The 115,343-nt window shown below is 59.8% G+C and carries 97 protein-coding genes and 5 pseudogenes (1 of these 102 running past the window's edge); 44 read left to right on the top strand and 58 right to left on the bottom strand.

Annotated elements, in window-relative coordinates; translation table 11 throughout:
• The 3 genes from ACIPOO_RS11410 to ACIPOO_RS11400 form a co-directional block, all read left to right on the top strand.
• Positions 1 to 128 carry the 3' portion of a nuclear transport factor 2 family protein gene (locus ACIPOO_RS11410; protein WP_400606826.1) on the top strand. It extends 346 nt beyond the left edge of the window, so 128 of the gene's 474 nt are visible here — the last part of the coding sequence; its start codon lies off the left edge, out of view; it ends in the stop codon at positions 126 to 128.
• An 86-nt stretch (positions 129 to 214) separates the two neighbouring features.
• The gene (locus ACIPOO_RS11405) at positions 215 to 1,675 is read left to right on the top strand and encodes an MFS transporter (RefSeq protein WP_400606823.1); all 1,461 of its coding nucleotides are present in this window, start codon (positions 215 to 217) and stop codon (positions 1,673 to 1,675) included.
• A gap of 97 nt (positions 1,676 to 1,772) precedes the next feature.
• Positions 1,773 to 3,842, top strand: coding sequence for an ATP-binding protein (locus tag ACIPOO_RS11400; protein WP_400606821.1), 2,070 nt, complete (start codon positions 1,773 to 1,775; stop codon positions 3,840 to 3,842).
• Between the two features lie 10 nt (positions 3,843 to 3,852).
• On the opposite strand, the gene ACIPOO_RS11395 is transcribed toward ACIPOO_RS11400, so the two are convergent.
• Positions 3,853 to 4,797, bottom strand: a complete 945-nt coding sequence (locus ACIPOO_RS11395) for a GlxA family transcriptional regulator (RefSeq protein ID WP_400607720.1) — start codon at positions 4,795 to 4,797, stop codon at positions 3,853 to 3,855.
• Between the two features lie 184 nt (positions 4,798 to 4,981).
• Between ACIPOO_RS11395 and ACIPOO_RS11390 the strand changes: the two genes are divergently transcribed.
• Positions 4,982 to 5,914 (top strand): alpha/beta fold hydrolase, encoded by a 933-nt coding sequence (locus ACIPOO_RS11390; protein WP_400606818.1) that lies wholly within the window; start codon positions 4,982 to 4,984, stop codon positions 5,912 to 5,914.
• Here ACIPOO_RS11390 and ACIPOO_RS11385 read toward each other — a convergent pair.
• From ACIPOO_RS11385 to ACIPOO_RS11305, 17 genes are all read right to left on the bottom strand, one after another.
• Complete coding sequence (locus ACIPOO_RS11385) at positions 5,908 to 6,783, bottom strand: alpha/beta hydrolase (RefSeq protein ID WP_400606816.1); 876 nt, start codon at positions 6,781 to 6,783, stop codon at positions 5,908 to 5,910. The genes ACIPOO_RS11390 and ACIPOO_RS11385 overlap by 7 nt on opposite strands.
• A gap of 359 nt (positions 6,784 to 7,142) precedes the next feature.
• Positions 7,143 to 7,571, bottom strand: a complete 429-nt coding sequence (locus ACIPOO_RS11380) for a DUF2628 domain-containing protein (RefSeq protein WP_400606814.1) — start codon at positions 7,569 to 7,571, stop codon at positions 7,143 to 7,145.
• 109 nt (positions 7,572 to 7,680) lie between these two features.
• Entirely contained in the window at positions 7,681 to 8,781 is a 1,101-nt protein-coding gene (tssA, locus tag ACIPOO_RS11375) for a type VI secretion system protein TssA (RefSeq protein WP_400606812.1), read from the bottom strand.
• Between the two features lie 100 nt (positions 8,782 to 8,881).
• Positions 8,882 to 9,400 (bottom strand): Hcp family type VI secretion system effector, encoded by a 519-nt coding sequence (locus tag ACIPOO_RS11370; protein ID WP_400606810.1) that lies wholly within the window; start codon positions 9,398 to 9,400, stop codon positions 8,882 to 8,884.
• Between the two features lie 166 nt (positions 9,401 to 9,566).
• A complete protein-coding gene (gene tssM / locus ACIPOO_RS11365) occupies positions 9,567 to 12,059 on the bottom strand; it encodes a type VI secretion system membrane subunit TssM (protein WP_400606808.1) in 2,493 nt (830 codons plus the stop codon).
• Entirely contained in the window at positions 12,056 to 12,982 is a 927-nt protein-coding gene (gene tagF, locus ACIPOO_RS11360) for a type VI secretion system-associated protein TagF (protein ID WP_400606805.1), read from the bottom strand. The genes tssM and tagF overlap by 4 nt, the downstream gene beginning before the upstream one ends.
• A gap of 31 nt (positions 12,983 to 13,013) precedes the next feature.
• Positions 13,014 to 16,937: a type VI secretion protein IcmF/TssM N-terminal domain-containing protein gene (locus ACIPOO_RS11355; RefSeq protein ID WP_400606803.1), complete on the bottom strand. Its 3,924-nt coding sequence runs from the start codon at positions 16,935 to 16,937 to the stop codon at positions 13,014 to 13,016.
• A gap of 30 nt (positions 16,938 to 16,967) precedes the next feature.
• A complete protein-coding gene (gene icmH / locus ACIPOO_RS11350; protein ID WP_400606801.1) occupies positions 16,968 to 17,681 on the bottom strand; it encodes a type IVB secretion system protein IcmH/DotU in 714 nt (237 codons plus the stop codon).
• Positions 17,678 to 19,021 (bottom strand): type VI secretion system baseplate subunit TssK, encoded by a 1,344-nt coding sequence (gene tssK, locus ACIPOO_RS11345; protein WP_400606799.1) that lies wholly within the window; start codon positions 19,019 to 19,021, stop codon positions 17,678 to 17,680. The genes icmH and tssK overlap by 4 nt, the downstream gene beginning before the upstream one ends.
• Positions 19,014 to 19,766 carry a type VI secretion system lipoprotein TssJ gene (gene tssJ, locus ACIPOO_RS11340; protein WP_400606797.1) on the bottom strand — a complete coding sequence of 251 codons (753 nt, stop codon included), beginning with the start codon at positions 19,764 to 19,766 and terminating at the stop codon, positions 19,014 to 19,016. The genes tssK and tssJ overlap by 8 nt, the downstream gene beginning before the upstream one ends.
• A 24-nt stretch (positions 19,767 to 19,790) precedes the next feature.
• Positions 19,791 to 22,388, bottom strand: a complete 2,598-nt coding sequence (tssH, locus tag ACIPOO_RS11335) for a type VI secretion system ATPase TssH (protein WP_400606795.1) — start codon at positions 22,386 to 22,388, stop codon at positions 19,791 to 19,793.
• Entirely contained in the window at positions 22,385 to 23,455 is a 1,071-nt protein-coding gene (tssG, locus tag ACIPOO_RS11330; RefSeq protein WP_400606793.1) for a type VI secretion system baseplate subunit TssG, read from the bottom strand. The genes tssH and tssG overlap by 4 nt, the downstream gene beginning before the upstream one ends.
• On the bottom strand, positions 23,419 to 25,251 hold the full coding sequence (gene tssF, locus ACIPOO_RS11325) for a type VI secretion system baseplate subunit TssF (RefSeq protein WP_400606791.1): 1,833 nt from the start codon (positions 25,249 to 25,251) through the stop codon (positions 23,419 to 23,421). Before tssF ends, tssG begins: the two co-directional genes overlap by 37 nt.
• Positions 25,251 to 25,733, bottom strand: coding sequence for a type VI secretion system baseplate subunit TssE (gene tssE / locus ACIPOO_RS11320; RefSeq protein WP_400606789.1), 483 nt, complete (start codon positions 25,731 to 25,733; stop codon positions 25,251 to 25,253). The genes tssF and tssE overlap by 1 nt, the downstream gene beginning before the upstream one ends.
• A gap of 25 nt (positions 25,734 to 25,758) precedes the next feature.
• Positions 25,759 to 27,261: a type VI secretion system contractile sheath large subunit gene (gene tssC, locus ACIPOO_RS11315; RefSeq protein ID WP_093458282.1), complete on the bottom strand. Its 1,503-nt coding sequence runs from the start codon at positions 27,259 to 27,261 to the stop codon at positions 25,759 to 25,761.
• Positions 27,262 to 27,275: 14 nt separating this feature from the next.
• Entirely contained in the window at positions 27,276 to 27,809 is a 534-nt protein-coding gene (gene tssB, locus ACIPOO_RS11310) for a type VI secretion system contractile sheath small subunit (RefSeq protein WP_093458283.1), read from the bottom strand.
• A gap of 68 nt (positions 27,810 to 27,877) precedes the next feature.
• Positions 27,878 to 28,627: a hypothetical protein gene (locus ACIPOO_RS11305; RefSeq protein ID WP_400607717.1), complete on the bottom strand. Its 750-nt coding sequence runs from the start codon at positions 28,625 to 28,627 to the stop codon at positions 27,878 to 27,880.
• A gap of 890 nt (positions 28,628 to 29,517) precedes the next feature.
• Between ACIPOO_RS11305 and ACIPOO_RS11300 the strand changes: the two genes are divergently transcribed.
• The gene (locus ACIPOO_RS11300; protein ID WP_400606786.1) at positions 29,518 to 29,862 is read left to right on the top strand and encodes a hypothetical protein; all 345 of its coding nucleotides are present in this window, start codon (positions 29,518 to 29,520) and stop codon (positions 29,860 to 29,862) included.
• 333 nt (positions 29,863 to 30,195) lie between these two features.
• On the opposite strand, the gene ACIPOO_RS11295 is transcribed toward ACIPOO_RS11300, so the two are convergent.
• The 5 genes and pseudogenes from ACIPOO_RS11295 to ACIPOO_RS11275 all read right to left on the bottom strand — a co-directional run bounded on the left by ACIPOO_RS11295 (position 30,196) and on the right by ACIPOO_RS11275 (position 33,997).
• The gene (locus ACIPOO_RS11295) at positions 30,196 to 30,519 is read right to left on the bottom strand and encodes an immunity protein Tsi6 family protein (RefSeq protein ID WP_400606783.1); all 324 of its coding nucleotides are present in this window, start codon (positions 30,517 to 30,519) and stop codon (positions 30,196 to 30,198) included.
• A gap of 78 nt (positions 30,520 to 30,597) precedes the next feature.
• On the bottom strand, positions 30,598 to 30,945 hold the full coding sequence (locus ACIPOO_RS11290; protein ID WP_400606781.1) for a hypothetical protein: 348 nt from the start codon (positions 30,943 to 30,945) through the stop codon (positions 30,598 to 30,600).
• A 469-nt stretch (positions 30,946 to 31,414) separates the two neighbouring features.
• Positions 31,415 to 32,186: pseudogene (locus ACIPOO_RS11285) on the bottom strand (DUF6861 domain-containing protein); the annotation flags it as partial.
• Positions 32,187 to 32,314: 128 nt separating this feature from the next.
• The gene (locus ACIPOO_RS11280) at positions 32,315 to 32,578 is read right to left on the bottom strand and encodes a hypothetical protein (protein ID WP_400606779.1); all 264 of its coding nucleotides are present in this window, start codon (positions 32,576 to 32,578) and stop codon (positions 32,315 to 32,317) included.
• A 9-nt stretch (positions 32,579 to 32,587) separates the two neighbouring features.
• Positions 32,588 to 33,997, bottom strand: coding sequence for a DUF6861 domain-containing protein (locus ACIPOO_RS11275; protein WP_400606777.1), 1,410 nt, complete (start codon positions 33,995 to 33,997; stop codon positions 32,588 to 32,590).
• Positions 33,998 to 34,727: 730 nt separating this feature from the next.
• Between ACIPOO_RS11275 and tssI (ACIPOO_RS11270) the strand changes: the two genes are divergently transcribed.
• The 14 genes and pseudogenes from tssI (ACIPOO_RS11270) to ACIPOO_RS11205 form a co-directional block, all read left to right on the top strand.
• Entirely contained in the window at positions 34,728 to 36,563 is a 1,836-nt protein-coding gene (gene tssI, locus ACIPOO_RS11270; protein ID WP_400606775.1) for a type VI secretion system tip protein TssI/VgrG, read from the top strand.
• 23 nt (positions 36,564 to 36,586) lie between these two features.
• A complete protein-coding gene (locus ACIPOO_RS11265) occupies positions 36,587 to 37,186 on the top strand; it encodes a DcrB-related protein (protein ID WP_400606772.1) in 600 nt (199 codons plus the stop codon).
• Complete coding sequence (locus ACIPOO_RS11260) at positions 37,183 to 38,442, top strand: PAAR domain-containing protein (RefSeq protein WP_400606769.1); 1,260 nt, start codon at positions 37,183 to 37,185, stop codon at positions 38,440 to 38,442. The genes ACIPOO_RS11265 and ACIPOO_RS11260 overlap by 4 nt, the downstream gene beginning before the upstream one ends.
• Positions 38,442 to 38,795: a hypothetical protein gene (locus ACIPOO_RS11255; RefSeq protein ID WP_400606767.1), complete on the top strand. Its 354-nt coding sequence runs from the start codon at positions 38,442 to 38,444 to the stop codon at positions 38,793 to 38,795. The genes ACIPOO_RS11260 and ACIPOO_RS11255 overlap by 1 nt, the downstream gene beginning before the upstream one ends.
• A 98-nt stretch (positions 38,796 to 38,893) precedes the next feature.
• Positions 38,894 to 41,278, top strand: a pseudogene (locus tag ACIPOO_RS11250) (RHS repeat-associated core domain-containing protein); the annotation flags it as partial.
• Positions 41,279 to 41,395: 117 nt separating this feature from the next.
• Positions 41,396 to 41,698: an HNH/ENDO VII family nuclease gene (locus ACIPOO_RS11245; RefSeq protein ID WP_400607715.1), complete on the top strand. Its 303-nt coding sequence runs from the start codon at positions 41,396 to 41,398 to the stop codon at positions 41,696 to 41,698.
• Positions 41,699 to 41,702: 4 nt separating this feature from the next.
• Complete coding sequence (locus ACIPOO_RS11240; RefSeq protein WP_400606764.1) at positions 41,703 to 42,137, top strand: hypothetical protein; 435 nt, start codon at positions 41,703 to 41,705, stop codon at positions 42,135 to 42,137.
• Positions 42,138 to 42,179: 42 nt separating this feature from the next.
• Positions 42,180 to 43,758 (top strand): annotated as a pseudogene (locus ACIPOO_RS11235) (RHS repeat domain-containing protein); the annotation flags it as partial.
• Positions 43,759 to 43,774: 16 nt separating this feature from the next.
• Entirely contained in the window at positions 43,775 to 44,320 is a 546-nt protein-coding gene (locus ACIPOO_RS11230) for a DUF4303 domain-containing protein (RefSeq protein ID WP_400606762.1), read from the top strand.
• 88 nt (positions 44,321 to 44,408) lie between these two features.
• A pseudogene (tssI, locus tag ACIPOO_RS11225) lies at positions 44,409 to 45,380 on the top strand (type VI secretion system tip protein TssI/VgrG); the annotation flags it as partial.
• A 21-nt stretch (positions 45,381 to 45,401) separates the two neighbouring features.
• On the top strand, positions 45,402 to 45,992 hold the full coding sequence (locus ACIPOO_RS11220) for a DcrB-related protein (protein WP_400606759.1): 591 nt from the start codon (positions 45,402 to 45,404) through the stop codon (positions 45,990 to 45,992).
• The gene (locus ACIPOO_RS11215) at positions 45,989 to 47,197 is read left to right on the top strand and encodes a PAAR domain-containing protein (RefSeq protein WP_400606757.1); all 1,209 of its coding nucleotides are present in this window, start codon (positions 45,989 to 45,991) and stop codon (positions 47,195 to 47,197) included. Before ACIPOO_RS11220 ends, ACIPOO_RS11215 begins: the two co-directional genes overlap by 4 nt.
• A 15-nt stretch (positions 47,198 to 47,212) precedes the next feature.
• A complete protein-coding gene (locus tag ACIPOO_RS11210; protein WP_400606755.1) occupies positions 47,213 to 47,920 on the top strand; it encodes a hypothetical protein in 708 nt (235 codons plus the stop codon).
• A 114-nt stretch (positions 47,921 to 48,034) separates the two neighbouring features.
• Positions 48,035 to 48,805, top strand: a pseudogene (locus tag ACIPOO_RS11205) (type IV secretion protein Rhs); the annotation flags it as partial.
• A gap of 798 nt (positions 48,806 to 49,603) precedes the next feature.
• Here ACIPOO_RS11205 and ACIPOO_RS11200 read toward each other — a convergent pair.
• Positions 49,604 to 50,545 carry a LysR family transcriptional regulator gene (locus tag ACIPOO_RS11200; RefSeq protein WP_400606753.1) on the bottom strand — a complete coding sequence of 314 codons (942 nt, stop codon included), beginning with the start codon at positions 50,543 to 50,545 and terminating at the stop codon, positions 49,604 to 49,606.
• Between the two features lie 115 nt (positions 50,546 to 50,660).
• Between ACIPOO_RS11200 and ACIPOO_RS11195 the strand changes: the two genes are divergently transcribed.
• Together ACIPOO_RS11195 and ACIPOO_RS11190 are read left to right on the top strand one after the other, a co-directional pair.
• A complete protein-coding gene (locus tag ACIPOO_RS11195; protein ID WP_400606751.1) occupies positions 50,661 to 51,578 on the top strand; it encodes a DMT family transporter in 918 nt (305 codons plus the stop codon).
• Between the two features lie 133 nt (positions 51,579 to 51,711).
• Entirely contained in the window at positions 51,712 to 52,275 is a 564-nt protein-coding gene (locus ACIPOO_RS11190) for a carboxymuconolactone decarboxylase family protein (RefSeq protein WP_400606749.1), read from the top strand.
• A gap of 68 nt (positions 52,276 to 52,343) precedes the next feature.
• Here ACIPOO_RS11190 and ACIPOO_RS11185 read toward each other — a convergent pair whose 3' ends face one another.
• Positions 52,344 to 52,763, bottom strand: coding sequence for a DUF6632 domain-containing protein (locus ACIPOO_RS11185; RefSeq protein ID WP_400606747.1), 420 nt, complete (start codon positions 52,761 to 52,763; stop codon positions 52,344 to 52,346).
• Positions 52,764 to 53,229: 466 nt separating this feature from the next.
• On the opposite strand from ACIPOO_RS11185, the gene ACIPOO_RS11180 reads away from it, so the two are divergent.
• Positions 53,230 to 53,517, top strand: a complete 288-nt coding sequence (locus ACIPOO_RS11180) for a hypothetical protein (protein WP_274131013.1) — start codon at positions 53,230 to 53,232, stop codon at positions 53,515 to 53,517.
• Between the two features lie 568 nt (positions 53,518 to 54,085).
• Positions 54,086 to 55,528: a zinc-ribbon domain-containing protein gene (locus ACIPOO_RS11175; RefSeq protein WP_400606744.1), complete on the top strand. Its 1,443-nt coding sequence runs from the start codon at positions 54,086 to 54,088 to the stop codon at positions 55,526 to 55,528.
• A 34-nt stretch (positions 55,529 to 55,562) separates the two neighbouring features.
• On the opposite strand, the gene ACIPOO_RS11170 is transcribed toward ACIPOO_RS11175, so the two are convergent.
• A complete protein-coding gene (locus ACIPOO_RS11170) occupies positions 55,563 to 56,402 on the bottom strand; it encodes a cupin domain-containing protein (protein ID WP_400606741.1) in 840 nt (279 codons plus the stop codon).
• Positions 56,403 to 56,526: 124 nt separating this feature from the next.
• Here ACIPOO_RS11170 and ACIPOO_RS11165 point away from each other — a divergent pair, with 124 nt between their 5' ends.
• Complete coding sequence (locus ACIPOO_RS11165; RefSeq protein WP_400606739.1) at positions 56,527 to 57,042, top strand: YkgB family protein; 516 nt, start codon at positions 56,527 to 56,529, stop codon at positions 57,040 to 57,042.
• An 85-nt stretch (positions 57,043 to 57,127) separates the two neighbouring features.
• The gene (locus tag ACIPOO_RS11160; protein WP_400606736.1) at positions 57,128 to 57,259 is read left to right on the top strand and encodes a DUF2256 domain-containing protein; all 132 of its coding nucleotides are present in this window, start codon (positions 57,128 to 57,130) and stop codon (positions 57,257 to 57,259) included.
• Here ACIPOO_RS11160 and ACIPOO_RS11155 read toward each other — a convergent pair.
• From ACIPOO_RS11155 to ACIPOO_RS11145, 3 genes are all read right to left on the bottom strand, one after another.
• The gene (locus tag ACIPOO_RS11155; RefSeq protein WP_400606733.1) at positions 57,256 to 59,181 is read right to left on the bottom strand and encodes a CocE/NonD family hydrolase; all 1,926 of its coding nucleotides are present in this window, start codon (positions 59,179 to 59,181) and stop codon (positions 57,256 to 57,258) included. The two genes, ACIPOO_RS11160 and ACIPOO_RS11155, sit on opposite strands and share 4 nt — an antisense overlap.
• Before the next feature lie 35 nt (positions 59,182 to 59,216).
• Entirely contained in the window at positions 59,217 to 60,668 is a 1,452-nt protein-coding gene (locus tag ACIPOO_RS11150; protein WP_400606731.1) for a YfcC family protein, read from the bottom strand.
• Positions 60,669 to 60,938: 270 nt separating this feature from the next.
• Entirely contained in the window at positions 60,939 to 61,844 is a 906-nt protein-coding gene (locus ACIPOO_RS11145; RefSeq protein WP_400606729.1) for a LysR family transcriptional regulator, read from the bottom strand.
• Between the two features lie 209 nt (positions 61,845 to 62,053).
• On the opposite strand from ACIPOO_RS11145, the gene ACIPOO_RS11140 reads away from it, so the two are divergent.
• The gene (locus ACIPOO_RS11140; RefSeq protein WP_400606727.1) at positions 62,054 to 63,280 is read left to right on the top strand and encodes an OprD family porin; all 1,227 of its coding nucleotides are present in this window, start codon (positions 62,054 to 62,056) and stop codon (positions 63,278 to 63,280) included.
• Positions 63,281 to 63,287: 7 nt separating this feature from the next.
• On the opposite strand, the gene ACIPOO_RS11135 is transcribed toward ACIPOO_RS11140, so the two are convergent.
• The 3 genes from ACIPOO_RS11135 to ACIPOO_RS11125 form a co-directional block, all read right to left on the bottom strand.
• Positions 63,288 to 63,758, bottom strand: coding sequence for a helix-turn-helix domain-containing protein (locus ACIPOO_RS11135; protein WP_400606725.1), 471 nt, complete (start codon positions 63,756 to 63,758; stop codon positions 63,288 to 63,290).
• Between the two features lie 109 nt (positions 63,759 to 63,867).
• Positions 63,868 to 64,704: an AraC family transcriptional regulator gene (locus ACIPOO_RS11130; RefSeq protein WP_400606723.1), complete on the bottom strand. Its 837-nt coding sequence runs from the start codon at positions 64,702 to 64,704 to the stop codon at positions 63,868 to 63,870.
• 85 nt (positions 64,705 to 64,789) lie between these two features.
• A complete protein-coding gene (locus ACIPOO_RS11125) occupies positions 64,790 to 65,728 on the bottom strand; it encodes a LysR family transcriptional regulator (protein WP_400606720.1) in 939 nt (312 codons plus the stop codon).
• 103 nt (positions 65,729 to 65,831) lie between these two features.
• Between ACIPOO_RS11125 and ACIPOO_RS11120 the strand changes: the two genes are divergently transcribed.
• On the top strand, positions 65,832 to 66,584 hold the full coding sequence (locus tag ACIPOO_RS11120) for an SDR family NAD(P)-dependent oxidoreductase (protein ID WP_400606718.1): 753 nt from the start codon (positions 65,832 to 65,834) through the stop codon (positions 66,582 to 66,584).
• Positions 66,585 to 66,641: 57 nt separating this feature from the next.
• Here ACIPOO_RS11120 and ACIPOO_RS11115 read toward each other — a convergent pair whose 3' ends face one another.
• From ACIPOO_RS11115 to ACIPOO_RS11070, 10 genes are all read right to left on the bottom strand, one after another.
• Complete coding sequence (locus ACIPOO_RS11115; protein WP_400606716.1) at positions 66,642 to 67,910, bottom strand: OprD family porin; 1,269 nt, start codon at positions 67,908 to 67,910, stop codon at positions 66,642 to 66,644.
• A gap of 66 nt (positions 67,911 to 67,976) precedes the next feature.
• Positions 67,977 to 69,317 (bottom strand): MFS transporter, encoded by a 1,341-nt coding sequence (locus ACIPOO_RS11110; RefSeq protein ID WP_400606714.1) that lies wholly within the window; start codon positions 69,315 to 69,317, stop codon positions 67,977 to 67,979.
• Positions 69,318 to 69,377: 60 nt separating this feature from the next.
• On the bottom strand, positions 69,378 to 70,139 hold the full coding sequence (locus ACIPOO_RS11105) for a 1,6-dihydroxycyclohexa-2,4-diene-1-carboxylate dehydrogenase (RefSeq protein ID WP_400606712.1): 762 nt from the start codon (positions 70,137 to 70,139) through the stop codon (positions 69,378 to 69,380).
• Between the two features lie 10 nt (positions 70,140 to 70,149).
• The gene (benC, locus tag ACIPOO_RS11100; RefSeq protein WP_400606710.1) at positions 70,150 to 71,172 is read right to left on the bottom strand and encodes a benzoate 1,2-dioxygenase electron transfer component BenC; all 1,023 of its coding nucleotides are present in this window, start codon (positions 71,170 to 71,172) and stop codon (positions 70,150 to 70,152) included.
• A 10-nt stretch (positions 71,173 to 71,182) separates the two neighbouring features.
• Positions 71,183 to 71,671 (bottom strand): benzoate 1,2-dioxygenase small subunit, encoded by a 489-nt coding sequence (benB, locus tag ACIPOO_RS11095; protein WP_400606708.1) that lies wholly within the window; start codon positions 71,669 to 71,671, stop codon positions 71,183 to 71,185.
• Positions 71,668 to 73,044 carry a Rieske 2Fe-2S domain-containing protein gene (locus tag ACIPOO_RS11090; RefSeq protein WP_400606706.1) on the bottom strand — a complete coding sequence of 459 codons (1,377 nt, stop codon included), beginning with the start codon at positions 73,042 to 73,044 and terminating at the stop codon, positions 71,668 to 71,670. The genes benB and ACIPOO_RS11090 overlap by 4 nt, the downstream gene beginning before the upstream one ends.
• Positions 73,045 to 73,129: 85 nt before the next feature.
• Complete coding sequence (locus tag ACIPOO_RS11085) at positions 73,130 to 74,098, bottom strand: AraC family transcriptional regulator (RefSeq protein WP_400606704.1); 969 nt, start codon at positions 74,096 to 74,098, stop codon at positions 73,130 to 73,132.
• A gap of 98 nt (positions 74,099 to 74,196) precedes the next feature.
• Positions 74,197 to 75,102: a catechol 1,2-dioxygenase gene (gene catA / locus ACIPOO_RS11080; RefSeq protein ID WP_400606702.1), complete on the bottom strand. Its 906-nt coding sequence runs from the start codon at positions 75,100 to 75,102 to the stop codon at positions 74,197 to 74,199.
• A 59-nt stretch (positions 75,103 to 75,161) separates the two neighbouring features.
• The gene (gene catC, locus ACIPOO_RS11075; protein WP_400606700.1) at positions 75,162 to 75,452 is read right to left on the bottom strand and encodes a muconolactone Delta-isomerase; all 291 of its coding nucleotides are present in this window, start codon (positions 75,450 to 75,452) and stop codon (positions 75,162 to 75,164) included.
• A 41-nt stretch (positions 75,453 to 75,493) separates the two neighbouring features.
• Entirely contained in the window at positions 75,494 to 76,615 is a 1,122-nt protein-coding gene (locus ACIPOO_RS11070; protein WP_400606698.1) for a muconate cycloisomerase family protein, read from the bottom strand.
• 102 nt (positions 76,616 to 76,717) lie between these two features.
• Between ACIPOO_RS11070 and ACIPOO_RS11065 the strand changes: the two genes are divergently transcribed.
• The gene (locus ACIPOO_RS11065; protein ID WP_400606696.1) at positions 76,718 to 77,584 is read left to right on the top strand and encodes a LysR family transcriptional regulator; all 867 of its coding nucleotides are present in this window, start codon (positions 76,718 to 76,720) and stop codon (positions 77,582 to 77,584) included.
• A gap of 19 nt (positions 77,585 to 77,603) precedes the next feature.
• Here the strand turns inward: ACIPOO_RS11065 and ACIPOO_RS11060 are convergent, their stop codons facing one another.
• From ACIPOO_RS11060 to ACIPOO_RS11035, 6 genes are all read right to left on the bottom strand, one after another.
• Positions 77,604 to 78,389 carry a sulfoquinovose 1-dehydrogenase gene (locus ACIPOO_RS11060; RefSeq protein ID WP_274131033.1) on the bottom strand — a complete coding sequence of 262 codons (786 nt, stop codon included), beginning with the start codon at positions 78,387 to 78,389 and terminating at the stop codon, positions 77,604 to 77,606.
• Between the two features lie 30 nt (positions 78,390 to 78,419).
• Entirely contained in the window at positions 78,420 to 79,295 is an 876-nt protein-coding gene (locus ACIPOO_RS11055; protein ID WP_400606694.1) for a 6-deoxy-6-sulfogluconolactonase, read from the bottom strand.
• On the bottom strand, positions 79,292 to 80,179 hold the full coding sequence (locus tag ACIPOO_RS11050; RefSeq protein WP_400606692.1) for an aldose 1-epimerase: 888 nt from the start codon (positions 80,177 to 80,179) through the stop codon (positions 79,292 to 79,294). The genes ACIPOO_RS11055 and ACIPOO_RS11050 overlap by 4 nt, the downstream gene beginning before the upstream one ends.
• A 15-nt stretch (positions 80,180 to 80,194) precedes the next feature.
• A complete protein-coding gene (locus ACIPOO_RS11045) occupies positions 80,195 to 81,304 on the bottom strand; it encodes a porin (protein WP_274131037.1) in 1,110 nt (369 codons plus the stop codon).
• Between the two features lie 109 nt (positions 81,305 to 81,413).
• Positions 81,414 to 83,459: an alpha-glucosidase gene (locus ACIPOO_RS11040; protein ID WP_400606690.1), complete on the bottom strand. Its 2,046-nt coding sequence runs from the start codon at positions 83,457 to 83,459 to the stop codon at positions 81,414 to 81,416.
• A complete protein-coding gene (locus ACIPOO_RS11035) occupies positions 83,459 to 85,216 on the bottom strand; it encodes a solute:sodium symporter family transporter (RefSeq protein ID WP_400606688.1) in 1,758 nt (585 codons plus the stop codon). Before ACIPOO_RS11035 ends, ACIPOO_RS11040 begins: the two co-directional genes overlap by 1 nt.
• Positions 85,217 to 85,443: 227 nt before the next feature.
• Between ACIPOO_RS11035 and ACIPOO_RS11030 the strand changes: the two genes are divergently transcribed.
• A complete protein-coding gene (locus ACIPOO_RS11030) occupies positions 85,444 to 86,499 on the top strand; it encodes a LacI family DNA-binding transcriptional regulator (RefSeq protein WP_400606686.1) in 1,056 nt (351 codons plus the stop codon).
• A gap of 247 nt (positions 86,500 to 86,746) precedes the next feature.
• Here ACIPOO_RS11030 and ACIPOO_RS11025 read toward each other — a convergent pair whose 3' ends face one another.
• From ACIPOO_RS11025 to ACIPOO_RS11010, 4 genes are read right to left on the bottom strand one after another with little or no spacing between them, the layout of a single operon-like run.
• On the bottom strand, positions 86,747 to 88,207 hold the full coding sequence (locus tag ACIPOO_RS11025; RefSeq protein WP_400606683.1) for a 3-sulfolactaldehyde dehydrogenase: 1,461 nt from the start codon (positions 88,205 to 88,207) through the stop codon (positions 86,747 to 86,749).
• A gap of 40 nt (positions 88,208 to 88,247) precedes the next feature.
• Entirely contained in the window at positions 88,248 to 89,987 is a 1,740-nt protein-coding gene (locus ACIPOO_RS11020) for a 6-deoxy-6-sulfo-D-gluconate dehydratase (protein WP_400606681.1), read from the bottom strand.
• 58 nt (positions 89,988 to 90,045) lie between these two features.
• Positions 90,046 to 90,798 carry a sulfite exporter TauE/SafE family protein gene (locus tag ACIPOO_RS11015; RefSeq protein WP_400606678.1) on the bottom strand — a complete coding sequence of 251 codons (753 nt, stop codon included), beginning with the start codon at positions 90,796 to 90,798 and terminating at the stop codon, positions 90,046 to 90,048.
• Positions 90,799 to 90,820: 22 nt separating this feature from the next.
• Positions 90,821 to 91,624, bottom strand: coding sequence for a 2-dehydro-3,6-dideoxy-6-sulfogluconate aldolase (locus tag ACIPOO_RS11010; protein WP_400606676.1), 804 nt, complete (start codon positions 91,622 to 91,624; stop codon positions 90,821 to 90,823).
• Positions 91,625 to 91,872: 248 nt separating this feature from the next.
• Between ACIPOO_RS11010 and ACIPOO_RS11005 the strand changes: the two genes are divergently transcribed.
• The gene (locus ACIPOO_RS11005; protein WP_400606674.1) at positions 91,873 to 92,853 is read left to right on the top strand and encodes a helix-turn-helix domain-containing protein; all 981 of its coding nucleotides are present in this window, start codon (positions 91,873 to 91,875) and stop codon (positions 92,851 to 92,853) included.
• Between the two features lie 16 nt (positions 92,854 to 92,869).
• Here ACIPOO_RS11005 and ACIPOO_RS11000 read toward each other — a convergent pair whose 3' ends face one another.
• Positions 92,870 to 94,786: a tyrosine-protein phosphatase gene (locus tag ACIPOO_RS11000; RefSeq protein WP_400606671.1), complete on the bottom strand. Its 1,917-nt coding sequence runs from the start codon at positions 94,784 to 94,786 to the stop codon at positions 92,870 to 92,872.
• A gap of 256 nt (positions 94,787 to 95,042) precedes the next feature.
• Between ACIPOO_RS11000 and ACIPOO_RS10995 the strand changes: the two genes are divergently transcribed.
• The 10 genes from ACIPOO_RS10995 to tauA all read left to right on the top strand — a co-directional run bounded on the left by ACIPOO_RS10995 (position 95,043) and on the right by tauA (position 106,588).
• The gene (locus ACIPOO_RS10995) at positions 95,043 to 95,561 is read left to right on the top strand and encodes a DUF4142 domain-containing protein (protein WP_400606669.1); all 519 of its coding nucleotides are present in this window, start codon (positions 95,043 to 95,045) and stop codon (positions 95,559 to 95,561) included.
• Between the two features lie 421 nt (positions 95,562 to 95,982).
• Positions 95,983 to 97,119, top strand: coding sequence for an acyl-CoA dehydrogenase family protein (locus ACIPOO_RS10990; RefSeq protein ID WP_400606667.1), 1,137 nt, complete (start codon positions 95,983 to 95,985; stop codon positions 97,117 to 97,119).
• Positions 97,116 to 98,054: a D-isomer specific 2-hydroxyacid dehydrogenase family protein gene (locus ACIPOO_RS10985; protein WP_400606664.1), complete on the top strand. Its 939-nt coding sequence runs from the start codon at positions 97,116 to 97,118 to the stop codon at positions 98,052 to 98,054. Before ACIPOO_RS10990 ends, ACIPOO_RS10985 begins: the two co-directional genes overlap by 4 nt.
• A 19-nt stretch (positions 98,055 to 98,073) precedes the next feature.
• Entirely contained in the window at positions 98,074 to 98,868 is a 795-nt protein-coding gene (locus ACIPOO_RS10980) for a class II aldolase/adducin family protein (RefSeq protein ID WP_274131056.1), read from the top strand.
• Between the two features lie 6 nt (positions 98,869 to 98,874).
• Positions 98,875 to 100,503, top strand: coding sequence for an ABC transporter substrate-binding protein (locus ACIPOO_RS10975; protein ID WP_400606661.1), 1,629 nt, complete (start codon positions 98,875 to 98,877; stop codon positions 100,501 to 100,503).
• Positions 100,500 to 101,450: an ABC transporter permease gene (locus tag ACIPOO_RS10970; protein WP_400606659.1), complete on the top strand. Its 951-nt coding sequence runs from the start codon at positions 100,500 to 100,502 to the stop codon at positions 101,448 to 101,450. Before ACIPOO_RS10975 ends, ACIPOO_RS10970 begins: the two co-directional genes overlap by 4 nt.
• Before the next feature lie 3 nt (positions 101,451 to 101,453).
• Positions 101,454 to 102,341, top strand: a complete 888-nt coding sequence (locus tag ACIPOO_RS10965; RefSeq protein ID WP_400606657.1) for an ABC transporter permease — start codon at positions 101,454 to 101,456, stop codon at positions 102,339 to 102,341.
• The gene (locus ACIPOO_RS10960) at positions 102,338 to 103,987 is read left to right on the top strand and encodes a dipeptide ABC transporter ATP-binding protein (RefSeq protein WP_400606655.1); all 1,650 of its coding nucleotides are present in this window, start codon (positions 102,338 to 102,340) and stop codon (positions 103,985 to 103,987) included. Before ACIPOO_RS10965 ends, ACIPOO_RS10960 begins: the two co-directional genes overlap by 4 nt.
• 244 nt (positions 103,988 to 104,231) lie before the next feature.
• On the top strand, positions 104,232 to 105,419 hold the full coding sequence (locus ACIPOO_RS10955) for an MFS transporter (protein ID WP_400606652.1): 1,188 nt from the start codon (positions 104,232 to 104,234) through the stop codon (positions 105,417 to 105,419).
• 182 nt (positions 105,420 to 105,601) lie between these two features.
• Positions 105,602 to 106,588, top strand: coding sequence for a taurine ABC transporter substrate-binding protein (tauA, locus tag ACIPOO_RS10950; RefSeq protein WP_400606650.1), 987 nt, complete (start codon positions 105,602 to 105,604; stop codon positions 106,586 to 106,588).
• Positions 106,589 to 106,949: 361 nt separating this feature from the next.
• On the opposite strand, the gene ACIPOO_RS10945 is transcribed toward tauA, so the two are convergent.
• From ACIPOO_RS10945 to ACIPOO_RS10935, 3 genes are all read right to left on the bottom strand, one after another.
• Positions 106,950 to 107,660, bottom strand: a complete 711-nt coding sequence (locus ACIPOO_RS10945) for an SDR family oxidoreductase (RefSeq protein WP_400606648.1) — start codon at positions 107,658 to 107,660, stop codon at positions 106,950 to 106,952.
• A gap of 161 nt (positions 107,661 to 107,821) precedes the next feature.
• Positions 107,822 to 108,238 (bottom strand): SRPBCC family protein, encoded by a 417-nt coding sequence (locus ACIPOO_RS10940; RefSeq protein WP_400606646.1) that lies wholly within the window; start codon positions 108,236 to 108,238, stop codon positions 107,822 to 107,824.
• A gap of 78 nt (positions 108,239 to 108,316) precedes the next feature.
• Positions 108,317 to 109,321 (bottom strand): aldo/keto reductase, encoded by a 1,005-nt coding sequence (locus tag ACIPOO_RS10935; RefSeq protein ID WP_400606643.1) that lies wholly within the window; start codon positions 109,319 to 109,321, stop codon positions 108,317 to 108,319.
• A 114-nt stretch (positions 109,322 to 109,435) separates the two neighbouring features.
• Here ACIPOO_RS10935 and ACIPOO_RS10930 point away from each other — a divergent pair, with 114 nt between their 5' ends.
• Positions 109,436 to 110,365, top strand: coding sequence for a LysR substrate-binding domain-containing protein (locus ACIPOO_RS10930; RefSeq protein WP_400606641.1), 930 nt, complete (start codon positions 109,436 to 109,438; stop codon positions 110,363 to 110,365).
• Between the two features lie 2 nt (positions 110,366 to 110,367).
• Here ACIPOO_RS10930 and ACIPOO_RS10925 read toward each other — a convergent pair whose 3' ends face one another.
• Positions 110,368 to 110,667: a helix-turn-helix transcriptional regulator gene (locus ACIPOO_RS10925; protein ID WP_274131070.1), complete on the bottom strand. Its 300-nt coding sequence runs from the start codon at positions 110,665 to 110,667 to the stop codon at positions 110,368 to 110,370.
• Between the two features lie 86 nt (positions 110,668 to 110,753).
• On the opposite strand from ACIPOO_RS10925, the gene ACIPOO_RS10920 reads away from it, so the two are divergent.
• Positions 110,754 to 111,845: an NADH:flavin oxidoreductase/NADH oxidase gene (locus ACIPOO_RS10920; RefSeq protein ID WP_400606639.1), complete on the top strand. Its 1,092-nt coding sequence runs from the start codon at positions 110,754 to 110,756 to the stop codon at positions 111,843 to 111,845.
• A gap of 100 nt (positions 111,846 to 111,945) precedes the next feature.
• Here the strand turns inward: ACIPOO_RS10920 and ACIPOO_RS10915 are convergent, their stop codons facing one another.
• Complete coding sequence (locus ACIPOO_RS10915; RefSeq protein ID WP_400606637.1) at positions 111,946 to 112,170, bottom strand: hypothetical protein; 225 nt, start codon at positions 112,168 to 112,170, stop codon at positions 111,946 to 111,948.
• 220 nt (positions 112,171 to 112,390) lie between these two features.
• On the opposite strand from ACIPOO_RS10915, the gene ACIPOO_RS10910 reads away from it, so the two are divergent.
• Together ACIPOO_RS10910 and ACIPOO_RS10905 are read left to right on the top strand one after the other, a co-directional pair.
• Positions 112,391 to 112,771, top strand: coding sequence for a RidA family protein (locus ACIPOO_RS10910; protein WP_274131073.1), 381 nt, complete (start codon positions 112,391 to 112,393; stop codon positions 112,769 to 112,771).
• Positions 112,772 to 113,069: 298 nt separating this feature from the next.
• The gene (locus ACIPOO_RS10905) at positions 113,070 to 115,064 is read left to right on the top strand and encodes a U32 family peptidase (RefSeq protein WP_274131074.1); all 1,995 of its coding nucleotides are present in this window, start codon (positions 113,070 to 113,072) and stop codon (positions 115,062 to 115,064) included.
• Positions 115,065 to 115,343: the final 279 nt, after the last annotated feature.

Below are 115,343 nucleotides of genomic sequence, written 5' to 3'. Positions count from 1 at the left end.
ATCACGACCGATTCGAACGGCGCGGCGGGCAGTGGCGATTCACCGCGCGGCGGTTCGAATTGCACTTCCTGACACCGCTGGTGAACTGGAAGCCTGTCGCCGGCTCCGAAGCGTTCGAGCGCACCTAGACGTTGCGCATCCAAAGGCACATCCCGCGATGCGCCGCCTCGATTCACCCCCCTTGTTTCGCCACCGTTGCCTATGGAGGCTTTCCATGTCCCGGGAAGATGTTTCCCTGCCTGACCCGCGCCGTTGGGCCATGTTCGTGATCCTGCTGGTGGGCGCGTTCCTGCCGCCGCTGGACTTTTTCATCATCAATGTCGCGCTGCCATCGATCAGGCAGGACCTGGGCGCTTCAGCGTCCACCGAGCAACTGGTGATTTCAGCCTATGCCGGGCTCTACGCCGTCACCCTGATCACCGGCGGGCGACTGGGTGACATCTATGGCCGTGGCCGGATGTTCTTCATCGGCCTGATCGGCTTTGCCGCCGCGTCGCTGCTCTGCGGTTGCGCAGGGTCGCCCTGGGCCTTGGTGATCGGGCGCGCCTTGCAGGGCATCACGGCGGCAGTGATGGCGCCCCAGGCGCTGGCGTCGGTGCAGGCCATCTTCCCCGAAGCTGAAAAGCCGCTGGCGCTGAGCCTGTATGGCGCGGTGTTCGGCCTGGCTTCGGTGGTCGGGCAGGCACTGGGAGGCGTCTTGATTTCGCTGAACCTGTTCGGCCTGGGTTGGCGGGTCATCGTTCTGGTGAACCTGCCGGTTGCGGCGCTGGTGCTGCTGTTTGGCATCCGGGTGCTCAAAGAAACCCGCGCGCGCAACGCCACCCGGCTCGATCCGGGCGGCATGGCGCTGTCGATGCTGACCCTGGCGGCGCTGATCGTCCCGCTGATCGAGGGGAGGGAGGCTGGGTGGCCGCTGTGGGCCAGGGCCTTGTTGATCGCGATGCCGGTATTGGCGTGGCTGTTCTGGCGGTATGAAACCCGGCTGGGCCGTGCCGGTGGATCGCCCCTGGTGGATCCGGCCGTGTTGCAGGCGCCGGGTCTGGGCCGAGCGCTGGTGGTTGCACTGCTGTATTACGCCATCGCGCCGTTTTTCCTGCTGTTCTCGGTGTTCCTGCAAGGCGCGCTGCACACCTCGGCACTGAGCGCCGGGCTGGTGTTCCTGCCCTTCGGCGCAGGCTTTCTGCTCGGGCCGCTGCTCACGCCACTGTTTCGCCGCGCATTCGGGGTGTACGTGAACCCCTTCGGCATGGGGCTGCAGTCGGCCGGTTTGCTTGGCTTGCTGTGGCTTATCACGACGACGCCCATCGGTATGCACCCGGCCTCGATCCTCCTGGCGCCGCTGCTGTTCACCATCGGTTTCGGCCAGGGGCTCGCGCTGCCTACCCTCATGCGCATGGTGACAGGACGGGTAGCGCCGGCCTATTCGGGGATGATCGCCGGCGTGGTCAGCTCCACGCTGCAAATCAGCACGGCGCTGAGCGTGGCCGTGATCGGCGGGATCTTCTACAGCGCACTGGGTACCCGCACGGACCCCACAGCCATCACCGAGGCTTTCAAGATCGCCCTGGCGTGCATCGCCCTCTGCCTTGCCGCCGGCATGCTGCTGAGCATCACCCTGGTGCGCCAACCTGCCGCGCAGGCCGGGATGGCGGCGACAATCAGGCCGCCGCAGTGATGCCCGCAACAAGGCATTTCATCTGCCATGCCTTCGCCTGACCGGCTCCAGCGCGTATCCTGCACGTTTTGCAGATGACGCGGGAACGAGGTTGGGAATGGAACAAGGCAACTCTGAGCCGCTTGTTCAACCGGCGGGTACGTCCGCTCTGGTTGAGGCTTGCGAATTCCCGGCAGATGCGTCCGAGCGTCTTCAACTGGCCCTCGATGCGGGGGCCATCATCGGCACCTGGGTGTGGGATATTCTCAGCGACCGCGTGACGGCGGACGAACGCTTTGCCCGCTCGTTCGGGTTGCCGGTGGAGCGCTGCAAATCCGGGATTCCCATCGCCGAAGCGTTTTCCTCGATTCACCCCGAGGACGTTGATCGCCTGGCCTCTGAAATCGAGGCCACCATGGCCAGAGGCGGCGCGTTTCGTTGTGAATATCGCGTTCGCCAGGACGACGGATTCTACCGCTGGGTCGAGGCCAACGGTCGCGCCGAACTCAATCCTCAAGGGCAAGCAATCCGCTTTCCCGGCGTGCTGATGAACATCGAGTCGCGCAAAGCCGCCGAAGCCGAGCGCGACAGAATGTCGGCCATGCTGCGCACCTTCACCGCAGCGGTTCCGGGGGTTATCTACGCCAAGGACCTGGAAGGCCGGCTACTGGTGGCCAACCACGGCACCACCGAGCTGATCGGCAAGCCGCCCGAGTTTTACCTGGGCAAGACGGACCTGGAAATCCTCGAAGACAAGGCCCAGGCCCGGCAGGTGATGGCGACCGATCAGCGCATCATGCGCAGCGGTGTGGCCGAACAGATCGAGGAACGGGTCGACATGCCCGACGGGTCGGCAACGACCTGGCTCTCTGCCAAGGCCCCGCTGCTGAACGACGCGGGCGAGGTCATAGGCCTGGTGGGTTCTTCGATCGACGTGAGCGACAGGAAACACGCCGAAAATGCGCTGCTGGAGCTCAACCGGACGCTGGAGGTGCGCGTCGCTCAAGCGGTCGCGGAGCGCGAGGCGGCAGAGGCTGCGTTGCGCCAGTCGCAGAAGATGGAAGCGATCGGCCAACTCACCGGCGGCATCGCCCACGACTTCAACAACCTGCTGGCCGGGATCACCGGCAGCCTGGACCTGATCAAGCTGCGACTCAATCAGGGCCGCACGGTTGATGTCGAACGCTACGTGTCGGTGGCCTACGGAGCGGCCCAGCGCGCAGCGGCACTGACTCACCGCTTGCTGGCGTTTTCCCGCCGGCAGACCCTGCTTCCCGAACACACCGACGTGCATGTGCTGATCGCCGAGATGGAAGAGTTGATCCGCCGCACCGTGGGGCCTGGCATCGACCTGAGCGTCGAACTGAATGCAGCGCTGAGTACCTGCCTGGTCGATCAGGCCCAGGTCGAAAACTCCCTGCTGAACCTCTGCATCAATGCCAGAGACGCACTCCCGGAAGGCGGGAAGATTTCCATCCAGACCTCCAATCAGGTCCAGGAGGAGGGCGGTGGCCTGGACCCGGACCTGGCGCCGGGCACCTACCTGACCATCACCGTAGCCGACAACGGGACGGGCATGAGTGCGGAAACCCTGTCCAAGGCGTTTGAACCCTTCTTCACCACTAAGCCCGTCGGGGCGGGAACAGGGCTGGGGCTTTCCATGGTCTATGGCTTTGCCAAGCAGTCGGGCGGGCAGGTCAGGATCGAGTCCGAGGAAGGCAAGGGCACCCGGGTCTGCTTGCAGATGCCGTATCATCCGGCCGAGCTGAAAACCCTTGATCAGATGCAGCCGGCGGCTCAGATGGGCCCGGTGGCATCGGGCGAGACCGTGCTGGTGGTCGATGACGAGCCTACAGTTCGCCTGTTTGTCAGCGAGGCCTTGAGCAGCCTGGGCTACGTCGTGATCGAGGCGGCCGACAGCCAGGCCGGCCTCAAGCTGTTGCGCTCCGACACGCCAATCGATTTGCTGGTAACCGACGTCGGCCTGCCTGGCGGTGCGGACGGCCGTCAGATGGCAAAAGAAGGCCGCGGCTGCCGATCAGGCCTTCCCGTGCTGTTCATGACGGGATACGCCGAGCCAGCGATGCCAGTCCACATGCCCGCATCGCCACCGACCGCCGTGCTCATCAAGCCGTTCGCACTGGATGCGTTGACGGCCAGGGTGGCGGAGTTGCTGAGTAGGGGCTGACGCCTCCGGCCTACCGCCGATACGTCTTTCGGTAACTCGTCGGGCTCACTCCCACGACTGCCGAGAAGTGCTGCCGCAGAGAAAGGCTTGTCCCAAATCCGCAAACGGTGGCAATTTTCTCGACGCTGTCGTGGGTGGTTTCAAGCTGCTGCTGGGCGGCTTTGATTCGCTCATTGGTCAGCCACTTGCCGAACGTCGAACCGGTGATCTGCTTGAAGTGGCGCGTGAAGCTACGCCGGCTCATCGCTAGCCTCTGCGCCACCTGGTCGATTGACAACGCCTCTCCAAGGTTCGCCCGCAGCCAGTCCAGAAGCAGGCTCAGGCGCTGATCGCTGGCACCCTGAGGGACGGGTTGATCGATGAACTGCGCCTGGCCGCCTTCGCGGTGTGGCGACACGACCAGGCGACGGGCGAGGGTGTTGGCAATCTCACGCCCATAGGCCCGCCTGACGATATGGATGCAGCAGTCGAGCCCTGCGGCCACGCCTGCCGAGGTCAGGACCTGATCCTGTTCGACGTAGAGCACCTTGGCATCCACGTCGATCTGTGGGAAGTCTTGCGCCAGCTGTGCCGCCCACGCCCAATGAGTGGTGGCCTGTTTGCCGTCCAACAGACCTGCATGCGCGAGGACGAACGCGCCCAGACAAAGCCCGACCACCAGCGCGCCTCGGGCGTGCGCTGCATTGAGCGCGTCGAGAATCGCGTCCGGTGGGCGGGCGTCGACGTCTCTCCAGCTCGGAACCACGACGATGTCAGCACGGGTGACCTGGTCCAGCCCATGATCGCACTGGATGGCGAAGCCGGCGTTGGTCATCAAACCCCCATCCTCGCCTGCGCAGACGGCCAGTTTGAACCAGGGCGAATCACCCACTCGCCGGTCTTTGCCGAACACCAGGCAAGGGACGGAAAGGTGAAAGGGGCTGATCCCGTTGAAGGCAATGACGCAGACGTTCAGTGTTTTTGTCACGGGAGGTGGCCTGATCGATGTTGGCCCAATAATAATGAAAAAGGGTAATTGGGCCAATGGTGTCGACCCGTCAATGCGTTCACGCTGACGGCAAGTGCATTTCGCCGGGAAATGCAAACAGTCGAGATCGATCCAAGTGAACCTCCGAACCCTCAGCCTGCTAGGTGCCCTCGTGACAACGTTTACCCTTACCCAGTCAGCGCAAGCGGCAGAACCCGTGGCCTCCATCCCGTACACCAGTAAGTCCGCGTCCTATCACTGGGCCAGCGTAGACGGCGTAAGGGTTTTTTACCGCGAGGCCGGCCCTGCCGATGCCCCCGTGCTGGTGCTCCTTCACGGCTACCCGTCCTCCTCACGGATGTGGGACTCGCTGATACCGCTGCTTGCTGACAAGTATCACGTGATTGCACCCGATTACCCCGGATTTGGCAGAAGCGACGCGCCTTCCCCGGCGGCCTACGCTTATACGTTTGACCACCTGGCCGAAACCATGGCAACGCTGCTGACGCAGTTGCATATCGACAAGTACACGCTGTTCATGCAGGACTACGGCGGTCCGGTGGGCTTTCGGATGATTCTCAACGCCCCGCAGAAACTCCATGGCATCATCATTCAGAACGCTAATGCCTATGACGAAGGGCTGGGCGCCAAGTGGGTAAACATTGCCAAATACTGGAAGGCACCTTCGGAGCACCCCGAGCAAGTCGATGGGTTCACCGGATACGAGGGCACGAAACAACGTCACCTGGGCACAAGCCCTCATCCCGAGCGCTACAACCCCGATGCATGGGAAGACGAGTTTGCGGCTTTGTCCCGGCCCGGCCAGCGCGAGATACAGTCAGCCTTACTGCTGGATTACCGCAACAACGTCGCCTCGTACCCGAAATGGCAGCGGTGGTTGAAAGACAATCAGCCGCCCATGCTGGTCATGTGGGGCAAATTCGACCCCTCGTTCATTGTGCCCGGGGCCCTGCGCTACAAGGACGATGTGCCAGGCGCAGAAGTACACATTCTAGAGGCGGGACATTTTGCCCTCGATGAGCAGACCGAGCAGATGGCTGGCTTGACTCGCGCGTTCATGGCGCGCATTGGCGTGAGTCAGTAGACCAATGCCTGATCCCGGCTGTGAATGAACGTCACCACCTCATCCAGCACCGGTGCCAGTCCGCGCATCGGGCGGGAGAATGCAGCGATCAACGTGCCGTGGCCCGGCTTGGAGAAATACAGCTCGCGCACGGGTACACCGTGGCCGCGCAGCAATCGGGCCATGCCGCCGGTGTTGCGCTCGGGGTTGACCAGTGTGTCATCCTTCGCGGCTATCAACAGCGCAGGGGGCGAGAGGGCGCTGACGTGATTGATCGGTTGAGAATCGGGGGGTGAATTCGGAAAGTAGAAGACCGGTTTCACTTCCGGGTTCTCAATGGGGAGAAAGTCATAGGGCCCGGCCAGACCGATCCAGCCGCTGAGCATCGAAGGCTTCATGCCCACGGCTGCCAGCCATTTGGGGTCGAGCGCCAGCATCGCGGCGTTGTAACCGCCGGCGCTATGGCCCATTACGTAAAGCCGGCCCGGATCACCGCCGTACTGGCGAATATGTTCGCGAGTCCAGCCCACCGCGCTCGCGCTGTCTTCGAGAAAGCCTTGGTAGTGGACCTGAGGATACAGCCGGTAGTCGGCTAGCACCGCCACGATACCCCGTGCCGCCAGCGCCTCGCCTACAAAGCTGTAGTCACTGCGCGAACCACTGTTCCAACTGCCGCCATAAAAGAACACCACTACCGGCGCGTCGGCTGTGAGATTGATCGGCGTGTAGACATCCAGCCGGTTGCGCGGATCGTCACCGTACTTCAAGTCCGATGCCTTGCTGAAAGTGCCACCGGGCGTGAAGGCGTTCAGCACTTTCAGAGGTGAACAGCCCAGCAACAGGCCCAACAGCCCGCCGACAACACATATGCGTAACGCAATCCTGATCATGGTTGGCACTCTGAGGGGCTTTGATTTAGGACTGCGGGGTTGGGTATGAATTCAGGGTGTTTTCAGGACGTATCCTGTTCGGCGTTTTCGATGGGGTGCGGCACGCAAACCGCGGTGATGTTGTGATGTATAGGCCCGATCATCAGGTTCTCCATCACTTCACATGGGCAGGTTTACGGGGCGTTGAAGCCTTGGGCACAGGGTGGGCGTTTTTTTGTGCAGAAAATGGTTCAGCGGGCTGAGACACCGCGCTATGGACGATAATCTGCGAAGTGTGTGCTGCCTGTGGTGGAAAAGGCATTACTTCGTGTAATGCCTGATTGAAAAGCGCTTGCTGACAAGAACCTTGCATCGAAGTTCTAAAAACGCATTCCTTGGAACGGATTCCAGCCTTGCTCGCCTTTTATTTCCTTGAGGTAATAAGCGTAGTTGGTGACGATCGCATACATGCACGAAAATCCTAGGCCCAGTCCATTATCCAGCGCTTTGGGGAATTGCATGCCTAGAATTGCGAAGATGACGCAGAGCGCGGCGTAGATCAGAAACATCGTGCCTAGCAACGCAAGGTTTTTCTTCCACAGACCGAGCACGAAGAGGTAGATCGGCCCGAAGAAGAACGCGATGAGGTTGCCGTTGATTAGAAGCTTTTTGCGAAAGGTCGGCAGCGCCTTGAGTGCTGCTTTGTAGCGCGGGTCGCTGGGTGCGCCGTAGCTGTCGAAAAAATCAAACCGTGCTTGCCATTTCCCGCTGTATTTACCCGAGTCCTGAAGCTGCTCAGTCGTGTTCATAGCGTCGTCCTTCCGTTCCATTGATGTTTGTGTTCTTCCGGGAATTCCATTCATCGTTCTGGGCGTCATCAACCGCCAGTTCTACAGCTTCAGGTGCATCCCATGGCGGTCAAGGCTTGGGTTCTTTTGTCCCCAATACATCGCGAATGCCATCGATGACGTTGCTGTCTTTGATCACATCGCTCAACCAGCCTTCGAGCGGCATGTTTCCCCATTTGATCGCCCGCTCGATCAGGTAAGGCACTGGACTTTGGGGTTCAGTCTGTTTGAAGAATTGCGCAACGCCAGCCAGCAGAGTGAAAGCCTCATCGCGGGTCAGCGGGGTAGTGCGCATTGGCGTCGATGGTGTGTCTTTGACAGTCGTGGTCATCGCGGGCCCTGCAGTGGTTTGATCGTCCGATACAGCCAAGGATTCTGAAGGTGTCTGTTGCGCTGGGTTACTGAGTTCGACGCCTCGATCCTTGAGCAGCCTTTCTGCAAGTTGCGCCGCACGGGACAGGATCTCGCTCAGTCCGGTGTAACTCGGGGCTTCATCACCGAACAACCGGTCAGCCGTGGTCTGCAACTGGCGACAGGCCTGCAGGCTGTCGTTGATTTCCGACGCCTTGCGCAAAAAATGTTCGGTGTCGGTCAATACCACCGAGCGCTGGAATATTTCTGCATTGATCTTCCCTTCGTCCAGCGCGATGCGCATGGCCTGCTGATTTTGCAGCGCGAGGTTTTCAATGTGCCGGGACTCGTCGTAGCGCAACAGTCCGAACTGATCGCCTTGGGTGATCGGCAGCCGGCCTACTACATCAATCAGAGTGGTTTTCAGCCAGGCGAGGCGGGCGGCACGCTCTTCGAGCCCTTCATCGAGCGCAGGGAAAAGGTCGTCCCAGAAGCGTTGCAGTAGCCGATCTGCCAGGGTCAGTCCAAAGGTGATCCCCAGAAAATGGTATTTGTGCGCCAGCGCTTCACTGAGCCATGCGACGAGCATCAGGTCTTTACTCTGCTGAGCGAGTCCCTGTGCGGCCAGGGTGATGGTAAGGTCCCAATCCGATGATTTTAGATCGGTCTGCCAGTCACCCTGGGTAAGGTAATCAGGGTCTGCCCGACGAGCCTCTTTGACGTTGTCAAACAGCGTGGAAAAGCTCAGGTCTTCGCCGCTGCCTCCATTGATAGGCGCTGTCAGTTCAGTCAGTGAAAGGTCGTTGAGAAATTCAGACATGTTCAGCTCGGAAATGGAAAAGAGAACACCACGCCGACGAACTCGGCATGGTGTGGAGTAAGGCCATCGTCATCGATGATGACCCGAGATGCTTACGCGATCAGGCAAAAACCTTGTTTGCAGTACGGTCCCAACCGCCAGTGACGTTGCCGCCACCCTGGCCGTCGCCACGACTCTGCTGGGTATAAGTGGTTTTGATGCGAGCAAAGTTGAAGCTGACTTCTTCGATCGGCAGATCGCTCACAGACTTGTCTTCGCCATCCTGGTTGCCGCCCGCAATCGCCTTGACCGACGACACCACAACCTCTTCCAGGTTGATGGTGAGGTAGGTCAGCTTGTCGCCGCCGGCACGGTTGACGTTCAGCTGAATCTTGGCGATGTGTGTGCCTTTGCAGCAGGCTTCGAACAGCTTCGCGGACGCTTTGTCGACTGCCTTGCGAATGCTGAAATCGCTCAGAGCGACGCGCTCGGAGGACGCACCACCCGAGGAGCTGGCGGTCGCCGAAGTCGCTTGAGTGGCGCCGTATTCGTAGCCGAGTACTTCGATCCAGTCCTTGTGCTTGTCGTCCAGCACTTCACCCGGAATCCCGTCGATCTGAATATATGCGTCAAATGCCATTTTTTACGTCTCCATTTTCTTACATTTAAGGGCTAGCTTTACCTGCGGCCAGATCTCAGCCCCTCTATTTGACCTCCTTGATCATTCAAGAGAGGTCCGTTGCCGCTGCCTGAGCCTCCGCACGCAGAGGCTCAGGCGCCGGTTCCTTCTAAGGCAATAAGCGCACTCAGTTGAGCGCACGTACCTCGATTTCTACTCGCCGATTGGGCTCAAGGCACTGTATGAGCTGCGCCCTTGGCAACTGCATGTCGCATTTAACCAGTGGCTTTTCGCTGCCTTCACCTACGGCCTCCACCAGATCGGCGGGCACGCCCTTGCCGACCAGATAGGTCTTGATGGTTTGCGCTCTTTGCCTGGACACCTGAAGATTGCCTTGTGGGTCACCCAGTTGGTCAGCATGCCCAGCGATGATGATCTTGCCGATATTGGGCGTGCTCAACAGCTTGCCGGCGATGGCGCTCAGTTGGCTCTGCCCCTCGGTTTTCAGGCTCTGGAAGTCGGCGCGGGCGAACGCGAACAAGGTGTCCGACTCAAGGGTGATCGTCTCGATCGAGCGCAGCGACTGCGACAGCAGGCTGTTGATGTAATTACGCGAACTCGAAGTCAGGAAAGCGTTATCCAGAATGCGTGGCACGTCAGGTTCGTGGATCTGATCGCTGTAGAAATTGACCTGTCGGCTGGCCAGTTCGTAGTCGTTTCCCGTATTCGAGGCGGCCGCCACGGTCGTGTTTTTACCCGTCTGCCTGGCAATGGCCGGGTACCAGTAATCAGGGATTCGTGCTTTGAGAAACGCCGGGTCCGCTTTCTCGCGTTGCGAGCGCGATAGCATTACGTACGTCTCCAGTGTGGCCTTGCCGAAGTCGGCAATCGACTGAGCGCGGTTGTCTGCCGGCAGCGCCCGGGGCTCGACGCTGTCTACACCTGTGACCGGCATCAGGTCCTTTGCGTTGCGCTGGTATACCTTCAGCGTGGTCAGCAGGTACAACGAGCGTGTCAGGTTGTCGGCGGTCGGCTTGAGCATCACGGTTTCAAGCCGACTGAAGTAACGGTTGCGCAGCACAGGCTCAATTTTGTAGCCCTGGTAGAGGCCCAGACGCAGGCGCAACGCAACGCCCTGATCGTGATGCCGCGCGTAGTAATCGGCCGCCCAGAAACGCAAGCGGTCCAGGGTCTGCCAAGACGTGTACTGCTGCGGGGTGGTTTTGTCCTGCGCCGCCGCTGCGGACAGTTCCGTCGAAAGTGTTTCGATGGCGGACGCATTGTTCCAGTACGACCAGCCCCACAGACTGCATAGCAGCAGTGCGACCAGACTGGCGCCGCCTACCCACGCAGCCTTGCGGCGACGCTCGCGGAAATTAGTGGTGTACAGCGCGACCAGATGTTGGTCAGGGATGATGACCTTGCGGAACAGGCTATTGATGAACAACGGCTGCGGCTGTGCGTTGCCGCTGATGCCCGCCAGCTCGGCTTCAAGGTGAAAACGTTCGCTGATCTGTCGCGCATGGCCCCCCAATTCCGGCGCGTCGGCGTCCAGCGCACTGGTGAAATAGAAGCCGCGAAGCAGTTCCGCGTTTTGGTACGGATTGGCGCGCAGCAAGGCATCGACGAACTGCTGCAACCTGGGCTTGAGCGACGCCAGCTCCAGCGGAAAGCGGTACACGGCGCAATCCTGACGAGTGATCTGGATGTCCTGCAACACCAACTGCTGACTGGCGACCTCTTGCCAGTAGTGGGTCAGCTCGTCCATGGCTACGCCGAACCGCTGACCCCAGTCGGCCTTTTCGTAATCCTTGTGCGTGAAGGTCTTGCCCATTACCTCGCCGCGGGCGACTTCGTCCAGGCGGCGGTAGAAGGCGCTGAATCCCGGCACCAGGTCGCATTTGGTAAAAACCAGATAGACCGGCAGGCGGACTTCCAATAGTGAATGGGTTTCTTGAATGCGCTCGCGCAGACGCTTGGCCAGGCGTTCCTGATCCTCCACCGAGCTCTGCAGGATGTCATGAATACTCACCGTCACGATCAGCCCGTTGAGCGGGCGCCGCTGGCGATGTTGACGCAGCAATTGGAGAAACGCGCGCCACTTGCCGGCTTCTTCCTGGTTGTTCATGTAGCGCCCGGCAGTGTCCAGAAGCACAGCCTCGGAGCTGAAGAACCAGTCGCAATTACGCGTGCCTCCCAACCCGGCGACCCGCACCCCTTCACGTTCGGCGTAAGGGAAATTCAGGCCGGACTGGTACAGCATGGTGCTTTTTCCCGCGGCCGGCTGGCCGACTACCAAGTACCACGGCAGTGCATACAGTGCGTCCTTGCCAGGGGTACCACGCGGTTTGTTGCTGTGCAGGCGGTCAATGCTCTGCAACAGGCGCTCGCGCAGCAGGCTGACTTCTTCACGGTCGGCAGGGCTGGCGTTGAGCACCGCCTGATCAGCATCAGCGCGCAGCAGGCCTTCCAGATTGTGGTGCCGTGAAGCACCTCGGTAGAGCAGCAGCACGTAACCGGCGGACAGCAGGAGGAACAGGCCGATGCCGGCCAGCAGGCTGTGCAATGAATTGAAATCCAGCGCGCGCCCGAGGATCCACACCACGAAGATCGTCAGAAAGAAGCAGATCCCCAGAATGTAGGGCTGGTACCGCAGAAAGTAATACTTGATCTTGTTCATACAGACTTCACATCCGGCGCGTCGACAAAACGGTCGATGACGTCATAAAGGGGGCATTCGGAGTCAGGGAATTCGGGCGGCCGATAGTGTTCGTCGAAGGTCGCAAAGTTCGCCAGTACGTCATAGTTGCCCGTCTTGGCGCCATTGTCGGTCAGCACGGCGTACAGGCTGTGGGCACTTCTGGACGGAAAGCAGAACAGCTTCGGACGCATGAAGTCGTCGGCCAGCACGCTCACCTGCGGCGATGCCTGGTTTGCGCTCAGGCGTGTCAGCCAGTCAACCCACAGATCGGCGGTGGGGTTTTTCAAACCTCGCTCAGCGGGCAATGGCAGGCAGATGCTCGGCGCATCGGCGTGATGCAACGGGCGGCGCAGTGCATGCAATCGGGTCAGCACCGCGTGGGTGATGAACTCGGGGTAAGAGTTTTCCAATGCCTCGCTGATGTCACGCAGGGTGAAGTTGCGCAAAAACTTTTCATGCACCTGGCGGAACAGCGCCAAGTCCTGAGCCTGCAATGGGCGCAGTGCCCTGATCTTTTCAAACAGCAGCGCCGGCTGTTCACCCTGCACACCAAGGTGCAGCAGCGATTTGATCTGTGCGCAGAACAGTTCGCAAAGTGTGAACGGGTTGATCAAACATTCACTTTCCACGGTTTTGAGCGTCTGGAAGATAAAGAACGGATAGCGTCGCTGACTGGCATCCATCGAGCTGATCAGCCCGCCCAGCAGCCAGTTGCCCGACCGTGCGCGGAAGGAAAAGAAACACACCGGCATGCGATCGAATAGCGCGCGCCAGTCCTCGCGCGAGTGAATCGCCGCCAGTGAGTCCTGCAGCCAGCTGTCGAATTCGCAGACCTCGTCAGCGGCACCATGCAGGCTGACGAAGTCGGCACTGGCCGGTATTTTTCCGAAGCAACCGATCATCGGCTGCTCCTTGGGTTCAAGGTGTGCGGGCTCACTTGGTCCGCCCGTCCGCGACGTTGACTGGAGTGTTCAACGCGCTCAGCGCCTTGACGTTGGCAAGGTCGGTCAGCTTGACGCCACCGTAGTTGCGCACAGCCAGACTCACCTGACCATTAGCAGTGCTCCAACTGAAGCGTTGTTGAATGCCGTCCAGATCATCCACGCGAGCGCTGTCGCTCATCCGCAGCAAACCCCAGCGGCCCGGGTAATCGAACACCGTGATGCGCTCGCCGGTCAGCGTCACCACATCCAGACGAGCGCCCGGTGCCGTGGTCGTACCAGGCCAGGAGAAGCGGCTCCAGATGGTTTTCCCGTTGCGATAGTGCTGCTCCTGACCGTCCAGGGTGAAGATGATGTCGGTGAAATTAGCCGACGGTTCGAGCATGATTTCGAAGCCGTTTTCCTTATCCGACAGGCTGGCGATGACTTCGCCCAGAGAACTGGCCTTGTCGATGCTGTTCACCATGTTGGGATTGACCAGCGGTGCAGCCTTGGCGCCGCTGCTCATGCCCAGGCCTTCGCCGCCAGAGAGGTTGCCTATTTCATTGCGCTTGAAGTTAGGCAGCAGGCCGGATTCCGGGTCGACGAACCGCTGCAGGTCCTTGACCGATGCTTCGTTGCGGCTGCCGGCAGCGATCGGGTAACGATGCGCCATCACCTGTTCCCACGGCTTGGCGATCTGCTGCGCCCAGGCTTTGGCGATCTGCTGGCCGGCCGGATCGCGCAAGGTTTCCCAGGCGAACTGGATCGGCAGATTGAACAGGCCCTGCAGCGAAGCCGACAGGCTGCCCTGGCTGGTGTCGACGGTGGTTTCCACGTAGTTGCGCACGGTGGTCACTTCACTCGGCTGACCTTCCAGGGTTTCACTGATCAGCTGCTTACTGCTCTTACCCACATCCTGCGAGCGCTGGATGTTGTTCATCCGCACCTTGAGTTTGCGCAACGCCGCAAGATAGCGATCCATGATCGTGCTGTCGGCACCCTCCGAGTTCTGTGCGGTGAACACGCGGGAAACCGGCTCGAAGCGTTTCGCAAGGCTGCCGTCGTCCACCGGCGGCAACGGCGAGAGCATCGCCACCGATGACTTCTGCGGATCATCGAACAGCCCGGTCACCTTGCCCCAGAACGTGTCCTGCGGCGCGCTGCCTGCTTGCTGCGTTTCACGCGGGGCAGGCAGGTCCCACTGGGTGTTGTCATTGACCGCCGAAAGCAGGATCTTGACCGGCGAATTCTGCACGTCACTGAGCAACGACAGTTGCTCGGTCGCGTTCGCCATGTCGGTGAAGTGCCGAACGCCCACGCCGTTGAGCAGCGCGTACCAGACTTGTGCATAGTCACGCTTGTAACGCGCCATGAATTCCCGCATGAAGTTGGCTTTCTGAACGATGCTGTCGCCGCCCTCGCCATCGAGCACCCAGTCGGATTCGTTGCGCAGATTGCCCGACACCAGCTTGATCAACTCCGGTTTGACGAAGCCGTCCCAGCCTTGTCGGGTGAAAATGGCAGGCACCGCCTCACTGCCGTACAGCAGTTGGCGGCTGGGCATCGGGACCAGCTCATTGAGGCTGATGGCCGGGAACTGACGGCTGGATTCCAGTTGCAGCCGCAGGTATTCGCGGTCCACCAGCGAGCTGGAGATCATGAAGGACTTCAGGCTCTTGCGCGTACTTTCGACCAGTTGTTCGTTGCGCGGCAGGGCAGGGGCCTGGCCGTTCTTGAGCAACTGCACATACATCGGCGCATTGTCCTGGATGACCTGGTCGCTGACGGGGCTGCCCTCGTTCGAGGTGGCGGCCCAGGCTACCGGCAGCGCGGCGCTGACGAATTCAGAGTCCGGATGGGCATTGGGCTGCGTTAGCATCAGATACAGCTTGAGCGAGTTGTACGATTCGATGATCGACGCCACTTGCTGCTCATCCAGACGCCCCAGCATTTCCTCGGACAGCGACAGTCCGCCGGTGGTCGCCGAAAGCTCGGCCGCATCACTGGCGGTCGCAGGGTTGCGCAAGTCGGCCATTGCGCCGTCGCGGGTGTTTCTGGCAGCGCCTTTGGCCATGCCCTTGAGCCGATTACCCGCGTCGCCAGTGCTGCGCTCAATACTGCTCAGCGTCGGTTTGCCTGCGTTGGCGGCGAGGTTCTGCACGCCCTGGTCGATCAGTTTCTGACCCTTGCCGACTTTACCGGTCGTCTTGCCGGCGGCGGCCGGGAAGTCGTTCTGAGGATCCATCGACTTGGCGAACTCGTTGAACGTGCGCATCTGCATTTGTAGCTTCAATGCCACCGGCTCAAGCGCCTGGGTGCGCAGTTGCTGGAGGTAAGCCGACTCGGCTGCAGCGAAGATATCGTCGCCACGGTACAGGCCCGCGCTCAACTGCAGCGGTACGCCCTTGGCACGATGTTTTTCGATCAGCATCAGTTCATCGCGCAGCAGTTCCAGGCCTTCGCCGGCGGCCATGCGCTGGTCACGATCGGGAGCAGCGTTCAGGTCGCTGATTTTCTGTTCGAGCGCTGCGATCCACGTCCGGTTGTTCTGAAACGCCAGTGCCTGCCAGCCAATGAAGGCAACACCGGCCAGTGCCGCCAGCGCAATAAAGGCCGGGCTCAGCGACGTGTCGCGACCGCTGCGCGACTGGTAGCGGGTCAGGTCACGGTCTGCAAAGATCACGCGGCGGAAGGTGTCAGTGATGAAGTAACTGCGGTCGCCGACCTTTTTGCCGCTTGCCTCGCCGCCGGCCAGCGGGTCCTGACCCGGTAGCAGCGCGAAGGATTCCGCCAGATCGTCCTCGTAGACCTGACTCAACTGCTGGTCGGTCTGCAACGCACTGGTGAAGTACAGGCCACGCAGCAACAGGGGGCTGCCGTGGCTGGCCGGTTGGGTGAAATGCTCGAGGAACTGCTCGAGTACGCCCGACAGCTCGGCGAAGTAGTTCGGGAAGTTCAGCAACGCACTGCTGGCGTCCTCGCCCAGATTAATCATCTGCGCGTCGACGTGGCGCTGAATGCCGTTGTGCAGTTTCGCCAGTTTGCTGTCGAGTACAGCACGCAGCCCGAAGCTGCGGATCTCCGACAGGCTGAACGTCATGCCTAGCGGCTGCTGACGTTCGGTGAGGTCCAGACCGTCGAACGCCTGATTGAAGCCGGGTAGTTGGTCGGTCTTGCTCAACATCAGGTAGATCGGCGGATTGGCGTCCAGACAGCGCGCATATTCTTCGATGCGCGACACCAGTTGCGTAGCCATTTGCGCGCGCTCGTCGCCGGTAGCCGCCAGAAGTTCCGGCAAGCTCACGACCAGCACCAGCCCGTTGACCGCCGCTTTCTTGCGTTGCTTTTTCAGCAGTTGCAGGAACGTGGTGAATTCGCTGGCCGACTGGTCGTCTCGCAGGTAACGACCAGCAGTGTCGATCAGCACCGCATCGGGGCTGAAATACCAATCGCAGTGCTGTGTACCGCTGTCGTAGTCGTTCTGGCTGCTGGCGATGCTGGCAGACAGGCCCGACCGGGTGAGCAGGGAGGTCTTGCCCGCCGCTGACATGCCGATGACCAGATACCACGGCAAGTCGTACAGCGCCGAAGATCCACCGCCGCCTGCGGAGCGGTCCGCCCGCAGCATGGCAATGGCGTGTTTGAGCCTGTCTCTGAGCACCTGTTGGTCGCGGAACTCGCCATTCGATGTCAGCGAGCGATCGACTTCGATCTGCACCAGGTTTTCGAGGTTGTGCTCGGTACGGATACGTTTGTACTGACGCAGCACGATGATCAACAGGTAGAAGGCGCTGACGATTGCCATGGTTTCGAGCACGTGATCACGCGACCACTGAACGCGCGGGGCGACGAACCCGCACATGGCAAGGCTTGCCAGCCACAGCGTGACGACAAGGAACCAGAAGTTTTTTAACGCACGAAGTAATGTTTTCATGTCTTCCTGACTCGGTTACCTGACCATTACTCAGGCACTGAACAGTTGGCTGATGTGTTCTGACAGTACGGCAACGTCTTTGCCCAGCAGCCAGTCCAGCGTCAGGTAGACACCCACACAGACCAGCGCGATGAGTGCCAGGTAGAGCCATACAGGGACTTCATGCCGCAGCATCTGCGAGACCTGGTCAGGCAGCGCCCAGTCGGGCGAGAGCACCTTGGGCGTCTTGCGGTACCGCGCGATGTCCTGACCGAGAGTGTTGGCCAGATAGCGCAACTGATCTTTCTCGCTCAGGCCGAACTTGCCTTCAAAACCCAACGCCAGACACAGGTGGTAAACCTCCAGCACATCGAGGTTGTTTTTCACGTCGGCACGCAGCGAGTCGATTTTCTCGAAGAAACCTTGACCGGCCAGATGTACGCCGAAATAGCGAAACTGCATGGGCGACAGCTCGAAGTGGCGGCGCAGCTCGTTGTCACCCGAGCGAAGCACGCTTTCATCCAGAAACGCGCAGAGCGCGTACTGCGTGTCCTTGACCTGATCGACGCTGTAGTTGGCGTTTCGAGCCGCACGCTCCAACTGGGTGAAGAACCCGTCGACGCTGGCTTCGAAAGCGTCGATCGACGTCACCTGGCGGCCACGACGTACGATCAGCGCCATGCTGATGAAGTCTTGCACCAGATCTTTCAACGTGGGTTTTGCGACAGTGGCGGTCGTAGCGCCTTGCATCATGGCTTCGTTCATTTGAGGACCGCCATCAGTTCAAGCTTGAGATTGGTGAAGGCACTGGGTGCGTAGAAAGAAATGGCCTGGGCGCTCATCATGCGTTCGTAGACCTGCCCATGAGGCTCGATAGAGAAATAGTGGTTGTCCAGCCGCACTGGAATCGCGTTGGGCAGGCGAGTGGAGTGGTTGAGCGTGACGCCGGGCATCGCACTGTTGACGACTACTTCGATGTCTTCCGGCGAGCCGACCTTAAACGCCCGTGGCACCAGATCCAGGAGGCTGGAACCGGGCATGTCGGCGTGCACCGAAACATAGAAGTCGGCTTCGGCTAGGCGCGGATCGTGCAGCTGTCCCTGCCAGTACGATGGTTTGGTCTGGGTGAGGTTGATCATGATGCACTGGTTTGGAATGACGTTATCCAGCAACACCCGGATCATCTCGTCAAGCCTGACCAGAGCGGCCGCCGGATCGTGATGATCGTACTCGGGTATGCCGTTCAGCTCGGTGTCCAGGGAGAACGTCAGCAGACCGCCCGCCAGTTCGGCCAGGAACAGATAAAGACGTTCCGGGTGCAGGCGCGGGTGCGCAAGCAGATGTGCCAGGTTCGGGTACGCTCGGTTCACCGTATTGAGCAGCCAGAACAGCGTGACATCGCTGGACCCGAACTCGGCGATCTGGTCGGCACGCTCGCGACGCCGGCCCGACAGCGCTTTGCTTTTGGATTGCAGCGCGCCTAGCAGGCGTTTGCCCAGACCGGTCAGCGTCTCGTGATTACCCAGGTGCAAGGTGGGATGCACGAAGTGTGTGTCGAGATTGAAGCCACCGATGTTGTTGCGTGACAGGCGCGCCACCGGGCAGTAGCTGTACCCGTCAAGCGTGTCGCCGTCGACTAGCATCACCACGTTCAGCCGCAGGCTGGTGATCTCGTTTTCCAGATCCCCTTCGTTCAGATCGGGCAGGATGTCGAACTGCTTGCGAAACCGTCGCGCGCTTTTCTGCTCCTGACCGTCCTCGACATAATTCAAACCAAATGGCTCGGGCAGCTTAAGCGCGGCGTATACCTTGAAATCGTTACCTTTGAGCAATTCCCTAAGATCTCTGGCGGCCGGCAACGGGTCGTGTTGAGGTGCATCGAACAGGCTACCGTCCGGGAACACCAGCTTGAGCCGTTTCAGCTGCAACGAGCCATTAGCCAACGCTTCTTCATCGATCTGCAGGGTCTGAACGCCCCAATGAAACGGCGTGCTGCGTAAGCTCGATTCGGTGAGCTGGTGCTGGTGAAACTCGTCCTGATATTGAAAATGCTGTGGCAGCAGGAACATCCCTTCAGACCACATCACACGGCTCTGCTTACTCATGAACGCCTTCCAGGAGTGAATCGAATTTTGACTGCATGCCTTTCTGCGCCGAGTCGACGGCGCTGTCTTCGGTTTTCTGAATCATCGCGTCCTGCATTTTCTGCGCGAGGCTCGGATTGGCCGAGTCCTGTGGCAGGGTATTGTTTCTGGCTATCTGCGCTTCGGTAGGTGTCTGGCGCAATACATCGGCGCCGCGCACCGCCACCACCTGGTTGTTGTCGACCAGCACGCGCAGGCCATCGGATGAAAACCAGATCCCATCCTTGCGCAGCGAGTTAGCGTCGAAGGCGACTTTCCAGCGGCTCTTTTCTTCAGAGCGGAAGAAGGCCGCCACGCCGACATAGCCGGTGGCTTTGTTCAAGGGCCATTGGTTGTTTTGACCCATGCCGGGCAGCAGGGTGATTTCCTGGCTGTCGATCAGCGTGTTGCCGAGGGCGCGTTGCGGGTCGTCCCACAGAGAGTCCGCATCAATGGACGCAAAGCGCTCAAGTGCCGTGAGCTGATAGACCCTCAGCACCACCGACAGTGGTTTTCCCGACTCGTCCGGGTTCAGCTGATTACCGCCGTCAGACGTCAGAATTACCTTTTCTTTGTCGCCGAATAGCATGTCGCCCGCCCACGTGTCGTCGACGCGCTTGCTGGCTCGGTCGGTGATGCCGCAGGCCGTCAGGGCCATTAGCAGCGACAGAATCGTCAAGCCTTTTGCCCAGCCAGCGCTGGTACGTTCCATGTTGTGCATCTTCATGACTGCTACCTATGAATGCTCGAATCAGGTCAGGCGGTAGGCGAAGTCGCCGTCGCTGCCCAGTTCGATGTCCAGACGTTGAATCGGTTTGTCCTGAGCCATGCGCTCCAGCACATGCTGCGCAAGTTCGGGCATGAGCGTCTTGGACAGAATGTTGTCGATGTTGCGGGCGCCGCTGTCGACCTCGGTGCAACGCGCTGCAATGGCTGCGACCAGCGACTCGTCGTAACCGAGAACCGCTTGATGATTGCGTTCAAAACGCTTACGGATACGTTCCAGTTTCAGCGCCACGATGCTTTGCAGGATCGCGTCTTTAACCGGGTAATAAGGGACGATGGAAAGACGGCCCAGGAACGCTGGCTTGAACACGTGATTCAGTTCGTCGCGCAGCCCTTCGACGATTTCCTCAGGGCTCGGTTGCTCCGATGCGTTCAGGCACCGCTGCATGATGCGGTCAGTGCCGGTGTTGGAGGTGAGGATGATCACGGTGTTGCGGAAGTTGATCTCGCGGCCTTCACCGTCGTCCAGCACGCCCTTGTCGAAGACCTGGAAAAACAGCTCCAGGACATCCGGGTGTGCCTTTTCCACTTCATCGAGCAACACGACGCTGTAAGGCTTGCGCCGCACGGCTTCGGTCAGGACACCGCCTTCGCCGTAGCCGACATAGCCAGGCGGCGAGCCTTTGAGGCTGGAAACGGTGTGCGCCTCCTGGTACTCGGACATGTTGATGGTGATGACGTTACGCTCACCGCCATAGAGCGTGTCGGCGAGCGCCAGTGCGGTTTCAGTCTTGCCAACGCCGCTTGGGCCCAGCAGCAGAAACACGCCAATGGGCTTGTTCGGGTCTTCCATGCGTGCGCGGGAGATCTTGATGCGCTTGCCGATCTCCAGCAGCGCATGGTCCTGGCCCAGCACGCGCTCACCGAGCAGGGCGGGCAGATGCTGCACGGTATCGATTTCATCGCGCAGCATCTTGCCCAGCGGGATACCGGTCCACCCCGAAATCACTTCGCCAATGGTACCGCCGTCGACCAACGCATGGACCAGAGGCTGTTCGCCTTGAACGCCCGTCAGCTCGCCGTGCAGGGCAGAAATTTCATGGGCGTCCGGCGTCTCGCTAGCACTGGCGCGGGCGAGCTTCTCGACCAGTTCAAGCTCGTTTTTCCACTGATGCTCCAGTGTTTCACGGCGTTGCGTGGCCGCCTTCAACTCATCGTTGAGCGCCGCCAGACGACGAGAATGGTCACTGCCCCTGGACGCTTCCTGTTGCAGCACCACGATTTCCGACCGTACGTTTTCAATCAGTCGCTTGCAGTCTTCCAGCGGGCCGGGTTGGGCGGACTGCGCCAAGGCCACGCGAGCGCAGGCGGTGTCCAGTACGCTGACCGCTTTGTCCGGCAACTGGCGTCCGGTGATGTAGCGATTGGACAGGCGCACAGCCTGCACCAGCGCTTCATCCATCACCGTAACCTTATGGTGCTCTTGCATTTTGCCGAGCAGGCCGCGAAGCATGTGAATGGCTTTGTCTTCGTCCGGTTCTTCGACTTTCACGACCTGGAAGCGGCGGGCGAGGGCGGCGTCTTTCTCGAAGTATTTCTTGTACTCTGCCCAAGTCGTCGCGGCAATGGTGCGCAACTCGCCACGAGCCAGCGCAGGCTTGAGCAGGTTGGCGGCGTCGTTTTGCCCGGCCTGACCGCCCGAGCCGATCAGGGTGTGCGCTTCATCGATGAACAGAATGATCGGGTGCAGGCTACGCTTGGTTTCCTCGATAACCGATTTCAAGCGGTTCTCGAATTCGCCCTTCACCCCAGCCCCGGCCTGCAACAGGCCCAGGTCCAGCGTGTGGATCGCCACGTCTTTGAGCACCGAAGGCACGTCGCCCTGCACGATGCGCAACGCCAGACCTTCGACCACTGCGGTCTTGCCAACGCCCGCTTCGCCGGTGAGGATCGGGTTGTTCTGCCGACGACGAGTGAGGATGTCCACCATCTGCCGCACTTCGAATTCGCGACCCAGCACCGGATCGATGCGCCCTTCGCGTGCGCTCTGGGTCAGGTTGACGGTGTACTGATCCAGCGCAGGCGTCTTGCCGTTGCCAGCTAGGGGGCGACCGGCACTCGCCTCGGGCGTGCCCAGCGGCTTGGCCTGTCGCGATTCCGGACTTGACTCGACCAGGGCTGCGAGATTGACCCGCAGGTCGTCGGCGTTGATTTTTTCGAGCTCGGCGGCCGAGGCCACCACGACGCGGCGCAGTTCAGCGTCGTCCAGCAGCGCCTGAATCAGGTAGCCAGTGCGAATCTGGCTCTGACCGAACTCGATTGAGGCCAGCAGCCACGCCTGTTCGATCATGCGAGTGATGTGCGGCGAAAGAGCAGGCGTGCGTGTGTTGCCCTTTGTGAAGGTGGCCAGCGCCGTGACCAACTGCGCCTGCAAACGCTCAGGTACGACGTCGTAATGACGCAGAATGGCCGGCAGGTCGTTGCCATCGTCCTCAAGCAGTTGCAGCAACAGATGCTCGACTTCAACCTCGTAATGATGCTCGGACAGACACAGGGCGGCGGCGGCTTCTGTGGCTGTACGACTGGTTTCGTTGAGCTTGGCGAACAGCGACTTCAGGTTCACAGAGAGACCCCATCAAAAGGAATATGGAAAACGGCACAGCGGGAAGGCTCGACCTCGACGTCCGGGCGTTTGAGCCAGCCCAGCCAGCCCAGCGCGACATTGCCTTGACGACCCAGCCGGGCGAGCGGCACAGCCTGGCGCGCAAGGTTGGGCGCAATCTGAAAATCCAGCTGGGCTCCGATGTAAAAACGCACCAGATCCACCAGCCTCCGGTAGTCCTGTGTGCCTGGCTGAAAGCGCAAGTAATCGGCCAGTTGCAGCGGGCCGATGTCGATGCGCACGCAGGATTGGTAATCCCAGACACGATTACCCGCCACCGCGCTCTGTCCAAGGACGGCATTCTTACGGCCCAGTTGCGTCCACTGGCTGACATCAAGCTTCAGCCAGCGCCCGGCAAACTGACTCACCTTGAACGGCAGTGAGAAATAAAAGCCGAGCATCACTTGCAGGTTCAGCGCGTTGCGAGGTTTCTGCGCGAACAAACCGGAGAAGTAGCTGAACAATTCCTGACGCAGCGGCGAGCCGTTCGGGCCGAACTTCTGTTTCTGCGCTTGAGGCCCAAAACCCACCAGATTGAGCAGGTAACGATCGAAGCCCGAAGTACCGGTGCGCTCGTACTCGATATGGAATTTGTACTTTTGCCAAGCCTCGTAAAACAGCGTGGTCATGCGATGCGAAAACACATCGAGGAAGGCGTGCGCCGCGTCGTCGCGGTACTGAATGTGCCGCTCCATCAGCAGTTCGGTGTACGGTCGCGGCAAGACACCGGAAGGCCCGACCAGCCCCATGAACGTCACCTGCACCTCCGACAGCGGCAGGCCGGTGGCCGACACTTTGCCTTCGCGCTCAAACTTGAGGTCGCTGACTTCGCTCGCCGGAAAGTTGAGCGACAACTGCGAACGAAAGCGCAGCGGATCTTCATGCGGCCGCGTCTGCAGGTCCATACGTCCGTTTCTGCTGTAATGCAGGCGGAGCAAACGCACCAATTGAAAGAACTCGAATCGGTGCGGCTCAGCCCGTGCCTGATCAATCAGACCAGGGGTTGATCGCCGGTTCGCGGGGGCCATTGGACCACTCTCTTTTCACGCTGCAAGGTGCGTAGGGTTAATTGGGTAAAGCTGTTGATCGAGCAGTACTGGCCGAAGAAATGGTCCAATACCATGCCGAACAGGAACACACCGCTGCCGGTGTACTGGCTTTCATCGAAGGTCAGGGTGATACCGACGCCGCGAACGAAGTTGGGGCGTGGATGGCCGATGCGGGCGACCACCGGCTCGCTCGCGACCGACACGATCCCGTTGATCTGCTTACGGATCGCGGAGGTGTTGCGGTAGTTGTACAGCGACAACAGTTCCAACAGGACCTCACGGCCTTTCGAGACCAGCGACATATGGTTCAGCGACAGGTGCGAGATCAGCCGCCAGATCACGCCATTGCCCAGTGGCACGCGCACCGAGGCAGTGGGCTTGCGTAAGCAGCGAATGTCCTTGATGACCGAGTTGGCCGGGATGTTGAAATCGCCACGTTCGCCGCCGAACGGCAGCATCACGGGCACGTCGCGGTTACTGCAGGTCAGACGAATACTCAACGTGTCGTTGCTGGAATCAATCAGCTCCAGATCACGATCGACCACACGAACGACCACGTTCGTACCATCGCTTTGCCGGGTTTGCACCGGGCGACGTCTGGCGATCCAGAAACTGTTGCCGGGACCCTGATCGGCGCGGGGTTCGAAAAACGGGTGGCAGGTGGCGACCTGGTCGATACCGCCGAGCTTCTTGATCCGGCGCACACGATCAATGGAAACCACCTCGGCCGAACCTTGTAGGCGCACGTCCGGAATCACGGCGTACTCGTGCTGTGCGTGCGTCAATTTGATCGGCTCGGCTTGTTGCCGGAACAGATTGATGATCGGCGTGCAGTTGAGCTTGAAGTTGCTACGTCCAATGTTCTGCGTCAGACGCGCCAGGCGGTCGTTGAGGTCGTAGTCGGAAAAGTAGAAATTGATCTCGACCTTTTCCAGTGTCTTGCCCGCCAGGATGCGGCCGAACCCGGACAGGTCGAAAAACATGAACTTGTCCGGAAAAGTGAAATATTCATGCAGCAGGCGATAACCCAGGAATGATCGTTCCGAGTAGTCGACCAGACCTTCATCCAGGCCGTAACCCACGGCCTTGAGCGCGCCGGCAGGCAGCGTCACTTCTCGACTGCGGCCTTCATCCTGAAATGTCACAGTCGCTTTGGCCAGGTTGTTGAATAGCAACTCGTACAGTTGCAGCATCAGGGTGCTTTCGCCGTCGAGGAAAAATCGCAGGCTGTCCAGCTCCATCTGCCCAAACAGCGCATCGGTGGTGGTACCCAGACCGATACGCAGACGTGCGACCAACTCGGCGCTGTGGCCATTGAAGGCGGAGCGCTCCATTTCGACAAAAGATGCCTGTTGCACGGTGATCGGCCAGAGCTCCACCGGGTAGCACGTACGAAACTTGCACACGATGCCGTCCACCGGATTGGCATGCATCTCCGTGTGGCGGGCGACGCGATAGGCTTCAGTGACCTTCTCGTTGGTACCCATGCTGAATTCGACGATGGACATCGACGGGGTAGGCCGCAGGTAATGCGGGTACAGCACCTCAAGGAAAGACTCGACGATCTCCGGAAACTCGTCGTCCAGTTTTTTGTGGACGCGGGCAGCCAGAAACGAAAACGCCTCGATCAAACGCTCGGTATGCGGGTCCTCACAGTTATCGCCCTCGATGAGCAACCGTGAAGCGATTTTTGGATACTGGCTCGCAAACTCCTGGCCCAAAAAGCGCAGGTGCGACAGTTCCTTTTCGTAATAGGGGAGCAGGTCGTCGAGCATCAGTTGAGGTTCTGTACTTTGTATTCCTGGGTGTTGACCTGCAGCACCGCGTCAAACGAAACCTGACGCGATACATCCTGCAGGCGAAGTACGGCGTCCACGCGAAAAGTCAGCATGCGTTGGCCTGTTTGTTGTGCCAGTAGTTGTACTTTGACGCTGCGAAAGCGCCTGTCGCCGACCGAGATCGCTTTCTCCAGTTGCCGCTGGATCAACAGACGATCCTGCGGGTCGAGCACGCTCTTGCTGGTGAAGTCAGGCATCCCGTAGTCGAGGATCGTGCCGCTCAACTGGGCGAAGCCGTCGAGTTCTTCGGCGACCAGAGACTGGCGGGTATTCACCAGGATCTCCAGGTCACGGACGATGCTGGCCTTGTAATCGGCCAGCGAACACAAGCGCTGCGAGGACGCTTCGACGGACTGGTGCGGACGGTCGTCCAGCAACCGGTCCAGCAGTGACGGCAACAGCTTGTGTTGGCTACTCATATTGCCTCCCTGGCAACGACATCGATCAGCCGCGTGTGGACTGTGGCAACTCTGCAACCAGTCGCAGGGACGCGGTCAGTTCATCCAGTTGATAGTGCGGACGCAGGTAGGTCACGGCCTTGTAGACGCCGGGCTTGCCAGGTACTTCGAAGACTTCGGCACGCGCTTCGCGCAGCGGGAATTTGGCCTTGGCTTCCTGGCTGGCGGTGTCGTCCAGCAGTACGTAGCTGGACAACCACTTGTTCAGGAACAGTTCGACGTCCTTGCGCGACGCGAAGCTGCCGACCTTGTCACGCATGATCGCTTTCATGTAGTGGGCGATACGCGACGTGGCGAAGATGTATTGCAGCTGTGCCGAGAGCCGCGCGTTGGCGTTGGCGATGTCGGTGTTGTACTGCTTCTGCTTCTGCGTCGACTGCGTGCCGAAGAACGCGGCGTAGTCGGTGCCTTTGCAGTGCACTAGCGGAATGAAACCCAGGTCCGAAAGCTCTTTCTCGCGACGGTCAGTGATCGCGATTTCGGTTGGACACTTGAGCGCGATTTCGCCGTCATCGGTCTTGAAGGTATGGGTCGGCAGACCTTCCACCAGACCGCCGCCCTCGACACCGCGAATCGCCACGCACCAGCCATAACGCGAGAACGCATCGGTAACGCGCGTGCCCAGTGCATAGGCGGCGTTCATCCACAGGTACTTGTTATGGTCGCGACCGTCGACGCTTTCGACGAAATTGAATTCCTCCACCGGTGTGGTATCCGGGCCATAGGGCAGACGACCTAGCACGTGGGGCAGGGTCAAGCCGACATAACGCGAATCTTCGGAGTTACGGAAGGACTTCCACTTGGCGTATTCCACAGTATCGAAAATCTTCGCCAGATCACGCGGGCCGGACATGTCGGTGAACGAGTCCCAGCCGAACAGCTCGGGGGACGCTGCGGAAATGAATGGCGCATGGGCCGCAGCGGCGACATGGGAAATCTCTTCGAGCAGGTACATGTCTTCCGGGTTGCGGTTGAACTCATAGTCACCCAACAACATGCCGAACGGCGCACCACCAAAGGTGCCGTATTCTTCTTCGTAGATCTTCTTGAATAGAGCGCTCTGGTCAAATTCGGACGAGGCTTTCAGGTCGCGTACCAAATCTTTCTTGGAGGCGTTGAGCAGGTGGATTTTTAGCGTGGTACTGGTTTCGGTCTGATCGACTTGATACTTCAAGCCGCGCCAGGATGCTTCCAACTGCTGGAACTCGCGAGCGTGCATGATTTCGTTCATCTGCTCGGAAAGCATCGAATCGATTTCGGCGATACGTGCATCCAAAACTGCAATGAGATCTTTGCTAGGCGTCATCTCGCCTTCCAGCACCTGGCCGACCAACTCGCCGATCAGGTCACGTGTGCGAGTACGTTCGGTTTCGGAGCGCGCGACACGGCTTTCAGAAATGATGCTGTCGAGCAGCGACGACTGTGGCGCGAAGTTTTCCACTTCAACCAGATCGGCGTCCTGCTGAGCCACGGTTTGTTTATCGTTCATCGTCGTGCTCCTGCTTACTCTTTGGCATCGGTGGCTGGAACGGCGGCTTCACGACCGAATTCCTTGCCCAGCGTTTTAAGCTTTTCAGTGTTCTGCAGCACATCCATCAGCAGCTCTTCGAGCTTGTCGTTGCCGCCCATCTTGTTGCGCAGGTCGGCCAGCTTGTTGCGCACTTCCAGCAGCTTGCGCAGCGGCTCGACTTGCTTGACGACGTTTTGCGGCTCGAAGTCTTCGAGGGTGTTGAAGTTGAGCTCGACACCCAGTTGCGTACCGTTTTTCGCCAGCGTGTTGTCCACCCGATAGGCCAGGCGCGGCTTGATGCCTTTGAGCACGCCGTTGAAGTTGTCGCGGTCGATGAAGATGAACTTGCGGTCCTTGAGCTTCGGCAAAGGCTCCAGCGGATTGCCAGAGAAATCGCCCAGCACGCCCACGACAAAGGGCAGCTCTTTCTTTTCCTGAGCGTCGCCGATGTCCACGTCGTAGGTGATATGAACCCGAGGGGCGCGAACGCGATCGAGTTTGTGCTGGGTACTTTCCTTTTTCGCCATCGTGATCTCCTGTGCGAGTAACTCGCTGCAAGTCATTTGCGTGCCGGCCCGACGATGAGCCGGCCGCGTTACAGTCCTTCGATCGTCATCAGCAGGCGCTGACGTATCTCATCTTTCATGTCCATGATGCTGTCGTGGCCCACCAGCTCTTCAAAACTGGCGTTGCCGGCAATCTGCGTACTGCTGCGGATGACCGAATCGTCCGGCAGCGTCGAGCGCACCGGAGAGCTGATCACGCAGAAGGGCAGGTCCCCGAAATCCTTCAATCGCTCGAAACTGACCGGGAATCGCAGCCCGTCGAACAAGCGGCCCAACCCTGGCGATTTGCTGACGCAATAGAACAGCACCAAGTAATGCACGACGAAGCGGTACAGCTCGGCGCTGCTGCGGTTCGGGTCTTTAATGACTTTGCGAAACTGCGCCAGATCGAACGAATTGAACCCCACTACCCAGCGCGTGGGGCTGGTGATACGGATGGTCTGGCCGCTTTGTGCCAGAACCTTGTCGTACTCGAGTGGGAACAACTCGGGTGTGGTGCTGATCAGGTTCAACGGCACTTCCATCTCATTGACCAACTGGAACGGAGACGCCGCACCAATTCTGTCGTACAACTCTTTGAGTTCTTTGAAGTGATGCTGGGTTTCACGACCACTGCTGCGCTGCGCGCCCTGTAAGTATTCGCCAAACAGATTCTGCGGGCGGATCAGCAAGGACAGCGTCGCCAGATAATCCGAAGCCTGGGCTTTGAGCACATCGGAAATCGCTCGCGTCTGGCTTCGCAGCTTTATCAATGCTTCTACATCAAACGTCTGAGTCATCGATACATCGTCCTTGACCCTCCTTGACGGCAGCCCTGACAACGACAGGGCAATTGGAAGGGCTATTTGTTTCTCAACCGGCACACCTGCTCAAGAGGTTCGACTCCGGACACAGGATCACGAAATCGCCCCGCACAATAGGTGGGAGTGGGGTGCTAGCAAATCAATATTGTCTAGCCAGTAGCGTCAGCTCAGGCACCATTTCACGTAGGGAAGTTCCTACAGACGGCAAGTTTTTCTCGTTTTTGATACATATCGCAATGATGTCCGAGTGCTAGCAGTAACATTTCTGATACACCTTTATGTCGCTCTAAGCCTTGTATATCAATGGCTACAGCGATTTTTTGGATCCCATTACTGCGCTCGAATAAAAGGTGAAAAGGTGAACCGGTTCACCTTGAACCCCTGACGTTTAAGCGGAAAATCAGAAGCGGGAGCGAGTGTTCAATGAGTCCAGTGATGGCAACCTCGGGATCTGGAGGAGGGGTTCGGCCGATCAGGACGACAGAGGTTCGATTTGAAAAGCCAGGCTTGGTTGCGAGGGCGGGGGTTACGTCAGGATCGGTATCAAGGTATAACGCCGCCATCGCGCCGGCCGGTTTTGCGTGCTGAGGGCAACGTGCCACTGGGCTTGTTAAAACCTCGGTATGTATCGAGATGACCGGGTAGCAGTGAACACGTGATAGGGAGTTTTGCCAATGCAATGGTTGCGCCGTGTCAGAGCCTGCTTGAGTCGTAACGAACCTGTGAAGGCGTCGGAGCCGACAGTGCGTCCGCCGCAGGTGCCAGAGGGGCGAACGTTGAGCCGGGTGCAGCAGAACTTGAGTCGGTTGCCGATCAACCTAGAGCCCGAGCCTCTCTCAATGCCTTTACCTGGGTGTCCGCCGCTGATGGACAAAGACACCGAGTTGCGCAATCGGTATCTGACTTACGTGACCTACGCTCAGGAGGTCGGCCCTCAACGAATGACAGAAGCCGACCGAGAAAGAGGGCGGCTGTTGGCGCGCAAATGTCATAGCCGGGCGATTGACCTGGCTCTCGCAAAAGCGACTGAACAGTGGATCGGGATTTACTGGTACATGCAGTGTGCCGCCATTACATCGCTGTTCGCAGATGGGCCTACATCGGCGGCTTTCATCGAATATCGCAAGGACGTGGATCACTACAGGGGTTGGCCGCTGGCCAGCGGGCAGGTTCAGGCCTTCGATCTGTACGTGGATTCGTTTACCGCCTGACTTCAATAAGACAATTTTTTGCGCCAAAGAACGGTCATGTGCTGACGGTACTGCGCAGACCTCAAGTACTGCGTGCATTCTTGCAATCGTCGTAGAGCGCCGGCAGCAATTGATGAAGTGCGTCGTTTTCGGTTGTCAGCAGGTGCCCTTCGCGGTAAAGGACGACATCGCTGATAGACCCCATCCCGCCGACCCCAACGCGCGCAGGATCTGCCCGACTCCACCAGATAGTTCTCTCTAGGCTTGCGTCCATGTTACGGGTACTGATTGAAGATTGGTAATCCGGTCACACAGCTTCATGGCCGCCGCCTCACTCGAATGCGCAGCGATGGCCTAGAAATTTTCCGAAAGGCTCTCTGGCGGCTGCCCATCCGGTAACTGTATTTTCAGCCCGTGTGCGATCTGGTCACGGATGTGGTCGGCTACAGCAAGTGCATCTGAATGCTTCAGGTCATCTCGATAGAAATCTTCTGCCGGCCAGACAAAGATCTTTAGCCTGTGCAGTTGAGCTTTGTCTGTCTCGACGCCCAGCACCACATTTCTCAGGAATTCAAGGTTGCAAAGCAGGCCTGAATACACGGCTTCCCTTGAGCCCGTTTCCAGTCTCGATCGCGTTATACTGATGGCTTCGTCGATGTAATCGATGGCTTTTTTCAAGTCAAAGGTTCCTCAGTGAATTTCATGCTCGACCTTCACGTTTTTGCCGCGCTACAGGTACTCCTGGATTCATATATATCACTTATTGAACGCATCAACTGTTATCTTTCCATTATCTGGGTCGACCGAATAGCTTACGCCGTTCCAGTTCGCAGCAATTAGCGCACCAGAAGGGCTAATAAAGACGTCAATGTAGGGTTTGTCCTTCTGCGTTCCGTGAGGACTCTCTTGAATTTGCCAGCGGATCTCCCCATTTTTGGACAGTCCAAATATGTTTCTATTGAAAATAGTTCTTGGTGGCGGTTCCACCTTCACGATAATCAAGTCGTGATAGATTTTTGCTTCGGTCACCGGGTGGGGCAAAGAAATTTCTTTCCCTTGAACTAAAATTTTGCTATCAGATATTGCGAAGACATCTATAGTCATTGGCCTAACCTTACAGTGTTGTTAAAGGCTGATGTGGGTAGTCGTTCCAGTAGCTCGTATTGAGTGGCATTGCCAATCCCCCCAAATACTGGGTTTACAATTCCAGTCCTAATTCTCGTTCCGGCAGGAACTGAGACTTCCGACATGAATGATGGCAGCTCTGGAAGCGCAAATTTTGATTTGATCTGCGACGGCGTTAACCCCCTTATCGCTTCTGGTTTCATCATCCAGGAGCGAGCCATGTTGTTCTCTCCGTGCACTCTAACGTAGACATCGTCAACAGTATTAGTGAACTCGGTGACTCGCGTGCCAGGTTTGTATGGGGGGGACCAGCCTTCGGGAAATGTCGAATTGACTTCGGCGGCAGAACGATAGGTGATGTCGCCCCTTTTTGCATTTCTTTTTCCAAGGGTTTCCCTAGTTTTCGCTGCACTTTCGTTCAAGGGCTCTTGAGTTTTGGTCAGCGGCGTCACGTCCTTCACCTGCAACTCCGGCTCCGCTAGAATCTTACTCTGATTCTTCGCCAGCCAGTTCGCAAACTCCTTGTTCGAAATACTCGCCTGAAGCGTGGCACTGCGCGTCGCAATGCTCTCCATGCTGTTGATCACGCCAGCCTTCATCTGCCCGCGCGTCAGGTAGGTCACGATGGCCGTGAGCAACAACAGAACCAATTGCTCCTGCCCGCGAGCGAGCTGTCTGGCAGCGCGTTCGGTACGTTCCTGAATCTGCGCTGAAGAGCCGCCAGTTGGATCGAGACCTGCCGGTTTGAGTCCGTCTTCGGCATACCAGGCCGTTGCCAGACCTTCCTGCAGAGTGGACAAACAGGCTGGTAGGCCTTTGTAAAAGTATTCAGCGATTGCCGACAGGCCCAGCGCCATCAGGATAAGGTTGCCAACTTGCAAGCCGATGCCAGCACCTGCCACGGCTCCTGGCGCAGCTCCAATCCCGAATGCCAGAGAGCCAGCAGCGCCGCCAACGGCACCACCCACCGCAACGCTCCCCCCCAGAATCATCACCACTTCCTGCACCAGCTTGAGCAATACCGGCAGGATTTCCTTGATATTGATCGACGCCCACTTGCGGGTAAGGTCAGACTGCATGATCGGGTAGGAGAGGGCCATCGCGTTCCGGACGTTGTCGATCCGGTGGCCACCCATGGCGCCATAGGCTTGACTCGCGCCATTGCTGACCCGACGGGTGAAACCGTCCCAGCTCTCGTGGGCGCTTTGCATGCCATTGCTGTTGAGTTTCGCTGACGTTCGCTTACCACCTTTTGTCGTGGGCCCCGCAAAAATTTGGGCAGATTAGCTTCGCTGGTGGAGCTCCAGTCCCAGCAGCTGTTGTCATAATCGCGGATAAATTCCGTAAATTAAATAGCCGTCCCTCTTCTACTACCGGGCTTCTGGATCAGCAATTCGTCTAACTCTCTGCGGCGGCATCGGGTGACGAATGCCAGTGCAGCACTGAGATTCCTTTGAAATAGGTCAAACTGCGCGTGGTCAATTTCGTAATATTCCTCATATTCAATCATGTCATTCTTAACAGGGAATGAAACGTAAAACTTTCCGGACGTTTCCTCCACTCCTAGTGAAAAGCGTTCTTCGCGGTTAAAGTACATGTCTGTAAATTTCATAATGACCCTCTATGGTATTGGAGTTGTTATAAATCGTTCCGCGGGTATCTTACCAGCATCAATGACAGCTTCTAAATTACCATCTGGTAGTTTTCCTCCCGGAAGCCAGAAATTGTTGGCCCCCGCTTCATTGCCAGACGGAATACGCAAGCCTAGCTCTTCAGGAGTCGCTATATCAATACGCACTAGCTTATCGTTCTCCAGAAACCCTTCTGGAAGACCGAGTTTTTGTTCCAGTACTCGTTTGTCACCCGCGGCCTTCGCGAAGATTTCGTCTACTTCATGCTTGGCCATGGTGAATGAGGTGCCATCTGTCTGCGCTATTCCATATTTTTCGAAGTTGCGCACTGGCATGATACGCGAAGCGCCGTTCTTAAACTGTGCAAGATGATTCGCCATATACTCGGGTGTCAGATAAACTGAAGGATCGGGTCTAGACCCTTTCGGTATCGCCAGAACCTCCTCTGCAGTCCATCCCGGTTTAAACACCTCTATCTTTTGAGCAACACGCAGCTCACCGCGTTGCTCCGGGAGTGGCTCGGGTTCCGGTTTCTTTAAAGGCATCACGTCCTTCACCTGAAACTCCGGCTCCGCTAGAATCTTACTCTGATTCTTCGCCAGCCAGTTCGCAAACTCCTTGTTCGAAATACTCGCCTGAAGCGTGGCACTGCGCGTCGCAATGCTCTCCATGCTGTTGATCACGCCAGCCTTCATCTGCCCGCGCGTCAGGTAGGTCACGATGGCCGTGAGCAACAACAGAACCAATTGCTCCTGCCCGCGAGCGAGCTGTCTGGCAGCGCGTTCGGTACGTTCCTGAATCTGCGCTGAAGAGCCGCCAGTTGGATCGAGACCTGCCGGTTTGAGTCCGTCTTCGGCATACCAGGCCGTTGCCAGACCTTCCTGCAGAGTGGACAAACAGGCTGGTAGGCCTTTGTAAAAGTATTCAGCGATTGCCGACAGGCCCAGCGCCATCAGGATAAGGTTGCCAACTTGCAAGCCGATGCCAGCACCTGCCACGGCTCCTGGCGCAGCTCCAATCCCGAATGCCAGAGAGCCAGCAGCGCCGCCAACGGCACCACCCACCGCAACGCTCCCCCCCAGAATCATCACCACTTCCTGCACCAGCTTGAGCAATACCGGCAGGATTTCCTTGATATTGATCGACGCCCACTTGCGGGTAAGGTCAGACTGCATGATCGGGTAGGAGAGGGCCATCGCGTTCCGGACGTTGTCGATCCGATGGCCACCCATGGCGCCATAGGCTTGACTCGCGCCATTGCTGATCCGCCGGGTGAAACCGTCCCAGCCGTCATGAGCGCTTTGCAAACCGTGGCTGACGCTTTGGTTCAGTTCGCTGAATTTATGGTCCAGGTTTCGTTCGATGTCGTCCCAACTGGGGACGTGGGCTAAAAGATCCATTTACACATCACTGTCCTTGAGTGAAAGCCGCTAGCCAGATATCGGCCATTAAGTTGCCCCGTTCGATATCACAGAGCCACTAGTGGCAGGTAAGACCATCACTTACGCATTAAATTCCAGAGTGGATCGCATTCTTCTCATCTACGTTACACATCAGCAATGATGTCATATGAATATCAACTTGCGATGCCAGGCCCATAACTCACTGTCGCAGTTAAATTTAGCCGTTCCCAAAGCTGCAGATTTTTTTCCGGATTCTACCCAAAGATTGAACCAGAGCACTGCGCATCACTTCGCAAAAAACCGTTTGTGGGTTGACACGACGCGGCCCGCAGGTGTCTCCTTCCTCGCTTTCGGGCGTCTGTAACATTTGTGAGACTGTGCACCCATTCTCAATTTTGATGCACTGATGGCACTTTCGAATTGTTTGGCGGTCGCATTGTCCAGCTGTGCTAATGCGTGCGTTAGTCGAACGATTAACGCCGTCCCCTGGCAATGCCGAATGATCGCGCAATGCACGTTGCTGGCCGACGCATGAGTAAACGCAGCGGTAGTCAGGGTCTTACACAGCGCTCGGAACAGCGCTACGGCGGGCAGTGCGTTCGTATGTCGAAGCGCACTGGATTAATCAGTGATAGTGCAACGGGATAGCTGTTCCCCCGGTTGCTCGTAACCTGTTGTTGCCGAGCATGGCGGTAGCGTTGTTCCCCATGCCTCCAAGGAGATACACATGTCGATGGACCTTGCCGCGTTGCTCTCGCCTCAGAACCGGCGTCTGTTCAAGTTCAACAACCTGGCTAACCCTGAACAGCAATTGCTGATTGAGTCCTTCAAGGGACGCGAAGGGTTGTCGCAGGCGTACAGCTTTGAACTGCTGCTGGTTTGCGAGGATTCGGGAGTCGAGCTCAAGTCGATGATGGGCCAACTGGTCACCATCGAGATCGAGCTCGCCACTGGGGCCCCGCGCTACCTGGCCGGTTACCTGACACGCTTCGCCAGCATTGGCAGTGACGGCGGCATGGCGCGCTACACCGCGACGCTGAACCCCTGGTTCTCGATGCTCAAAAACCGCTTCGACACGCGGGTTTTCCAAGGCAACACGGTCGAGGAAGTCGTCACTCAAGTCTTCGCGCTGTGCCCGGCGTTTTCCCGGCATGAATTCCGCCTGACCAGACCTCAAAAGCGCTACACCTACATCACCCAGTACCGTGAAACCGACTTCAACTTCGTCCAGCGCCTGCTGGAAGAAGAGGGCATGTTCTACTACTTCGAGCACACCGCCGAAGGCCACACCATGATCATCTGCGATGACTCCAGCACGCTGGTGGCATTGCCTGAACAACCGCAGATCCGTTTTCACACCGCGTCCGTCACCGAGACCGCCGACTCCATCACCCAGTGGAGCGGCAACCGCCAGCTGCAGTCCGGCAAGATCGCCGTGCAGACCTTCGACTATCGCCAACCGAATAACCGTTTGCCAGTGACGATGAACAGCCTGAACAAACAGGGCGATGTCGAGAATTTCGAGATTTACGACTTCCCCGGCCAGTACACCCACGGCACCTATGACGAGGGTGAGGCGCTGGTGCGTTTGCGCGTCGAAGCGCTGGAACTCAAGGGCAAAAGTTTCAGCGGCGCGAGCAACTGCCGAGCGATGAAACCCGGCTACACCTTCGAGCTACTGCAGCACTACGACCACGATCAGGGCTCGGCCGAAGACCGGCAGTTTTTGCTGATGGGCGTCGAGAGCGAAGGCCACAACAACTACCTCAATGGCCATCAGGCGAGCTACTACAACACCTTCACCTGCGTGCGCAAAAAGATCCCTTTCCGCCCGCAGCTGTCCACGCCGCGCCCGACGATCCCCGGCCCGCAGACTGCCATCATCGTCGGCCCGCCAGGCGAGGAAATCTTCACCGACGAACTGGGCCGCGTGAAAATCCAATTCCACTGGGACCGCAAGGGCCAGCACAACGACCACAGCTCCTGCTGGGTGCGCGTCGCGCAATCCGGTGCCAGCGGCGGCTTCGGCAGCATCCAGATCCCACGCGTCGGCGACGAAGTCGTCGTGGTCTTCCTGGACGGCAACCCCGACCGCCCGCTGATCATGGGCAGCCTGTACAACAGCCAGAACACCCCGCCCTGGTCACTGCCGGCGAACAAGACCCAGAGTGGTTTTTTGACCCGGTCGATGAAGGGCAAGGGCGCTAATGCGAACTTCTTCCGCTTCGAGGACAAGGCGGGCGCCGAGCAGATCATCATGCATGCCGAGCGCAATCTGGATACCGAGATTGAGGTCGATGAGAGCCATACAGTCGGCGGCAATCGCACGATCAAGGTGGACGGCAAGCACTCCGAAACCATCAAGCTTGAAACCAGTATTGCGGTGTCCGATGGCTCTTATTACCTCACAGTCGACCAAGGTGAAGTGAAGATCAAGGCTGCCACGTCCATCACGCTGGAAGTAGGTGCCAGCAAGCTGATCATGAAAGCAGACGGGACGATCACCTTGTCTGGCAACGTGGTCGATGTCGAAGGCAAAACGATCATCAATCTGAACAAATAAGCTGACGGACAAGGAACGCCCCAATGCGGACAAGCATTTACGATCGTATTTCCGAGCAACGAATTCGCGAGGAACAGCGCCAGGAGGAGGAGCGTCTCGCACAGGAAGCGCTTGACGCACCACCTCCGCCGCCGGAAAGATTTCTGACCAACGAGCTGAGTTTCGTAAGACCTGAGGGCTTCAAAGACAAGACCTTTCATGTATTCACATTGACCGACATCGGACCAAGCCCTTTGTCTGTCGTGGTTGGCCGGTCAGTTGTTGAGCATAACGCTGATCTTGAAACCGTTGCCCAGCAGTTGCTCAAAGAACTAGGGAAATCCCTTTCCCATCTGCAATGGGTCGAACCCCTGTTTCCAACGCACATTGCGGGCGTTGAAGCACGACAGGCGGAGTTCAAATGGCGCCAGCAAGGTCAACCTGTACATCAGTTGCAGGTGATTTTTCTGCACCAGGACGAGCAGCAACAACCCTTGCTGATGCAGATCACCGCCACCAGTAACGGCACAAAAGGCATGACGCCCGAAGAGCGCTCCGCGTTCCTTTCCATTATCGACACCGTTGAACTGCGCAGGGCTGATGCACCGCCCGACACTACCGATGCAGAGGCTGTGTCGGTATGAGTGCGGCGGCCGCACGGGTCGATGATCCGATTGAACACTCCAGTGCACTGGGCGGGCTTCTGGCGGGGCTGGCGGTTGGTGCGGGCGCTGTGCTGATAGGTATTGCGATTGTCGGGACCGGAGGATTAGGCGCAGTGGCTCTCGCGGCAATGGTCGGTGCAGGAGCAGCCACCGGAGCCGGGATTGGACAGTTGATTGGCAGCCTGTCATTCGCATGTCATGACGCGGGAAAAATTTTGACGGGGTCACCCAACGTACACGTCAATGGCAAGGAAGCAGCCCGGGCTCATGTCGACACCGCCCATTGCGACCAGCACAGTTCAGCGCCGCAAATTCTTGCCCAGGGCAGCGACACCGTTCATATCAACGGGATGCCTGCTGCGCGCGTGGGGGACCGGACCGTATGTGACGGTAAAATCAGCGCCGGGTCTGCCAATGTTCATATTGGGGGCGGAACTGAAACTACGGATGACATTGATCCAGAGGTTCCTGTTGTGCTGGAACGCGCAATTATGGCGCTTGGCCTTGCCAGCGCTTTCGTATTGGCCAGCCCAGTCATCGTGATCGCGGGTCTCGCTGGGGGGATAGCAGGCGGCTTGGGCGGTAATTGGGCCGGCGGAAAGCTGTTTGGCGAAGGCTCCGACGGTCAAAAGCTCATGGCGTTTGGCGGAGCGCTGCTGGGCGGAGGATTAGGTGCCAAGGGCGGCAAGTGGTTTGATGCGCGGTATGAAATCAAGACGCAGGGGCTGGGGTCGAATTTTGGGAATGTAAAAATACAGCGTCGAACGGTACCTACCGATGAGTCGGTTAAGGTCCCTACCCATAAAGTTCCACACGCCCCCGTCACGAAGATGCAAAGAGCTAACCTGAAAGCGAAGCTAGATAACAGAACGTTGACAAAAGAGGAATATAAGCGCCTTGATTGGGATCGTAGATTTTCGAATAAGCGTGCAAAAGGAGTTTCAAGGTTTTGGGCCGATGAACGTGCCAAACTAAAGCTCGGCGAGCCGGGCACTCGAAATTGGTCCCCGGAGCAAAAGGCGGAGATCTTGTCGAATAAAACCCCAAAATATAATGGAGAGCCTATTCAAGGGCACCATAAGTACAATGCTTTGGATCATCCGCAACTTGCCAGCGATCCAAAAAATATCTATCCTGCTACTCGGACAGAGCATTTTGAGAGGTGGCATGGAGGTAATTGGAGAAATGATTCATTTGGTGAGCCGGTGAACCTTAAATACCCTGAGGAATTTTAATGTCAGTTATTGCGATCGTGCTTGATAAGAGTTCAATGACTGCTCAAGCAGTTATGAAGTTACACCGTGTGCTTGGAACGTCTGTGCAGTTGCTCAAGGCTGCTTGGTCAAAAGGCGAGCCGATCCTAGAGGTGGAAATTTTTGAAGGCGACTATCAGTCTCATGCTAAAGTAATTCGAGCGGTTCTGGGTGTTATAGATGAAGAAAAATTAAGTGCAGAATATTTTGAAATTCCTTATGGTGAGCAATACGCTGGAAATGCGAAGCTTGACGTTTGGAGGATTGATATGAGTCTTGTGAGCGGGATATTGGATTCGGCCGATGAAGAGATTGAACGGCAATTAAATAGTTAGTTTTTTATGAGTTATCGCAGGTGTTGTCAGTTTAGTGAGTCGCTTTGCTTATAGTAGGTGCTTTTTTGCGTTGTGCTCGGTGAGGGCAGTCGAAACTCCACTTCCGTTACGACTTCAAACAGCGCATGTCCTGGGCCACCGATGTGCTGGGGCGCGAGCTGGAAATTCATTACAACGAAGACCACCGCGTGATCGCCAGCCGCGATTATGGCGGCGAGCGCTACGCGATCGACATCGACGACAGCGGCAACATGATCGGCCTGACATTGCCGGATGGAAATCGCCTGCACCTCAAGTACGACGACTATTCACGCCTTGTTGAAGAAACCGACCCGCTGGGACGGAGCATCAAGTACAGCTATCACCACCTGACCACGCTGGTATCGTCGGTGTCCTACCCGGACAGCAGCATCTGGCTGGCGCGCTACGACGACAAGGGCAACCTCATCGCCGAAACCGACGCCCTCGGCCACAAGACCGAATACCTCAACAGCGACGACGGCCTGCCACACACCATCATCGACGCGACCCAGAAGTCCAAATACCTCTGGTGGAACGGTCTGGCCCAAGTCGAACGTTTTCAGGACTGTTCGGGCAAAAGCACCTTCTACCGCTACGACGACCGCGCTCACCTGATCGCGGTCACCGATGCGCTGAATCAAACGACCCGGCTCGAACGCAAACCCGATGGCGAAGTGCTGCGCATCGATCACCCGGACGGCACCGCCGAGTCCTTTACCTATAACGCCCTCGGCCAGATCCTGACGCACACCGACGGCAAAGGCCAGACGACGCGTCTGCTGCGTACCGCACGCGGTCTACCCAGCAGCCGACAGGACGCCAAAGGCCAGCGCATCCGTTACGAGTACGACAAGGCCATACGCCTCACCGCACTGGTCAACGAAAACAACGCTGCGTACCAGTTCGCCTACGACGCCAGCGACCGGCTGACCGAAGAAAAGCGCATCGACAACCTGACCCGCCGTTTCAGCTACAACCTTGGCGGGCATCTGACGCGTGTCAATGAAATCGGCTACGGCGAGCGGGCCGAACGTCCGCAACGCAGCACCGAATTTGAACGTGATGTGATTGGCCGATTGCAGGCCAAGGTCAATCAGGATGCCCGACAGGATTACACCTACGACGAAGCCGACCGCCTGCTGTCCATCGCACGTTTGCCTACATCAGTCGGTAAGAAACTCGGCGTCAGCGAAGAAACCCTGTCGTTCGAGTATGACCTCCTGGGCCGTCTGACGAAGGAAACTACGCCCCAAGGCGAACTGGCCTACGAATACGATCCGCTCAGCAACCTCACCACGCTGACCTTGCCGACAGGCCAACACCTCAATCACCTGTACTACGGCAGCGGCCATCTGCATCAACTCAACCTCGATGGCCTGCTCATCAGCGATATCGAACGCGACGACCTGCACCGAGAGGTCTACCGTAGCCAGGGCAAACTCACCAGTTGCTTCGGCTACGACGCAATGGGTCGCAAAGCTTGGCAATTCGCATCGACGCTGCCCGGTGAAAAGCTTTCGCAAATCCACAACCCCGGCGACAACAGCCTACTGATCGATCACGCCTACAACCCGATCCATCGTCGCTATGAATACGACCCCGCGGGTGAACTCACCCGCACCCTCGATAAACTGCGCGGCGAAATCAAATACGAATACGAAGCCAACGGCCAGCTGCACAGCCGTGACACTGGCCGGCTCGTCGACAGCGAGGAGTTTCGATATGACGCTGCCGCAAACCGACTGAACTTCAATACGAGCCAGTTCGATCAGGTCAAAGACAACCGCATCAAACGCTGGCGCGATCAGGAATTTGCCTACGATGCGTGGGGCAATCTGATTGAAAAGCGGGTGGGGATCACCAAGCTACAAAGCTTCAGTTACGACTGCGAAAACCGCCTCGTCAAAGCTGAAACGTTGGTTAACGGCAAGCTGCAAAGCACCGGCAGCTACCGCTATGACAGCCTCGGAAGAAGGATCGGCAAAACCTCCGAAATAAACGGCCAGACTGAGCACAAGCACTTCCTTTGGCAAGGCTTGCGAATGCTGCGCGAGGAAACACCGTGGCAGAGCAGCCTTTATGTGTACGAGCCGAGTAGCTATGCGCCGCTGGCAAGGATTGATCAGCAGGAAGGCGAAACCGAACAGAAGCTGTACTACTTCCACACCGACCAGATCGGCACGCCGCTGGAAATGACTGACGTTGATGGCAGCATCGTCTGGCAGGCGACGTACAAGGCGTGGGGGGAGGTGGAGGCGTTCGCCGTCAACGCGATCGAGCAGAACCTGAGGTTTCAGGGGCAGTACTTTGATGACGAGACGGGACTGCACTACAACACGTTTAGGTATTACGATCCGCAGGTCGGGCGGTTTATTACGCAGGATCCGATTGGGTTGTTGGGCGGATTCAATTTATACCGCTATGCCCCGAGCGCTATCAATTGGATTGACCCATTTGGTCTGACAGGCTTTTTTTCGCCATCCACATTTTTAGCGCCATCTGGTAGTGTTCATACGGTATATCAGCAGGCTATTGATTGGGATCTTCCCGTAAATACTCGAAGCGGTATCAAAACCAATTTGGATTTGGCATCAGAGGGGAGAAGTCCATTTGTAGTGAAAAATGGTAGCTATTCACAACTCAACCTTCATCATTCTAAACAGGATGGGCTAGGCTCCCTTTTTGAGCTCTCTGCTGATACACACCAAAATTTTGGGAAAACCAACGCTCTACACCCACACCTCCCAGGTCAACATCCCTATAATCCCGTTGATCGAGATTTGTTCAATGGTGACAGGGAGGCGTACTGGAAAGGGCGTGCCCAAACCGAGGTTAACAGACGAAACGCTGGACGTTCTGCCGGCGCTATCAATTGCGGGTGAGATTATGATCTCTACAAAAGTGGTCGATTACTGTAAGCAGCAAGGTTGGTGGTTTGATGATGCAAGCGCTGACTATGAAATGGAATTAAAAAGGATTGGCATAGATCCGCTCAGCGATTTTGGTCAGTTCTATCTTCACGCTGAAGATGGGCCGACGTTTATGAGTCAAGGGAAAGAGATATATCAGATTTGCTGGTTTTCTAAAAATACTAATTTTGATCTGGCACTTAAGAGGACGCATGAAACTCTAGGATTGCCAGATAACTATATTCCACTGGATAGTTTTGAAGGAGAGAGCGGCTTTTTTTATGATAAAAATAGCGGCCATGTAGTAGAGTTGTCGCTAGGCAGCGCGATTACTAACTTCCTCAATGGTCGACTAAGCCCGCAGTGGAGAAATTTTAACGATTTTTTAGAATTCTATTTTAAAGTTCCATAGTTGCTAGTGCCCGCCGATTTCATCATCGACGATTTTCCATAAAATTTCGGCGGGCATCTGACGCGTGTTGACGAAACCGGCTACGGCGAACGGACCGAACGTCCACAACGCAGCCGGTGAGAAACTCGGCGTCAGCGAAGAAACCATCACGTTCGAGTACGACCTCCTGGGCCGCCTGATCAAAGAAACCACCCCCCAAGGCGCGCTGGACTACGAATACGATCCGCTCAGCAACCTGACCACGCTGACATTGCCGACAGGCCAACACCTCAATCACCTGTACTACGGCAGCGGCCATCTGCATCAACTCAACCTCGATGGCCTGCTCATCAGCGATATCGAACGCGACGACCTGCACCGAGAGGTCTACCGTAGCCAGGGCAAACTCACCAGTTGCTTCGGCTACGACGCAATGGGTCGCAAAGCTTGGCAATTCGCATCGACGCTGCCCGGTGAAAAGCTTTCGCAAATCCACAACCCCGGCGACAACAGCCTACTGATCGATCACGCCTACAACCCGATCCATCGTCGCTATGAATACGACCCCGCGGGTGAACTCACCCGCACCCTCGATAAACTGCGCGGCGAAATCAAATACGAATACGAAGCCAACGGCCAGCTGCACAGCCGTGACACTGGCCGGCTCGTCGACAGCGAGGAGTTTCGATATGACGCTGCCGCAAACCGACTGAACTTCAATACGAGCCAGTTCGATCAGGTCAAAGACAACCGCATCAAACGCTGGCGCGATCAGGAATACAGCTACGATGCCTGGGGCAATCTGATTGAAAAGCGGGTAGGGCTGAGCAAGCTGCAGACCTTCAGCTATGACTGTGAAAACCGCCTCGTCAAAGCTGAAACGTTGGTTAACGGCAAGCTTCACAGCACCGGCAGCTACCGCTACGACAGCCTTGGCCGACGCATCGGCAAGACGTCCGACATAGACGGCCGGACCGAACACAAGCATTTCCTGTGGCAAGGCTTGCGGATGCTGCGCGAAGAAACGCCATGGCAGAGCAGCCTTTATGTCTACGAGCCGAGTAGCTATACGCTATTGGCGAGAGTCGATCAGCAAGAGGGTGAGACTGAACAGAAGCTCTACTACTTCCACACCGACCAGATCGGCACGCCGCTGGAGATGACGGACGTTGACGGACGCATCGTTACGCAGGATCCGATTGGGTTGAAGGGGGGCACGAATCTTTACCAGCATGTCGATAACCCGATTTTATGGTTGGACCCTGGGGGCTTACGCGCCGATAAGGACTGGGGCGCTTACTATTCAAGGAAAACAGGAACCACGCCTCCAAGCACAATGGTGAGACCCCACGCTCACTACATCGTTTTCAAAGGGGAGTTTGCAAAATCACCTATGATGAAAAAGGCTTTAGGACGAAGCCGGATAGTGTTGGATCGTTACAAGATAGACCCACTGCACGATCCTGCTGCAATGATGTGGGCTGAAAATCAGGGACATACTATTGCTAATGCTAAGCTCGTTGCTTCAAAGCTAGAAGCGGCAGATAAATCAATCATGGCGAGGGACCTGCCATTCGAAAAAGCAGTATCAGCTATGAAAGCAGAGTTGCAAAAAATTGGTGCTGAAGTTTTTGGAAATTGACTTGGCGAGGATGTGTATGAATTGGTCTGAATTGCAAGAGTGTATTTATAATTCTACAAAGAACGCTTTCATAGAGTTATGTGAAGGGCATTCCGAGGAAGAGTTCTACGCATTCGTGCTTTATACTGATAGCAGTGTGATGAGTATTAGTCCGTCGGCTAACTCTATTGAAGCGTTAGATGAGAAAATTGAGCAAGAGCTCGACGATGAAGATAGAACTCCTGCAAATGAGGCTTACTATAAATGGGCTTTTTCTGAATGGGCTTATGAAACAGTGGGCGGAGAATTTTTCAGAGGGATCAATAAGAGTTTAAGAGAAAGTGCTGAAAGGTCGGATTTTGAAGAATTCAAGAGAAAGGTTTTAGACGCTATGATTGGTGCGTTAGATTTGCTAGTCAAAGAACGTTTTTTTGACAGTATTAGTAAGGCTGCTGAAGGTGCAGTTGTGTTCGCCTCTATGGCTGATGATGATGCATCGGAAAGTATAGAGAACGAATCGGCAAAAGTTATCAATTCTACATCAACATATGACAAGTTTCTTGTTAGGTATGATGTGAATTAAGTGAGTGACTGAAGTTGATGTCCAATGTGGTTCGGGCTAGCGAAGCTGTACAGCACCGGCACTTACAGATACGACAGCCTCGGACCCGCGCATGGAAGCGCGGGAACTGCGCGGCAAGAAATTCGAAGGCGCCAGTAACTGCCGAGCGATGAAACCCGGCTACACCTTCGAGCTGCTGCAGCACTACGACCACGATCAGGGCTCGGCCGAAGACCGGCAGTTTTTGCTGATGGGCGTCGAAAGCGAAGGCCACAACAACTACCTCAATGGCCATCAGGCGAGCTACTACAACACCTTCACCTGCGTGCGCAAAAAGATCCCTTTCCGCCCGCAACTGTCCACGCCGCGCCCGACGATCCCCGGCCCGCAGACTGCCATCATCGTCGGCCCACCGGGCGAAGAAATCTTCACCGACGAACTGGGCCGCGTGAAAATCCAGTTCCACTGGGACCGCAAGGGCCAGCACAACGACCACAGCTCCTGCTGGGTGCGCGTCGCGCAATCCGGTGCCAGCGGCGGCTTCGGCAGCATCCAGATCCCACGCGTCGGCGACGAAGTCGTCGTGGTCTTCCTGGACGGCAACCCCGACCGCCCGCTGATCATGGGCAGCCTGTACAACAGCCAGAACACCCCGCCCTGGTCACTGCCGGCGAACAAGACCCAGAGTGGTTTTTTGACCCGGTCGATGAAGGGCAAAGGGGCCAACGCGAACTTCTTTCGCTTTGAAGGCAAGGCTGGCGCCGAGCAAATCATCATGCATGCCGAGCGCAATCTCGACACCGAGATCGAGGCCGATGAAACCCATGACGTCGGTGGCAATCGCACGATCAAGGTCAAGGGACTGCACTCCGAAACCATCAAGCTCGATACCAGCATTGCGGTGGAGGACGGTTCGTACTACGTCACCGTCGACAAGGGCGAAGTGAAGATCAAGGCAGCCACTTCCATCACCCTTGAAGTAGGGTCAAGCAAATTGGTCATGAATTCAGACGGCACCATCACGTTGTCCGGGATCGAGGTCAATGTGGATGGCTCAACGATGATCAATCTGAACAAATAAGCGAAGGACAAAGGACGGCCCATGCGCACCAGTATCTACGACCGCATTTCGGAGAACCGCATTCGCGAGGAGCAGCGCCTGGAAGCCGAAAGGCTTGAGCAGGAGCGTCTCGCAGCATCGATTCCCAAACCCCACGAGCGATTTCAGACCAACGAGCTGAGCTTCGTTCGACCCCAGGGTTTCAAAGACAAGACCTTTCATGTGTTCACGCTGACGGATATTGGGCCAAGTCCGCTGTCGGTGGTGATTGGGCGAACGCCCATTGATGGGGCGATGGACCTGGAAACCATGGCTCAGCAGTTGCTCGCCGACCTGAAAAAAGCACTGTCACATCTCGAATGGATCGAGCCTTTGAGCCCGGCAGAAGTCGCCGGAACAGAAGCGCGCCGCGTCGAGTTCAAGTGGCGCCAGCAGGGCCAGCTGGTGCACCAGTTGCAACTGATGTTCCTGCATCAGGACGAGCATCAGCAGCCGTTACTGATGCAAATCACCGGCACCAGCAACGATCCGAAAGGCATGACGGCCCAGGAACGCGCTGCGTTTTACTCAGTGGTGAACACGCTGGAATTGCGAGTGCCGCCTGTTGATGACGCGCAGGAAACGCCTGCATGAGCCAAGCAGCGCGGGTCGATGATCCTATTGAACACACGGGATCGTTAACCGGGTTGCTGGCAGGGTTGGCCATTGGCGCGATAGGCGCGGCACTGATCGTGGGCACCGGCGGGCTTGCCGCCGTTGCCATCGTGGGTGCATCGGCCGCGGCGGGCGCGGGCGTCGGTCAGCTTATTGGCAGCCTTTCCTTTTGCAGCCATGGAACTGGGCAAATTCTCAGCGGCTCTGGCAACGTTCATACCAACGGCAAACCGGCAGCGAGGGCGCACGTCGACACTGCCAAATGCGATGAGCACGGCCCTGCGCCGAAGATCATCGCGCAGGGCAGCAAGACGGTTTACATCAACAATATGCCCGCCGCACGGGTGGGCGATCGCACGGTTTGTGACGGAAAAATCAGTGCGGGCTCCAGCAACGTTACGATTGGAGGTCCCACGGAAACGACAGACGCCATTGATCCGGAAGTGCCGGAGTGGCTGGAGCGGGCTGTACTGGTTGTTGGCCTGGCGAGCGCTTTTGTGCTGGCGAGCCCGGTGGTGGTCATTGCCGGGCTGGTGGGTGGTATTGCAGGAGGTCTGGGCGGCAACTGGGCAGGCGGCAAGTTGTTTGGCGAAGGCTCGGACGGTCAGAAGCTGATGGCGTTTGGCGGTTCGTTGCTGGGCGGAGGGCTGGGGACCAAGGGCGGGAAGTGGTTTGATGCGCGGTATGAGATCAAGACGCAGGGGTTGGGGTCGAATTTTGGGAATGTGAAGATTACCAAGCGGGCCACTATTCCACCTGCCAGTCCTAAAGGGGTCTCCCCGGAGGTCTACCAAAAATTGAGGGCGAGGACTCCAAGCAAAGAAATACAGGCTATGGTTAATGAAAAAGTAGTGCTTCCAATGAAGGATCCGGCGCTTCCTGGGTTGGAAATTACTAAGCCGTTACATGCTGATCATATAGTCCCCATGAAGCAAATTACAGAGATGGATGGTTTCAACAAGTTGAGCTTTGACAAACAGCTTGAGGTTTTGAATTATAAACCTAATTTCTCACCTCTTAGTGAGACTGCAAATACTTCAAGAGGCGCTAAGACATTCGAGCAATGGACGCGTTACAAAAAAGGCGGGATTGATGTTGATTCGGAGTTCAGAAGTAGTATGATAGAGCGTTCAGGTAAGCTGGAAACCGAGCTTCAAGATAAAATCTATAGCCTATTGCCTTGATTGGAAGATCTTTTGATGATTGTAAATGACGTTGTAGAAGCAGTTAGAGCAGAGTTTCTAGATAGGAAAATATACTTCACTCCAGATGATGTTCCGGCGAACGTTGCAGTTCCTACAGGATGGCAAAATTTCGGTGTTTATTCGGGAGGCGCTCCTGGATTTCCCGCTGCTTGGCAATCGTTTTCAGAAGAACTTCCTTGGGTCTTGTCGTTGCTTAACATCGGCTTGATAGGTACCGCGATCTTAGATGGAGACAGTTTAGAATTGTTGTATGTTTTTCATGATGCTAATGGTTTGTATTATTACGTCGGCGGCCTTCCGTTGAATGAGTGTAAAGGTCAAACTGGAAGCACCCTTCCATTTAAAGGAAAGCTTTCAGATTTTTATCACAAAGTTCATAATGGATTTACTTTCTATCCTGCTCAATCCATGGGGCCACAAAAAATAGAGCATTTGACCTGTGTGGCTGATTTGATTGATGAGGAGGATACTGTGTTTGCGTCAAGATGGATGACAGTACTTTCTAATGGCGGTGGGGATTACTTGGCAGTAGATTTGGTTAGCTCGCAAGGCAAGGGTGTTATTTGGTGGCACGAACAGCCTCTCGAACCCGAGCTGGATGTTGATGTATTTGATGTTATGGACACGTGGATGTCTATTTTTCTTGAGGATACGCAGCCGCGAGATAATATTTTTCCTTCCGGCTTCGGCCTTGGCGCGTAATGACTTCGTCAAGGGATTTTTGATGAGGCAGTTTTCACGTCCTGCCAAACAGAAGCGTATTGATCACTTTGGCAATATTGGTGAGTCGTTATCTTGGAGGTGCTCGCGGGCGGCGACGCCAAAGGCCAGCGCATTCGCTACGAGTACGACAAGGCCATTCGCCTCATCGCTCTGGTCAACGAAAACAATGCTGCGTACCAGTTCGCGTACGATGCCAGCGACCGGCTGACCGAAGAAAAACGCATCGACAACCTGACCCGCCGTTTCAGCTACAACCTTGGCGGGCATCTGACGCGTGTCGATGAAATCGGCTACGGCGAGCGGGCCGAACGTCCACAACGCACCACTGAGTTTGAACGCGACCCGATTGGCCATCTGCATCAACTCAACCTCGATGGCCTGCTCGTCAGCGATATCGAACGCGACGACCTGCACCGAGAGGTCTACCGTAGCCAGGGCAAACTCACCAGTTGCTTCGGCTACGACGCCATGGGTCGCAAAGCATGGCAATTCGCATCGACGCTGCCCGGTGAAAAGCTCTCGTAAATCCACAACCCCGGCGACAACAGCCTGCTGGTCGATCACGCCTACAACCCGATCCATCGTCGCTATGAATACGATCCGGCGGGCGAACTCACCCGCACCCTCGACAAACTGCGCGGCGAGATCAAATACAAATACGAAGCCAACGGCCAGTTGCACAGCCGTGACACCGGTCGCCTCGTTGACAGCGAGGAGTTTCGATATGACGCTGCCGCAAACCGACTTAACTTCAATACGAGCCAGTTCGACCAGGTCAAAGACAACCGCATTAAGCGCTGGCGCGACCAGGAATATGCCTACGATGCCTGGGGCAACCTGATCGAGAAGCGAGTAGGGCTGAACTAGCTGCGAGCCTTCAGCTACGACTGCTAAAACCGGTTGGTCACAGCTGAATTCGTCACGTCTTAGGTTGACCACAACAGCTTGAATCTTTATCCAACGGCTGCGCCAATGGATTTACCTAAATAGCTTCCAAAGCACTGTGGCACTAGCGATGGTAATGGTGGACTGCGTGTGGATGATGACGCTCCCATTCTCGACGGCGTTCAGCTTCTTTGCGGGCTTGTTCCCTTCGCCAATGGGCTCGGCGCATCTCTTCCTTGCGCGAGTACCATCGACCGTCGTGCCAGTAACGGTCGCTCTGGGCCAGCATTGGCTCGGATGTCGAGGTTTCCGAGCTGATCAGGTTAGGCCACGGGTTTTCTACGGGATGGGATAGGGTTGGGGCAGCTGTCTGATCAGCCGGCGTTGCTGCAGCGGAGTGCTGAATCGGCATGGCGGATACGTTGCTCACCACCGTGAACGAGAAGAGTCCAGCTAGCAGCAGTTGGGGGAGGTGGGGTTTCATTCAGGATGCAACCTCAGGTTAACAAAGAGAAGGCATGAATAACGGTTGAGGGAGCCTATTGGCTTGGGCAAAGACCAGCTACCTTGATCAAATAGACCTGAGACAAACGAGAAGTTCGGGTGGGGCTCCGTCTAAATGACCATATAAAACAATTATTTACATGTCCTTTACATCTACCTGACAGAGTCGCTGCCTGACAATGGCAACGTTTCTGCTTCCATCGCATGGCGACCGGGGCAGAGCATGCCGTCGGCGTTGAAACGCCGTTTCCGTGTTAGCCGTTAGAAGACAAGCTACCGCTCGGCCCCTGAAGGGTATAACTGTTCACCGACACGAGCGATCAGATAGTCAATGAGTACGCGCACCTTCGCAGGCAGAAAGCGCGTCGGGTGGTAGAGCAACCAGATCTCACCATGATACTTGCCCGGATCCAGCTCCCACTCAGGCAACACGTGAGTAACTCTCCCACTCTGCAGGGCGTCTCTGGCGATGAAATCTGGAAGATTTGCGATACCCAGATCCTGCTCCGCCGCACTCAATCGCGCGCCGGCGTGATTTGCGATGTAGCGACCTTTGACATGGACAGACTGAGTTCGATCTCCCTGTCGGAGCCTCCAATGATTGTCATCGGGCGTTTCCCCCAGATACACGCACTGATGCTGCGCCAGGTCCGACGGAACTGTCGGGAGGCCATGGCGCTGCAAATACCCGGGTGATGCGCAAAGTAGCCAGCGAACCCTTCCCAGCGGACGTCCAGCCAGCCCTTGTGGCGGGCGATTGGTGAGACGAATCACAAGATCCACATCATCCGCCAGAGGGTCGGCGTCAAGGTCGTTGTAAACCAGCTGTACATCAATCTGCGGGTAGAGGCCCAGAAATGCCGGCACAAGCGGGTGCAATACTGTCCGCGCAAACTGCGTAGGCGCGCTCAGCCTGACCCGGCCTCTGGGCGAGGAGGCGAGCTCTCCCGCGACGTTTACTGCACTGTTGGCGGCTTCAAGCATGCGGCTGCAGTGGCGATAAACCTCCATCCCGGCCTCGGTCGGACGAAGCCGCCGCGTTGTACGCTCCAGCAGTTGTGCGCCCAAGGACTGTTCCAGACGCTTGATCTGCCGGCTCACAGAGGAGGGCAGACTACCGAGCTGGCGGGCCGCCTCCGAGAAATTACCCGCATCGATGACACGCACCAGAAGCGCCATGTCGGCCAGAGATTCATGTAGCTGGGCAGGGGTCATGATCAGTTCACTAGTGTGATTTGTGCAACCGCAGCATAACTCATGTGTCGCGCAGATGCGTTGTCTTGCCCTAAGTGCGGCTCAATACTGCCCGCCTAGACAAAGGGGCGTACCAATGATCAACCGCAGTAAAACGTTATTCATCAGCGACCTCATGCTTTTGGCCGTAGCCGTGGTGTGGGGCACAAGCTATGGCGTAGTGAAGTCCGCTCTGGTGTTTTACCCAGTGCTGGGATTGTTAGCCCTGAGATTCGGAATCACCTTCATCATCCTGAGCCCAGCGCTACGGCAACTGGCTGGATTATCACTGCAGGGATTTCTGGGACTGCTGAGCACGGGGTTTCTGCTGCTGGCGATTTTTCTGAGCGAGACATTCGGACTGCTTTACACCTCCGCCACAAACGCGGCATTTCTCATCAGCCTTTGCGTAATGCTCACGCCCCTGGTCGAGTGGTTCTGGCTGAAAAGAAGGCCGACCCAACTAGAGTGGCTGGCGGTAGGCATATCCGTAATCGGTGCGGTACTCATGACCCAGCACGGTCATTTCCAAATCAACGCCGGTGATGCGCTGATCTTGCTGGCTGCGTTGGGTAGGGCAGTGCAGGTTTGCCTGATCAAGCGCGTCGTCCAAAGCAGCCAGATTCCAGCATTGTCCGTGACTGCACTGCAGTCTGGAGTCGTTGCATTGGGCTGCATATTGCTGACGTTTCTCACCATGCCTGCGCCACTGGAAAGCCTCGCCCAGATCTCCGACCCCACGGCTTTCTGGGGCTACATCGGCTACCTGGTCATGGCATGCACGCTGTTTGCTTTTTTTGCCCAGAATTACGCGATAAAGCGAAGCAACCCCACGAGAGTCTCTTTGCTGATGGGTAGCGAACCCATATTCGGCGGGATATTTGCCATGCTCTGGCTCAGTGAGCCGATCACCTTACAAAGCTGGATAGGGGGAGTTTTGATTTTTGCATCGTGCATTCTTGCCAGTAACAATTGGTCGTTCTTGCGGTTGAAGGCAGCGGCTCCTGGTGCTTGACAGGCTGTCTGCGGTGAATCGAGATAGCGAGGCTGCAGCCCAATGTCCATTTTGTATGCAGGTTCGATTGGCCGACTGCGCCAGGCCTGGGTTCGAGCGTGACGTAGCGACTCAAATCTGCAAGGAGTAAACGATGGATATTCAATCACGTCTTTCAGCACTGCAGCCGAACGAGATGAGCGAAGACCAGCAGCGCGTATTGGCCGACATTCTGAAAGGGCCTCGCGGTAATCTGGATGGCCCGTTCCTGGCCTGGATCCACAGCCCGGAGTTGGCCGACCACGCGCAGCGTTTAGGAGCGTTCTGTCGATACGGCACTGCGTTAGAGCTCCGGCTGACTGAACTCGCCATTCTCACAACGGCTGCCTGGTGGCGCTCCCAGGCCGAGTGGCAGATTCATGAGCCCATCGCCCGAGACGCTGGAATCTCCGACGCTGTGATCGAGTCTCTCAGGCAGCAGCAGACACCGGTCTTCAGCAGTGCTGACGAACAGTGCGTGTATGAGATCGGTCAGTCGCTTTATCAAACCCGGCGGGTTGATGCTGCACTGTATGAGCAAGGTGTCGCGCTTTTTGGAGAGTCAGCGATGGTCGAACTTGTCGGGGTGTACGGGTATTACGCGTTGGTGGCGATGACCTTGAATGTCTTTGACGTCCGACGTGATTCCGATTCCCCTCTGCCTTTTGATGAGGAATGACTGCTCATTCGACAGGATGAGCAGCAACGAACGAAGCGGGTTCGATGCCATCACATCCATCCAGCTTGCTATTCGCCATTTCGACCGATTGCCCGGTGATGAGGTACCCCGGGCTCCGGAGGATGACGAGGCGTCAAGATGGCCAAGGCCACCGTCACAATGAAGAGTGCCGGCACGTCACCTACCAAGTGTCCCATCTGCGCCGGCTGGGTGAGCGCCTGGACGGCCATGACTCCACTGTGTATGGCGCTAGACCAGACGGTGAACCAGATCAGACTCAGATTGGCGAGTGGATCACGTGCGGCCAAAATCAAGAACACGCCAAGTGTGGCGTAGATGCCAACGATCATCATCGGGTAGTCCGAGTGACCGTTATGCCAGGCCCAGCCGGAAGGCCAAAACAACATGAGTGGGTAGAGGGCAAGGCACGCGAGGCCGGCCAGAATTAGAACGACTCGCAGATACTTGAGGCTATCGAGAGCGGTCATGGCATGGTGCTCGATGTGGGGCACGGGCACACCTCATGAGCGGCTGGGTACTTAGCAGTGTAGAAGCCGTTTTCAAACGGCGTGACATTTACGTTGCGAGTGGCCGGACGAAAGCGGTTGGGATGCAGCAGCAATATGGCAGATTCGACGTGACAACCGTGAAAACCATGAGGCTGGTGACGCGAAGTGCGAACGCGTCTAATACGCTATTTAACATAATATACATTATACGTAATTGCGTATCCGTTTCCCGAGGCTGGGTGTCTCGCTTTGAAAGGCTCCAAAACCCCCAATCCTGTCAGCACTCAGTTCATCCCATTCACCACACCCACATACTGACCAATCCCATCCCAACGCTCTCCATCATCGCCATGCCAATCACGACGCTTGTCTCTCACCACCCAGACCCACTTACAATCCGCACCCACCAGATCACCAGCTTCACTTTCCAACTCAAGGACGAACAATGAAACACGCGGCGCTCATTCTCCTGGCTTGCATTCATTCCAGCACATGGGCTGCAGATCCCGTGACGCTGCCTATGGTCATCCAGATGCAACGGCTCGCCAATGCATCGATGTGCGAATCCTACAAAGGCGACACCTCGGCGCTTGGCAAGGCCATGAATCAGAACTGTAAGAACAGGCAGCGAGCCGAGTTCGAGGCGTTGCAGGATGAGAAGCCGTTGAGGGATTGCATCAAGCCTGGGAATGTAATCGACGACGATGTCCGCAAATGCATGAAAGGCATTTGATCTACGTTTAGAGCAACTCATGGTCAGATTGACGCTAATCGGCGAAAAGGCTCGGTTTAGAGCCCTGGAGCGTGGAAAGACGCATTTGCAATATCCGATAACTGTCAGACCCGGATATTGCACGTTGTGGCAGTTCTCGCCCTAGCTTCCTTCCACGGTTCTTCTCTTTGGCCGCCATGACTCGGTCGATGTTCGCCATGAGTTAACTGGACACACAGCCTGTATCTCGGGCCAGCATTAACGGTACATCGTTCGGAGGCATTACCCAAAATGCGATTGGTGGCAATCAAGCAGTCGGCATTTTTTTGCGCAGTCACCGCTATCTAATCGACGCACACCGATTTCACCATAGCCCCACTAGGACGCTGCGGCGATTGCGCTCGCCTCCATCGTACCTTCGCCAGAAGTTGAAATTGGCAGCCATCCCCCTGCTCCCTATGCAGACTTCCTATCAAAGATCGTTATACAATTATTCAAGAACTCCGGGGGGATGATTCTCCTTAGGCATCTGAAGATGCTTTACTGCCCTCTGCATGAGTGCAATTTTTAAAAGCTCAAGGAATAGAACGTGGCAGCGATAAAACAGAGTTTTCTGGATGCTTATCCCAGATTGAGCAAGCGTCTTGACCCTACCGTGGACCCTAGTGCTGTGGCGCGGAATTCTCATGAGCGACTCAGATTTGAGTGTATGGGGGTAAGTTGCGGAAATTTTGTAGAAAGGATTATTTATAATCTTGCGCGCACTGGTGATGCATCTTTGATTTATTGCGATAAAGAATCCTGCCAGAAAGAGCGCAGAGAGAAACTTCCGCCGCGGACGGGCAAGAATTTTCAGTCTCTTCTAGAATACAGGCCACAGCTTGCTGATCAGTTGTATGATGCCCGTCTGGCCGCAACCACGTCCCGTAAGTCTAAGGCACAGCTTGTGTTTCGCTGCAGGAGTTGTAATAAGCCTAACATTGTCTGCAGTCCGCTATCGATTAAGGATGATGAATACGCTCTCTTCTGCGAAGAGACAGTCTGCAGAGCCGCCTACAAAACCAACAAGAAAACCGTCTCGTCAGGTCGACAATCTTACGCGAAGCTAGCTGGTCCTGGTAAAAGCTTAAAAGATAAATATCCCAATCTGGCGGCCAAGCAACATGCCACCTGCATGGTAGATTTGGCTACCGTTAAGCCAAAATCGAATCGCTATGGCATATTCAGCTGTGATGGATGTAGCGGCCCCGTCCGTCGCCAATTGCAAAGCGCTACAAAAGATAGCGAGCTCTATTGCGCTGACCACGAATGCGTCACACTTCGTAAAGCACATTCAATGCGGAAAAACTGGGCGACTCGAATCGCTAAACGAGGCAACCTCGCTGAGGTAAACCCTAACATTGCGAACCAGTGGCAGGTTTGCCCTAAGTATCCGAGCTTGCGACCGGCAGACGTCCCTCCCAACTCGCGCTTGCAGGTTCTGTGGCAGTGCCCTCTGCATCCAGATCACTCTTGGAAGCGTTCTATTGATGCTCGCATGACAAATCCAGGATGTCCTCTATGTAATAGCAACATTAGCCGTATGCAGCTAAGGTTCGCTAGCGAGATCGAGGGTTTGCTGGGTGTTGTGGTTAAGCATTCAAAAAAGTACGACATTGATGGAGCGAAAATCGAGATAGATATATCGTTTGAAAAGAATAACAAAAAGATTGCCATCGAAGTTGATGGGTTTCGTTGGCATGAGACAAAGCTTGAGGCCGACAAAATAAAAGATACAAAACTTCAGGCTGCGGGCTGGTTGGTTATACGCTTCAGGGATGACCGTTTGCAAGCACTGTCGACATCAGACAAAGTGGTTCAGGTTAGTGGCAATGGATTTTATGAAAAGCAATGGAGGATTTCGATTGCCGAGGTTGCTACCTTCATTGCTGCGAAAACAGGCACTGAAGTCAGCATCAATCTGAATGAATATAACAAGTACTTATTTAATGATAAGTACATCGAGCTCTGTGAAAAATATCGTGTTCCATAAAAGCCTGACCGTTACGATTGGTCACGGTCGTAGTTCAGTCAGGTGGTGAATCCGCATCCACCGACTTCATCCAGTCCCGAGGATTCAACCCCGTCCTGCGCCGAAAGGCCCTCGCCAGGGCCGACGGACTTTCATAACCCACCTGGTCAGAAATCAGGGCCATTGAACGCCCTTCCCTCAACAGCTTCTGCGCAAGGCTTATCCGCCATGCCAGCAGGTATTCAGCCGGAGTCTGCCCTACCACCGCTTTGAAATGCGCTGCGTAACTGGCTCGCGACATGTTGGATGTCGCGGCCAGTTCGGCAATTGACCAAGGGTGCTGCGCCTGTTCGTGGATTGCCATGAGCGAGCGCGCCAAACGAGGGTCCGCTAGGCCCGCCATCATTCCGGATTTGAGCTGTTGCTGCTCGAGTAGATGGCGCAGCAGTTGAATGACGACCAACTCGAACAGGCGGTCCAGCGCCGCATGACGGCCATGATGATCGGCCTCAGCTTCGGCAAACAGCCATTTGAGGGTGTCGGCGAGCATCGGCAATTCGGCGAGTGGCAGCACGATCAGGTCCGGCAACGACGCCGCCAGAGGGTTGCTCGCCCCGCCTGCGAATTCCAGGGAGGCGCATCGAAGATGTGCCCCGCCCTCCTCGTCGCCGATCAGATGATGACGGCTGGGCCTGGGCACGAAGATCAGGCTGGGCTGGGTCAGGCGCTGAACCGGTTTGCCCGAGATGGCCAGCCCGAGTTCTCCCTGTTGCAGCAGGTGCAGATAGCCTCTCTGTACAGCGCCATATAGGGGGCTCACTCCGCACAGCTCGCCGCTGTAGTACATGTTGGCGCGCACGCCGAACAACGACAGTAAAGTGGACAGGCGATCCATGGTGTTCACCTACTCTGGACGATCTGCAGCATAGTATCGACTATCTGCGTCCAATGCGATGAAGTTCCAGCGCATGATCTCGCCATACACAGCGCACAACGCGCTGCACCTTTGGAGAGACATCATGACTACCTTCACAACTGGCAATAACACTGGTTCCGTCAGCCTGCTCAAGAAGGGTTTGGGCGATAAGGTAACCAGACTTGGAATCGGCGCCCTCTACTTTGCGATGACGGTGATTTACCTGTGGTTCGGCGGGATGAAATTCTCAGGTTACGAAGCGAACGGGATTCACGGTTTTGTCAGCAACAGCCCGTTGCTGTCCTGGATGTACAGCTTCATGAGCATTCAGGGCTTTTCCAACTTCCTGGGTGTACTGGAAATCTCCGTGGGTGTGCTGATCGCTGGCCGGCTGATCTCGCCCAAACTTTCCCTTCTGGGCGGAATTCTGTCAGCCGGGCTGTTCTTCACCACGCTGTCGTTCATGCTGACAACGCCGGGCGTGTTCGAGCCATCTCTTGGCTTCCCGGCCATCTCGGTAGTGCCAGGGCAGTTCCTGCTCAAAGACCTCGGGCTGCTGGCGGCTTCCATTTTTGTTGCGGGTACCTCGCTGACGGCGCTGGAAAAACAGGTGCAGTGAGTCTGGCTACTGCGCAAGCATCAAAATCAAAGGGCCTCCCGTATCATGGGAAGGCCCTTTTTTGGTATTACGCTGGAGCGCCCAGTTGAAGAAAAACGAGTTGCCTACAAAGATCTGCGTCACCTGCGGCCTGCCGTTTACCTGGCGCAAGAAATGGGCACGCTGCTGGAACGAAGTGAAGTACTGCTCCGAGCGTTGCCGGCGTAACAGGCCCTAGGGCTGGACAAGTCGCATTGCTCCGATTGCCAGGCACCCTGGCGCTCCATCGAGTACTGTCCGCGGCCATCCCTTAACCGCTTGTCTTCCCGCATCGGGCGCCGTGGGCAGAACGCTCAGAATCAGACGAGACGGCATCATCGCACTCACATGTACCGTGTTTCGTGCAACTTTATGTCCCACCGCCGAACCCTCGGGCTCGCCCGTATTGGGGTTGATGTCAAAACGCGGAAAGTTGCTGCTGGCAATGTCCAGCCGAATGCGGTGCCCGGCTTTGAACACGTTGCAGGTCGCGAAAGGCTTGATCGTGATCCTGAACGGTTGTCCAGGCGTCAACAGCGTCGGCTCGCTCCATGACTCTCGGTAGCGACAGCGAAAGATCCCGTCCGTGATGTTCATGGCATAACCGTCTGGGTAATCGGCACATGGCGGATAGACGTCCACGAGTTTGGCGGTAAAGTCGGTATCAAGACTATCGCTCTGGACCCACAACTCGATGCGGACATCGCCGGCGACGATCACGTCCTCGTTCAATGGCTGCGTTTCAAAACTCAATACATCGGCACGCTCGATCAGCGGCCTGTTGTTCCTGAGCGTTGCGAAGAAGTCCGCCGACTCGCGCTGGTCAAATGCACCGCCAGCAAAAACCGGAGCACCTGAGGTCAGAGCGCCGCCTATCGTTGGCACGGGGTTCTGCGGGTCGAAGCAATAGCTTAATTGCTGATCGGTATCAATCGGCTTCGACCGTTCAAGGTCACCGCTTTGAGTGAGATACAACGAGTGCTCGACACTGCCGGGCAGCGGCCATTGATTGGCACAAACCCACTGCCCGCCATGCTCGATGCGTCCGTCGGCATTGCGCTTCCCGCTTCCTCCACCCATCAGGAACACCTGCACCTGCTGAGACTGAACAGACGCCGCCTCGCGCGTTGACAAATGCTGCTCGAACCACTGCAGCCGGCATTCCAGCCAGGTTGGTGCAACGTGTCCGTCGAAACTGGCTTGAGGACCAAACTCTGCGTTGCCGCTGAACGTGATGTTCCTATCGCCGTGCAGCCATGGCCCCATGACAAGCCTTTGCGGCGCCGACCGTGCGCGGGTGAATGCTGCGTAGTTGCTCAGGGTTGAGCTGACGTAGGCGTCATACCAACTCGACATGAACATCACCGGGATATCCGGAATCATGTCGTAATAGCCTTCGGCGTAAAGGCCCAACTGCTGCCAGTAATCATCGAAGGTTCCGTGGCTCCATTGCGAAAACAGATAGTCTTCGTACTCAGGCGAATGGCGCAGCGGCGAATGACCAGGGCGCCAAGGCATGCGAGCAAACCAGGAACGTATGTCCTCTTGCTGCAATGCCTCGTAGATCAATGGGTCTGCCTTGGCCGCCGGGCTCTCTTTGGCCTGTTTGAACGCCCAAGTTGCCTGCTTGAGTTCAAACGCACCGCCCTGGCGGATCCCGCACTGGTAGGCGTTGGCGAAACCACCCGAGTCCAGCACCATGGTCGTGAGCCCCGGTGGATTCAGGCAGGCCATTGCCAGTTGGGTGTGCGCCGCATAGGAAAGCCCCATGCTGCCCACTCGACCATTGCACCAGGGCTGCTCCACCAACCAGGCGAGCGTGTCGAAACCGTCCTGGGCTTCGTGGGTGTACTTCACGAACACACCTTCGGAGGCGTAGCGCCCTCGACAGTCCTGGAACACCGCAATCAAGCCACGCTGGGTGAACGCCAACGCCATTTCTTCCCGGGAAAGATGATGGCCATCGAGCTGCTTTTCCGAACGTGAGGGGCTGGACTTGTCATAGGGCGTGCGTTCGATGACGACAGGCAGCGCAGTTGTCATCCCGTCTGGCAGATAGACATCGGTTGCGAGGCAGATACCGTCGCGCATCGGCACTTTCAGATTACGGAGTGTTTGCATGGATACGAACTCATCGAACAGTCATCAAGAACGGCTCAGTAGCCGCTGAACACGGCGTAGCTCAGAAGGCCGAGGGCAATTGCAGCGAACACCACAAAGAGCGGCCAAATGAAACGTGCCCATTGCCCCCAACCCACCTGCGCGGTGGCAAGGAGTACCAGCAGACCGCTGGAAGTAGGTGTGATCAAATTGGTCAGGCCATTGCCGAGAAGAAAGGCAAACACTGTGGTTTGCCCGGTGACACCGGATAACTGGCCCAGCGGCCCGAAGATCGGCATCGTCACTGCGGCCTGCCCCGAAGTCGACGGGATCACAACGTCCAGGCTCAGTTGAGCGAAGAACATCCCGAAGGCCGAAACCAGCGGCCCATGGTGTCCGATCATCTCGCTGAGCCCCTCGACGATGGTATCCAGCACCTGGCCGGTGCTCAGGATGATTTCTACAGCGGTGGCCAGGCCGATCAGCACACCTGCCATCAGCACCTTTTTCATCCCGTCGACAAATGCCGTGGCGGCATCGCTCGCCCCCAGGCCAGCCACGGCGGCAAACAGCATGCTCAGGGCCAGGTAATAGGAAGAAAGCTCGGGGTACTTCCAGTGCCAACGGTTGGAGGCGTACACCAGAAACCCGATACCGATGGCCATTATCAGCAGATTGACGACGTGTCGGGCGGGAAGCGGCGCATGCTTGAATGCGAATTCAGCGCAAGTGTCGAAGCCCAGCCGGCGAATGCTCAGCAAGACAAACGCAATGCCCACCAGCAGAAAGATCACGTACGCTGCCACCCGCATGCTCAGCCCGCTGAACATCGGAACGCCTGCCAATGGTTGCGCGACTGCGAGGGCGACCGGGTTTGAGATCGAGCCCAGATACCCCACCTTGACCGAGATGGCGACTATGGCCAGGCCAATGATATTGGGCAGCCCCAGCCGGGTGGTCATCGCGACCATCAGCGGCACTACCAGGATGTATTCCTTGGCCAATCCCATGAATGTGCTGCCCGCTGAGAATGCCAGCATCAGGCAAGGTATCAGCACATAGACATTGCCCCGGGTCATCCCCAGCAAGCGCTCGAGCCCGGCTTCGATAACCCCGGCTTTGTTGAGCACGCCGAACATGCCGCCGATAAACAGCACCATGAAGATCAAACCCGCGCGTTTCTCGATGCCTTGGGGAATCGCCATGAAGGCTTCGGTTATGGAAACCGCCCGAGCACTTTCGCCACTGACGGCCCTGGGCGCGGTCGCAATGAGTTGCATCCACGAGTCGTCTTTCTCCAGTACATGGTAAGACCCTGGAACCACTGCGATGCCCTTACGCTGGAACTCCCCGGAGTCCACCACGTAGGTGAGGATCAGTGCCAGGAAAACGATCGCGAGCAGGATCAGGGACGGGTTGACCTGTCTGTTCGGCGAGCCCTTGTCATCATCTCTCGCCGGTGAGCACACACTCGGGGCAGAGGTCGTCGTTTTGGTGATATCAGTCATCTTGTTGAACCCGGATAAATGCGCGACGCGTGCAGGTGGGGGCAGGAATGCAAAGTGCACTGGCGAGCATCGGATCAGACAAGAGCACAGGAACGGATGCGTTTGATCGCTGGGTGAAGAGCGATGAAAAAGTGGGCATGACGGCGCGCTCATAGTTGTTTTTGTGATGCCCCTGACGGGGTATGGGCAGGACACTAAAACAATCGATCAGCGCCCACAACGCTATGAGCAATCCGGGTCAGGCTATGCAAATCCTGGGATTCTGCGCCCTCAAACGATGTGAGAGGCGCCCAGGATCAAACGCTCTTTGAGGTGTTCGGCGAACGCGCTCACAGCCTTGGAGCGCGGCAGATCGCTGCGGAAAATCAGCCCGAACCGATAGGGCAACGCGGGCGTCAACGGCCGGGTGACGATAGGCAGCCCGGAAAAATCATTGGCCAGCAGCGCATTGATGATGGAGACCCCTACCCCCTGAGCCACGAAAGCGCAGGCTGCGCTGACCGAGTGCACTTCCACCCGAACCTGCGGCGTGATGTGCGCGCTGCGAAAACGCTGATCCAGCTCGGTACGCAAGTTGCGTTGGCGTCCCAGGAGCACCAGCGGTACATCGCGCAGATCCTCGATTCGAAGCTCATCCCTGGCAGCCAGGGGGTGGCCGGATGGCAAAACGCACACGCCGTTGGTGTCCAGCACCGGCTCGATATCAAAACCCTCGAGTTCGGTGGGCAGCCTGACAAAGGCGAAGTCGGCCGTACGATCCAGCACTGCGCGTTCCAGGCTGTCATAGGAGCCGGTCAGCAGCTCGATCACAACGTCTTCGCGATCCTTCAAAAACTCCGCGACGATTTTGGGGAGCAAGTGCTGCGTCATGCTGGTGGGCACCGCGACTTTGAGCAAGGTGCGCCTGGAGCGACCCATCCGCAGCTCATCGGCCAGACGCTGCACGCGCTGCAGGTTGTCCACCAGCCCGGCGACCTCGGCCAGGAACTCCTCCGCTTCAGGCGTGGCCGTCAGCCGCCCTTTGCGGCGCAGGAACAACGCAAATCCCAGTGATTCCTCCAGTTGTCCAAGCAAGCGACTGACAGCCGATTGCGACAGGCCGAGTCGAGTCGCGGCACCGATCGTCGACCCGGTTGCCATGATCGCCTTGAAGGTTTCGAGCTGTTTCAGATTCACCGGAGAACTCCCAGGACCATGCGTTTTTTAAACAGCGCCAGCGCGTTTCGCATAGCCCAATGCGATTCACTCATAACGTTGCGCGGTGATTTATGGCCGATTAGTGTCCGGCACCAAGCGCTCGCAAGTCCAGAGGCGCACTCGCGCCATGGCGATATCAGTGCCTTGTTCCGCTGCCAAAAAAGACAATATCCAGCCGAGGAGTTTTCATGCGTCAATCCATCCCGACCACCACACTGGCCTGCGCAAGTGCATTGATATCGATGTGCCCTGAAGCCCGGGCGCAGGGTTTTTTCGAGGACTCCCACGCCAGCCTTGCGCTGCGCAACTACTACTTCAACGACGACTACCGGGACGGGGGCAACGACCGCCGGGAATGGGCACAAGGCTTTTTGCTGAACATGCGCTCAGGCTACACCCAGGGCACCGTCGGCTTTGGCCTTGATGTATTGGGGCTTTCGGGACTCAAGCTTGACTCGTCCCCTGAACACGCAGGCACTGGCCTGTTGCCTGTGCACGATGACGGTCACGCCGCAGATGAATACTCAAGCCTGGGGTTGACCGCAAAAATTCGTTGGGGTGATGCGCTCATCAAGACTGGCACGCTGCTGCCGAAGATTCCGGTTCTGGTCTACAACGACGGCCGCCTGCTGCCACAGACATTTCGCGGCACCCAGGTGGAATACACCGGCATCGACAAGCTGTACCTGCACGCGGGGCATCTGGATGAGTTCAAGGCACGCAACTCGACCGACAGCGTCGATATTTTCCCGCAGGGTTACAGCGGTACCAAGGGAACGGATTTCGACTTCGCCGGCGCGACCTATTCATTGACCAAAAACCTCAGCGCAACCTATTACTACGGTCAGATGCGAGAGTTTTATCAGCAACAGTTTCTGGGTCTGGTTTACAAGACACCCGTCGGGCCTGGAAGCCTGACCACCGATTTACGTTACTTCAACAGCGCGGACGTGGGCGCTGCCCGTAATGGGCAAGTCGACAGCGACATGTTCAGCGGCCTGCTCACTTATCGATTGACCGGGCATGCGCTGAGTCTGGGCTACCAGAAAGTCTACGGCGACACTGCATTACCCTACGCCAGCGTCAGTACGGTGTATTCGTTCTCGAATGCGGGAGTGGGCAAGTTCATCCAGCCGGGTGAGCAAACATGGATGCTGCGTTATGACTACGACTTCGCAGCGTTGGGAATCCCGGGGCTCAGTTTCATGACCCGCTACTACAAAGGCGACGATGGCGCCTACAAAGATCGCCTGGCTCGCGAGCACGAGCTCAATACCAATCTCAGATACATCGTTCAGGCAGGGTCACTCAAAGGCCTGGGGATCGAATACCGAAACGCTGTGTCGCGCTCGACCTACGCCAGTGACCGCGACAACAATCGGTTGTACCTGACGTATACCTTTGAACTCTGGTAAAGCCCGCTCAACAAATCGCCTGTAGGGCGGCACCCTTGCGTATTTCTGCACGCAAGCGGCCCGGCGTCATGCCAAACCGTCTTGTAAACATCCGGGTGAAATGCGGTTGATCCGCGAACCCGCACTCCAGACCGACCTGCGAGATGGACAGGTCCGTCTGCTCCAGCAGCTCCTTGGCCTGGGTCAATCGTGCCAGTTGCAGCCAGTCACGCGGGGTCTGCCCGGTGCTGTTCTTGAACGCGCGGGAGAAATGGCTGCGTGACAACGAACATTCTCGTGCTACGTCGGCAATCTGAATACCGCCATCGAGGTTGTCCATCATCAGCTTCTTGGCCACCCTCTCCTGCCAGGGGCTGAGCCTGGCCGCATCGCTGCCTGGCTGCAGACGCCGCAGGTAGCGGTCGAGCACGATCAGTTGTTCATGGCTGAGCCGGGCGAAATCGATGCCTATGGATGCAGCGGCTTTTGCAACGCTCACATGGCTCATCGTGACCTCTGAAGTGCTGGGGACGAGGTCTATTGTGCCGAGCATTGACCGGGCGCAACGGCTCGATCGGGCCGTGCATGTGCCCGTTTGGGCCATCGCCTCAGCGGGGCTTGCGAAGCTCGCCCGGGCTCAGGCCCAGGTGGCGATGAAACAGGCGGGTCAGATACGAGGGGGAATGCAGGCCCACCGCCAGGCTGACGTCGAGTATCGACAATGCCGTATTGGACACCAGCCGCGCGGCCGTATCTACACGGGTGCGGTTGGTGAAGTCCAGCAGCGTCTCGTTGGTCACGGCTTTGAAAATCCGCGTGAGGTGACGCCGCGACAGGTGAAACTGATGCCCGATGGATTCGATGCTCAGGTCGGTTTCCAGATTTTCCCGCACATAACGCTGGATATCGCGCACCAGCGCAGCATGCTGTTGGTGCTCGGTGGGCTGGGGTTGCGTCTCCTGGCAGGCGATGACCCGCGCGCACTCTTCGAACATCAGGTGATTGAGGTGCGGCAGTTGACGCTCAAAAGCCTCCGGGGAGGTGCTGCCCTGCAGTTGGTCGTGCAGGCGCAGGATGTTGTCCAGCGCCTCGGTGCCCTGCCAGATGCCGGTGCGCTGGACCTGTTTGGCGAAGCTGCGGTAACCGTTCATTCGCCCTTGGCGCGTCACCCACGAAGGATCGACATACAACGTCATGTGCTTTTCGCGGCCCGGCGCTGCCTGGGTGGCGTGGGCGAAGTCTGCGGGCACGAACGAAAACGACTGCCTTGAAATGTGCGCTGTCTGGCTGCTTTCTGTGGAAAGAAACAGCCCGCCCTGCAGTGGCAGGAGCAGCATGTGACAGTCGTGGGCATGCCAATCGACGGCATAGCCACTGCCATCAGTGGTTTCCAGATGAAACACGTCAGGCGAATTGCCGTTGAGCTTGGGCGACATATAGGCCATGCAGTAGAGCCCTTGTTTCAACGTCTGGATAATGTGATGGGGCGTATGGCCACGTTAACGCGCCTCATTATCATACACAGGCCTATCAGATTGTACGAACAGGTGGGTTACCGCTCCATTGCCACACCGGTTGTGACAGATGTTCATGAAAGAAATCTGACAGCGCGGTGATTTTCATCGAGCGTGTGCGCGCCGAGGGCGTGACGAAATACAAGCCGCCCCTGGTCATGCTCCACTCCGGGAGAACCCGCTCCAGACGCCCATCGGCCAGGTACTGGCTGGCCATGAACTCCGGCAGTTCGGCGATGGCCAGACCTTCGAGCAGTACCGGAATTGCCGCTTCGGAGTTGGTCATGCGCAGGGGGCCTTTGGGCTCGACGTCAGCTTCTTCGCCATCTTCATGGGTGAAGCGCCAGAGCTGTGATCGGGCTCGGTAGGCGTAGCTCAGGCATGGCCGGCCTGCGAGTTCCCGTGGATGCCCGGGGTGGCCGTGCCGCGCCAGATACTCAGGGGACGCCACCAGAAACTGGGTGACCGAACACAGCCGTCTGGCCACCAGAGAGGAGTCTGGCAAGGCGGCGATTCTCAAGGCGGCATCGAAGCCCTCGCCGATCAGGTCAACCGAGGCGTCGGACAGGTGCAGGTCCACCGAAAGCTCAGGGTAACGGCGTATCAGGCTGGGCATCAGCGGCGCGACCCATCGCACGCCGAACGACATCGGTACTGCCAGGCGCACCAGCCCGCGAGGTTGCACCGACAATTCCATGGCCTGGCCTTCGACCGCTTCGGCCTGGCGATAGATCTCACCCGCACGGGCCGCCATGCTCTGGCCGAACTCGGTCAGCGACAACTGTCGCGAAGTGCGGTTGAGCAAGCGCCCGCCCAGTCGCTCTTCAAGCCGGGCCACGGCTCGCGAAACCGTCGGCACGGACACGCCCATCACTCTGGCGGCGGCGGCGAACGAGCCTTCTTCAGCCACTTTGGCGAACATCGCCAGCCCTTCGAAATCCGGAAGTCTGCTCATTTCATTTCTGCAACGATGAGTTTCAGACAATTCTATTTTGAAAAGATCTGAGGGTCGATAGGATTCTCCCAACGCAACAACTTACTCAATCAGGAGAAACACCATGATCGGCAAACTTGAAGGCAAAATTGCAATCGTCACCGGCGGCACCAGCGGTATCGGCCTGGCCACTGCCAAACTCTTCGCCAGCGAAGGCGCCACGGTCTACATCACCGGCCGTCGTCAGGCAGAACTGGACGCCGCCGTCGCGCAGATCGGCAACGCCACCGGCGTGCAAGTGGATTCCTCGAAAGTGGAACAACTGAACGCCTTCTACGAGCGCGTCAAAGCCGAACAGGGCCGCATTGACGTGCTGTTCGCCAACGCCGGCGGCGGTTCGATGCTGCCACTGGGCGAAATCACCGAAGCGCACTACTACGACACCTTCGACCGCAACGTCAAAGGCACGCTGTTCACCGTGCAGCAAGCACTGCCGCTGCTGGCCAAGAACGCTTCGGTGATCCTCACCGGCTCCACTGCGGCCAGCACCGGCACCCCGGCCTTCAGCGTATATGCCGCCTCCAAGGCCGCGATCCGCTCCTTTGCCCGTAACTGGATCCTGGACCTCAAGGACCGCAACGTGCGGGTCAACACCCTGAGCCCTGGCGCCACCCGCACGCCTGGCCTGGTCGACCTGGCAGGCCCCGACGCTGCCCAGCAGCAAGGCTTGCTCGATTACCTGGCCTCGCAGATCCCGCTGGGCCGCGTGGGCGAGCCTGAAGAAATCGCCAAGGCCGCGCTGTTCCTGGCCTCCAGTGATTCGAGCTTCGTCAACGGCAGCGAACTGTTCGCCGACGGTGGCCAGGCCCAAGTCTGACAGCCCTTGAAGCAACGGTAACCGACGATCCTGATTAACCGAAAGCTGCGATTTGCCTCACAGCAGCTTCCAGGTGTAACTCAGGATCAGTCGGTTTTCGTCGATGTCGCTTCGGTAGTTCGAACGGGCCATGGCGTTGCGAACCCGCACGCCCAGCCCGCTTAACCAGCTGCTCTGAAACGCATAAGCGATGTCCAGATCGCGCTCGCGATCCTTGCCCTCGAAGCCTGCTCCGGTATCGACGTTATCCCCCGTGATATAGCGCACTGTGGCAGTCAGGCCGGGAATCCCCATGGCCGCGAAGTCGTAGTCGTAACGCGCCTGCCACGAACGCTCATCGGTGTAGGCGAATTCATAGGTGGGCACCTCGTTGCCCAGCGGCGTGATGTTGGCGAAGACCCGAGGAAACGCAGAGTCCCCGTACATCGCCTGGTAGCCGGCATAGAAGGTGTGGCCGCCTCGCCTGGCGGAGAGCAACGAAAAGAACGCCTGGTTATCGATTTTGCCCAGCTTCTGGCTACCGTCTTCATGGGCGTCGTAGTAACCCAGGTTGGCACCCAGCACCCAGTCGCCCACAGGTTGGCTGTGCTTGAAACCGATGAAGTTCTGCGCGTAGATGTCCTTCAACTGGCCGTGCCAGAGGCTGACGCTGGTGCGGTTGCTGTTGAAACTGTAGTCGGCGCCCAGGTAATTGAAGGCATAGCTGTCGGCCTTGCGCTGTGGGACGTGGCCCAGCATGGCGATCATCTTCTCATCGCCGGCCTCGTTGCGCAGATGGGTGGTACTCAGGTGGCCGGCCTGCACCGTCAGGCCATTGATCTCGCTGGAGCTGATGCTCGCGCCCTGATAGCTCGGGGGCAGCAGGCGGATATCGCTGAAGGCGAGCACTGGAATGTTGGGTTGGAGTTCGCCGACCTTCAGTTCGGTCTTCGAGACTTTCGCCTTGAAGGTCAGGCCCAGGCGGCTGTATTCGTCAGCCGCGCGGCCATCGTCCTTGACCGGCAGCAGGCCGGTGTTGACCCGATCCGGGCTGCTGTCGAGCTTGAGCCCAAGCGTGCCCAGTGCATCGACGCCAAAACCAATGGGGCCAGGCGTATAGCCGGATTTGAAATTCAGGATAAAGCCCTGCGCCCACTCCTCGGCCTTTGATTGTTTGCTTGCGCCAACAATGTCCGAATAGTCGCGGCTGAAGTAGTAGTTGCGCGCTTGCAGGGTCGCGGTCGAACCCTCGATCAAACCCGTGTTCGCACCCGGGTCGGCAGCCGATGCCGCCAGAGGAACGCCCAGGAGTGATAGCCAGAAACGCTGAGTGGTCTGCTGATTCATTTCGTCGCTCTTAATTATTGTTATCGACAACCCGGCGCCTGGGCGCTCGGGTTTTGCTGCGTTGGGTCAGGCTTGGGCAGGTGGCGTAGGCACCGGAACCTGGGCACCACGGCGTTCATTGAGGGCGAACGCGGTCATTGCCAGTGCGGCGATGGCGCCCGGCACGGCGAAGGCCAGAAAGTTGAGTTGCAGGGGCAGTTCGATCCCCATCAACGCACCGCCCAGCATGGGCCCGGCAATGGCGCCATTGCGGCCCACGCCCGAGGCCCAGCCAAGGCCGGTGGACCTGATGTGCAGGCCGTAGAGCTGCGCGGTGGCGGCGTACAGCAGGATTTGTGTGCCGATGGTGGTGGCCCCGGCAATGAAAATCAGCAGGTAGAGCACCGGCATCGGACTGTTGATGCCCAGCAGGCTGATGGAAATCGCAGCCGCCAGGAAGAAACCGATGGTGACCCTGACCAGGTTCAGGCGATCCCCCAACCATCCCCCCAGAATGGCACCCGCCATGCCGCCCAGGTTCAGCGCCAGCAGGAACGACAGGCTCGAACCCAGGCTGTAACCGGCGCTGGCCATCAGCTTGGGCAACCAGGAACTGAGTGCGTAGACCATCAGCAGGCAGCAGAAGAATGCCACCCAGATCGCCAGCGTCCGGACCGCCAGGCCTGTCCGAAACAAGGCCATGGCCGAGGCACCCTTGCCTTGCGGGTCGCTGATTTGAAGCCTGTCTTCGGGGTTGATTTCACTGTGCGGCGACAGGCGCATCAAGAGTTTGCGCGCCTGTTCGACACGGCCCTGGCGGATCAGAAAACCGATGGACTCGGGAAGCAACAGCAGAATCACCGGCAGCAACAACAAGGGCAACGTGGCGGCAAAGAACATCGATTGCCAGCCGAAGCGCGGCAGCATGAAGATGCCGACCCCGGCCGAAAGCATGCCACCCAGTGAGTAGCCGCTGAACATCAGCGCCACCAGGGTGCTGCGCATCCGCTTGGGTGCGTACTCATTCATCAGCGCCACGGCGTTGGGCATCAGCCCGCCGCAACCCAGCCCGGCGATAAAACGGCACATGCCGAACTCGCTGGGTGAAGTGGCAAATCCATTGACCACGGTTGCCACGCTGAACAGCGCAAAGCAGATGGCGATGCCCTTCTTGCGACCGATCCTGTCGGCCAGGCTGCCGAACACCAGCGCACCGAACATCATGCCGAACAGCGCATAGCTCCCCAGTGCGCCGGCCTGCAGCGGGGTCAGCCCCCATTCCTTCATGATGACCGGCAGTACCACGCCGTAGATGAACAGGTCATAGCCGTCAAAAATCAACAGCAAGGCGCACAGGCCCATGACCATCCCGTGAAAGCGCCCGAAGCGGGCGCCCTCGACAACCGCATGAACGTCGATGATTCGCATGGCATTACTCTCATTGTTATTTTTGTGTGTGAGATCCGCAGATAAAACCGATGCATCAAGTCAGCCCAAATCGCCGCCTCCCACCGGCAGGGTCACGCCAGTGATGTACGAAGCCTCGTCCGAGGCCAGGAACAGGATCGCGCCCGCCTGCTCATCGATGGTCCCGTAGCGCTTCATCAGGCTGCTATCGAGGGTCTGGTCGATGATCTGCTGGTACCACACCTGCTCCTGTTCGCTTTGTGGCTGGCTGTTGCGCGGGATGCGCCGCGGCGGTGCTTCGGTGCCACCGGGTGCGGTGGCGTTGACCCGAATCCCGCGCCCGGCCGTCTCCAGCGCCAGGCAGGCGGTCAGGGCGTTCACCCCGCCCTTCGCTGCGCCGTAGGGCACGCGGTTGAGGCTGCGAGTGGCAATCGACGACACGTTGACGATGGCGCCGCTGCCTTGCGCGAGCATGTACGGCAAGACGCAGTGACAGCACCACAGGGTCGGGAACAGCGAACGGCGGACTTCCGCTTCGATTTCGCTTTCGGCGTAGTGCTCAAAAGGCTTGGCCCAGATGGTGCCGCCGACGTTGTTGACCAGAATGTCGATACGGCCGAACTGCTCGTTCGCGGTGGCCATGACCCGGGCGCATTCGGCGTGCTGCTCAAGGTCGGCAGTCAGGGTCAGGGCGCGTTCATGGGCGATCTCGTGCACCAGCTCCGAGCGGTCCACCGCGACCAGCAAGGCGCCCTCCTCCAGCAAACGTTCGGCGACACGCCGGCCGATGCCTTGGGCGGCGCCGGTCACCAGCGCCACCTTTTGCTTGAAACGTGGGTTCATTGGACTGTCCTCAGGCCGCGTTGCCGGTGACGATTGCGTTGGGGGTGAACTTCTCGTAGTGGAAGCTCGCAGGCGTGACGCCCTGATCCTTGAAGTGCTTGCGCACTGCATCCACCATCGGCGGCGGCCCACACAGATACACATCGACGTCGCCGTCATTGAGCACGTCGGCCGCCATGTGTTGCGTGACATAGCCTTGCTGCGGGTGAAGGGTTGCGGGGTCGGCCACGCAGGTCACGAAACTGAAGTTGGGCAGGCGCGCCGCGAACGCCTGCAGCGCCTCGACCATCACCAGATCCTGGTCGCGTGTCACGCCGTAGATCAGCGATACCTGCTGGGTGTCGTTGCGCTCGGCCAGCACTTCAAGCATCGAGAGGAATGGCGCAAGCCCGGTGCCCCCTGCCAGAAACAGCAGCGGTCGTTTCACTTCACGCAGGTAGAAGCTGCCCAGAGGCCCGGTCATGCTGACCTGCTCGGCAATCTTTGCGCGTTCCAGCCAGCCGCTCATCAATCCGCCCGCCACATGCTTTATCAGGAAGCTGGCGCGGGTCTCGCCTGGGCGGCTGCTGAAGGAATAGGAGCGGGTTTGCCCGCTGCCCGGCACCTCGATATTCACGTATTGCCCCGGCAGGAACACCGGCGCCTGGTCCAGATCGAAACTGATCTCCAGCGCCGCATCGGCGTGTCGGGTGATGCTCGCGACCGTGGCGGCGAAGCGGCTGGTGCCGGTCTTGCAAGAGTTGGACGGCACCGGCACGGCGATCACGCAATCGGATTGCGGCACCATCTGGCAGGTGAGCACTTGCCCTTGCTGGGCCTCGTCTTCGCTGAGCGCATCTTCGATGTAGTCGTCGCCCAGGTCGTAGGCACCGGTTTCGCACCGGCACTTGCAGGTGCCGCAGACGCCGTCGGAGCAGTCCATCGGCAGGTTGATGCGTTGGCGGAAGGCCGCGTCCAGCACCTTCTCGCCGGGTTTGCAGTCGATGAAGCGGGTCACGCCGTCTTCGAAATTGAGGGCGATGGAGTACGTCATGGGGCTGTCCTCAGATGTGATAGATGTCGATGACCTGATGGATGTAGTCGTTCTTGAGCACGACCTTCTTGCGCGTGATGAGCGGTGTGTCCCCGCTGACATCCAGGCGGTAGAAGGAGGTGCCGAAGTAACTGTCCGTGGTCTTGTAGCGGTGGCTGAGGGTGTGCCAGTTGAAACGTACGTCCATGTGCCCGGCGTCTTCGCCCAGCACTTCGATGTTGGCCACGAAATGCGCGGTGCGCGGCTCGGGGGTGCTGGCGCTGGAGCGTTCAGTCTTGATCCGGAACACGCGGTCTTCCAGGCCGTCGCGGGACGGGTAGTAGATCAGCGAGATTTCGCTTTGCGGATCTTCGGTCAGCATGTCCTGGTCGTCCCAGGCCGGCATCCAGAACTCGACCCTGGGCGAGTAGCATTCGAGCCATTCGTCCCACTGGCGGTCATCGAGCAGCCGGGCTTCACGGTAGAGAAACGCCAGCAGGTTCTCTCTTGAGAGGCTCATGGGCGTGCCTCCTTGTCGGTTGCGATCAGCGTCTGCTGTTCAAGCTCCAGGGCTTTTTGCAGGCTGGCGGCCCAGTGCGCGTGCTGCTTGACGAACAGGCCTTCATCTTCGGTCTTCACGCCGCTGAGTTGCGGGTTCATGCCCATGGCCCGGGCGTTGTCGTCGGCGCCCTCGATCCACTGGGTGGCACCGCGACTGAGGTCGTTCCACAGGGTGGTCGCGCCCTGGTAGCCGGTCTGGCAGGCGCGGAATTCTTCCAGGTCGTCCGGAGTGCCCATGCCGCTGACGTTGAAGAAGTCCTCGTATTGGCGGATGCGGGTCGCGCGTTCCTCGGCCCTTTCGCCCTTGGGTGCCATGCAGTAGATGGTCACTTCGGTCTGATTGACCGAGATCGGCCGCACCACGCGAATCTGCGTCGAGAACTGATCCATCAGGTAAACGTTGGGGTACAGGCACAGGTTGCGCGTCTGATCGACGATGAAGTCCGCACGTTCCTGCCCCAGACGCTCTGCCAGCGCAGCGCGATGGGCGTGGACCGGGCGCACTTCAGGGTTGAGCAGCCGGGTCCAGAGCAGGATGTGGCCATGCTCGTACGCATAGACGCCGCCCAGGCTTTTCGACCAGCCGTTGGCGTCGACGGTGCGCGTGCCTTCGGCCTCGTAGTTGCGACGGCCCATGGTCGCCGAGTAGTTCCAGTGCACGGAGCTGACGTGATAGCCGTCGGCGCCGTTTTCGATCTGCAGCTTCCAGTTGCCGTCATAGATGTAGGACGAACTGCCGCGCAGCACTTCCAGGCCCTCGGGCGCCTGATCGACCATCTGGTCGATGATCACCCGGGTCTCGCCCAGGTAGTCGCTCAGCTCGGGCACGGCGTCACTCAGGCTGCCGAACAGGAAACCGCGGTAGTTTTCAAACCGCGCCAGGCGCTTGAGGTCATGGGAGCCGTCGCAATCGAAGCTGTCGGGGTAGGCGCCGGTCTTGGCGTCCTTGACCTTGAGCAGCTTGCCGGCGTTGCTGAATGTCCAGCCATGGAAGGGGCAGGTAAAGGAGCCTTTGTTGCCCTGCTTGCGCCGGCACAGCATCGCGCCACGGTGGGCGCAGGCGTTGACCAGACCGTGCAGGCTGCCCTGCTTGTCGCGGGTGATGACCACCGGCTGGCGGCCAATGTAGGTGGTGAAGTAGTCGTTGATCCCGGGGATCTGGCTTTCATGGGCCAGGTACACCCAGCCACCTTCGAAGATGTGTTTGATTTCCAGCGCGAACAGGTCAGGGTCGGTGAAGATGTCGCGGCGGCAGCGAAAGACGCCAGTGGCGGGGTCATCCTGGACCGATTCACTGAGTTGACGGGCAAGGCGGTCGAGAGTGTTGGACATGGGGCGGGCCCTCCGTTGTTCTTTTATCAGGCCCCCTCACCCTATTCCCTTGCCCCCGCCGTCAATATCCGCCTACTGCAAATCGCTATCCACCCAGCGCAACCGGCTCACGCTGGCGACGCCAGGTCTGCGACGGCAGCTCGCCAAAGCGTTTGCGGTACGCCTCCGAGAACCGCCCCAGATGCACGAACCCGTGGTCCAGCGCCACTTCGGTCACACTGCGCGCCGCCTGTTTCTGCAGCTCGGCATGCACCCGCTCAAGCTTGCGCTGGCGTGTGTAGTCCCGGGGCGACAGGCCCACATTGCGCTCGAACATCAAGTACAGCGACCGCTCGCTGACCCGCGACACCGCCATCAACTGCTCCACACTGATGTCTTCGGTCAGGTGCGCCTCGATGAACTGGCGCACCGCCTCAAAGCCGCTGCCCTCCTCCTGCCGGGGAATGACCCGCAGCACATTGCTGGCCAGCAGTGCCAGGAGCTTCTTGGCGACGATGCGCTCATACAGCGTCTGCACTTCCAGGTCTGCGGCGTTCTCCGCTTCATGGCAAATCAGCCCCAGCAACTGGGCAAAACCGTTCATGTCGTCCAGGTGCTGACGCTCGGCAACGAAGCGAATGCCCTGATGCGGCAGCGCCCAGTGCTGCTCGAGGCAGGCATTCTCGAACAGCCTGACCGGCAGCTTGACGATGAATTTCTCGCAGTCGGCCGAGTACGTCAGGTCCACCGGATCGTCGGGGTTGATGAGCAGCACCTCGCCTGCGCGAAAGATCTGCTCCTTGCCGCGAGACGCCGAGCGGCAATGGCCTTGCAGCAGGATCTGCAGGTGATAGATCGTCTCCAGCGCCGTGGACGTGACCTGCACCGGCGCGCCATAGCTGATGCGGCACAGGTCCAGGCTGGAAAAGGTCCGGTGGCTGATGCTGGCCTGCGGGCGCCCCTTGGGCGGCAGGCGGATGCAGTGGTTGCCCACATGCTGGTTCACGTATTCGGACACGGCATAGGCATCGGCACGGTCGAAAATCTGACTGCGCTCACTCAATAACACGGTCATGTCTTGCCTCTCTTGTTGTTGTATTCAAGGCTGCGAGAAACCACAAAGCCCCCGCCAGCGTGCGCTGGGGAGGCCGTGGTATCAAGCCATGGGCGGCATCAGGCTTCGAGCGCCCTCACCCGCTCGCGGCGCGTCTGGTCTTCGGGCGCGGCGGTGGGCTGCAGCACGAAGTCGAAATCGATGTCTGCCCGTGGGCCCTTGGCGTCTTCGCTGAAATGAATCTCGGCGATCAGTTCGTCACGGGTGGCGTAGGCGAAGTCGTCGTGCAGGTACTTGTCGCCGGCCAGATTGATCTGGGTGGTCAGGTGACGGTGACCCGGTGCCGAGATGAAGAAGTGAATGTGTGCCGGGCGCTGGCCATGACGCCCCAACTGATCGAGCAATTGCTGGGTCGGGCCATATGGCGGGCAGCCATAGCCGGACGGTACGATGCTCTGGAAGCGGTAACGCCCGTCTGCGTCGGTGAGGATGCGACGGCGCAGGTTGAATTCGGACTGCGACGGGTCGAAATAGGAATAGGTGCCGCCTGTATTGGCGTGCCACACATCGACCACCGCGTTGGCCAGCGGCTGGCCTTCGGTGTCGCGCACCTGGCCGGTCATGTACAGCACGGTGCCAGGGTCCTGGCCGTCATCGAGCCGCGCAAAGTGTTCGGAAACCGGCGCGCCGGCCACGTACAGCGGGCCTTCGATGGTGCGTGGCGTGCCGCCCACATGGCCGGCCTGAGCATCTTCGGCGTCCAGCAGCAGGTCCAGGTAGTGTTCCAGGCCCAAGCCCGCCACCAGCAGGCCGGCTTCCTGACGGCGGCCCAGATCATTCAGGTAATTGACCGCCTTCCAGAATTCTTCAGGGGTGATCTGCAGGTCCTCGATGATCTTGATCGAGTCATTGAGCACCCGGTGGACGACGGTTTTCATCCGTTGGTCGCCGCCTGGCTGGTCGAAGCCTGCGGCCTGTTCGAAGAACTGCTGCACGTCGGCGGTCTGCGAGATACGAACGGTCATTTTTCTATCCTCATCACTTTTATTTGTCTTGTTGATGTCAGTGCGTTGATGCAGCGGGTTCAACGGTCGTCGGCGTGAATGGACGATGGATGCCGACACATCGGAGTGACTTCGATTTCCATGTAGGGGTACAGCGGCAGTTGCATCAGCGTGTCATGCAGAGCCTGGTTGTCGGCCACATCGAAGATGCTGACGTTGGCGTACAACCCGGCCAGCCGCCACAAGTGGCGCCACACGCCTTCGCGTTGCAGGCGCTGGGCCAGCTCTTTTTCGTCGGCCTTGAGCTGCGCGGCTTTTTCGGCCGGCATGTCGGCCGGGAGTTTGACGGTCATGCGTACATGGAAAAGCATGTCGGGTCCTCTGTCAGTAAGGAATGTGCGGCGTGGCAGGATCAGCGGCGGGTGAAGCGCGACAGGCGCTCTTCATCCAGGGTGATACCCAGGCCGGGGCTGGTGGGGACCATCAGCTGGAAGTCGCGATAGACCGGCGGTTCCACCAGAATGTCTTCGGTCAGCAGCAGTGGACCAAACAGCTCGGTGTGCCATTCCAGCTTGTCCAGCGTGGCAAAGGCGTGAGCCGCCGCCAGGGTGCCGACGCTGCCTTCGAGCATGGTGCCGCCGTACAGGCCGATCCCGGCCGCTTCGGCAATCGCCGCCGTGCGCAGGACTGCTTTGGGGCCGCCGGTCTTGGCGATCTTCAGCGCAAAAATGGACGCCGCGCCCATCTGCGCCAGGGCAAAGCTGTCCTGCACCGACTCGATGGCCTCGTCTGCCATCAGCGGGATCGGGCTGTGGGCACTCAGGCGCACCATACCTGCACGGTCATGGCGGGACAGCGGCTGCTCGACCAGTTCGACACCGGCATCGGCCAGCAGACGGCAGGCACGCACGGCCACCGCCTCGCTCCAGGCCTGGTTGATGTCCACCCGCACACTGGCACGGTCGCCCAGGGAGCGCTTGATCGCCGCGACATGGGCGATGTCCCGTGCAGGGTCACCTGCGCCGATCTTCAGTTTGAAATGACGGTGGCGACGAATGTCGAGCATGCGCTCGGCTTCTTCGATGTCTTTGCCGGTGTCGCCGCTGGCCAGTGTCCACGCCACTTCGACGCCGTCGCGAACCCGGCCGCCCAGCAGTTCAGCCACAGGCAGCCCGAGACGCTTGCCCTGGGCATCGAGCAGGGCCGTTTCCACGGCAGAACGGGCGAAGGTATTGCCCCGGATACCCCGGTCGACCCGTTGCATGGCCGCGTTGAGGTTGGTGGCGTCTTGCCCGATCAGCAGCGGTGCGAACCATTTCTCAAGGTTCACCTTGATGCTTTCCGGGCTTTCCCCTGCGTAGGCCAGCCCGCCGATGGTGGTGGCTTCGCCGATGCCGATGATGCCGTCGCTGCACAGGACTTGCAGGATCACCAGCGTCTGGCCGTGCATGGTGTGCATGGCCAGCTTGTGCGGCCGGATGGTGGGCAGATCGACGATCTGGATATCGAAGCGTTCGATAGTGATGGCAGTCATGGGCTTTCCGTCTGCTTTGTGTTTGTTCTTGGGTGCAGATTGACGCCCCGGCTTGCGACCGTCCAATATTGAATAGGTCTCGCTTAATACCTTGGAGGTATCGTGGAGCTTCGACATTTGCGCTATTTCCGGGTGCTCGCCCAGACTCTGAACTTCACCCGCGCCGCCGAGCAACTGAACATCGCCCAGCCGCCGCTGAGCCGTCAGATCCAGCAACTGGAGGATGAACTGGGCGTCGCGCTGATCGAGCGCACCCGACCGTTACGGTTGACTGAGGCAGGACGGTTCTTTCACGAGCATTCAAGCCAGTTGCTCGAACAACTGGCACGCATCGGCGATGACACCCGACGTGTCGCGGCTGGGGAAAAGCGCTGGCTGGGGATCGGCTTTGCGCCGTCGACGCTGTATGGCGCCCTGCCCGAGCTGATCCGTCGTCTGCGCAATCTGGGGGATGTGGAGCTGGGGCTGTCGGAGCTGATTACCCTGCAACAGCTTGAAGCGCTGAAAAGCGGGCGGATCGATGTCGGTTTCGGCCGGATCGTGTTTGACGACCCGGCCATCACCCAGGAAATCCTGCGCGAGGATCCACTGGTCGCGGCGCTCCCTGCCGGGCACCCGCTACTCGGTGGGCCTGTGACCCTGGCGCAACTGGCCGCCGAGCCCTTCGTGCTGTATCCGGGCAGCCCGCGCCCCAGCTACGCCGACCATGTGCTGGGCATCTTTGCCGCCCAGGGTTTGCGCATCCGCGTGGCGCAAACCGTCAACGAACTGCAGACCGCCATTGGCCTGGTGGCCGCCGGCATCGGTATCACCCTGGTGCCCGCCTCGGTCCAGCGGCTGCACCGCGACGACATCGGCTACACCCGGCTGCTCGACAGCAGCGCCACCTCGCCGATTGTCGTGAGCTACCGTGCCGGGGACGTGTCGCCGGTGCTCAGGCAGTGCCTCGACCTGCTGGACAGAAAATAGACCGAGCGTCTGGATCGATTTATTGAATCGACAATCCGGCATCCACCACAAAGTTCTGCCCGGTGCAGCCACGGCTGTCGTCACTGGCCAAAAACAGCGCCATGCGCGCGCAGTCGCTGGCATCCAGACGGAACTTGAGCATCTGCTGGTCGATGAACAGCTGGCTGGCAGCCTGCAACCCTGCCGGGTCGTTGGACCACATGGCGTCCTGGCGTTCGGTGCGGATGGCCCCCGGCACCAGGCTGTTGACCCGAATGCCCTTGTCACCCAGCTCCCGCGCCAGGGTGCGGGTCATGCCGTTCAATGCAGCCTTGGCCGTGGTGTAGCAGACCATGCCCGGCCGGCCGCGCATCCACGAAATCGAGCCCATGTTGATGATGACGCCGCTGCCCCGGCGCGCCATCCCGGGTGCAACTGCTTGTGCTGCGAAGAAGGCATGCCGCAGGTTGGTCTGCATGCGTTCGTCCCAGTATTCGACGCTGACGTCCTGGATCGGGTGGCGGTCGTCTCGCGCTGCGTTGTTGATCAATACGTCGATGGCGCCCCAGCGTTCCTCGACTGCCTGAATCGACGCCTTGAGCCGGTCAATGTCGCGAACGTCACAGGGCGCGAAAAATACCCGCTCCGGCTCCAGCGATCCTGCCAGCGCTACACCACCGGCCTCGTCCAGATCCAGAAACGCGACCCGCGCGCCCTGCTCATGAAAGGCTTCGACAAAGGCTGCGCCAATCCCCGAGGCGCCGCCACTGATGAGAATGACCTTGCCGCCGAGCGACGGGTAACGGGTGTCAGTGTGATGCGTCATGATGATGTCCTTGCCAGAAAGTATTGAAGTTCAACCCAGGAACAGCGGTTCGGGGCAACCGGCCACGCCGACTTGCACACTGAAGACGCATCCCGACAGCGGCCAGGCGGCCAGCTCCTCGGCGCTGCGGTTCTCCCTGGAGCTGGTGATGTAGAGGGTGCGCAGCCCCGGCCCGCCGAAGGCGACCATGGTCGGCCAGCGCGTGGGCACGCGGATTTCGTCCAGCTGCGTGCCGTCCGGTGCCAGGCGCAGGATGCGGCCGCCGTCGAACTGGGCGCTCCAGTAACAGCCTTCACTGTCGAAGGCGCCGCCGTCAGGCCGCCCGCCACTGCCCCGCTCGAAGTGGCGCACCAGTTGCCGGGGGCCGGGCTGGCCGTTTGCATCCAGCGGGTAGCGGTAGAGCACATGGTTGGGGGTGTCGCTGTGATAGGCCCAGGCGCGGTCGGGGCTGAAGGCCAGGCCGTTGGACACCATCACGTCGTCGGCCATGACCTGCGCGTTCAAGTGTTCATCGACGCGCATCAGTACACCGCCGTTGCGATCCCGTGGCTGCCAGATGGTGCCCGCCCAGAACCGCCCCCAAGGATCGACGCGGCCATCATTGAAGCGGCTGTTCTCCACGCCACCTGGGTTGTCGGCGAGCTTTTTGCCCAGCACGCCTTGTTCGTCGAGCAGGTAGATGCCGCTACGCAGGGCGACGATGAAGCCGCCGCCACGGCGCAGGCCGTAGCAGCCCAGGTCTTCGGGCAAGGTGAGGCTGGTCACCGCGCCGGTGGCAGGGTCCAGGCGATGCAGTTGCCGGCCCAGGATATCGGTCCAGTACAGCGCCTGTTCGCGCTCCGACCACACCGGGCATTCGCCCAGTTCGCTGGTGCGCGTGACCACGCAATTGACGGTGTAACTCATGCTGTTGCTCCTGCTGCAAGCTGCCTGACGTTCATGCGCAGGCGGCGTTCGATCTGCTCACCGCCTGCGAGCAGGACGATGCCGTGCGCCTCGGGCGACGGCGTGTTGATCGCGTTGTTCAAATGGCTGACCGGCTCGACCGCAATGAAATCCTGCGGCTGGGGTGGCGTGAAGACCACCAGATGGTTCAGGCCCGGCCCCGCGTCCATGTGTAATTCCAGGCCCGATTGCGGCCAGAAGACACGCGCCTGCCCTCCCCACCCCTCAAAGCAATTGTCCAGCTCCACGTAGCCCGCCTCACGCTGCTGCGCGAACTGCCATGGCGGCGGTATTGCCACGCGCTCGGCGGGTAGTGATTGCTGATCGTTGAGCCAGACCGCAGCGGCATCGAATTGCAGCTCGATGCCCGCACTCCTTGGGAAATACGGGTGCCACCCCAGCCCGGCGGGCATGGGGTGCGCGCTGTCATTGCGCAGGCTCATGACCAGCGACAGGCCCTGTTGGTCCAGGCTCAGCGTCTGCTCGGCCTGGAATGCGAAAGGCCAATGCTCGTCCGCAACGTGGGTCAGACGCATCACGCAATGCACAGACGATTGCTCGACAACCGCCCACGGACGTTGCCAGCCCACCCCGTGAATCGAGTGCGGATGATCGCCGAAGTTGCGCGCCAGCTCATACTGCCGGCCTTCCACGACCATGCGCCCCCAGGCGATCCGGTTGGAGTACGGCACCAGCGGGTAGCACGCGGTACGGCGCACCGTTGGCGTCTGGTCCCAGGGCCGCAGCAGGTCCGTCTGGCGATGGCGCAGGAAGGCCAGTGCACCGCCAAGTTCGGGCAGCACGCCAAGGTGAAGGTCACCGCTGTCGAGTTCAAGAATGTCCATGCATGGCCTTCAATGTCAGAATCCCCAGCGAATGCCCACCGTCATCGCCCACGGATCGTAACCCTTCGGCACGCTCGGGTAGCTTTCGCTGAGCAGCGCAAAGCCCTGGGTCGAGTCACCGTTGTTGACGATGTGCGAGACGTAGGTATAGAGCTGGGTGTCGGTGTTGAGTGAGTACAGGTAGCCGGCGTGCGTCGCCCAGGCGCGGGCGCCCTCAGCTTCGATGCGGTGCGACACCCCAAGCGTCACATCCCCGGGCCCGAAGGTGATGCGCGCATTGATCATCTGCGCCGAGGCGAACCAGCGGGCGTCGGTGTCGCGGTCGGAATAGATGTAGTTGGCGCCCCACAATACCTTGCCCAGCCGGTAAGTGCCGGTGATGACATGGGTGTTCTGGGTGTAGGTTTCGCCGGTGGTCAGCGAAGGCATCGAATCGTGGCGGTTGAAGCCGTAGCCCAGCCGGGTGTCGCCATCGCGGTAGCGCAGGTTGAAACCGCTGGTGCGGTTCTCCTTGGGCCCGTTTTCAACGTCGGAATTGCCATAGGAATAGCCAAGCTCAGTGGAGAAGCCTGCCACCTCTGGCGAGCGATAGCGCACCGTGGTGTCGTAGAAGCCGCCGGTGCCGCTCTTGCCCAGGGTCGTGGTGTGCTCAAGGCTCATGATCGAGGCCATGTTCGACAGGCCGTACAGCGCGACGTCCGAATCGAGGAACACCCAGTAGATGGGCATGTACAGGCTGCCGACATCCACCGAACCGAAGGGCCCGGTCACGCCGGCGCCATAGCCGCGGTTGGTGGAAATCTTGCCTTCGTTGTAGCCGGTGCGCCAGATATTGCGCAGCACCAGGCCGCGCTCGCCGAACGCCCGCAGGCCATAGCCTGAGTCGCCCAGCTTGTAGTCGATCTTCAAGCCAATGCGCGAGGCCTGCAGGTTGCCATCGGACACCATGCCGTGTGCGGGATGATCGTCGGTGAACTTGCCGGTCTGCAGCGACAGATCGAGGATGCCGTAAGGATTGACCTGCCAGTTGCCTTCCTTGAAGACCAGCGGTTGGGCCTGGGTGGCCGAGCAAAGCCCGGCAGACAGCGCAAAAGCAGCAAAGCAGTGATTTTTCTTGTTATGCATGTTCACTTACTCGGATAACGCAGGTGTTGGTGTTTCCTGGGCGCGCACGAACCCGGCGCCTTCTCTCTGGAAGGCGCACAGACGCGTGCGCACTGCGGTGGGAATCAACTCATGAGGCGTTGCGGCCCAGCGCTTCGAAGCGCTCCTGCCAGGCGCTGCCGACGCGGATGAACACCGGCGGCTGGCCCAAAGGCGCGGCGACACGGACCCGCTGGCCACCCTCGAAGCGCTCGGTGCTCCACAGGTGTTGCCACCGGTCGCCCTGGGGCAGATAGGCCGACCACTCACGCTGGCCTTCGGCATGCACCGGGGCCACCAACAGGTCGCGACCGTACAGGTACTGGTCCTGGATGGCGTAGGTGTCCGGATCGTTTTCGTAGTGCAGGAACAACGGACGCTGCAACGGCAACCCGGTGGCCTGCGCTTCCTCGACGAGGCTTTGCAGGTACGGCCGCAATGCTACGTACAGACGGGTCATGCGGGCGAAATGTGCGTAGGTTTCGTCGTGGTCCCAGAACTGCAGGTTCTGGTCAGGACGATTGCCCTCATGGGTGCGCATCACCGGGGTGAACGCCGCCATTTCCGCCCAGCGCTGGAACAGCTCGGCGGTACGGCAGTTGCCATAAAGGCTGGTGTAGCCGCCGATGTCGCTGTGGTGATAGGCATTGCCCAGCAGCCCCGACGACAATGCGCCGCAGATTACGGTCTGCAAACCGTCGTGGCGGCTGAAGTCCACCGACTGATCGCCCGCCCAGAGCAACGGGCAGTGACGCTGCACGCCGCTGTAACCGGCGCGCATGAAGAACAACGCATCGCCCGTTTTGCCGGCAGCCTCGATGGCCCGCGCGTTGACCTCGGCCCAGCGCACCGGCCAGGCGTTGTGTTCCAGCATCGGGTCGGCGTCGCCGGCCAGTTTCAGGTCGATCGGCAGGTACTCGCCGAAGTCCGCCATCCAGCCGGACAGGCCCTTGTCGAGCATCTCGCGACGCAGGATGCGCTCTTCAAACCACTGCGCCGCTGCCGGCAGCGTGAAATCGACCACCCCGCAGAGGAACTCGCCGAAGTCCACCAGATAGGTCCCGCCTTCGACGCGAGTCGCCAGATAACCGGCCTCCTGCGCTTCGAGAAACAGCGGGCCGTCGTTGCACAGGTACGGGTTGACGTAGCCCATGAAGCGAACGCCCTGGGCCTGGAGTTTGTCGACCCAGGCCGCGTGATTCGGGTAGCGGGAGGCATTCCACTGCCAGTCCCAGAACAGGCGTTTGCCAAATGAGGTGATGCGCAGGCCTTCCCAGTCCTCGCACCACAGGGCGCTGACCGCAACGCCCTTTTGCAATGCATCATCCAGACGCGTCTGGGCGTGTTCAAGACCGTTTTTCAGGCCCAGGATCGCACCCTGCATCACCCACTCCGGCAGACGCGGTTGTCGCCCAAAGTGACTCGACACCTGGCCTACCAGATCCGGGAAGTCCTGGCCCAGCATGAATTCGAACGCCTCGGGCACGGCCCAGAACTGCAGTTCGTGGAACTCGTCGTGGCGGAAGTCGAAATCCGCGTAGGCGGTGGTGACCGCATGCAGGCAATAGCGCTGTGACGAGATGTAGGTCGGCTGCGGGTAGTTGGTGTGGTAGTAGTCACCGCCCGCGTTGGCTTCGTTGTCGGCCTGCAGGGTCAGCCAGGTGGATTTGTCGCGGCCCACGCCAGGCTCCGAGGTCCACAGCGGGAAATGCCGGCCGCGCAGGTCGAAATACGACATCTGCTCGCCGCAGCCCCATACGTGCTCATCGACCAGTGCTGGCACCCGTAGCCAGAAGCGATTGATCCCGGCATCTACGTTCACAGGCACCAGGCGCAACAGGTTGCCTTGTACTTCCAGCGCCAGGCTGAACATCACCGGCCCGTCGGCCCACACCCGGAAATCCAGGCGATTGGTCGCGGTGTCCAGCCATGCATGACGCAGGGCGATGCGCTCCTGCACGTAATCGGTGATGGAGAAGTTGCCGCGCTGCATGCTGATGCTGGCATCGCCATGGCCGATGAAAATCCCAGGGTTGGCCTGGCTGTGACGCAGCAGCACGCGGCCGCCGACCATCAGTTGTACTTCATCGTCAATCTGTTGAAAGCCTGCCTGGGCGAGAGAATTGAACGCTGTCATCAAGAATGTGCCTCGCAGGTTGTCAGAGCGGACTTGTTGGCCAGTTCACGGCGGTTCCAGCGGCGGCGGCTGACGCTTGCAGCCACCAGTGCCAGAGCCCAGACCGCGGCCATCAGCGGTCCGTACCAAGGGCTTGGGCCGGTGGCGCTGGCCACACCCAGTCCGGAAAATGTCAGGTAGATCGACACCAGGGCGGCCAGCAGAAAGATGCTGAAGCTGCCGGCGTGGCGCCATGGGGTCAGGTCCATGGTGCGGGTCGCGACCTGCACCACGTAAGGTTCGGCGCGGGCGAAACGCTTGCGCAGTGCGATCAGGATCAGCATTTCGATGGCGAACATGATGCCCATCACGTGGATGAAGCTGATGCCAAAGCGCGTGTCGATCTTGAAGCCCAGCACGAACACCGCGTAGCAGAAGGCATGCAGGCCCAGCACCAGCTTGGCCGGGAATGCGCCGCCACGGGCATTGAAGAAACCGAACAGCATGATCGCGATGATCGGCATGTTGAAGAACCCGGTGAAGCGGCGCAGCACCGCATAAATGCCTTCCGGTGCGTACATCAGCATCGGCGCGACCACCAGTGACACCAGCGCGGCGATGATGCTGACCCGCTTGCCGAAGCGCACCAGCGCCTGGTCGTCGGCCAGCGGGCGCAGGGCCTTGTAGAAGTCGTAGGTCAAAAGCGTCGCAGTGCCGTTGATGATCGCGTTGAAGTGGCTCATCACCGTGCCGAAGATCACCGCCACGAAGAAGCCCTTCATCCACCATGGCATCAATGCCGAGACCAGCGCCGGGTAGGCAAGGTCCGAGTTGGCCAGCGGCTGGTCACGGAACAGGTGCCAGGCAATGACGCCGGGCATCAGCATCGCCAGCGGCACCAGCAACTTCAGGCAACCGGAGAGCAACACGCCCTTCTGCCCTTCGGCGAGGTTTTTGGCCGCCATGCTCTTCTGCACGATGGCCTGGTTGGTGCACCAGTAGAACAGGTTGGCGAAGATCATCCCGGTGAACAGCGCACCGAACGGCACCTTGTCCTGGGGACCGCCAATGGCGTTCAGCTTCTCGGGGGTGTCATGCATGATGGTCTGTGCGCCGGACAGCACGTCGCCGTTGCCCAGGGTCCACAGGCCGATCACCGGAATCAGCACCACCACGACCAGCAAGCCGACGCCGTTGATGGTGTCCGACACCGCCACCGCGCGCAGGCCGCCCAGCACCGCGTAGGCCGCGCCAATCACACCGGTGCTGACGATCAGCAGCGAGATGGTCGCCGGATACGACCAGCCGAGGATGGTCTGCAAATCGAAGATCTGGTTGAAGGTGATCGCCCCCAGGTACAGCGACGCGGGGTTGAGCACCAGGGTGTAGGTCGCCACCATCAGGCCGCTGACCACGCGGCGGGTGGTCACGTCATAACGCTTCTCGATGAACTCCGGCAGGGTCGAGAACCCGCCCCGCAGGTAACGCGGCAGAAAGAACAGCGCCAGGGCGATGGTCGATACGGCGGCAGTCGCCTCCCAGGCCATGGAGCTCAGGTTGTGCGCGTAGGAGTCGCCGTTGAGGCCCACCAACTGGTCGATGGACAGGTTGGTGAGCATCATGGAACCGGCAATGAACCAGCCATTGAGCCCGCCACTGGCCATGAAATAGCCGTGGGCGCCGACGTCCTTGGCCTTGCGGGTGAAGGACCAGGAAATGGCAGCGACGAGGCCTGTGAAAAACAGCATGCTGAGGAATGTGAAAAGGGACGTAGTCATTTTTATAGTTGTTCTCCAACGTGGGTTGGGCAGCAGCACGGCAAAATCGCAGCGCTGCTAAATTTTGTAGGGCGAGAATAAACCAAGCCAAATCGTAGCGCTACGATTTTTCGTTCGTTTGCCGCGCATTTTTGTTCGCATTCGAAATTTCGAACATCGCGATGGTCACGATTGACTTGCACGCGGGCTGCTTTCATTCTCTTGAGCTTTTGCACCTGAGGTAGCAGATGAGCGACTTACCGGCCACCGTGGCCAACCTCAATGCTGGCCGTCGCAAGGGCAATCGCGTGACCATGGATGTGGTCGCCGAACGGGCCAAGGTGTCGCCCAGCACGGTTTCACTCTTTTTGCGTGACCCTGAAGCGGTGTCCAGCAAGCGCGCCGAGCGCATCCGCCAGGCCATCGAGGAAACCGGCTACACCGTCAACCGCCTGGCAGGCGCCCTCGCCGCCTCCCACAGCCGGGCCGTGGCGGTCATTGTGCCGTCGATGATCAACGCCTTCTTCTCCGAAACCCTGCAGGCCATGCAGGACGTTTTCGAAGAGCGTGGCTATCAGTTGCTCATCAGCAACAGCAACTACGACCCCGAACGCGAGCTTGAACTGCTGCGCGCCCACCTGTCCTGGTCCCCGGCCGCGTTGGTACTGACCGGCAGCCAGCATGAAACCGCGCGCACCCTCCTGCAGGCCACCGGCATTCCCGTGGCGCAGATGTGGGAACTGGGGGACACGCCGTTTCACTTGCAAGTGGGGTTCTTCCACGAGCACGTCGGCGCGGCCTTGGCCGAACACCTCTATGACCTGGGTTTGCGCCAGTTCACCTACGTCGGCGCCCGCATGCACCTTGACCATCGCGCACGCAAGCGTGCTGAAGGCTTCACCGCCTGGCTTGCCAACAAAGGCTGTGAGGCCCGGGTGATTGCGCTGCAGGAAGGCACCTCCGATGCGGTGCTGACCCAGGTGTTCGACGAACTGGCGCTGACGGCCAGCGAGCCCCAGGGCCTGTGCTGCTCCAACGACGTGCTGGCCATTGGCGCATTGTTCGAAGCGCGCCGCCGTGGCATCGATGTGCCGGGCGAGCTTGCGATTGCAGGCTTTGGCGACCTGCCCCTGAGCAAACTCAGCGCTCCGCGCCTGACCACGGTACGCCCGTATCCTGTGGAAATCGGGCGTACGGTGGCCAGCCGGCTGTTGCACTGGATCGAGACCGGCACCCTGCCGGCAGAGCCTGAAACGGTGGATCTGGGGTTCGAGCTGATCGTGCGCGAGAGCACCCGCGCGTAGGCCTCAAGACCGCCCCGCGGGCAAGCCCGGCTGCTACGGGATCGGAGTATTTATGAGGTCCGGGGGCAATACCAATAACCTGTGGGAGCGGGCTTGCCCGCGAAGGTGGTGGGTCAGTCACCCTCAATGTGTCAGGTCTGACGCCTTCGCGGGCAAGCCCGCTCCCACAGCTCCGGGTTAGACGAGGGTCACAGATCCGCCGCCAGACCGTAGCAGCACGGCTTGCCGGCGGGGGCGGTGGTGGGGGTCAGCGATCCACGCCGCCAAGGCACACGTACTTGGTTTCCAGGTAATCCTCGATGCCGTATTTCGAGCCTTCGCGGCCCAGGCCCGATTGCTTGACCCCACCGAACGGTGCCATCTCGTTGGCAATGGCCGCTGTGTTGACGCCGACCATGCCGTATTCCAGCTCCTCGCTGACGCGCATCACCCGGCCGATGTCCCGGGCGTAGAAGTAACTGGCCAGGCCGAACTCGGTGTCGTTGGCCTGCTGAATCACCTCCTCTTCACTGCTGAAGCGGAACAGCGGCGCTAGCGGGCCGAAGGTTTCTTCCTGAGCGACCTTCATCTCGGCGGTCACACCGATCATCACCGTCGGCTCGAAGAAGCTGCCGCCCAGCGCATGCCGCTTGCCGCCGGTGACCAGCCGCGCACCTTTTTCCAGGGCGTCGCTGATGTGCTCCTCGACCTTGCGCACCGCCGCCTCGTCGATCATCGGGCCCTGAGTCACGCCGGGCTGGGTGCCGTCGCCCAGCAACAGTGAACGTGCTGCCGCAGCCAGTTTCTCGGCAAACAGGCCATAGATGCCGTCCTGCACGTAGATGCGGTTGGCGCAGACGCAGGTTTGACCGGCGTTGCGGAACTTGGACAGCATCGCCCCCTCGACCGCCTGATCCAGGTCGGCATCGTCGAAGACAATGAACGGCGCGTTACCGCCCAACTCCATCGACACTTTCTTGACCGTCTCGGCGCATTGGCCGATCAGCAGGCGACCCACTGGCGTGGAACCGGTGAAGCTGAATTTGCGCACCAGTTGATGGCGGGTCAGCACGCTGCCGATCTGCGTCGCGCTGCCGGTGACCACGCTGAACACCCCGGCCGGAATGCCTGCGCGTTCAGCCAGCACGGCCAGGGCCAAGGCTGACAGAGGCGTCTGGCTCGCAGGGCGCAGCACCATCGCACAGCCTGCCGCCAGGGCCGGCGCGACCTTGCGGGTGATCATCGCGTGGGGGAAGTTCCACGGCGTGATCGCTGCGGCCACGCCAATCGGCTCCTTGGTCACCAGGATGCGTTTGTCGGCCGAGGGCTGCGGGATGGTGTCGCCGTAGATGCGCTTGGCCTCCTCGGCAAACCACTGCACGAACGAGGTGCCATTGGCCAGTTCGCCCCGGGCCTCGGCCAGGGGCTTGCCTTGTTCGGCGGTGAGGATCTGCGCCAGGTCGTCCAGGTTTTCCTGCATCAGCGCGTACCAGCGTTGCAGCAGCTCGGCACGTTCCTTGGCGGTCTTGCGTTTCCATTGCTTGAACGCCTTGTGCGCCCCGACCACCGCGCGCTCCGCTTCGGCTTCGCCCATTTGCGGCACGCTGGCGATGACCTCGCCGGTGGCCGGGTTGGTGACGTCGAAGGTCTGGCCGTTGTCGGCACCGACCCACTTGCCGTCGATGTAGGCCTGTTGCCGGAACAACGATGAATCCTTGAGATGGATCATGAAAAGCGAACTCCTGTGAAGGTCAGAAAAATCGGCGGCATCAGTGAATCGGCGGCTCGGGCACCACTTCCCCGGCTTGCAGGAAGTCGAAGTCGCAGCCCTCGTTGGCCTGGGTCACATGCTGTTGATAGAGCGCGGCGAACGAACGCCCGTACTGGCGGTGGACCGGGACGTGTTCTGCGCGACGGCGAGCCAGTTCGTCGTCACTGACGCGCATGTTCAGGGTGCCGGCGGCGATGTCCAGATCGATGATGTCGCCGGTGCGCACCAGGCACAGCGGCCCGCCCACGGCGGCTTCCGGGGCCACATGCAGCACGCAGCTGCCGTAGTGGGTGCCGCTCATGCGCGAGTCGGAAATGCGCAGCATGTCGCGCACGCCGGCCTCCAGCAGCTTTTTCGGGATCGGCAGGTTGCCCCACTCCGGCATGCCCGGCGCGCCCACGGGGCCGGCGTTGCGCAGGACCAACACGGTGTCTGCGGTGATCTCCAGCGCCGGGTCGTCGATCATCCGGCTCAGGGTTTCGTGATCGTCGAACACCAGCGCGGGGCCTGAATGCTTGCGCAGGCTGGGGTTGGCGGCGGACGACTTCATCACCGCGCCATCGGGGCACAGGTTGCCGCGCAGCAAAGCGAGGGTGGAGCCCTGGACCAGCCCGACCACCGGGTTGTCGAGGCTGCGAATGATGTCGCTGTCGTAGCACTTGGCGTCGGCCAGCAGGCTGTCCCAGGTCTGCCCGGTGGCACCGGCGCAATCCAGGGACAGGAACGGCGTGATTTCCCGCATCAGGGCGCGCAGGCCACCGGCGAAGTGGTAGTCCTCCATCAGCGCGTTGCCGGACGGGAACAGGTTCAACAGCACCGGAATCTTCGCCGCCGTTTCAGCCAGTTGGTCCAGCGTCAGGTCGATGCCTGCGCGGCGGGCGACGGCGATCAGGTGAATCGCCGCGTTGGTCGAGCCGCCCATGGCCATGTACACCGCGACGCCATTGGCGAAGTGCGCCGGGGTCAGCCAGGTGGACGGGCGACGATCACGCCAGACCAGGTCGACAATGGTCTCCCCGCACTGGGAGGCCATGCGTGGGTGCGCGGCATCGGCGGCCGGAATGCTCGAAGCGCCCGGCAGGGTGAAACCGATGGCGTCGGCGATGCTGGTCATGGTGGACGCCGTGCCCACGGTGTTGCAGGTGCCGATGGAACGGGTCATCGCCCCTTCCAGCTCTTCCCAGGCCACGGTGTCGATCAGGCCCAGGCGGCGCTCGTCCCAATACTTCTTGGTGTGCGTCCCGGCGCCGGTTTTCACCCCGCGCCACTTGCCGTTGGACATCGGGCCTGCCGGGCAATAGAGGATCGGCAGATCCATGCTCAGGGCACCCATTAACAGCCCCGGTGTGGACTTGTCGCAACCGCCGAGCAAGACCGCGCCGTCGATGGGCAGCGAGCGCAGCAGTTCCTCGGTCTCCATCGCCAGCAGGTTGCGGTACAGCATGGTGGTGGGCTTGACCATCACCTCGCCCACCGATTGCACCGGCAGTTCCACCGGAAAGCCGCCCGCGGCCCACACGCCGCGCTTGACCGCTTCGGCGCGCTCACGCAGATGCGAATGGCAGGGCGACATTTCGCTCCAGGTGTTGAGGATGGCGATCACCGGCTTGCCCATGAACTCCTCGCGGCGCAACCCGATCTGTTGCAGGCGCTGGCGATGGGCGAACGCACGGATGGTGTCCGGGGCGAACCAACGCTGGCTGCGCAGTTCTTCCAGTTTCTTGATTTTTTCGGACATGAAGTTAGCTTCCACTGATTGATTCAAAAGGCTGTTTTCAACGGTTCGGGCGCAATGGCTAAAGGGCCAGCAACGCTTGCCCCACCAGGCTCGCGCCGGCCAGCAACAGCAAAGCGAACACACCGTACTTCAAGGTTTTCGGGGCGATGGCCGGCGGACGACGGCGCATATACCAGGTCAGCGCGAACACCACCGGCACCGCTTCCAGCGCCAGGTAGCCCGATTGCAGGTCGAAACGCCCGGTGCTGGTCAGCAGGATCAGGCGCATGAGCGCGTTGACGGCAAACACCACGATCAGGGTGTCGCGCACCACGTTGGTCGGCAGCGGCTGGCGGTAGAGTTGATAGACCAAGGGCGGCCCGGCACTGGAAAACAGCCCGCCCATCACGCCGGACAACCCGGCGAAACAGGAAAAGCTGGTCCAGCCCGACAGACGCTGCAGATGGCGCGAGCGCACCACCAGCAGGAAACTGCACAGCACGATGGTCGAGCCCAGCAGCAGTTGCAGCAGATCGCGCTCATGGGTGCCGAGCAACCCCAGCAATTCCACCCCGGCAGCCACGCCCAACAGGCTGCACCCCAGAATCAGCGCCAGCAGTTTCGGCGCCAGGTCCGGGCGACGGCGCAACATCACGAAGGCATTGACCAGGGTCAGCACCGAGCTGACGTTGGCCACGGTTTCAACCGGGGCCAGTTGCAACAGGCCGGTCAGCCCCAGCAGCAACAAGCCGAAGGCAAAGCCGGTGGTGTTCTGGGCGAAGGTCGCCACCGCGACGCAGAACAGAAAGCCCAGATGCGCGCTGACACTCATCATTGGTCGTCGGCCTGCCGGGTCAGTAAGGCGTCGCGACGGCTGTCGGGGCCTGATTGGCCTTGAGCGCCTTCAGGAATTCGTTGGCCTTGTTCATCATCATCGCCATGTCCGAGGCCACCGCGGCGAACGCATAGCCTTGTTCCAGATAGCTCTGCACCAGTTGCGGGGTGCCGCCGACGATGCCCATCGGCATGCCGATTTTCTTCGCCCGCACGATGGCGTCGCTGATCATCGCCTGAATCTCCGGGTGGCCCGGATTGCCGATGTGGCCGCACGCCGCCGAGAGATCGCCAGGGCCGAGGAACAGCGCGTCAACGCCTGGAACAGCGGCGATCTCTTCCAGATTGTTCAGTGCATTCGGGGTTTCGATCTGCAGGATGCAGGTCACGGCGTCGTTGGCTTCGTTGCCGTAATTGGCCCAGGTGCCGTAGCGGCTGGCGCGGTGCACGGCGGCAAAACCGCGAGTGCCGAATGGCGGGTATTTCACGGCGTTGACGGCAGCCCGGGCCTGCTCGGCATTCTCCACGAACGGCACCATTACATTGAACGAGCCCAGGTCCAGCGCACGCTTGAGCAGTACCGGGTCATTGGCGGCCAGGCGCACGATCGGCTGGGCGCCGGTGCATTGCACGGCCTGGAGCAGCTGCCACAGGTCACGGTATTCGATCGGCACATGCTCCATGTCCACCAGCAACCAGTCGAACCCGGCATAACCCAGCGCTTCGGCGGTGCTGGCCGAGGCGGACATCAACCAGGTGCCAATCGGCGCATTGAGGCCGCCCAACTGGCTGGCGAACGTGGTGTGCAGTTTTCCTGCGGACATGGCGTGTCTCCTTCTTGTCTTTATAGGAACAGCGCCCGTCATGCCCTCGATTTCTGCAGATTCGCAGCGCTGCGAAATGTGGCGGAAAGCATATTGCAGAAACTATCGCAGCGCTACGATTTTTTCATGAAGCAGGCTTGAGCGCTTTCGCAGCAGCTCCACTTTGTACACATGTAACAATTGCGTCACAGAGGATTGCTAGCGTGCCATCGCCCTAGGGCTGTCCTCCACTTTGGTACAGACAGACAATGACCTTTGCCGCACTGCGCCAGCAAATCGTGATCCGCTCCGATGACATGAACTCCGATGATTTCGGCGCGTTGTTCACACGTGCGTTCGGCAACCTGTATTCCCATTTCCCCACCCCACAGATGCCGATCCGCATATCCGGCGTGTACGGCCGCTATGAGGGTACGAGCTTCAGGCAGATGAGTTACGGCGGTGACTTCGCCTTCGAAACACCGGACATGGACGACGAGATCAGCTTCATCCTGCCCACGGCGGGCCAGGTGATCGTCGACCTTGCGGACCAGGCCATTGGCAACACTTCAGTGGGCCTGGCGGTGGAGAAATGCGAGATGCGCTCGGTGAGAATGGTCGAGGGGCACAGCCAGTACGGCTTTTCCGTGCGTCGGGGGCTGTTTGTCGAGCGTCTGGCCTTGCTGCTGGGCAAGCCTGCGGTCAAACCGCTCAGATTTCAGTGCAGTGTCGATCTGCACGACGCCGCCTTCGACGGGCTCAAGGCGCTGGTGAAATTTGCCACCAGCGTCGAAGCCGACTCGCTGATCAACGCTCGCGGCCTGATGCCTGAGCGCCTTCAGGAAATGCTCATCGATGCGGTGCTTCAGGTATGGCCACACTCCTACAGCGAGGCGCTGCACCGCCCTGCCCCGGGCCTTGCACCCCGGCACGTGAAACTGGCCATGGATTATCTTCGGCAACACCCGCAGTCCATGGTCAGCGGCACGCAGCTCGCGGCCCTGAGCCATGTCAGCCTTCGCGCCCTGCAAGAGGGTTTTCGCCGTTTTGCTGGCACTTCGATCGTGGAATACCAGCGTCAGGTGCGCCTTGAGCACGCCTGGCGGTTGCTGCAAGGCGAGCCGTGTTCCTCGGTGCGTGAGGTGGCCCTGAGTCTCGGCTTTTCCAATGCCGGGCGCTTCAGCCAGTATTTTCAGAGCGCCTATGGGGTAAAGCCCCAGGATGTGAAGCTGGGGCTGCACCGTCGTTGACGCTTCAAGCGGCGCCTTAGAATTGATAGCTGGCCTTGAGGCTGCCGCTGAAACCGTGGCTGTCGCCGCCCCCGATCGCCCCGGCCTCGGCACCGATGCTGAACGCGCCCAGGGTCGCCATCATGTTCACCGCGCCATTGAACTGGTCGCGGCTGGCGTAGGCCGCCTGCTGCTGGACGCTCAACCCCAGCAACCCTGCATCGCTCTCGGTCTTGTGGTCACCCAGTACGTGTTCGTAGCCCAGCTCGACCCCAGGCACCAGTTGCCAGCCGCCACTCTGGCCGATGGGTGCCAAGGTCGCCTTGACGTTGCCGAATGCGCTGCGGCGGGTCTGCTGGGTGCCATCGACCTGCAACGCCAGTTCGCTGCCCTTCTCCTGAAATCCTGAAAGGTCCAGGCGCGTGGCGCGCACGCCCAGGCTTGGTTCCAGGGTGATGCTGTTCATCGGCACACGGTAACCCAAGGCCAAACCTGCGCTGGCCAGGTTGCCGTGGGTGTCGCCCTTGGCATCACCCAGGCCGCCGCCGATCTCACGCTTGCTGTGATAGTCCACGTACCCGGCGCTGAGGTCCGCCGCCAGGAACAGGCCATGCTCCAGCCCGTCCGGTGCGAAACGTGCGCCGAGGGTGCCCAGGGTCAGGTCGGTGTCCACTTCGCCTGCGGCACTGCCGACATTACCCCGGCTGTAGCCAAAAGCGGCATAGCCACTCAGCTGCTCGGAGAAGCGCTGGCTGATGCCGAACAGCGTGCCTTGAGTGTGCTCGTTGCTGCTGGCAGCACGGCTAGAACCGTCGGTGCCCAGATAGCCTGCGAGGCCAGTGGTCCATACCCGGCTCTGCCCTTCTTTCAGGCCCACGCCGCTGGTGTACGCAGCGGTCGCCTGCCCCACCACGCCGGGTTGGCGCAAGAGATAGCTGGCGGCATCGGCATGCACCTGGCCCCCGACGGTGGACTGCACGCCACCCAGGTTCCCGGCGTCCAGCGCCGATTGCAGGTAGAAGTTGTAGGCGGTGTAGTTACCCGAGAGGCTGCTGTTCTGCAGTTGCTGCAACAACCGCGCGCCGGCGGCGTCGTTGCCCAGGAATTCGGCCTGCCCGGGGAGGCTGTTGTAATAGACCATCTTGGCCCGCAGCACGTAGATGGTTTCCTGAGACAGCCCGAGGCCCTGCTTGAGGTAGTTGTCCATGGAGCCGTATTCGGCGGTCACCTCATCGAGCCCGGCTTGCAAATAGCTGGCATCGACAGTCAGCAACGGTCCGTAGATCGCCGCCATGCTCGCAGGCATCGCGGCCAGTGTCGCGGCGATTCGCGCAGCGGTGTACTGGTTGGTCGCCAGGTAGTCGCTCATGATGGTGCCGCTGTCCACTCCGGCGATGCTCAACAGCACGGCGGCGGTCCAGCCGGTGCGGTCCTTGCCGGCGGTGCAGTGGAACAACGCCGCGCCGTCGACACCCGCCAGGTCGTTGAACAGCACCGAGAACTGGCTGCGCATGCCGGAGTCGCTGACAAAGCTGCGGTTGGCCTGCTGCATCATGGCCACGGCCTCGGCCGCGCTGCTGACTGAGATATTGGTGGCATTCGCCCCCGACACGCCGCTGCCGATGATGTCGATGTTGGTGTAAGTGGCGCCGGCTGGCAGCGTGTCGGGCGTCGCGGCGATTTCGCTGGCGGTGCGCAAATCGTACACCGCGCTGATGCCCAGGCCGTTGAGAATGGCAAGGTCGGAGGCTGTCGGCGTCAATGCGTTGGAGCGGTAGAACACACCGGCGCGCATGGTCCCGTCCAGTGCGGTGCTGTAGGCCGTGGTGGTGCCTGCGACATCACGGAAATTGTCCATGCCGGCCAGGCGTGGCGTATCCAGAGTGTCGGCGGCGTGGGCAGCGCTGATGGAAAGGGTCAGGACAGAGAGCGTCGGCAAGATGCGGGGAAACACTGTGTAGCCTCCTTGAATACAGGTTGGGCTGGCTACTATCTGCGTCTGTCGGGACCTGATTGTGACAAAACGATGCAGGCGGAAATTGGCTGCGCGATCGGTCTTTTTCTTGCGTGTTTTGTCTGGAGTTCGTGGGTCGGTGCCACGGGCGCCGACGCCGGACAGCTGAAAGGCTGAACGTTCGGCCTTGCAGGCCAGTCGACTCATTACGATGTCCTGAAGGACAGCGCCCCTCAAACAAGAAGGAAGATTCGACATGGCCAGGTACTTACAGATCAGCGCGCTGACACTCGCCCTCGCATTCGGTTGCCAGGGCGCATTTGCCGCCCAGGATCCCGATGGCTTCGTGGACGATGCGTCCGCCAAGGGCGTCGCCGAAATCGAAGCCGGGAAGCTCGCTCAGGAAAAAGCGGTCAGCGCGGACGTGAAAGCCTTTGCGCAGATGATGGTCACCGATCACACCGCTGCCAACGAGAAACTGAAAACCATTGCCCAGGCGCAGAAGCTTGAGGTGTCCAGTTATCCGGAGGTCATGGACAAGATCAAGACCATGATTCTGGAGCTGCGCAGCGCCAAGTCGTTCGATCAGGCGTACGCCAACAATCAGGTCAAGGCCCACGAAGCGGCGGTTGCGCTGTTCGAGAAGGAAGCCGCTGATGGCAAGGATCCGCAGTTGAAAGCGTTCGCCGCCCAGACCCTGCCCAAGCTCAAGGAGCACCTGGCCCATGCGCAGAAACTGGCGGCGGCCCATGGTGGTGATGTGGCCGGCCAGTAGTTGTGTGGCGGATTCAAGGACGCCCCCGCCGGCAAGCCGTGCTGCTACGGGTTACGTGGTTGAAAGCGATCTTCAGAACACCGCCGAATTACGTAGCAGCACGGCTTGCCGGCGGGAGCGATCTTGAGGCCGCCTCGCCGGCAAGCCGGACTGCTACGGAGTCAAGTGTCCGGGCGCAATCACCAGAACACCGCCGAATTACGTAGCAGTCCGGCTTGCCGGCGTCAGCGGCTTGAGGGTGCCACACACATCAAAATATCCACGAACAGCATAATAACCACTAGCTAAATGCAATTTATAAATATTAGCTTATAGCCAACAGGCCTTTTACACCGCCCATCCATACGAATAAGTTCTGACCACGTTCGACGTCGCCTCACCGACCGGACCTGTTCAAACCGATTTCCAAGGATGACGCCCCATGAGCCACCCACCCTCCGATGGCACCCTGGCCGAGTTGACCCAGGCACTGGCTGCCAGCGCCGAGCGCTCGGACCGCAGCGGTGCGTTCCCCACCGACAATTTCAAACTGCTGCACCGCCACGGCCTGCTGGCCCTGACCGTGCCCACACATCTGGGCGGCGGTGGTGCGGATCTCGAGACCGCGCGCCGAGTGATCGCCGCTGTCGGCAAGGGTTGCCCCTCCACTGCGCTGATTCTGGTCATGCGGTACTTGCAGCATGGCCGCCTGCATAAAGACTCACGCTGGCCTGAGCATCTGCGCATTCAGGTCGCCCGAGACGCTGTCGAACACGGCGCGCTGTTCAACACTTTCCGCGTCGAGCCGGAACTGGGCTCGCCTTCCCGCGGCGGGCTTCCGGCCACCGTCGCGCGGCGAACGCCTGAGGGCTGGCGTCTGTCGGGCAGCAAGATCTACTCCACTGGTAGCGTCGGCCTGACCTGGTATCTGGTCTGGGCGCGCAGCGATGACGCAGACCCCTTGGTCGGCGGCTATCTGGTGCACAAAAACACGCCGGGCGTGCGCATTGTCGAGGATTGGGACCATCTGGGCATGCGAGCCACTTGCAGTCATCGGGTGGATTTCGAGGACGCGCTGATCCCGCTGGATCACGCAGTCAGCGTCAGCCCCGCCAGCGAACCTGCCCCCGCGCTGGACGACGAAGGCCTGCTGTGGATGGCCGTGCTGCTGTCGGCGCTGTATGACGGCGTGGCCCGGGCGGCGCGGGACTGGTGGGTGTCTTTCCTGCAGACCCGCACACCCTCGAATCTGGGTACACCCTTGGCCAGCCTGCCGCGTTTTCAGGGGGTGACTGGCGAAATCGACACCCTGCTGTTCACCAACAAGAGCGTGCTGGATGCCGCAGTCCTGGGCCATACAGACCCCGCGACAGCCCCGCAGATCAAACAGGCGGTCTGTGCCAACGCCATCCGCGCCGTGGAACTGGCGATCGCCGCTGCGGGCAATCCCGGCCTGTCCCGGCACAACCCTCTGGAACGCCATTACCGCGACGTGCTGTGCAGCCGCATTCATACCCCGCAGGACGACGTGGTCTTTACCCAGGTCGGCCGCAACGCTTTGCTTCAGGAGCCTGCATGAGCACTTCGATTATCGCCAGCCAACTGGACGCCGCTGCCAATGCCTACCTGCGCAGCCGCTTGCCGGACCATGAAGTGATCGATCTTGCGCCGGGCTCCCTTGAGGTGCCCGCCCAGGCGGACGTGCTGCTCATCCGGCCGATCAAAGTGAAAGAGATCCTCACCGCGCCAGTGGGCTGGCCCTGGTCCCTGCGCTGGGTGCAGTTGTCGTCATCCGGGATCGACTTCTTTCCCCACTGGCTGTTTCAAGGTGTGCCGGTGACCAGCGGCAAGGGCTCGAATGCCGATCAGGTGGCCGAGTTCGCCCTGGCGCTGGTATTCGCCGCCGCCAAGCAACTGCCGGGGTTGTGGGTCAAGGATGCCCACTGGCAACTCACGCCGTTGGCGCCTCTGAGCGGAAGGACGCTGGGCGTCGTCGGCTTCGGCCATATCGGCCAGAGCCTGGCGCGCAAGGCCGCGGCGCTGGGCATGCGGGTGCTGGCGGTCGGCAGGCCCGGGCAGGCCATCGAGCCGGTGGCGGGTGTCGAGCAGGCGCAGTCGCTCGAGCAGTTGTTCGCCCACTCCGATCACGTGGTACTCGCCGCGCCGTTGACCGCAGGCACTCGCGGGATGATCGGCCACGCCGAGCTGGCCCATGCCAAACCCGGCCTGCACCTGGTCAACATCGCCCGTGGCGGCCTGCTGGATCACGAAGCGCTGCTGGACGCACTGGACGCCGGAACCCTGGGCCGCGCCAGCCTGGACGTCACCGATCCTGAACCCCTGCCCGCCGGTCACCCGCTGTACAGCCACCCCCGGGTATTCATTTCGCCACACACCTCGGCCATTTCCGAAGAAGGCCCCCAGGGGCTTCTGGACCGATTCATCGACAACTTCACCCGCTACCGCGCCCAACTGCCGTTGAGCAACCTGGTCGACGTGCAGCGCGGTTACTGACTTTTTCAGGAGAACACCCATGAGTTCCGTTTCTGTTTTGAACGCCAGCCAGAACACCGTCCGCCAACGCGTCAGCCCCGAGGAGTGGGAGGTGCGCGTCAAGCTCGCCGCCGCTTACCGGCTGGCCGCGCTGTTTCGCTGGACCGACCACATCTACACCCACTTTTCGGCGCGGGTGCCGGGGCCTGACGAGCACTTCCTGATCAACGCCTTCGGCTTGCTGTTCGATGAGATCACCGCTTCCAACCTGGTGAAAGTGGACGTCGACGGCACCATCATCGACGACCCGCTGGGGCTGGGCATCAACCAGGCCGGCTACGTCATCCATAGCGCGATTCACCGCGCACGCCCCGACCTTCACGCCGTGCTGCACACCCACACCCGCGATGGGGCGGCGGTGTCGGCCCAGCGTGAGGGCCTTCTGCCCATCTCCCAGCATGCGCTGGGCTTCTACAGCCGGGTGGTTTATCACAGCTATGAAGGCGTGGCGCTGGATCTGGACGAGCAATCGCGGCTGGTGGCGAATCTGGGCGACAGCAACATCCTGATCCTGCGCAACCATGGTCTGCTGACCGGTGGCATCAGCGTGGAGCACGCCTTTCGCGAACTGCACGGCCTGGAGCGCGCCTGCAACATCCAGATCGCGGCACAGGCCGGCGGCAACGACGCCCTGCAGCATGCCTCGCCGGCGGCCATCGCCAAGGTCCATGAGCAGTCAAAACGCTATTCCGATGGCAAGGGCGAAGGCATTCAACGCCACTGGGATGCGCTGATCCGCCAGCTCAATCGTGAAGGTCTGGACTATCAGGAGTAAGCCACCATGAATGCACCGCGAATTACCCGGGCGCTGCTGGCTTCGTGCGCCCTGGCGCTGGGCCTGGCCGCGTGCTCGGCTTCCAATGAACAGACCACCGGCAAGACCCTGAACATCACCTTCTTTGGCGACAACACCACGCTGGTGAGTGTCGATCCGTTCCAGGTGTACTGGCTGGAGCATCGCGTCCTGCTGCGCAACGTCGCCGAATCCCTGACCGACCAGGACCCGGCCAGCGGCAAGATCATCCCTTGGCTGGCAAGCAGTTGGGAGGTCAGTGACGACGCCCTGGGCTACACCTTCCACCTGCGCAAGGACGTCACTTTCAGCAATGGCGAACGCTTCGATGCACAGGCAGTGAAGACCGCATTCGACAGCAACAAGGCATTTGCCAAGGAGCTGCCGGCCACTTTCGGGGCCACCTATCTGGCCGGCTATGACCATGCCGAGGTCATCGACGATTTCACCGTGCGCCTGGTGCTCTCGCGCCCCAACGCAGGCTTCCTGCAGGCGACCTCCACCACCAACCTGGCGATACTGGCGCCGGCCTCGTACAAGCTGACCGCCAAGGAGCGTTCGCTGGGCAAGATCATCGGCACCGGCCCCTTTACCCTCGATCACTACACTCCTGAAGTGGGCGCCCGGCTGGTCAAGCGCGCCGATTACGCCTGGGCCTCGTCCAACGTGAAAAACCAGGGCGTTGCCCACGTCGATGTGGTGGACATCAGCTATGTGCCCGAAGAAAGCGTGCGCAACGGCCTGTTCCTGCAAGGCAAGACCGACATCCTCTGGCCGCGCAATCCGTTTTCCGAAGTGGACTCCAAACTGTTCCAGTCCAAGGGCGCCACGCTGCAAAGCCGCTCCTTGCCAGGCCCTGCGTTGAACCTGTACCCCAACACGCGCAATGCGCGGGTGCTGGCTGATCGGCAGGTGCGCCTGGCGTTGCAGAAGTCCATTGACCGGGTGTCCTACGCGCACACCATCTACAACGCCGATTTCCCGGTGGTGAGCGGGATCTACGACGTCACTACGCCGTACTTCAAGGCGCAAACCGACAAGCTGGCCTATGACCCCCAGGGCGCCGAAACCCTGCTGGACCAGGCAGGCTGGCAAAAGCAGGCCGACGGCTATCGCTACAAGGACGGCAAGCGCCTGAGCATCCGCTACAACCTGACGCCCGCCGAAACCGCTGGCGACGTGTTGATTCAGGATCAACTGCGCAAGGTAGGCATCGAGCTCAAGATCAACGTGCTGACCCGCGCCGAATGGGTGGCCGGCAATTCCCAAGGCAACTACGACCTGACCTCCACCTACATGACCCGCGCCGATCCGATCATCCTGCAGACCATCCTCGATCCGCGCTCGGCCAACAGCGCGACCCTGGCCACCAACACCTACGAGCCCCACACCCTGGACACCGCCCAGGCGCTGTTCGATGCCGGCATTACCGCGACACAGGGCGCCCAACGCGAGCAGGCCTACGGTAAATTGCAGGACCTTTTGACCGACGAGGGCTCGGCGTTCCCGATCTATGAGCGGGTCTGGCAGGCGGCGACATCGCCACGGGTCAAGGATTTCCGCTGGACCGCCGAGGGCTTTGCCTTCCTCAGCGACATCGAGGTCGGCAAACCATGACCGGTTACCTGATTCGCCGTGTGGGGCAGGCGCTGCTGGTGTTGTGGGGCGCCTACACCGTGACCTATTTCATCCTGTACCTGCTGCCCGGCGACACCCTGTCGATCATGCTCAGCGCATCGGGCATGGAAGCCGATGCCTTGTCGCCTGCGGACCTGGCCAAGGCGCGGGCCTACTACGGTCTGGACAAGGGCCTGATCGCGCAGTATCTCGATCTGCTCGGCCGGGCGCTGCACGGCGATCTGGGGCAGTCGCTGTCGTTGAATCGCCCGGTGGTTGATCTGCTCGCCGAACGGCTGCCGCAAACCCTGTCGCTGGCCGGGTTGGCCATCCTCCTGTCGCTGGTGGGCGGCGTGGGGCTGGCCTACTTGACGGCTTACGTGCAATGGCGGCCATTGAAGGTGGCGCTGACCCGGGTGCCGTCTTTCGGGTCTTCGATCCCGGTGTTCTGGATGGGGCTGCTGCTGATTCAGGTGTTCGCCTTTGGCCTTGGCTGGTTTCCAGCCACCGGCAGCAAAGGCTTCGAAAGCCTGGTGTTGCCGGCGATCACCCTGGCGATTCCCAGTGCTGCCGTTTACGCGCAAGTGCTGCAACGGGGTTTTCAAAACGTCTGGCAGGAGCCTTACATCCAGACCGCCTTTGCCAAGGGCCTCAGCCGTGCCCAGGTGCAGGCCCGTCACGGATTGCGCAACGCCGCACTGCCGATTCTGACGCTGGTGGGCCTGCAAGTCGGCAACACCGTCTCGGGCGCGGTGCTGGTCGAGACCATCTTTTCGCGCAACGGCGTGGGCCGCCTGGCCCAGGAAGCCGTACTGCGTCAGGACATCCCGGTGGTGCTGGCGATTGTCGCAGTGTCGGCTACGGCGTTTGTGGTCATCAACCTGATCGTCGATCTGCTGTACCCCTGGCTCGACCCGCGTATCACTCATTCACCCAAGGTGGCCTGAATAATGGCGACGAATCCCCCTTTCTTCTCTGGCGCTGCGCCGGCGACCTGGCGGCGGCGCTCTCGCATCCGCCGCGTGCTGGATGCCTGGACGCCGCTGTTGCGCAAGCCGGGTTTCAGCCTGGCGTTATTCGTGGTGTTGTTCGCATTGACGGCAGCCCTCGTACCCCACTGGCTCAGCGGGTTTGATCCGTATGCGACCTCTCCTCGGGAAAAACTGCTCGGGCCGAGCACGCTGCACTGGTTCGGCACCGATGAACTGGGGCGCGACCTGTATACGCGCGTGATCTACGGTTCCAGCCTGTCGGTGCAAGCCGCGCTGCTCGCCGTCGGCATTGCCTTGAGCGGCGGGCTTGGGCTGGGTGTGCTGGCAGGTTTCGCTGGCGGGCGTCTCGACGCCGTGATCATGCGCATCATCGATGTGAAACTCGCCCTGCCCGGCCTGCTGCTGGCGCTGGCCATTGTCACCGCGATTGGCTTCGGCACGGTCCCGGTTGCCATCGCAGTGGGCGTCGGAATCGTTCCAGGCTTTGCTCGCACCACCCGCGCCGAAGTATTGCGCATCAAGACCCTGCCCTACGTGGAAGCGGCGCGGCTGGGTGGCGCCAGTTGGCGGCGCACGCTGCTGCGCCATGTGTTGCCCAACGCCTGGAGCCCGGTGGCGGTGCTGGCAACACTGGACTTCGGCGCCGCCATTCTCGCCACCGCAGGCTTGAGTTTCCTGGGCTTTGGCGCCGCGCCCCCGGCGGCCGAATGGGGAACGCTTATCGCCAATGGTCGGCACTTTCTGGTGACCGCGCCCTGGGTTTCATTGCTGCCCGGCGCATTTGTCGTCGCCGTGGTGTTCAGCCTCAACCATATCGCCCGCACATTCGAGGAGCATCAGCGATGAGCCAGTCCCATTTGCTGGATGTGCGCGATCTGTCCGTCAGCTATCGCTCCAAGGGCCTGGTCACTCAGGCGGTAAAAGGCCTGTCCTTTACCTTGCAGCGCGGTGAAACCGTGGCCATCGTCGGGGAATCAGGGTCGGGCAAATCGACCCTCGCCAACGCCCTGCTCGGGTTGTTGCCGGTGGCTGCCTCTATCGATCAGGGCGAACTGCGGGTCGGCGATGTTGAGATGCGCCACGCCAGTGAACGCCAGAAACGCCTGATTCGCGGGCGCACCATCGGGCTGGTGCCGCAGGACCCGATGGTCAGCCTCAACCCGACTCTGCGCGTCGGCCAGCAGATCGGCGAGGCGCTGAAGCTGGCCAACGGACGGGGTTATCGCAGTGCCGATGCCGATGTCGTGGAATTGTTGGGGCTGGTGGGGCTGGACAACCCGGTACTGCGCGCCCGGCAGTATCCCCATGAACTGTCAGGCGGTATGCGTCAACGGGTATTGATTGCCATTGCCATGGCCGGCAACCCTCAGCTCATCATCGCGGACGAGCCCACCAGCGCGCTGGATGTGACGGTGCAGCGCAAGATCCTCGACCATCTGCAACGCCTGGTGGCCGAACGCGGGATTTCCCTCCTGATTATCACTCACGATCTGGGTGTCGCCACGGACCGCGCCGACCGCTTGCTGGTGATGAAACAGGGCGAGTTGGTGGAGCAAGGCACGCCACGGCAGATCCTCGATGCGCCGCAACATCCGTACACCCGGGCGCTGCTGGCGGCAGCCCCTGCGTTTTCGACGACCACGGTGCGCCGCTTTGCCCCGAAGTCCGCACGGCCGATTCTGTGTCTGCAAGGCGTGGGCAAAACATTTGAACTGCCTGGTCTAAAAGGCCGGGACCGCCAGTTTGCGGCCCTTGAGGGGCTGAGCTTTGACTTGTCTGCGGGACAGACCTTGGCGATTGTCGGCGAGTCCGGATCTGGGAAGAGCACGACGCTGCGTATCGCCCTCGGGCTGGAACAGCCGACCCGAGGCCGGGTGTTGTTCGAAGGTAAGGATGTGACGGGGATGAGTTGGAAAGCCTTTCGGCCTCTGCGCCGGCGGATACAGCTGGTGCAGCAGAATCCGTTTTCTGCCCTGGATCCCCGGTTTACGGTGTTCGATTGCATTGTCGAGCCGCTGGTGTCGTTTGGGCTGTTGAAGGGCGCGGCGCTTGAACAGGCCGCAGTCGAACTGATGGGCCGGGTGCAGTTGCCGGTGCACTTTCTTGATCGCTTGCCCCATGAGTTGTCCGGCGGGCAGCGTCAGCGTGTGGCGATTGCCCGGGCATTGGCGTTGAATCCGGATGTGCTGCTGCTCGATGAGCCTGTGAGTGCGCTGGATGTGTCGGTGCAGGCGCAGATTCTGGACCTGCTGGATGAGTTGCAGCGCGAGTCGAATATTGCCTATGTGCTGGTTTCCCACGACCTGGCGGTGGTGGCGCGGATGGCCGATCAGGTGTTGGTCTTGCGTCAGGGCCGGGTCGTCGAGCAGGGAGCGCTGAGGCACGTTTTTGAGCGGCCGACCAGTGAGTACACCCGCGAGTTGTTGGCGGCGATACCTGGGGTTGGCGCCCGGGCGGCAACGCCGGCTCAGGTCCTGAAAGTCGCTGTGTGATCAACGCGAGCCCGGGTTCTGGCCGAAGGCCGTAGGAGCGCGCTTGCCCGCGATAGCGTCAGGCCAGACACCTCGTTGTTGGATGACACACCGCTGTCGCGGGCAAGCGCGCTCCTACGGGGATGAGGGCGATCGTGTCCTCCAACCCGTACGTTTGGCATTGCCTGACCGTTGTCCTAGACGCTTGCGCCATCCGTTGGTTAGCATGGTGGGTTCTCTATGAAACCCTTGAACGGAGCGACGCATGTCCATCCAACAAACGCCCGGGCATGTGCTGCCGGGGCGCGCCGCAGCGAAAATGGAAGCGGCGATGGCAGTGGGAAGCTTTGCCATCGGTACCGGCGAATTCGCCATCATGGGCCTGATGCCCGACATCGCCAATAACCTGCACCTGACCGAACCCCAGGTCGGCCATGCCATCAGTGCCTACGCGCTGGGCGTGATGGTCGGTGCGCCGCTGCTGGCCATTCTTGGCGCCAAGTTGCTGCGCAAGAACATGCTGATGCTGCTCATGGTGCTCTACGCGCTGGGCAACATTGCCACCGCGTTCACCCCCTCCTTCGCCTCACTGGTGGCGTTCCGTTTCATCAGCGGCCTGCCCCACGGCGCCTATTTCGGCATCGCAGCCGTGGTCGCCTCCAGCATGGTGCCGTCCAATCAGCGCGCCGGGGCAGTGGCGCGGGTGATGATGGGGCTGACACTGGCGATGCTGCTGGGTAACCCCATCGCCACCTTCCTGGGGCAGTTCATGGGCTGGCGCTCGGCGTTCGGCCTGGTGGGCGTGATCGCAGTGACCACCATCGCCTTGATCTGGCACCTGGTGCCTGACCGTCACGACGAGCCGCGCAGCGATCCCCGCAAGGAGCTGCGTGCGTTCACCAAGCCCCAGGTGTGGATGGCGCTGGGTATCAGTTCGGTCGGCTTCTCCGGGATGTTCTGCGTGTTCAGTTACCTGGCGCCGACCATGCTGGAAGTCACCCGGGTCACCCCGCAGTGGATTCCGTTCGGGCTGGCGGCGTTTGGCGTGGGCGGCATCATCGGCAACATCGTGGGCGGCAAGCTGTTCGACCGCATGCAGTTCCGCGCGGTCGGCGTATTGCTGGTGTGGTCGATGGCCGTGCTGCTGTTCTTCCCGTTGGCGGCAAGTTCGCTTCCGGGCGTGCTGCTGGGCATCGGTCTGGTCGGCACCATGGTCGCATTGGCCGCGCCGCTGCAGATCCGGCTGATGGACATCGCCCATGAAGCGCCAAGCCTTGCGGCGGCGTCCAACCATGCGGCGTTCAACCTGGCTAACGCGCTGGGCCCGCTGTTCGGCGGCATCGCCATCAGCGCGGGGCTGGGCTGGACCAGCACCGGGTACATCGGGGCAGCCACCGCCCTGGCGGGCCTGGGTATCTACCTGATCGCCCGGCGCATGAAAGGCGGCGACTGACGTCCCTCCTCCGCACGCCGGTGTCGGGCCACGCCAGCCGCCCGCACCGGCAACCTGCGGGCTGATTTCACAGCCTAAGCTAATTCCCAAACGGTATTTAAATCTAATTTAATAGAACCTTATGCTTGGTTTCAGGTCGCGAATCATCCTCGAATTCGCGCTGAACCCAAGGCATCTAGAGAATGACGATCAAGCACTGGACGGCAAAGGCTACATTGGCGCTGGGTGTGTTCACGCTGTCGGTGGCGGCCCACGCCGCTGACCTGACCATCGGCTACATCACCGGAATCGACCCGGTCAAACGCGCCATCGCCGATGGCGAATACGAAAAGGCGATTGGCTCGAAAATCAACTGGCGTCAATTCGATGCAGGTCCTGCGGTAGTTGCCGCGATGGCCTCGGGGGATGTGCAGATCGGCAACCTGGGTTCCAGCCCGCTGGCGGCCGCCACCTCGAAAAATCTGCCGCTGGTGGCGTTCATCGTCACCTCGCAAATCCAGAGTTCAGAGGCGCTGGTGGTGCGCAACGGCAGCGGGATCAACAAGCCCGAAGACCTGATCGGCAAGAAGATCGCCGTGCCGTTCGTGTCCACCTCCCACTACAGCCTGTTGGGCGCACTCAAGCACTGGAACATCGATCAGAAGCAGGTCACCATTCTCAATCTGACGCCGTTGCAGATCACCGCTGCCTGGAAACGCGGCGACATCGACGGCGCGTTTACCTGGTCCCCTGCGCTTGGGGAAATTCGCAAGACCGGCAAGATTCTCACCGACGCAGGCCAGGTCTCCCAATGGGGATCGCCAACGTTCGAAGTGTGGGTGGCACGCAAGGACTTCGCCGAGAAACATCCTGAGGTCGTCGCCAGTTTCGCCAAGGTCAGCCTGGCTGCGATTGCCGATTACACGGCGCACAAATCGCAGTGGACGGTGGATTCGGAACCGGTCAAGACCATCGCCCGCTTCACCGGCTCCAACGCTGCGGATGTGCCGGAACTGCTCGACGGCTCGCACTTCCCGACCGCAGCCGAACAGCAATCCCCTGCGCTGCTGGGCGGTGGCACGGTCGCGGACATTGCGAAAACGGCTGAGTTCTTGAAGGATCAGGGCAAGATCGAGAAAGTGCTGCCTGACTATTCCTCGTTTGCCACTGACAGGTTCATCAAGGAATAGACCGGTTGGTCTGATTCCAGGATTTCCCTGTAATCCTGGCGGTGGACTGTAGGAGCGCGCTTGCCCGCGACAGCGTCAGGCCAGTCACCTCATTGGTGAATGACAGACCGCTGTCGCGGGCAAGCGCGCTCCTATGGGATTGGCGTAACCGCGCCCTTGAGAACAACCCCAAATCCGTAGCAGTCCGGCTTGCCGGCGGGGGCGTTCTCATATGCGCTGCCGCATATGGATCAAACGCACAATTCGTGGGAGCGGGCTTGCCCGCGAATGCTCTGGACCTGACGCATTGACAGCGGCTGACCCACCGCTTTCGCGGGCAAGCCCGCTCCCACAACACCTCGCCCTAAAATTGCTCGGGGTATCAGAACCCGACCGGGTTGAAGTAGAACGCATCGCTCGACGACAGGCTGGCCTTGATCTGGCGGGTGCCTTCGTCGGCCGACACTTCCTCTTCGCCTGCTTCCAGCGCCGCATAAGTGCGGGCTGCCACGTCCTGCGGGCTGGTCTTCTGCACGTCGAAATCCTTGACCAGGTCGGTGTCGATGAAGCCGACGTGCAGCGCAAGCACCTGGGTCTGATCGGTGCGCAGTTGCACCCTCAGTGCGTTGGTGAAACCCCAGGCAGCGGCCTTGGACACACCATAGGCCGCCAGCGCCGGCGCGTTGAACCAGGTGATGTTGGACAGCACGTTGACGATCGCGCCACCCCCGTTGCGCTTGAGGATCGGCGCAAACGCCGCGCTGACCCGCACCAGGCCGTACACGTTGGTGTCGATCAGCTCCTTGGACAGCTCGATCATGTTCTCGGCCAGCGCGCTCTCCATCACCTTGGCGATGCCGGCGTTGTTGACCAGCAAGGTGGTGTCTGAACACTGCGCCGCTGCGGCCTTGATGGTCGCGTCATCGGTCACGTCCAGCTTGACCGGGATGATACCTGGCACATCGAAGCCTTCCGGGTTGCGCATGCCGGCGTATACCTTCGCTGCTCCCTGGGCGACTGCCAGCTTGGCAAAGGCCAGGCCCAGACCACGACTTGCACCGGTAACGAAAACCACTGATCCATTGATGTTCATGCGATGACCCTCGAAAAATGGCGCTTTGCCGTTTTGGATGATGGTCATCATATTCAGAATTGCCGTGCTGTCAATCGATGCCGGATGAAACTGTTCAGTGGGTAGCTTGAAGGCGTTGCGAACCTTGAGAGCAGCGCGAGCCGCTCTCAAGTCTGGGCCGTTTACTCAGGGAAATTGGCGCGCATTGCTGCCAGGCCGCCAGTGAAGATGCCTTCGAACAAGGCAATCGCCTCGGCTTCGCTGATACCGGCCGGTGTAAAGTTCGCCGACCAGGTCACCCGCGAAACCTTTGGATCGGCTTGCGGCGCGACGCCTAGCGTTGCCTTGTACCCGGTGACCGCGAATGGCGCCTGGGTGATGGTGTAGCTGTACCAGCGCGCCGAATTATCGAAACCTTCCAGGCGTTCGATGATGACTTCGCCATCGGCAGTCTCCAGCGTACGCACCCGCCCGCCTTCGCTCAGTTCGCTCTTTGGAATGAATGGCAGCCAGTCAGGCAGTGAATTGAAGCCACCGATCAGTTGCCACACGGTGTCGGGTGAAGCCGGGATGTCGATGTAGGCTGAGGCTTGGGACATTGGAGTTCTCCAGTGAAATGAATCGATGGGTTCCGGCCGCCGGTTCGTCGAGCAGCGGCCGGTAAATCGCAACAAAGGTTATGCCGGCACCGGCGCGTTGATCGAGATTAGCCCGGCTTCGCGCAGTGCGGTCCAGAAAGCGCCAGGAATCACCGCATTGAGCGCGGCCACATCCTCGGCAATCCGCCCTGGGCGGCTGGCGCCCGGAATAACTGCCGCCACGGCGGGGTTGGCCAGCGAGAACTGCAGCGCCGCCGCCTTGATATCAACCCCATGAGCCTGGGCGATGCGCTTGATGTGCTCGACCTTCTGGATGATCTGCGGGCTGGCCTTCTGGTACTCGAAATGCTCGCCACCGGCCAGAATCCCCGAGCTGTACGGGCCGCCGACGACGATGTCGGTGTTGCGGGCCTTCGCCTCGGCCATTACGCGCTGCAACGCGCGTTCGTGGTCCAGCAGCGAGTAACGCCCGGCCAGCAGGAAACCATCGGGTTTGGGTTCGTCCAGCCCAAGGGTGAGTTCGATGGGCTCGACCTTGTTCACCCCAAGACCCCAGGCCTTGATGACGCCCTCGTCACGCAGGCGGTCCAGTACGCCGAAGGCCCCGGTGCGCGCCTGTTCGAAGTACTGCAGCCACTGGTCACCGTAGAAGTCCTGGGCGATGTCGTGAATCCAGACGATGTCCAGGCGGTCGGTCTTCAAGCGCTTGAGGCTGTCTTCGATGGAGCGCAAGGTGGCATCGGCGCTGTAGTCGTTGACGATCTTGTTGCGCAGGCCGTGTTCGAATACGCCGCTTTTCTCGCCCAGGTCGCGGGCGCTGTTGTCCAGTTCGTCGAGGATCACCCGGCCGACCTTGGTGCTGAGCACGTATTCATCGCGCTTGTATTTGTGCAGGGCCTCGCCCAGGCGGATTTCCGAGAGGCCTGCGCCGTAGAACGGCGCGGTGTCGAAGTAACGAACGCCGGCATTCCAGGCCGCGTCGACGGTGGCTTCTGCTTCGGCTTCAGGGATGTTGCGGAACATGTTGCCCAGCGGTGCGGTGCCGAATCCGAGGACGCCTGGCAGTTTGTCTTTCAAGCTCATGGCTCTGATCTCCAGTTGAGGGGTCGCTGTTGCGACCGTTGAGCAGATCCTAGATTGCCGCATCAAGACCGTCCAAGACATAATGAGTCAGACTTAAGACCTAGCGAGCATCACATGATCGATCTCCGCCAACTGCGCTATTTCGTCGTCGCCGCCGAAGAGGAACATGTTGGCCGCGCCGCTGAACGCCTGCACATTTCCCAGTCGCCCTTGAGCCGGCAGATCGCCCAACTGGAAGAACGCCTGGGCCTGAACCTGTTCGAGCGCAGCCAGCAGCGTATCCGCCTGACCAGCGATGGCCGCACCTTTCTCACCGAAGCTCGTAGCCTGTTGACCCACGCCAACCGCCTCGAATCCCTGGGTAAGCGCCTGGGCCGTGGCGAGGAAGGCGGCCTGTGCATCGGTTACATCGAGCACGCCATGCACGCCAACATCCTGCCCAAGGCGTTGAGCACCGTGCGCGCTGACCGCCCGGCCGTGCACGTGGCGCTGTACCTGATGAGTTCGGGCGATCAGCTTGAGGGCTTGCGCCAGCGCAGCCTGGACGTGGCGCTGGTCAGCGAGCCGCCACGGGAAGACGACCCGGACCTGCTCTGCCGCCAGTTGCTGGAGGACCCGATGCTGCTGGCATTGCCGGCCAATCATCCGCTAGCGACCAGGGAGCGCCTGACCCCGGCGGACTTGAAGGATGAGGACTGGATCGGGGTGAAATCCAGCCAGGGCAAGGACCAGCACGGCGAATTCGTGGCCGCCTGCATTCGTGCAGGCTTCACCCCGCAGATTCGGCTGGAAGCCGCCGAGCCTTACACCGCGCTAGGGTTGGTGGCGGCCGGGTTGGGAATCACCATGACCCAGAAGAGTCTTGATCAGGCGGCGCACCCGGGTGTGGTGTTCAGGGAATTGCCGTGGCTGACGTTCAGCATGCCGCTGTGGGCGGCCTGGCATCGGGTGAACCTGCGGGCGCTGGTGGAGATCTTCCGGGTGATTCTGACCGGTAAGGATGCGGCGCCGATGGCCGTTGGCAGCGAGACGGTTCCCGGCTGAATTCAGGACTGCCCGAGAATCGCGGCCAACAGCCCCGGAAAGCGGGCGTCGAGTTCCTCTCCCCGCAGCGAGTTCATGTGCGTGGTGCCGACGTTGCGGGTATGCACCAGCCCCGAATCGCGCAGCACGCGGAAATGGTGGGAAACGCTGGACTTGGGGCGTCCGCCGTCCAGTTCGCCACAAGTGGCTTCGGCCACGCCGGCCAGGTGGCGAACGATTTCCAGGCGAACAGGATCGCTCAGCGCGTAGAGAATGCGCTCGAGTTCGAAGCTCTCGGGATCGGGGTGTTTGTAGGCTCGCATGGGTCGGCATGATAGCGAGGGGGTTTTAAAAAAGCCATTGTTCGAATACTATCGAACAATCGTAAATCACACCTTTCGAGGCGACCATGTCGGCACTGTTCGAACCCTTCAAGCTCAAAGACGTCACCCTGCGCAATCGCATCGCCATTCCGCCGATGTGCCAGTACAAGGCCGAAGACGGTCTGATCAACGACTGGCACCACGTCCACCTGGCCGGCATGGCCCGTGGCGGCGCGGGTCTAGTGGTGGTGGAAGCCACCGCCGTGGCACCGGAAGGCCGGATCACTCCGGGCTGCGCCGGCATCTGGAATGATGAACAGGCCCAGGCATTCGTGCCGGTGGTCAAGGCGATCAAGGCCGCAGGCGCGGTGCCGGGCATCCAGATCGCCCACGCCGGCCGTAAAGCCAGCGCCAACCGCCCCTGGGAAGGCGACGACCATATCGTCGAGTCCGATCCACGCGGCTGGCAGACCATCGCCCCGTCGGCTATCGCCTTTGGTGCAGGCCTGCCCAAAGTGCCGCAAGCCATGACCCTGGAAGACATCGCCCGGGTTCGTCAGGACTTTGCCGACGCCGCCCGCCGCGCCCGTGACGCCGGTTTCGAATGGATCGAACTGCATTTCGCCCATGGCTACCTGGGCCAGAGCTTCTTCTCCGAACACTCCAACCAGCGCACCGACGCCTACGGCGGCAGCTTCGACAACCGCAGCCGTTTCCTGCTGGAAACCCTGGCCGCCGTACGTGAAGTGTGGCCGGAGCACCTGCCCCTGACCGCGCGTTTCGGCGTGCTGGAATATGACGGTCGCGACGAGCAGACCCTCACCGAGTCCATCGAGCTGGCGCGCCGCTTCAAGGATGGCGGCCTGGACCTGCTGAGCGTCAGCGTCGGCTTTACCATTCCAGAGACCAACATTCCGTGGGGTCCGGCGTTCATGGGGCCGATTGCCGAGCGCGTGCGTCGCGAAACCGGATTGCCGGTCACCTCGGCCTGGGGTTTCGGCACGCCGCAACTGGCGGAAGAATCAATCAAGGCCGGTCATCTGGACCTGGTGTCCATCGGCCGCGCGCACCTGGCGGACCCGCACTGGCCGTACTTCGCGGCCAAGGAACTGGGCGTGGACAAAGCCTCCTGGACCCTGCCCGCCCCTTACGCGCACTGGCTTGAACGCTACCGTTAAGCGCTACGCACCGGGTCGCTCTGCAATGGGGCGACTTGAGGGCTCATGCCGGGTGTCGAGCCGGGCGGCGATTTGATCGCCGTCCAGCGAGCCTGAGAGCCTACTGCCCCGCCGAACGGTGCCAGCGAATCTGACTGACCCCGGAACGCTCCGCAGCCTCGACCATCGAATGGTAACTGCCCTGCCACTCGCGTCCGCTGGCGCCCACCTCGGCGCCTGAGTGGATCAAGGCGTAATACACCGCATCGTGAGAGCACAGGTTGTCGTCGTGACATTCCAGCGCCCGCTCGTTACCTTCGAACGTGTAAAAAATCGTGAAGCCCATGACACACCTCCATGCCGACGATGATCCTGGCAGAACGGGTCGATCATAGCGCGCACCCGACCGGGCAGAATGACAGGCTGGCTAATTTCACTGGCTTTGCGGGCCAGCCACTGAAATGTCGGGCGAACGGCCTTCGGGAGCAGCGGGCAAGGTTGAAAGCGCGGCGCAGTGCCTTATCATGGCCGGCGGTTTATCGACTCACTTCAAGCAAGAGATGCCTATGTCCAGCGAAAACGTCGTCTTCACTCCCGATCCCGATGCGGATTCCATTTCTTCCGATGTGGCCGGTTTCGGCGGCATCCTGGTCTCGACCCAGGTTCCGACCCGCGCCGATGGCAGCCTTGAACTGGGCGACATCACCCTGCAGAGCGAATGCACCCTGCAAGCGCTGAAAGTGGCGCTGGAGAAAGCGGGCAGCTCGATGGACCGGGTCATGCACCTGACCATCTACCTGACCGACATGGCCGACCGCGCGGCTTTCAATGAGGTCTACAAACGCTTCTTCGCCAAGCCATGGCCGGTACGTGCAGCGGTAGGCGTCGCGGCGCTGGCCGTTGAAGGCATGCGCGTGGAAGTGACGGCGATGGCGGCCAAGGGCTGATCCAGCTCGTCGCTGTTGAGGTAGCCCACACCCGTAGCAGTCCGGCTTGCCGGCGAGGCGATCTTGAGGATGCACCCGATCCCGTAGGAGCGCGCTTGCCCGCGATGGCGTCCTCAAGATCTTTCCCGCCGGCAAGCCGGACTGCTACGGGAGGTGGGGCTTTCCGTGGCTGTTGTCACGCAGCCCGTGAGGAGCGATCCATCGGCCGTTTCTCACCACCCGGCAGCACAAGGATGCCGCCCAGGCATTTCGCCGGTACAATGCGCGGCTTGACCGTGACGATCCTGACTAAAAAAACATGTCCCTACCCAAGCATCACCTGGAATTGCTCAGCCCTGCGCGCGATGTAAGCATCGCACGCGAGGCCATCCTGCATGGCGCCGACGCCATCTACATCGGCGGCCCAAGCTTCGGCGCACGCCATAACGCTGCCAACGAAGTCAGCGAGATCGCCGACCTGGTGGAGTTCGCCCGTCGTTACCATGCGCGGGTATTCACCACGATCAACACCATCCTGCACGACAACGAACTGGAGCCGGCGCGCAAGCTGATCCACCAGTTGTACGACGCAGGCGTCGACGCGCTGATCGTCCAGGACCTGGGCGTCATGGAACTGGACATCCCGCCGATCGAGCTGCATGCCAGCACCCAGACCGATATCCGCACCCTGGAACGGGCCAAGTTCCTCGATCAGGCAGGCTTCTCCCAGCTGGTGCTGGCCCGTGAGCTGAACCTGCAGGAAATCCGCGCCATCGCCGACGAGACCGATGCTGCCATCGAGTTCTTCATCCACGGTGCGCTGTGCGTAGCCTTTTCCGGTCAGTGCAACATTTCCCACGCCCAGACCGGCCGCAGCGCCAACCGTGGCGACTGCTCCCAGGCCTGCCGCCTGCCCTACACGTTGAAAGATGATCAGGGCCGCGTCGTAGCCTTCGAGAAACACCTGCTGTCGATGAAAGACAACAACCAGAGCGCCAACATCCGCGCCCTGGTGGAAGCCGGCGTGCGCTCGTTCAAGATCGAGGGGCGTTACAAGGACATGGGCTACGTGAAAAACATCACGGCCTACTATCGCCAGCGCCTGGACGACGTGCTCGAAGACCGCCCGGACCTGGCCCGCGCTTCCAGCGGCCGTACTGCGCATTTCTTCGTGCCGGACCCGGAAAAGACTTTCCACCGTGGCAGCACCGATTACTTCGTCACCGACCGCAAGATCGACATCGGCGCTTTCGACACCCCGACCTTCACCGGCCTGCCGGTGGGTGTGGTGGAGAAAGTCGGCAAGCGCGACCTGCAAGTGGTGACCCATGAACCGCTGTCCAACGGTGACGGCCTCAATGTGCAAATCAAGCGCGAAGTCGTGGGTTTCCGCGCCAATATCGCCGAAGCCAAGGGCGAGTTCGAGGAAGATGGCGAGAAACGCTATCGCTATCGCGTCGAGCCCAACGAGATGCCGGCCGACCTGTACAAGGTGCGCCCGAACCATCCACTGAGCCGCAACCTGGACCACAACTGGCAACAGGCGCTGCTCAAGACCTCCGCCGAACGCCGTATCGGTCTGACCTGGCAGGCCACCCTGCGCGAAGAGCGCCTTGAGCTGGTGGCAACCAGTGAAGAAGGCATCAGTGCCAGCGTTGCCCTGGATGGCCCTTTCGGTCCGGCCAACAAGCCTGAACAGGCCCTTGAGCAATTGCGCGACCTGCTGGGTCAACTGGGCACCACCCAGTACCACGCCACTGACGTGAAGCTGGACGCCCCGCAGGCGTTCTTCATTCCGAACTCGCAACTCAAGGCCCTGCGCCGCGAGGTGATCGAGGCGCTGACGGCCGCCCGCGTCGCGGCCCATCCGCGTGGCTCACGCAAGGCTGAAACCAGCCCGCCGCCGGTGTACCCTGAGTCGCACCTGTCGTTCCTGGCCAACGTGTACAACCAGAAAGCGCGGGATTTCTATCACCGCCATGGCGTGCAGTTGATCGACGCCGCCTACGAGGCCCACGAGGAACCGGGCGAAGTGCCGGTGATGATCACCAAGCACTGCCTGCGCTTCTCGTTCAACCTTTGCCCGAAACAGGCCAAGGGCGTCACCGGCGTGCGCACCAAGGTTGCGCCGATGCAACTGGTGCATGGCGATGAAGTCTTGACCCTCAAGTTCGATTGCAAGCCGTGCGAGATGCACATCATCGGCAAGATGAAAGGCCACATCCTGCACTCGCCGCAACCGGGCAGTGCGCCAGTGGTGGGCCACATCAGCCCGGCGGATTTGCTCAAGACCATCCCCCGCGCTCCGCATTGATGAGTTAATTCCACCGTAGCAGCCAGGCTTGCCCGCGGGACGATCTTGAGGACGCCCCCGCCGGCAAGCCGTGCTGCTACGGGGTTGGGGGCGTTCTCAAGGTCATCTGCGCACCGATTCCCGTAGGAGCGGGGGGGGGGGGGGGGGGGGGGGGGGGGGGCCCCCGCGCGGCCCCCCCCCCCCCCCCCCCCCCCCCCCCCCCCCCCCCCCCGCGCCCGCCCCGCGGGGGGGGGGGGGAAAACCGCACGCAAAAATAGAAACGACACCAAAGGGAGAGAC

The sequence above is a fragment of the Pseudomonas sp. NPDC090201 genome, from assembly GCF_044746825.1.
Taxonomy (GTDB): Bacteria; Pseudomonadota; Gammaproteobacteria; order Pseudomonadales; family Pseudomonadaceae; genus Aquipseudomonas; species Aquipseudomonas putida_AD.
Note: the sequence above shows the minus strand (reverse complement) of the source record. Positions and strands in the feature narration are given on the sequence as shown.

Excerpts from the sequence above, each read along its gene's own strand:
- ACIPOO_RS11405 (WP_400606823.1), top strand. The coding sequence starts at position 215 with ATGTCCCGGGAAGATGTTTCCCTGCCTGACCCGCGCCGTTGGGCCATG.
- ACIPOO_RS11400 (WP_400606821.1), top strand. The coding sequence starts at position 1,773 with ATGGAACAAGGCAACTCTGAGCCGCTTGTTCAACCGGCGGGTACGTCC.
- ACIPOO_RS11385 (WP_400606816.1), bottom strand. The coding sequence starts at position 6,783 with ATGATCAGGATTGCGTTACGCATATGTGTTGTCGGCGGGCTGTTGGGC.
- ACIPOO_RS11380 (WP_400606814.1), bottom strand. The coding sequence starts at position 7,571 with ATGAACACGACTGAGCAGCTTCAGGACTCGGGTAAATACAGCGGGAAA.
- tssA (WP_400606812.1), bottom strand. The coding sequence starts at position 8,781 with ATGTCTGAATTTCTCAACGACCTTTCACTGACTGAACTGACAGCGCCT.
- ACIPOO_RS11370 (WP_400606810.1), bottom strand. The coding sequence starts at position 9,400 with ATGGCATTTGACGCATATATTCAGATCGACGGGATTCCGGGTGAAGTG.
- tssM (WP_400606808.1), bottom strand. The coding sequence starts at position 12,059 with ATGAACAAGATCAAGTATTACTTTCTGCGGTACCAGCCCTACATTCTG.
- tagF (WP_400606805.1), bottom strand. The coding sequence starts at position 12,982 with ATGATCGGTTGCTTCGGAAAAATACCGGCCAGTGCCGACTTCGTCAGC.
- ACIPOO_RS11355 (WP_400606803.1), bottom strand. The coding sequence starts at position 16,937 with ATGAAAACATTACTTCGTGCGTTAAAAAACTTCTGGTTCCTTGTCGTC.
- icmH (WP_400606801.1), bottom strand. The coding sequence starts at position 17,681 with ATGAACGAAGCCATGATGCAAGGCGCTACGACCGCCACTGTCGCAAAA.
- tssK (WP_400606799.1), bottom strand. The coding sequence starts at position 19,021 with ATGAGTAAGCAGAGCCGTGTGATGTGGTCTGAAGGGATGTTCCTGCTG.
- tssJ (WP_400606797.1), bottom strand. The coding sequence starts at position 19,766 with ATGAAGATGCACAACATGGAACGTACCAGCGCTGGCTGGGCAAAAGGC.
- tssG (WP_400606793.1), bottom strand. The coding sequence starts at position 23,455 with ATGGCCCCCGCGAACCGGCGATCAACCCCTGGTCTGATTGATCAGGCA.
- tssF (WP_400606791.1), bottom strand. The coding sequence starts at position 25,251 with ATGCTCGACGACCTGCTCCCCTATTACGAAAAGGAACTGTCGCACCTG.
- tssE (WP_400606789.1), bottom strand. The coding sequence starts at position 25,733 with ATGAGTAGCCAACACAAGCTGTTGCCGTCACTGCTGGACCGGTTGCTG.
- tssC (WP_093458282.1), bottom strand. The coding sequence starts at position 27,261 with ATGAACGATAAACAAACCGTGGCTCAGCAGGACGCCGATCTGGTTGAA.
- tssB (WP_093458283.1), bottom strand. The coding sequence starts at position 27,809 with ATGGCGAAAAAGGAAAGTACCCAGCACAAACTCGATCGCGTTCGCGCC.
- ACIPOO_RS11305 (WP_400607717.1), bottom strand. The coding sequence starts at position 28,627 with ATGACTCAGACGTTTGATGTAGAAGCATTGATAAAGCTGCGAAGCCAG.
- ACIPOO_RS11300 (WP_400606786.1), top strand. The coding sequence starts at position 29,518 with ATGGACAAAGACACCGAGTTGCGCAATCGGTATCTGACTTACGTGACC.
- ACIPOO_RS11290 (WP_400606781.1), bottom strand. The coding sequence starts at position 30,945 with ATGACTATAGATGTCTTCGCAATATCTGATAGCAAAATTTTAGTTCAA.
- ACIPOO_RS11280 (WP_400606779.1), bottom strand. The coding sequence starts at position 32,578 with ATGAAATTTACAGACATGTACTTTAACCGCGAAGAACGCTTTTCACTA.
- ACIPOO_RS11275 (WP_400606777.1), bottom strand. The coding sequence starts at position 33,997 with ATGGATCTTTTAGCCCACGTCCCCAGTTGGGACGACATCGAACGAAAC.
- tssI (WP_400606775.1), top strand. The coding sequence starts at position 34,728 with ATGTCGATGGACCTTGCCGCGTTGCTCTCGCCTCAGAACCGGCGTCTG.
- ACIPOO_RS11265 (WP_400606772.1), top strand. The coding sequence starts at position 36,587 with ATGCGGACAAGCATTTACGATCGTATTTCCGAGCAACGAATTCGCGAG.
- ACIPOO_RS11260 (WP_400606769.1), top strand. The coding sequence starts at position 37,183 with ATGAGTGCGGCGGCCGCACGGGTCGATGATCCGATTGAACACTCCAGT.
- ACIPOO_RS11255 (WP_400606767.1), top strand. The coding sequence starts at position 38,442 with ATGTCAGTTATTGCGATCGTGCTTGATAAGAGTTCAATGACTGCTCAA.
- ACIPOO_RS11240 (WP_400606764.1), top strand. The coding sequence starts at position 41,703 with ATGATCTCTACAAAAGTGGTCGATTACTGTAAGCAGCAAGGTTGGTGG.
- ACIPOO_RS11230 (WP_400606762.1), top strand. The coding sequence starts at position 43,775 with ATGAATTGGTCTGAATTGCAAGAGTGTATTTATAATTCTACAAAGAAC.
- ACIPOO_RS11220 (WP_400606759.1), top strand. The coding sequence starts at position 45,402 with ATGCGCACCAGTATCTACGACCGCATTTCGGAGAACCGCATTCGCGAG.
- ACIPOO_RS11215 (WP_400606757.1), top strand. The coding sequence starts at position 45,989 with ATGAGCCAAGCAGCGCGGGTCGATGATCCTATTGAACACACGGGATCG.
- ACIPOO_RS11210 (WP_400606755.1), top strand. The coding sequence starts at position 47,213 with ATGATTGTAAATGACGTTGTAGAAGCAGTTAGAGCAGAGTTTCTAGAT.
- ACIPOO_RS11200 (WP_400606753.1), bottom strand. The coding sequence starts at position 50,545 with ATGACCCCTGCCCAGCTACATGAATCTCTGGCCGACATGGCGCTTCTG.
- ACIPOO_RS11195 (WP_400606751.1), top strand. The coding sequence starts at position 50,661 with ATGATCAACCGCAGTAAAACGTTATTCATCAGCGACCTCATGCTTTTG.
- ACIPOO_RS11190 (WP_400606749.1), top strand. The coding sequence starts at position 51,712 with ATGGATATTCAATCACGTCTTTCAGCACTGCAGCCGAACGAGATGAGC.
- ACIPOO_RS11185 (WP_400606747.1), bottom strand. The coding sequence starts at position 52,763 with ATGACCGCTCTCGATAGCCTCAAGTATCTGCGAGTCGTTCTAATTCTG.
- ACIPOO_RS11180 (WP_274131013.1), top strand. The coding sequence starts at position 53,230 with ATGAAACACGCGGCGCTCATTCTCCTGGCTTGCATTCATTCCAGCACA.
- ACIPOO_RS11170 (WP_400606741.1), bottom strand. The coding sequence starts at position 56,402 with ATGGATCGCCTGTCCACTTTACTGTCGTTGTTCGGCGTGCGCGCCAAC.
- ACIPOO_RS11165 (WP_400606739.1), top strand. The coding sequence starts at position 56,527 with ATGACTACCTTCACAACTGGCAATAACACTGGTTCCGTCAGCCTGCTC.
- ACIPOO_RS11155 (WP_400606733.1), bottom strand. The coding sequence starts at position 59,181 with ATGCAAACACTCCGTAATCTGAAAGTGCCGATGCGCGACGGTATCTGC.
- ACIPOO_RS11150 (WP_400606731.1), bottom strand. The coding sequence starts at position 60,668 with ATGACTGATATCACCAAAACGACGACCTCTGCCCCGAGTGTGTGCTCA.
- ACIPOO_RS11140 (WP_400606727.1), top strand. The coding sequence starts at position 62,054 with ATGCGTCAATCCATCCCGACCACCACACTGGCCTGCGCAAGTGCATTG.
- ACIPOO_RS11130 (WP_400606723.1), bottom strand. The coding sequence starts at position 64,704 with ATGGCCTATATGTCGCCCAAGCTCAACGGCAATTCGCCTGACGTGTTT.
- ACIPOO_RS11125 (WP_400606720.1), bottom strand. The coding sequence starts at position 65,728 with ATGAGCAGACTTCCGGATTTCGAAGGGCTGGCGATGTTCGCCAAAGTG.
- ACIPOO_RS11120 (WP_400606718.1), top strand. The coding sequence starts at position 65,832 with ATGATCGGCAAACTTGAAGGCAAAATTGCAATCGTCACCGGCGGCACC.
- ACIPOO_RS11115 (WP_400606716.1), bottom strand. The coding sequence starts at position 67,910 with ATGAATCAGCAGACCACTCAGCGTTTCTGGCTATCACTCCTGGGCGTT.
- ACIPOO_RS11110 (WP_400606714.1), bottom strand. The coding sequence starts at position 69,317 with ATGCGAATCATCGACGTTCATGCGGTTGTCGAGGGCGCCCGCTTCGGG.
- ACIPOO_RS11105 (WP_400606712.1), bottom strand. The coding sequence starts at position 70,139 with ATGAACCCACGTTTCAAGCAAAAGGTGGCGCTGGTGACCGGCGCCGCC.
- benC (WP_400606710.1), bottom strand. The coding sequence starts at position 71,172 with ATGACGTACTCCATCGCCCTCAATTTCGAAGACGGCGTGACCCGCTTC.
- benB (WP_400606708.1), bottom strand. The coding sequence starts at position 71,671 with ATGAGCCTCTCAAGAGAGAACCTGCTGGCGTTTCTCTACCGTGAAGCC.
- ACIPOO_RS11090 (WP_400606706.1), bottom strand. The coding sequence starts at position 73,044 with ATGTCCAACACTCTCGACCGCCTTGCCCGTCAACTCAGTGAATCGGTC.
- ACIPOO_RS11085 (WP_400606704.1), bottom strand. The coding sequence starts at position 74,098 with ATGACCGTGTTATTGAGTGAGCGCAGTCAGATTTTCGACCGTGCCGAT.
- catA (WP_400606702.1), bottom strand. The coding sequence starts at position 75,102 with ATGACCGTTCGTATCTCGCAGACCGCCGACGTGCAGCAGTTCTTCGAA.
- catC (WP_400606700.1), bottom strand. The coding sequence starts at position 75,452 with ATGCTTTTCCATGTACGCATGACCGTCAAACTCCCGGCCGACATGCCG.
- ACIPOO_RS11070 (WP_400606698.1), bottom strand. The coding sequence starts at position 76,615 with ATGACTGCCATCACTATCGAACGCTTCGATATCCAGATCGTCGATCTG.
- ACIPOO_RS11060 (WP_274131033.1), bottom strand. The coding sequence starts at position 78,389 with ATGACGCATCACACTGACACCCGTTACCCGTCGCTCGGCGGCAAGGTC.
- ACIPOO_RS11055 (WP_400606694.1), bottom strand. The coding sequence starts at position 79,295 with ATGAGTTACACCGTCAATTGCGTGGTCACGCGCACCAGCGAACTGGGC.
- ACIPOO_RS11050 (WP_400606692.1), bottom strand. The coding sequence starts at position 80,179 with ATGGACATTCTTGAACTCGACAGCGGTGACCTTCACCTTGGCGTGCTG.
- ACIPOO_RS11045 (WP_274131037.1), bottom strand. The coding sequence starts at position 81,304 with ATGCATAACAAGAAAAATCACTGCTTTGCTGCTTTTGCGCTGTCTGCC.
- ACIPOO_RS11040 (WP_400606690.1), bottom strand. The coding sequence starts at position 83,459 with ATGACAGCGTTCAATTCTCTCGCCCAGGCAGGCTTTCAACAGATTGAC.
- ACIPOO_RS11035 (WP_400606688.1), bottom strand. The coding sequence starts at position 85,216 with ATGACTACGTCCCTTTTCACATTCCTCAGCATGCTGTTTTTCACAGGC.
- ACIPOO_RS11030 (WP_400606686.1), top strand. The coding sequence starts at position 85,444 with ATGAGCGACTTACCGGCCACCGTGGCCAACCTCAATGCTGGCCGTCGC.
- ACIPOO_RS11025 (WP_400606683.1), bottom strand. The coding sequence starts at position 88,207 with ATGATCCATCTCAAGGATTCATCGTTGTTCCGGCAACAGGCCTACATC.
- ACIPOO_RS11020 (WP_400606681.1), bottom strand. The coding sequence starts at position 89,987 with ATGTCCGAAAAAATCAAGAAACTGGAAGAACTGCGCAGCCAGCGTTGG.
- ACIPOO_RS11015 (WP_400606678.1), bottom strand. The coding sequence starts at position 90,798 with ATGAGTGTCAGCGCGCATCTGGGCTTTCTGTTCTGCGTCGCGGTGGCG.
- ACIPOO_RS11010 (WP_400606676.1), bottom strand. The coding sequence starts at position 91,624 with ATGTCCGCAGGAAAACTGCACACCACGTTCGCCAGCCAGTTGGGCGGC.
- ACIPOO_RS11005 (WP_400606674.1), top strand. The coding sequence starts at position 91,873 with ATGACCTTTGCCGCACTGCGCCAGCAAATCGTGATCCGCTCCGATGAC.
- ACIPOO_RS10995 (WP_400606669.1), top strand. The coding sequence starts at position 95,043 with ATGGCCAGGTACTTACAGATCAGCGCGCTGACACTCGCCCTCGCATTC.
- ACIPOO_RS10990 (WP_400606667.1), top strand. The coding sequence starts at position 95,983 with ATGAGCCACCCACCCTCCGATGGCACCCTGGCCGAGTTGACCCAGGCA.
- ACIPOO_RS10985 (WP_400606664.1), top strand. The coding sequence starts at position 97,116 with ATGAGCACTTCGATTATCGCCAGCCAACTGGACGCCGCTGCCAATGCC.
- ACIPOO_RS10980 (WP_274131056.1), top strand. The coding sequence starts at position 98,074 with ATGAGTTCCGTTTCTGTTTTGAACGCCAGCCAGAACACCGTCCGCCAA.
- ACIPOO_RS10975 (WP_400606661.1), top strand. The coding sequence starts at position 98,875 with ATGAATGCACCGCGAATTACCCGGGCGCTGCTGGCTTCGTGCGCCCTG.
- ACIPOO_RS10970 (WP_400606659.1), top strand. The coding sequence starts at position 100,500 with ATGACCGGTTACCTGATTCGCCGTGTGGGGCAGGCGCTGCTGGTGTTG.
- ACIPOO_RS10965 (WP_400606657.1), top strand. The coding sequence starts at position 101,454 with ATGGCGACGAATCCCCCTTTCTTCTCTGGCGCTGCGCCGGCGACCTGG.
- ACIPOO_RS10960 (WP_400606655.1), top strand. The coding sequence starts at position 102,338 with ATGAGCCAGTCCCATTTGCTGGATGTGCGCGATCTGTCCGTCAGCTAT.
- ACIPOO_RS10955 (WP_400606652.1), top strand. The coding sequence starts at position 104,232 with ATGTCCATCCAACAAACGCCCGGGCATGTGCTGCCGGGGCGCGCCGCA.
- tauA (WP_400606650.1), top strand. The coding sequence starts at position 105,602 with ATGACGATCAAGCACTGGACGGCAAAGGCTACATTGGCGCTGGGTGTG.
- ACIPOO_RS10945 (WP_400606648.1), bottom strand. The coding sequence starts at position 107,660 with ATGAACATCAATGGATCAGTGGTTTTCGTTACCGGTGCAAGTCGTGGT.
- ACIPOO_RS10940 (WP_400606646.1), bottom strand. The coding sequence starts at position 108,238 with ATGTCCCAAGCCTCAGCCTACATCGACATCCCGGCTTCACCCGACACC.
- ACIPOO_RS10935 (WP_400606643.1), bottom strand. The coding sequence starts at position 109,321 with ATGAGCTTGAAAGACAAACTGCCAGGCGTCCTCGGATTCGGCACCGCA.
- ACIPOO_RS10930 (WP_400606641.1), top strand. The coding sequence starts at position 109,436 with ATGATCGATCTCCGCCAACTGCGCTATTTCGTCGTCGCCGCCGAAGAG.
- ACIPOO_RS10925 (WP_274131070.1), bottom strand. The coding sequence starts at position 110,667 with ATGCGAGCCTACAAACACCCCGATCCCGAGAGCTTCGAACTCGAGCGC.
- ACIPOO_RS10920 (WP_400606639.1), top strand. The coding sequence starts at position 110,754 with ATGTCGGCACTGTTCGAACCCTTCAAGCTCAAAGACGTCACCCTGCGC.
- ACIPOO_RS10915 (WP_400606637.1), bottom strand. The coding sequence starts at position 112,170 with ATGGGCTTCACGATTTTTTACACGTTCGAAGGTAACGAGCGGGCGCTG.
- ACIPOO_RS10910 (WP_274131073.1), top strand. The coding sequence starts at position 112,391 with ATGTCCAGCGAAAACGTCGTCTTCACTCCCGATCCCGATGCGGATTCC.
- ACIPOO_RS10905 (WP_274131074.1), top strand. The coding sequence starts at position 113,070 with ATGTCCCTACCCAAGCATCACCTGGAATTGCTCAGCCCTGCGCGCGAT.